Source organism: Pseudomonas sp. RAC1 (genome assembly GCF_030658255.1).
Lineage (GTDB): Bacteria > Pseudomonadota > Gammaproteobacteria > Pseudomonadales > Pseudomonadaceae > Aquipseudomonas > Aquipseudomonas boreofloridensis.
The window spans coordinates 456136-569995 of record NZ_JAUTXS020000038.1; the positions used below are offsets into that span (position 1 = coordinate 456136).

A 113860-nucleotide genomic window follows, 5' to 3' on the forward strand; every position below is an offset into this window, starting at 1 on the left:
TCCCGAGTAAAGGCGTGTTGTTTGGTCATGCGAGCTCCTCAATAACCCCCTGTGGCAGGGGATGAATCTTCCTGGCCAGCCTGAAATCCTACAGATACCAGGGCGGCAGCCTACAGGTAGACTATTGCGTTGGGGTGAAAGTCACAGCGCACCTGGCAAAAGAAGTACAGGTGTGCACTGAAAGTTTATTTTCCGGGCCCTTGCAGGCTCTGTCCAGTCTTTAAGACTGCCGCACTTTATCATTTATCGCCAGTCGCCGCTGTGCGGTCCGGCCGCCAGCGTTGCAGCGTGCGCAGCAAGTCGGCGCGTTTGAACGGTTTGCTCAGGTAATCGTTCATTCCAGCCTCCAGGCAATGCTCGCGATCACTCGGCAGCGCGTTGGCGGTCAAGGCGATGATCGGCACGTCAGCCTGATGCAGACGAATGCAGCGGGTGGCTTGGTAGCCGTCCATATGCGGCAAGCGACAATCCATCAAGATGGCGGCGTAGCTTTTTTCGGTTGCCAGCGTCACGGCCTGCTCGCCGTCCGTCGCCAGGTCCACCTCGAAGCCCAGGCTGCGCAGCATGGCTTCGATGACGCTCTGGTTGACCGGGTTGTCCTCTACCAACAGGATCGGTTGGCCATCACTGAGCGCAGTGGCCCTGTGTTCGCTTTCCAGTAGCTGCGCAGCACGCTGTTTAGAGCGTACCAGCGGAATCTCCAAGGTGAAGGTCGAGCCGCTGCCTAGGCTGCTCTCACCCCGTAGCGTGCCGCCCATGCGTTCGGCCAGGGTGCGCGCAATCGACAGGCCCAGGCCAGTACCGCCGTAACGTCTTGAAATAGAACTATCGGCCTGCTGGAACGCCTCGAACATCGTCTCCAGCCGCTCGCTGTCGATGCCGATGCCGGTGTCACGGACCGTGCAGGTCAGCCTCAACAACTGATGATCGAGCATGCGCCAGCGGGCGTCGACCTGCACCTCGCCGTACTCGGTGAACTTCAGCGCGTTGCCCACCAGGTTCAGCAGAATCTGTCGGATGCGTGTCGGGTCACCTGTCACGTGCAGACGTTCCAAGCCAGTAGCCAGTTGCAGGCGTAACTGCAGGTTGCGCTGCTGGGCGCTGTGCTGGAACGACTGCACGCTACTTGAGATCAGCTCGCCGAGATTGAAATCGATGTGTTCCAGTTCCAGGCTGGCGCGTTCGATGCGCGAGAAGTCGAGGATGTCGTTGATCACCTTCAGCAGGTGGCCGGTGGACTCGCTGGCCACGGCCGTGTATTCGGCCTGCTCGCGAGTCAACCGAGTGGTCTCCAGCAGTTGCAACATGCCCAGCACCCCGTTCATCGGCGTGCGCAGTTCATGGCTCATCATCGCCAGGAACTCGGATTTGGCGCGGTTGGCCCGCTCGGCTTCCTCGCGCGCCTGGATCAGCTCGGTGATGGTTTGCTGTTGTTCGCGGCTGGCCTGATCCAGGGCGTTGGCCAGGTTGTTGATGTGCCGCGCCAGATGACCGAGCTCGCTGTCATCGACCACCGGCAACGGCGCGTTGAACTGGCCCTGCTGGATAGCCTTCACGGCATGGCCCATGTCGCTGATCGGCATCGACAGGCTCCTGGCCAGGCGCCGCGCCAGGAGGAAGGTGAACGCCAGCGCGAACAGGGCAAGAATGCCGGCCTTGATCACGATTTCCTGCTGGCGCTCGCTGAACGCGTCGTCGGACATGCCGACGATCACTCGACCGAGATAGTCGTCGCCGATGCTCGGCGGAGTCTTGCCCTGCTGCAGGAAGTCGTTGTCCAGGCGGATCTGTTGGAGGCGGATCGGGGCCTGGAAGACTTCCACTCGCTGGGCGCGATTGGCACTTTCCCCGGACTGCTCGACGTACACCAGGATGTGGTTGCGGCTGTCCTGCACCTCCAGAAAACGCACGTGCGGGATGCTCAACGTTGCGCGCATCAGGCTTTCCAGCACTTCATTGTTGCCCGAGATCACCCCGTATTCGCAGGCGGGTGCCAGTTGGTTGGCAATCAGTTGGCCCGTGTGGTCCAGCTCCTGGCGCAGGTCCTGCAAACGTACGAAGGTGAAGAAACCGATCAGCAACAAGGTGAGCAGCAGCGCCGGCCCCAGGCTGATGATCTGGGTGCGGGCATGAATGTCCCAGCTCAGGCGCTTGCTCATGGTGTCGACTCTCCTTCGGCCAGGACCAGCTCGGCTGCGTTCGGCTCTATGCGCTCCAGTCCAAGGGCGCGGGCCACCTGCTGATTGCCGCTGACCCGGAAGTGATCGGGATAGAGGCTGCGCGGCCAGCGCGTGGGCGGCTGGTCGAGCAAGCGGTCGAGCACCGCCAGCCAGTCATCCTGGTCGCTGTAGGTGCTGGCCAGGGCGCCGGCGCGGACGAAGCCAGCGTTGGGACCGATCAACGCCATCTGCCGCCCATAACTGCTGAGCAAGAGGTTCTTGACGGTCTTGGCATTGAACAACTGCGGATCGTCGATGCCCAGCAGCACGTCGCTGTTGCCCAGCACGTGCTGCAGGGGACGGCTGTCGCGCAGATCGGCCCAGTCCTGGGCGACGATCTCCAGGCCCATGTGACTGGCTGCCTGATGCAACTCGTCGATGAGAAAGCGGCTGTCAGGTCCATACAGCACGCCGATACGTCGTGCCTGCGGCAGCAGATAGCGCGTCAGGCGCAGTTGCCGTGCCAGCGGCGGATCGCTCCACAGCAGGCTGAGGTACTCGGGGCGCGACTTTCCCAGGCGCAGTTGCGCCTGAACCCGGCTGATCCGCAGCGCCAGCGAGAGGGGGCCGGATGGCTCGCGCAGGCGCCAGTCGAGTGCGGCCTCATCCAGCAGGATCAGGCGCGTCTGGACATCGAGTCGGCCGGGCGAGGGCAACTGCGTGACAGTCTGGAAGCGCACCTGGTCGAGGGGGCGTCTGGCTTGCAGCGCGCTGACGAAGCTGCTCACCCCGGCGGTGTCATCGCCACCGACCAGCAGGATTTCATGGGCGCACAGCGTGCCCATGGGCCACAGACACAGCGCCAGCATCCGTAGCAGGCGCAGCATCAGAACTCCAACTCCGCACTGACGCTCAGGCGATGGCGGCTGTCATAGCGGTTCTGCTCCACGGTCGTGGGCTGGTCGTCCAAGCGTTGCTGCCACAGTGCAGCCAACTCGACCGAACTGCCATGAATCCGCATGCGCTTGGCCACCCGCAGATCGACACGCTCGTAGCGGTATTGATTGAGGGCATCGTCCCCGTAGTAGAACAGCGCGCTCGACCAACCCGACCCCCAGTCGCGCAACCAGCCCACAGAACCGCTGTTGTGTGCGCTGAGGCGGCGGTCGTCGGGGTTGCTCGCCCAGGCATCGACGTAGGCATAGCTCATGCGCAGGCGGTCACGTGGGCTCAGGCGCCAGTCCAGCTGAGTTTCGCTGCCACTGAAGCGTGCCCTGTTGGCATTGCTGGCAATGTACTGATTGTTCTTCAACGGCTCGCTGATCATCCCGGTGATCTCGTCGTAGAACAGCTTCACGTCCAGGTTCAGGTCAAGGTCGGAAAAGGAACCGTTGTAGCCCAGTTCGCGCGAGCGCATGCGCTCCTGGTCGAGGTTGCCGGGACCGCGGGTCTTGACGAAGTACTCACCGTCGCGCAGGCCGAGCACGTTGGGCGTGAGGTTTCGGACCGTGTAGCTCCAGTTGACGTTGTTCTCGAACATGTCCGGCGAGCGCACGGCCTCGGAGTACACCGCGCGCAGCCCCTGACGCGGAGTGATCAGGTAGTTCACCGCCACGCGCGGGGTCAGGGACGTGCCGGAGAGCTGGCTGTTTTCGAACATCGCGCCGCCTTGCAGGATCCAGTGCTCGTCAGCGCGCCATTCGAGCTGGCCAAACAGGCGCCAGGTGCGGTCGTCGAGCCGGCCGTTGAAGTAGGTCTGCGAGTCGGCGCGATCATAACGGTAGTTGAGGCCGCTGAGCAGGCGCAGGCTGTCGGTCAGGCTCAGGGTGTCCTGAATTTCCAGGTCATAACGGGTTTCGCGGGTGCTCTGGTCGACGTCGCCGCACACTTCCCGGCTGCCCCCGTTGTCCCATTGGCTCTTGATCTGGTTGCGCAGGCCCTGCAGAACCGGATCGCGGCTGTTCGGCGGGTTGTTGGCGTTGCGTGCCACGCGTTCGGCGTAATTCGGGTCGAGCTGCCACAGGCGGGTCAGTTCGGGGCTGAAGGCCAATGTCGCGTCGCAGGCACGCCAGACCTGCTGACGGTCGAACTGCTGCGCCGAGCCCTGCGCATAAAGGCTGTGCTCGGGGTTGAAGTCGATGCTCCAGCGCAGCGAGCCGGCGTAGTCCTTGGCGTCCAGGTCGGCGTTGTCGCCGCGCCCGGTGACGAAGGGGAACACCGGTTTGTAGGTATACGGCCGTTGGTTGCTGCCTTCCTTGGCCGCCAGTTGCCAGTCCAGCGTCTGATCCGGGGCCAGGCTGTGACTGACGCTGAGGTTGAAGCGGGTCAGGCGCCGGCTGTCGCGGTAATCCTGACCGTACTGGTTCTTGTCGAAGCCATCGTCCTGCAGGCCGGACATCGACAGGCGCAGGTCGCCGCCGTCCCAGCCCAGGCCTTGGCTGGCATAGAAGTCATCGATGCCGTCCTGGCCGCGGGTGATCTTCAGGCGCGTGCCATGGCTGTCGGCAGGGCGTCGGGTGAGGATGTTGACCACCGCCATCAGCGCGTTGGCGCCGTAGCTGACGGTATTGGGGCCACGAAACACTTCGATGCGCTCGATGTCTTCGATGGCCAGGGGAATGTCGCTCCAGTCCACCGTGGCCAGGCCCGCCCGGTATACCGAACGGCCATCGATCAGCACTTGCATGCGCCGGGCATCGTTGACGTTGCTGCCGTGATAGTTGACGGTCGGCTGGTTGCCGGCGCCGTAGCCGATCATCATCCCCGGTACCAGGCGCAGCAGTTCGGGCACGTCACGCGCGCCGCTGGCGTGGATCAGCGCGCTGTCGAGCACGGTCATGCTGCCGGGCACCGCCGCCGGGGATTGTTTGAGCCGCGTGGCGGTCAGAACCTGCGGCAGGTCGGTGTCGATGAACAGATCGTCGGCCATGGCCGGGCCGCCCAGCAGGGCAGTGAGCAACAGCAAGCGGCGGGCAGGGGGCGTGCCAGGGAACACGTGACGGCCTTGTGTCAGACATGAGCCGCGCATGGTAACCGAGCCGTCGAGAGGCAAGCTATAAGCGCCGAGCGGCGTGTGAGAAGGGCACGGCCTTTTCTTGCGGTGTGTCGCTTGAAGCGTGCAGCTTGCCCTTATAATGCGCCGTCGCCCTCAACTTATTGGCTTTGACGGATTGAATATGACTGAACAGCGACCTGTTGCAGTGCTGGGAGGTGGAAGCTTCGGCACCGCCGTGGCGAATCTGCTGGCGGAGAATGGCAACCCGGTGCGTCAATGGATGCGCGATCCGGAACAGGCCGAGGCCATGCGCGTCAACCGCGAGAATCCACGGTACCTCAAAGGTGTCCGCCTGCATGAGCGGGTCGAGCCGGTCAACGACCTGCTGGCCACGCTGCAGGGTAGCGAACTGATTTTCGTCGCGCTGCCGTCCAGTGCCTTGCGCAGCGTGCTGGCGCCGCATGCCGAGACGGTTAGCGGCAAGGGCCTGATCAGCCTGACCAAGGGCATCGAGCCGCAGACGTTCAAGCTGATGAGCCAGATCATCGAAGAGATCGCGCCCCAGGCGCGAATCGGTGTGCTGTCCGGTCCGAACCTGGCGCGTGAAATCGCCGAACATGCGCTGACCGCCACCGTGGTCGCCAGCGAGGACGAAGCGCTCTGCGAGCAGGTCCAGGCCGTGCTGCACGGGCGCACCTTCCGCGTCTACGCCAGCGCCGACCGCTTCGGCGTCGAGCTCGGCGGCGCGCTGAAGAACGTCTACGCGATCATCGCTGGCATGGCGGTGGCCCTGGACATGGGCGAGAACACCAAGAGCATGCTCATCACCCGCGCACTGGCCGAGATGACGCGCTTTGCCGTCAGTCAGGGCGCCAATCCCATGACCTTCCTCGGTCTGGCGGGGGTTGGCGACCTTATCGTCACCTGCTCGTCACCCAAGAGCCGCAATTATCAGGTCGGCTATGCCCTGGGGCAGGGGCTGAGCCTGGAGGAAGCGGTCAGCCGCCTGGGCGAAGTGGCCGAGGGGGTCAACACGCTCAAGGTGCTCAAGGCCAAGGCCCAGCAGGTGCAGGTGTACATGCCGCTGGTTGCCGGGCTGCACGCGATCCTGTTCGAGGGACGCACCCTGGCCCAGGTGATCGAGCACCTGATGCGCGCCGAACCCAAGACCGACGTCGATTTCATTTCCACCAGCGGTTTCAACTGAGCCGCACGAGCAAGGAGCGAGACATGAACGATACCCCCGAACACGCCCAGCGCGAGTCGATCATCCTGCGGATTGTGTGGATGCTGGTTTTTCTGGTGGTCTGGCAACTGGCCGAACTGCTGCTCGGCGGCCTGGTGTTGGTGCAACTGATCTATCGCCTGGTCTACGGCGCACCCAGCGCCAGCCTGATGAACTTCGGCGACAGTCTCAGCCAGTTCCTGGCGCAAATCGGTCGCTTCGGCAGCTTCCACACCGAACAGAAACCTTGGCCTTTCGCCGACTGGCCGGCACCGCGCGCGCCTGAGGGCGAAGCCCCGCATGCGGTGCCCCCGGCGCCGCATCCGGTGCGTGACGAAGAGCCGAAGCTGTGAAGCTGTGGATCCTGCGCCACGGCGAGGCCGAGCCGCGGGCCAACACCGATGCCGAACGCAGGCTCACCGCCCATGGTCGCGAGCAGGTGTTGCGCAGTGCTGCGCGCCTGTTGGGACAGCCCCTGCAAGCGATCATTGCCAGCCCCTACGTACGGGCCCAGCAGACCGCCGCGCTGGTGCACGACACCCTCGGTTTCACCGAGCCAGTGCGCACCGTGCCTTGGCTGACACCTGAAAGCGATGCGGCGCAGGTCATCGGCGAAATCGAGCGGTTGGGGTTGGAACAGGTGTTGCTGGTCAGTCACCAACCCTTGGTGGGTAGCTTGGTGAGCCTGCTGGAACAGGGTCATGCGCAGTCCCCTGCGCCGATGAGTACGGCTTCCCTGGCGCAGTTGGAGGGTGACTGGCCGCTCGCGGGTCTGATGACCTTGCAGGCACTCGACCACCCGGATTGACCCGCTTGTGGCAACTGGCATTTCTGTCAGTTGTGAGCCGCGAGGTTCGCTTGCTAGCGTCTGTGACAGTCATGGCTGATATCAGGGAGTTTCGTCTATGAGTGGTCTGCAACGGGAGTTGATGCGGTCTCTGGATCTACAGCCGACGATTGGCAAGCTCGATGCCGGGGTGGCATTGGATTTTGCCGAGCACAGCCTGCTGCGCGAAGCCGCCGAGGCGCGTCTTTACCATGTGCTGGGCAAGCTCGAAAGCGGCCAAGTCTCGGCGGCTTCCAGGCACGCCGCACAGGAGCTGCAAAGACTTCAGGCGTCGTGCATGCAAGTATCAAGTGGGGTGCAGACCAGTTGCCTGGCGCTGGCGCGGGCCGAGTTGAGTCCAGCCGACCTGCAGCGGGCCTGCGAAGCGCTCGACAGCCAACTGACCTACATCAAGGCCTGTCTGCAGCGCGCCCTGGGCCGTCTGCACGGCGGCACCTGACCTGATCGCCCTTGGCGATGACCTATCCGAATGTTGTGATGCGTTGGCAGCTTGTCGACAATGGCCGAAATCTGCTTTGGATCCGGCGTCCATGTCCCAGTTCCTGTTCTTCGCTCGCACCCACGCTGTTTCTTCACGCGCCAGTGGCAAACCACTCGCCGCTTTAATGGTAGGCGGCCCAGCAGTGCAGCGGCTGCTCGATATCCCCGGCCAGGTTGAACACGGGAGCTGGGCATGAGCGCACGTGTCGAGGAAATCCGCCTCAACCTGGGCCATATCGAGTTGGCCGCGCATGTTTTCGGTCCTGTCGATGGCCTGCCAGTCATCGCCCTGCACGGCTGGCTCGACAACGCCAACAGCTTCGCCCGTCTCGCACCACGCCTGCTGGGGCTGCGCATCGTCGCGCTCGACCTGGCCGGGCATGGCTATTCCCAGCACCGGCCAGTGGGCGCGAGTTATCACCTGGCCGACTATGTACACGATGTCCTGCGCGTCGCCGAGCAGATGGGCTGGGTGCGGTTTGGCTTGCTTGGCCATTCGCTGGGGGCGGTCATCAGCGTCCAGCTCGCGGGTGCACTGCCGGAGCGCGTCAGTCATCTGGCACTGATCGACGGCGTGATCCCGCCGACCGCTGGCGAGCAGGAGGCCGCCGAGCGCTTAGGGTTGGCGTTGCAGGCGCAACTGCGTTCGGATGGCAAGCGCAAGTCTGTGTATCCGACCCTGGAGCAGGGCGTTCAGGCGCGCATGAAAGGCATGGTGGCGGTCAGTTGCGAAGCGGCCGAGCTGCTGGCCGAGCGGGGGCTGATGCCGGTGCCTGGCGGCTACAGCTGGCGCAGCGACAGCCGTCTGACGCTGCCCTCGCCGGTGCGCCTGAGCGAGGCCCAGGCCATGGCGTTCGCCAAGCGAATCCAGTGTCCGAGTTGCCTGGTGGTCGCCGAGCAAGGCTTGCTGGCTCGGCACACGACGCTGCTGGAGCAGCTACCCTTCGAGCAGGTGGTGTTGCCCGGCGGACACCATCTGCACCTGAACGATGAACACGGCGCAAGCCTTGTTGCAGACTGTTTCAATCGCTTCTTTGGCTTTGCTTGACTTGCATCGGACAAGTGCCGAGGCTTGGCGGGTTGAACAGGGAGACAACCATGCACATGCCAGACATCCAGGCACTTCACAGCGGCCTTCGCCGCAAGGACGGCCGATGAGCGCGCCGTCGATTCTGCGCGGCGCCATCGCCGTCTGCCTCACCCTCGCCAGCCCCATGCTCTGGGCTGGCAGCCTGCCAGTGCCGACCGACGCCAGGGTGGTCGACCAGCGGCCTGCCGTGGAACAGGAACGGGTCTACCCCATGGGACCGGTGCGCAAGATCAGCGGCCGGTTGCGCGTGGAGGGCAAGGTGGAAAGTCGCGGTCAGGTCAGTTCGGTCACCTATGAACTGCCTGTGGAGCGCACTGCACGGGAGGCCTTCACCAGCGCTCGCGAAGCCCTGCAGCGCGAGGGTGGTTATCCGCTGTTCTGGTGCCAGGGCCGCGACTGCGGTGAGGCCAGCATCTGGGCCAACGACGTATTTGGCAGTGCCCGTCTCAACGGTGGCGACGAGCAGCAGGCGTTCATCCTGCTGCGCCGCTCGGCCGAGCAGGCCGATACCCTGGTCGCCCTGTACAGCGTGACCCGTGGCAACCGCCGTGCCTATCTGCATGTCGAGGAATTCGTCGCCGACAGCCCGTTGGGCGAGGTGCTGCCGACCCCGGCCACCGTACTGCGCGAAATGCGCGACACCGGCAAGCTCGACTACCCCGATCTGGCCGCGCCGCGCCCGGCCTGGGTGTCATTGCTGGCTCGAAGCCTCAATCTGGACAGTACCCTGCGCGCCAGCCTCAGCGGCGAACAGGCCGAGGCCTGGCGCGAGCAACTGGTCAAGGCCGGCGTGCGCAACGCGCGTCTGGAGGTGGGCAGCGCCCCCACCGAGGGTGTGCATCTGGAACTGATTCGTTGAACGAGAACCCCCATGGCCAACACTGACCGTCTGTTGGTACAGATCCTCCTGCTGGCGCTCCTGGGCGCCGCATTGTGGGTAATGGCGCCGTTCATCTCGGCGCTGCTGTGGGGCGCGATCCTGGCCTTCGCCAGTTGGCCGCTGATGCGCCTGCTCACCCGCTGGCTGGGTGGCCGTGAAACCCTGGCGGCGAGCATCCTCACGAGCATATGGATTCTGCTGGTGGCCTTGCCGCTGGTGTGGCTGGGTTTCAACCTGGCCGATCATGTGCGCGATGCCACCTTGTTCGTCCGTGACATCCAGGTCGACGGCCTGCCGGATGCGCCCGACTGGGTGGCTGGCATTCCCTTCGTCGGTGAGCGCCTGGTCGCCTGGTGGCAGTCCCTGGACCAGCAGGGCGCGGCGTTGCTGGCGTCGGCCAAGCCGTACTTCGGTCAGGTCGGCAACTGGTTGCTGGCGCGCAGTGCGCAGATCGGCGGCGGCGTGCTGGAGCTCACCCTGAGCCTGGTGTTCGTGTTCTTCTTCTACCGCGACGGCCCGCGCCTGGCGGCATTCGTGCTGCGTCTGCTGCAGCGGTTGGTGGGCGAACGCGCCGACTACTACATCCTGCTGGTGGCCGGCACCGTGCAGCGGGTGGTCAACGGCGTGATCGGCACTGCGGCCGCGCAGGCACTTCTGGCGCTCATCGGCTTCCTCATTGCCGGAATACCCGGGGCGATCGTGCTGGGCCTGGTGACGTTCATGCTCAGCCTGATCCCCATGGGGCCGCCGCTGGCCTGGATTCCCGCCACCGCCTGGCTGGTGTGGAAGGGCGAGTACGGGATGGCGGTGTTCCTTGGTATCTGGGGCACCTTCGTCATCAGTGGCGTGGACAACGTGCTCAAGCCCTACCTCATCAGCCGTGGCGGCGACTTGCCGCTGGTGATCGTGCTGCTCGGCGTGTTCGGCGGGCTGATCGCCTTCGGCTTCATCGGCTTGTTCATCGGCCCCACGTTGCTGGCGGTGGGCTACAGCCTGTTGCTGGACTGGAGCCGCAACGCCGTGCCGCCCACCCCGCAGCCGTAACCGGCCACACAGGCCCTGCCCATGCAGGGCCTGATCTTTACGCATTCTTTATGCCCTGAGCCAAGGCTCGATCTCGTCCCTTTACGCCGATGCCTTCGACAATTTCCCCATAGCGGTCAACGCCGCATCATGGGGAGATTCATCGATGAACATGCTCGACGGCCTGTCACTGCTGCTGGCAATGGCGTTATCCGTGTACCTGCTGGTTGCGCTGTTGCGCGCCGATCGCAGTTGAGGAGCGGCCATGCACAGTTACGACTTCGCATTGCTGCTGGCGTTTTTCGCCCTGGTGCTGTTGCCAGCACCCTGGCTCGGGCGCTTCTACTACAAGGTGATGGAGGGACAGCGCACCTGGTTGTCGCCGGTGCTCGGGCCACTGGAGCGCGGCGGCTACCGGCTTGCCGGCGTACGCGCCGACCAGGAGCACAACTGGAAGCAGTACAGCCTGGCCTTGTTGACGTTCAACCTGATCGGTTTCCTGTTGTTGTTCGCCGTCCTGCTGCTGCAGGGTTCGCTGCCGCTCAACCCGCAGCACCTGCCTGGCCAGGAATGGTCGCTGGCGTTCAATACCGCCGTCAGCTTCATGACCAACACCAATTGGCAGGCCTACAGCGGCGAGGCCTCGGTCAGCTACCTGAGCCAGATGATCGGCCTGACCGTGCAGAACTTCGTCAGCGCTGCCACGGGGCTGGCAGTGTTGGTCGCCCTGTGCCGTGGCATCGCGCGCCGTAGCACTCACCAACTGGGCAACTTCTGGGTCGACATGACCCGCGCTACCCTCTACGGCCTGCTGCCGCTGTGCGTGCTCCTGGCGCTGCTGCTGGTGTGGCAGGGCGTGCCGCAGACCTTTGCCGACTATGCCCACGCCGTGACCCTGCAAGGTGCCGACCAGACGATCCCGTTGGGCCCGGCGGCCAGCCAGATCGCGATCAAGCAACTGGGTACCAACGGCGGCGGCTTCTTCGGCGTCAACTCCGCGCACCCGTTCGAGAACCCCACGGCCTGGAGCAACCTGTTCGAGGTGGCGGCGATCATCCTGATCCCGGTGGCGCTGGTGTTCACCTTTGGCCATTACGTGAAGGACCTGCGCCAGAGCCGGGCGATCCTGGCGTGCATGCTCACCCTGTTCCTCGTCGGTGGCGCCGTGGGGCTATGGGCCGAGCATCAGCCCAACCCGACCCTGGACAGCGCGCAGGTGCAACAGAGTGCGCCGCTGGAAGGCAAGGAAAGCCGCTTCGGCACCACCGGCACGGTGCTGTGGACGGTGACCACCACCGCCGCCTCCAACGGCTCGGTCAACGCCATGCACGACAGCCTCAACCCGCTGACCGGCATGGTCGCGATGGTCAACATGATGGTCGGCGAGGTGATCTTCGGCGGCGTCGGCGCGGGTCTCTACGGCATGCTGCTGTTCGTACTGATCGCCGTGTTCCTGGCCGGCCTGATGATTGGCCGCACCCCTGAGTACCTGGGCAAGAAGCTACAGGCCCGCGAAGTGCAACTGCTGGTGGCGACCCTGCTGGTGATGCCGCTCGGGGTATTGGTGCTCGGCGCCATCGCCGCCAGCCTGCCGGGGCCTGCCGCGGCGGTCAGTAACCCGGGGCCGCACGGCTTCAGCCAACTGCTGTACGCCTACACCTCGGCCACTGCCAACAATGGCTCGGCCTTTGGCGGCTTCGGCGCCAACACCGTGTTCCACAACCTGATGATCGGCCTGGCCATGCTCATCGGCCGCTTCGGCTACATCCTGCCGATCCTGGCCCTGGCCGGCAGCCTGGCGGCCAAGACGCCCGCACCGCAGGGCCAGAACAGCTTCCCCACCCACGGACCGCTGTTCGCCGGCCTGCTGCTGATGACCATCGTCCTGGTCGGTGGCCTGACCTTCCTGCCGACCCTGGCCCTGGGGCCGATCGCCGAACAGTTGAGCCTGGGCTTCTGAGGACCCACACATGAATATGCCGTTACCTGAAATGAACGCTGCCCGCGCTGCCGACCAGACCCGTTTCGCCGCGCTCTGGCGACCGGCCCTGGTGCAGGCGTTCGTCAAGCTCGACCCACGCCAACTGCGGCGCTCGCCGGTCATGCTGGTGGTGGCCCTGACCGCGCTGCTCACCACCGTGCTGTGCCTGTTGCCGAACAATGGCGTGAGCACCGGCGTTGCAGTGCAGATCACCGTCTGGCTGTGGTTCACCGTGCTGTTCGCCAATTTCGCCGAGGCCCTCGCCGAGGGCCGTGGCAAGGCGCGTGCCGACAGCCTCAAGGCGGGCAGTCAGGGCTTGTCCGCCCAGCGCCGGCTGGCCGATGGCCGCTTCGAAATCGTCGCGGCTGGCGATCTGCGTAAGGACGATGTGGTGCGCGTGGTCGCCGGCGAGCTGATTCCCGGCGACGGCGAGGTGCTCGAAGGCATCGCAGCGGTGAACGAGGCGGCCATCACTGGCGAATCGGCGCCCGTGATCCGTGAGTCGGGTGGCGACCGCTCGGCGGTGACCGGCAACACCCGTGTGGTCTCCGACTGGCTGCTGATCCGCATCAGCAGCAACCCCGGAGAATCCACCCTGGACCGGATGATCGCGCTGGTCGAAGGCGCCAAGCGGCAGAAGACACCCAACGAGATTGCCTTGGACATCCTGCTGATCGGCCTGACCCTGATCTTCCTGATCGTGGTGGTCACCCTGCAGCCGTTCGCCCGCTTCAGCGGCGGCAGCCTGCCGTTGATCTTCCTCGCGGCCTTGCTGGTCACCCTGATTCCCACCACCATCGGCGGTTTGTTGTCGGCCATCGGCATCGCCGGCATGGACCGTCTGGTACGCCTGAACGTCATCGCCCGCTCCGGGCGCGCGGTGGAGGCCGCCGGTGACGTTCACACGCTGATGCTCGACAAGACCGGCACCATCACCTTCGGCAACCGTCGCTGCAGCGCCCTGCACGCCGCGCCGGGCGTCACCGCGAAGGAGCTGGGGCAGGGCGCCTTGCTGGCGTCGCTGGCCGACGACACGGCCGAGGGCAAATCGATCGTCGAGTACCTGCGCCAGTTGCACGACTTCGTCGAGCCGCCAGCAGCGCAGTACGACGCCATTGCCTTCAGCGCCGAAACGCGGCTGTCAGGCATCGATTTCGAGCAGCGCCATTACCGCAAGGGTGCGGTGGATGCAGTGCTGGCCTTCGTCGGCTTGCAGCGCCTGGAAATGCCGGCACCGCTGGCCCGCGAGGTGGAGCGCATCGCCCAGAGCGGAGGCACGCCGCTGCTGGTGTGCCTGGACAAACGCCTGCTCGGCGTGATCCACCTCAAGGACGTGGTCAAGCCCGGTATCCGCGAGCGTTTCGCCGAGCTGCGCAAGCTGGGTATCCGCACCGTCATGGTGACCGGCGACAACCCACTCACTGCGGCGGCCATCGCTGCCGAGGCCGGCGTCGACGACGTGCTCGCCGAAGCCACCCCGGAAAAGAAACTGGCGCGTATTCGCCAGGAGCAGCATGACGGTCGTCTGGTGGCCATGTGCGGTGACGGCGCCAACGACGCCCCCGCCCTGGCCCAGGCAGACGTCGGCATGGCCATGAACGACGGCACCCAGGCGGCGCGCGAAGCGGCCAACATGGTCGACCTGGACAGTGACCCGACAAAACTGCTGGATGTGGTCCAGGTTGGCAAGGAACTGTTGGTCACCCGTGGCGCCTTGACCACGTTCTCAATCGCCAACGACGTGGCCAAGTATTTCGCCATCCTGCCGGCACTGTTCGCCTCGATCTACCCGCAGCTCGGGGCGCTCAACCTCATGGGCCTGACCAGCCCGCAGAGCGCGATCCTTTCGGCCATCGTGTTCAACGCGCTGATCATCGTCGTGCTCATCCCCCTGGCCCTGCGCGGGGTGCGTGTCCAGGCCGCCAGTGCGGCGCAACTGCTGAGGCGCAACCTGCTGATCTACGGCGTGGGCGGCATCCTGGTGCCGTTCGCCGGGATCAAGCTCATCGACATGCTGCTGACTGCCCTGCATCTGGTTTGAAGGAGAAACCCCATGAATACCTATCTGCGTCCAGCCCTGAGCCTGGTCCTGCTGATGACCTTGGTCACCGGCGTGCTGTATCCGCTGGCGGTGACCGGCATCGCCCAGGTGGCCTTCCCCGAACAGGCCAACGGTAGCCTGGTGCGCGACGCCCACGGCCAGGTCCGGGGCTCGGCGCTGATCGCCCAGGCCTTCGAGGGCGATGGCTGGTTCCATTCGCGGCCCTCGGCGGGCGCCTTCGCCACCGTGTCGAGCAGCGCCAGCAACCTGGCGCCGAGCAACCCGGCGTTGGCCGAGCGGGTCACAACCGAGGCCGATGCCCTGTACCAACCGGCACTGGGACCGGTGCCCCAGGCCTTGCTGACCACCTCTGGCAGCGGCCTGGATCCGCAACTGCCGCCCGAGGCGATCGCGTATCAAGTGCCGCGGGTGGCGGCGGCGCGCAACATGCCCGTCGAGCGCTTGCAAGCCTTGGTGGATGAGGCCACTCTGCGGCCATTGGTCGGTCCACCCGTGGTCAATGTGCTGGCCTTGAACCAGGCGCTGGAAGGCTCGGTGCCCGCCAAGTAAAGACCGCGATGACCTGCGCAGCAGGCCCGTTCGAATCGACCGCTTCGTATAAGGATCCCTGATGAGCAATTCCACCCGCGCCGATGCCCTGCTGGCAGGCCTGCCCCGGGCAGGTCGCGGCCGCCTCAAGGTGTTCCTCGGCGCAGCGCCCGGTGTCGGCAAGACCTACGCCATGCTCCAGGCCGCTCACGCCCAGCAGCGCCAGGGCGTCAGGGTACTGGCGGCGGTGGTCGAAACCCATGGCCGCAGCGAGACCGAGGCGCTGCTCGGTGGCCTGCCTCAGCAGCCCTTGCTGCGCAGCGAGTACCGTGGCGTCACCCTCGAAAAAATGGACCTCGACGCCCTGTTGCAGGCTGCACCGTCCTTGGCGCTGGTCGACGAACTGGCGCACAGCAATGCCCCCGGCAGCCGGCACGCCAAGCGCTGGCAGGACGTGCAGGAACTGCTCGCCGCCGGCATCGACGTCTACACCACGGTCAATGTCCAGCATCTGGAAAGTCTCAACGACAAGGTGCGCGACATCACCGGCGTGCAGGTGCGTGAAACCGTGCCGGACTGGGTGCTGCAGGAAGCCTTCGAACTGGTGCTCATCGACCTGCCGCCGCGGGAACTGCTCGAGCGTCTGCGCGAGGGCAAGGTCTATGTGCCCGAGCAGGCGCGCGCCGCCATCGATGCCTTCTTTTCCCAGACCAACCTCACCGCCTTGCGCGAGTTGGCCATGCAGACCGCTGCCGCCCAGGTCGATGCCGACCTCGCCCACGGCTACCGACAACGGGGCGAGCAGGCGCCGGCGTTGCGCGGGCGCCTGCTGGTGGGGATCGATGGCGACGCTCAGGCCGAACGCCTGGTGCGTCACGCCAGCCGCGTGGCGCAGCGGCGTCACCTGCCGTGGAGCGCGGTGCACGTGGACAATGGCCGGCTGCCGGACGAGGGCGCGCGCCAGCGCCTGCAAGCGGCGCAGCAACTGGCCGAACGCCTGGGCGGCGAAGTGGTGGTGCTGCGTGCCGGCGAGGTGGCGCGCACTTTGGTCCAGCATGCGCTGGAGCGCCGGGCCAGCCTGGTGCTGGTCGGTCAGTCCCAGGATCGCTTGCGCCGCCGTGTGTTCGGTGCCGGCGTGGCGGCGCGGCTATTGCGTGACAGCCGGGGCCTGGAGATCAACGTGCTTGACCGCGACGATCTGCCGCCGCCGACGCGCGCCGCGGTCAAACGGATCTGGCACTGGCGGCATTACTTGCTGGCGCTGCTGGCCACCGGTCTGGCGTCGGCGCTGGCCTGGGGTGTGTCGAGCGTGCTGGCGCTGCCGAACATCTCGCTGGTGTTTCTCGCCGCCGTGCTGCTGGTGGCGGTGCGCAGCAGCCTGGGCCCGGCGCTGGCCTGCGCGGCGCTGTCGTTCCTGAGCTATGACTTCCTGTTCATCCCGCCGAGCTTTTCCCTGAGCATCCAGCGCGAAGAAGACGTGCTGACCTTGGTGTTCTTCCTGCTCATGGCCGCCCTGACCGGCAACCTGGCGGCCCGCCAGCGCCGTCAGTTGCAAGCGCTGCGCGATACTCAAGCCGAGACCCGGCAACTGCTCGACCTGTCGCGCCGGCTGACCGTGGCCACCGATCGCCAGGCGGTGTTCAACGCGGCGGGCCAGCACCTGGGCGGCTCCCAGGGAATCGACGTGTGTGTGCTCGAGCGCGATGCTGACGGCCTTCTGCAGGTGGCCAGCGGCGCTCCCCAGACCTTCAGCGACAACGAGCGCGCGGCCGCCGACTGGGCCTGGCAACACGGCCAGGCAGCCGGGCAGGGCAGCGATACCCTGCCCAATGGCCGCTGGTGGTGGTGGCCACTGGCGGTGGACGAGGCGCCGCTGGCCTTGCTCGGGGTGCGCGCCAGCGGCGGCGAGACCCTGAGTGCCCAGCGCCGGCGTGTACTCACGGCCCTTGCCGAGCCCCTGGCCCAGGCCTTGGCCCGTGCACGGCTGGGCGAGCAACTGGAGGCGGCGCGTCTGCAAGGCGAGACCGAGCAATTGCGCAGCGCCTTGCTCGCCTCGGTGTCCCACGATTTGCGCACCCCGCTGACCGCCATGCGCGGCAGTATCGACAGCCTGCTGGCGCTGGGCGAGGCGATCCCGCTCGACGACCGCCGCGAGCTGCTCGAAGGGACGCGTAACGAGGCTGAACGCCTGGACCGCTATATTCAGAACCTGCTCGACATGACCCGCCTGGGCCACGGCAGCCTCAAGCTCGCCCGCGATTGGGTGGCGCCCGGCGATATCGTCGGCAGCGCGCTGGCACGCTTGCACGCGGTGCTGGCGCCTTTGCAGGTGCACACCGACGTGCCCGCCGAACTGCCGCTGCTGTTCGTGCACGCCGCGCTGATCGAGCAGGCGTTGGTCAACGTGCTGGAGAATGCCGCGCGCTTCTCGCCGGTCGGCGGGCGCCTGGAACTGCGACTCAGGGTCGAGGACGCGCAGTTGTGCCTGGCTGTCGCCGACCAGGGGCCGGGCATCCCGCCAGCCGAACGCAGCAAGGTCTTCGACATGTTCTACACCGCCGCGCGCGGCGACCGGGGCGGGCAGGGCACGGGGCTGGGGCTTGCCATCTGCCAGGGCATGATCGGCGCCCATGGCGGCAGCATCCGGGTGGGCGAGGGCATCGATGGCCAGGGCACCTGCATCACACTATGCTTGCCGCTGCCCCCTCAACCCGACAGCGACAGTGACGCCCCATGAGCCAGCCCGCCACCCTTCTGGTCATCGACGACGAGCCGCAGATCCGCAAGTTCCTGCGCATCAGCCTGGCCTCCCAGGGCTACACAGTGCTGGAAGCGGCCAGCGGCAGCGAGGGGTTGGCCCAGGCGGCACTGAACAAGCCTGACCTGGTGGTGCTCGACCTCGGCCTGCCGGACATGGACGGCCAACAGGTGCTGCGCGAACTGCGCGAATGGAGCACGGTGCCGGTAATGGTGCTGTCGGTGCGCGCCAGCGAGGTACAGAAGGTCGATGCCCTCGATGGCGGCGCCAACGACTACGTGACCAAGCCGTTCGGCATCCAGGAGTTTCTTGCTCGCGTGCGGGCACTGCTGCGGCACAGCCCCCAGGCCGAGGTGGCGCAAAGCAGCAGCGCGCAGTTCGGTGCGCTGCTGGTCGATTTCGCCTACCGCAAGGTCAGCCTGGACGGCGTCGAGGTCGCGCTGACGCGCAAGGAGTACGCGCTGCTGGCCCAGTTGGCGGCGCACCCGGGGCGGGTCATCACCCAGCAGCAACTGCTCAAGGACATCTGGGGCCCGACCCATGTGCAGGACACCCATTACCTGCGCATCGTGGTCGGTCATCTGCGCCAGAAGCTCGGCGACGACCCCACCGCCCCCCGCTTCCTGATCACCGAGGCCGGCGTCGGCTATCGGCTGGTGGCCCCGGAGGGGCTGTAGAGAATAAAAAGCTGACGGAATGTTTGAATCGCTTCTGGTGTATTACTGGGTGAGTCGTCGGCGGCCTGAGCCTGGGGTCAGGAAGGCTCCAGCAGGCGCCTGAGGTTGGACAGGATCGACGCGGGGTCGTAGGGCTTGCGCACGACGGTCACCTCACGCAGATGCGCCGGGATGCTCAGCGTGTCGCCATAGCCGGTGGCGAACAGAAACGGAATGGCGCGCCGGGTCAGCTCATCGGCGATGGCCATGGAGTTGCCGCTGCCCAGATTCACGTCCAGCACCGCGATGTCGGGCGCGCGCGCCTCGATCAGGCGCAAGGCCTCCTGTTCAGAGCCGGCAGTGCGCACGTCGTCGAGCTGCGCATCGGCAAAGATCTGCTCCAGGCCGACGGCGATCACCAGTTGGTCCTCGACGATCAGCACGCTCAGCGGCCCCAGGTGCTCCAGGCCGGTTTCCGGCAGCAGGCCCTCGGTCTGCGCGGGGGCGCTGTCAGTCGCATCGACGACGTTGATGTGACGGGCCGGGATGCGAAACACGCCACGCAGCCCCTCGGGCAGATACTCGACCTGACTGGTCCCGCCCAGGTCGAACGGAATGCTGCGGTCGATCAGTACCGAGCCAAAGCCGCCACGGGTGGGGGCGCGCACGGTCGGGCCATCGCTCTCGCGCCAGACGATCTCGCAGGCGTTGCCGGCATCGATCGTCCACTCCACGTGCAGCCTGCCGCCGGACCGTGACAGCGCACCGTACTTCGCGGCATTGGTCGCCAACTCGTGCAACACCAGCGCCATGACCGAATAGGCCCGCGCGTCGAGTACCACGGAAGGCCCGCTCAAGACGATGGCCTCGGCACCGGAACAGTACGGCGACAGCTCAGCCTCCAGCAGCGTCGACAGCCGTCCGCCGCCGTCGCCGCGCACCACCTGGTCGTGGGCCAGCGACAGTGCCTGGATGCGTCCCTTGAGCTTGCCAACGTAGTCGCGCAGCGTCTGGCTCTCCGAGCTGGGGTGCGCCACCAGTGCGCCGATCAGCGAGAGAATGTTCTTCACCCGATGATTGAGCTCTTCATTGAGCATGCGCTGACGCACTTCGGCTTTGGAGCGCTCGTTGGCCAGCAGTTCACTGTTGTGCAGTGCCACCTCGACGATGGCAGCACGAATCGCTTCGCCGAACTGGCGATCCTGCTCGGTCCAGGGCATGGACTGCTGGTGCACGGTTTCCTTCCACAGGGCGAAGCTCTTGCGCGGTGTCAGGCGCTCGCCGTAGGCACCGGTGAGGTAGGTCTTGTGCGGATCGCCCGCCCAGTCCAGGGTCGCCAGCACTTCCTGACGGAACAGCAACAGGTAGTCTCGCGGATGCTGAGACATGGGGATGGCCAGCACGCCCGAGACCCGCGCGGCGTAGTCCTGGGCGGCCGGATGAACCAAAGACAGTTGATGGGTGGCCCAGGTCCGCCCTTCGGCCAGACTTTGCACCAGGGGCAGCAGGTCGGCGATGGCGGCAGGCGGCGGTGTCTGGCCCAGTGCCGACCAGCGGCCTTGCACGGCCATGCCGATGCCGTCGCAGGCGATCAGCGACTTGAATTCGCCCAGCCGGGCCTGGAAGAAACTGGCCAGGTCCGGGCTCTGGTTGGCGTCGCGCAGCAGTGCGTCCAGCGAACTGTGCACCTGTTCGGCGGCCTCGAGTTGCTGGCGAGTGCGCAGGCGCTCGATGTGCAGGGAGAAGAATTCGCCGAACATTTCCGCCGCCGCGCGCTGGCCCAAGGTGAGCGTGCGCGGAGCATAGTGATGGCAGGCGATCAGCCCCCAGAGCGCGCCGTCGACGATCACCGAGATCGACATCGAGGCGCCCACCCCCATGTTGCTCAGGTACTCGCAGTGGATCGGCGAGACGCTGCGCAAGTGTGCATGGGACAGGTCCAGTGGCTCGCCAGAGGGATCGAGCACCGGTTCGAGGGGCACGGCCTGAAACCGCACGTCGCCGATCAGCCGGATGGGATTGAGCAAATACAGGGCGCGGGCCTGCTGCGGGATGTCCGAACCTGGGAAGTACTGACCCATGAAGCTTTCCAGATCGCCGCGCTTGGCCTCGGCCACCACCTGACCGGCGCCGTCGGCACCCAGCTTGTAGATCATCACCCGGTCATAGCCGAGCATGGCCCGCACATAGCGCGCTGCGTCGCTGAGCAGCTTGGGCGAATGGTCGATCTCGCGCAGTTGGGCGATCAGGCTGCGCGCCAGATCGATAGGCTCTGCCGCGCCCGTGCTGGCCGGTTCGAACTCGATGATCGCGGTGCCTTTGAACAGGTGGGCGGTGATGTCGAAGGTTCCACCTGCCGGCAGGCGCACGGCGAACAACAGGGCAGGGCGCGAGGCATCGCGGGTGCGGGCCAGGGCATTGCGGATGTCATGGGCCACTTCCTGGCCGAGCAGGGCGTGCAGCGTCTGGCCATTGATCGGCTCCGCACAGCCGAGCAATTGCGGCGTGTTGACCGAGTGGCGCAGGACAAGGTTGGCCGAGGCGTCGCAGGCGATCAGGCAGCCGTGGGGCTGGATGCTGCCGGGGATCTGGATCGGCTCACGATCGCAATTGCTGAGGTTCACACGGGAATCGAGCGTCATCGGCCCTGCCTGTCGATGGGGAGGTGAGCAGACAGGCAAGGGCACGCCGACTGCATGTGAAAAGGCCATCATTCTAGCAGGGCTGTGCGTAGGGTTCAGCCTGCCAGCGATGAGCGTTCGACAGTCAGCTTCAAGCAGATGTTTCAACCCATTCAAAGGCCTCATGGGTCGATGCCGGTGCGGTTGTGTCCAGGTCTGGACGCAACGGGCAGGCGAGTGTCAGGCGCTGGCGCAGGGCACCGCGCAGTTGATCGAGTTCGGCGATACGCTGCTCGACCAACAGCAGTTTGTCGTGCAGCAGGCTGCGCACCGCCTGGTCGGGATCGGCGGCGCCCCATAGCTGCGCGACGTTGCTGCCAATCTCGCCAAGGCTGAAGCCCAGGCGCTGGGCGGTACGGATGAACAGCACCAGTTCGACCGTGTCCTGCGGGTAGTCGCGGTAGCCATTGGCGCGGCGCTGGGATTGGATCAGCCCGCGTGCTTCGTAGAACCGCAGCGTGTCGCGGCTCACAGCGCAGACCTGGGCGAGTTCACCGATGCGCATGGAATTTTCCTCTAGGGGCACTTGACCTTGGAGCATACTCCAGGGTTTAGCCTGGCGCCTTCATTGATGCTCAGGAGCAGCTCGCATGTGGACCCCTTCCCAATACCGTCGTCTGGTGCGCGCCAGTGGCGTGTATGACTTCGCCATCACCGTCGCGTTCGCCACGCCCTGGACCTTCGTGCTGCTGCACGGCTGGCTGACGGCACTCCACGCGACATTGGGCCTGAGCGGCAACCTGCCGGCATTCGAACCGGTGCAGATGATGATGGCCAACTTGATGGGCTCGATCGTGTGTGTCTGGGCCTGGCTGCGCATTCGTCATCCCGAGCGGCGCCTGGGCCGCTATGACGCGGTAGGCCGACTGCTGTTCGCCTCCTGGCAAGTCTATGCACTGCTGCACGGCGCCACTGCGCTGATCGGGGCCATCCTGGCGCTGGAGTTGCTGTGGGCCGGCGCGCAGTTGCTGCCGATCAGGGCCATCGAGCGGCCAGCCGTGGTTGAAGAAAGGCCGCAATTGGCCTAGGACGGCACCCTCAGGCGAAGGCCTCGGCTCCCGGCAGCCTCCGCCAGTGCTGTGGGCCCTCGAGGATTTCCTGCTCGCTGAGCAGGCACGCGTCCAGTTCCTCGCGCAGGAGCTGCCAGTCCAGCCCCTGACCGATGAACACCATCTCCTGTCGGCAGTCGCCCACCTGTTCGTCCCACTTGTCGAGAATGGCTTGGCGCCGATAAGCATCGACCGGCCATTGTGTCTGGTCGATGAACCGCCACCAGCGCCCGTCGTGCTGCCACTGGAAGTGCCCGGCGGTCTGCGCCAGCAGACCGATTTCAAAGAAGCGGCTGGCCACCCAGAAATAGCCTTTGCAGCGCAGCAGTCGACCATTGCGCCAGGGCCGCTGCAACAGTGCCTGCAGACGCTGCGGATGAAACGGCGCACGCTCGCGGTATATCCACGAGACGATGCCATAGGTGGCCGATTCCGGCTCAGGCGTGCCCAGCTTATCCATCTGCTGCATCCAGCCCGGCGAGCGCGCCAGGCTCGGCAGGTCGAACAAGCGCGTGCCCAGCACGCGGTCCAAGGCAATCTCCCCGCGCACCATGGGCACGATCCGCGCCTGCGGGTTGAGCTGCTTCAGCATCGCCTCCAGCGCTGGATAAGCCGCCTCCGGCAACAGGTCGAGCTTGTTCACCAGGATCACGTTGGCGTATTCCACCTGCTCGATCAGCAATTCGCCCAGTGGCCGTTGCCCTGGCTCGCCGCCGGCTGGCATCGATGAGCCGAGCAACTGTTCGAAGCTGCTGGCATCGACCACTGTCACCAGCGTGTCCAAGCGCGCCAGCTCGCTCAGGCTAAAGCCATCGCGGTCGAGAAAAGCGAAGGTCTCGGCCACCGGCATCGGTTCGGAGATGCCGGTGGATTCGATCAGCAGGTAATCGAAGCGTCCGGCCCGCGCCAGATGGCTGACCTGCTCCAGCAGGTCAGCGCGCAATGTGCAGCAAATGCAGCCGTTGCTCATCTCCACCAGTTGGTCGCTGCCGCGGTTGAGGCTGACCTGGCGTTCGACGTCCTCGGCGTCGATGTTCACCTCGCTCATGTCGTTGACGATCACCGCCACGCGCAGGCCGGCGCGGTTGCGCAGGATGTGGTTGAGCAGGGTGGTCTTGCCGGCGCCGAGAAACCCCGACAGCACCGTCACCGGCAGACGCGTGGGCAGGTTCGCCGCCGCGTTCACGACTGCGGCACCCGGTCCAGGTAGCTCTCGAACAGGTCGACCACCACCTGCCCGTCGTCGGCGGCGTCGCCCCACAGGTCGCGCACCTCGAACTGCACATGGTAGGTCGGCTGCAGCAGCGCCGAACGGTCGCCATGGCCGATGCTGTCCGGGAACGGCCAGCGCTCGCGGGTCCGGTGCAGCACCACGCCTTCCTTGCCGCGCACGTAGCCGGGGAAGCGCACGTGACCGGCGACGTGCTCGTCGCGCACCCGCACCCGCTCGCCGACTTCGAACGGCACACGGTCGGCAATGGCTGCACGGCCTTTGCTGTGCGGCGGGTTGGCCAGCTTGAATGGCGCCCCGAGCGCTTGGTTCAGCGCCTCGCGGCTGATCGCGCCGGCCTCCACCAGCAGCGAGGCGGTGGCGATGACATACCGCTCGTAGTAGGTGGTCCCGACGTGTTGGCGCACGTCCAGGCGTTCGACGGCGTGTCGTACTTCGTCGATGCTGAACAGCCCCAGGTGGTCGCAGGCGACGAACATCAGGCTGTAGGCCAGGTGCTCCCAATCGTCCTTGAACACCGGTTTGTAGCTGAGGCTGTCGATGCGGTGGGGCACCTGGCCGAAGCCCTGGAAGCCGCCGAGGTCGTGAAATCCGTTCATGCAGATGTACCTGTCTGGAAGAGGGAGAAAGCGCTGGGCTCAGCGCACCACGGGCAGGGCGACGCCGATCAGCACGTCCTTGGTGACCAGGCTGCGCAGGGCCTGTTCGTCCAGGTGTTCGCTGCCAGCCGGGCGTAGCGGTAGCACCAGGTAGCGGGTTTCGGCAGTGGTGTCCCACACGCGTACCTGGGTCTGGGCCGGCAGTTCGGTGCCCAGCTCCTTGAGCACCGTGCGGCCTTCGCGCACCAGCCGGGCACGGAATTCGAAGCCCTTGTACCACTCCGGCGGCAGCCCCAGCACCGGCCAGGCGGTGCACGAACACAGGCTGCAGACGATGACATTCTTCAATTGTGGGGTGTCTTCCAATGCCACGATGTATTCGCCCTGTGGCCCGGTGTAGCCGAACTGGGCACAGGCCGCGGTGCCATCTTCGAGCAGCAGGCGGCGGAAGTCCTCGTCGACCCAGGCGCGCGCCACCACGCGTGCGCCGTTGGCCGGATCCCACTGGTTCTCCATCAGGTCGGTGAGGTGCTCGATGTAGCCGTCGGGAATCATGTCCTGGTCGCGCATGACCTTGAGCAGGGCGCGCGCGCGCTGGCCGGGGGTGGTGGTTTCGGGTGTCGGCACTGATGTGCTCATGGTGATCTCCTCAGGGGCGGGCACGGTCGGTTACAAGGTGCGCCAGTCGGCGCTGGCTTCGAAGGCGGCGGCGGCCTGGTACAGCAGCCCCTCGGCATGGTGGCGGGCGACCAGCATCAAGCCCACCGGCAGGCCATCGACCAGACCGCAGGGGATCGACATCGCCGGGTGGCCGGTGATGTCCTGGGCGCTGGTGTTGCCGATCATCTCCAGGGCGCGGGCCACGTACTCGCTGATCGAGCAGTCCTTGGGTGGGTGTGGCTGGGCGAGGATCGGTACGGTCGGCATCACCAGCAGGTCGCAGTGCTGCAGCGCCTGGTCGTAGGCGGCGCGGGCCAGGCGCGCGATGTTCTGCGCCTTGGCGTAGTAGCGCCCGTGGTAGCGCTCCAGACCATACTGGCCGACGAACATGCACAGCTTCAGCGAAGGCGACAGCCGGTCGGCCTGGGTGCGCCAGCCGGCCTGCTTGTCCAGCAGGGCCACGTCGTACAGGCCTTTCCAGTTGAAGCCGGCGCCGTTGCCGTGCATCAGTTGGCTGGTCAGGCCTTCGCAGCCGATGGGATGCCACAAGGCACCGGCCAGCCGATGTTCGGCCACCGACACCGGCGCTACCTGAGCCCCCAGTGAGGCGAGGCGTTCGATGGCCGCGTTGACCTTGTCGGCCACGCGTGGATCGAGGTTGGCCAACTCGAAGCCCTCGCGCAGCACACCGATTCGCAGACCCTTGGCGCCGCGGTCCAGGTACTGGGTGTAGTGATCGACCTGCGGCGCGGCCTGGCGCGGGTCGAGGCCGTCGGCCCCGGCCAGCACTTCGAGCATCAGCGCGTTGTCGCGCACGTTGGCGGTGATGGGGCCAGCGTGGTCGAGGGTCGCTTCGATGGCCATGATCCCGGTGTAGGGCACCAAGCCATGGGTCGGCTTCATGCCGTAGGTGCCACAGAAGGCCGAGGGAATACGGATCGAGCCACCTTGGTCGCCGCCCACGGCCATGTCCACCTGGCCGGCGGCGACCAGCGCGGCGCTGCCCGACGACGAGCCGCCGGCGGCATAGCCGTGGCGGTGCGGGTTGTGCACCGGTGCCGGGTCGGAGGTATGGCTGCCGCCGGAGAGGCAGTAGTGCTCGCAGGTGGCCTTGCCCAGTACGGTCGCGCCGGCCTCCAGCAGGCGCGTCACCACCGTGGCGTCGAAGCCGGGCACGAAGCCTTCCAAGGGCGTGGCGCCATTCATCATCGGCACGCCAGCCAGGGCGATGTTGTCTTTGAGGGCGACGCTGCGCCCGGCCAGCTTGCCGTCCACCGCGCCGCTCACTTCGCAGCGGTAGTACCAGGCGTTGAGCGGGTTGTCGCTCGAGGCTGGGCGATGGCTGGGGCGCGGTGAGGCGGGTGCTACCGGGGTGTAGTCGGGCAGTTCGTCGATCAGGTCGTAGGCCTCGAAACTGCCCTGCATCAAGGCCAGGTATTCGCTGGCCTGTTCGGGTGTCAAGTGCATGTGCAGGCGCTGGGCGAGCGCCTGCAATTGTTCGGCGGTGGGGCGGTCGATGGCCATGGTGCGGTCCTTGGGGTCAGGTCGGTGAGGGCGGGCGTGGCGGCCGCCGATCAGAAAATATGCGCATAGCGCAGATTCACGCGCAGGTCTTCCTTGGGTCCGTTTTCCACCGCCAGGTCGCGACCCAGTTGCACCTGCACTTGGTCCTTGGGGGTGACGAAACGGGTGGCGGTCAGGCGCAGGTTGGTGGTGCCGAGCCGGTTGTCCTGGTTCAACTGCTCGATTTCGGTCTCGCCGCCCCAGGTGTGGCCCACGCCGATGGCGAAGGTGGTGGCGGTATCCGGCATGTAGCGGGCCATGATCTGCGCTGCGTAGGACACGTCCTGCTCCAGACGCTGGCTGGCTGGGCCGTAGTCGTCGTTGTCGCCGTACCAGGTGGCGCCACCGACCAGGTCCAAGGCCCAGTGCTCGTCGAAATGCTTGACGTAGGCGCCTTGCAGTTCGAACTTCCAGCGGTTCTCGCCGATGTTCAGCGGATCGTCGCGGTCGTAATTGCCCGTCGGCACGAACAGGTAGGGGGTCAGGCTCAAGGTGTCGCGGGCGTCGTTCAGGCGCAGCTTGACCGGTGCCGCCAGGATCAGGTCGCCGATGCCGTCGGCGCTGCCCAGGGGGGAGGCGTCGTCATGCCCGGAAACGTGACCGAAGGGCAGCAGGAACTGCGGGTCGAGGGTCACCGTGTCGCTCAGGGCGATTACGTGCAGCAGACGCAGGATGCCGATGTCCGAGCGCAGCTTGAAATCGGAACTGACCTTGTGGTCCTGGGCATATAGCGCGTTGGTGCTCGAATGCTGGTAGTAGATCGCGCCGATGGTGGCGCCGACCGGGTACTGTTCATAGTCGCCGGGCGCCACTTCCACGGCATTCGCTGCAACCCCTGGCAGCAGCAGGCCCAGGCCGAGCAGGCGCAGGGTGGAGTTGGCCGCGTTCATGAGGCGTTCGCCTGTGCCGGGCACGCCTGGGGCGCGGGCTTGGCATCGCGCAGCATGCCGGTCTGGGCATGGCAGTTGATGTACTCGAACAGTTGCTGACGACCATCGCTGACCGACACTTCGTGGTACAGGCGCAGCTTCTGCAGGCCGGCGGCCACGCGGAAGAAGGTGACGAAGATGCGCAGGTGGGTGGGGTGCGATTCGGCCCAGCGTTCGAGCTTTTCCACCGAGCGCCAGTGGCCGATGTTGTAGCTGGTGTCGAGCAGGTTGCCCTGCAGGTCGATGTTGCGCACGAAGCGGTTGCTGTAGCAGCCCAGCGGCGCGCCGTTGTCGCGCAGGAAGTCCATGCCGGCCTCCAGGGTGGGGAGGATTTCGTCCAGGTACAGCGAGCGCTCCTCGGGGCCGGCCTCGGCCCAGTCTTGCCCGGAGCGGATCAGCGCGATGTTGTCGTGGCCGCCCACGATCACCCGGCCGCCCTTGGCCGGGTCGCCGCTGAGGATGCGCAGCTCGTCATCGGGCTCCATCCAGTCGGTCTGCGAGGCCGGGAAGCGGTCGCGCATCGAGCCCCAGTAGCCATGCTCCTCGATCTCGCCGCTGGTGCTGTCCATCACCGCGCCGACACCGGGCAGGTCTTCGCGGAAGGCGTACAGGGTTTCGAACTGCTCGGCGCGCGGCGCCACCACCTCGCGGAAGTAGCCCAGGCCCTCGTGCAGGCGTGCCTCGGCCGACCACCAGCCATCCACCTCGCTGCTGCGCAGCCAGCGGCAGTACGCGGCGGGGTCCTTCCAGTAGCCGACCACGATCAGGTTGCCGTAGCCGCTGTTGTCGGTGTGGTGGGTCAGGTCGTGGTTGAGCGGGCCATCGGTCAGGGCGAAGCTGGCGACGATGTGCTGCAGGGCAGCCAGCGCCGCGGCTTTTTGTGCTTCGCCCTGGTACTGCACACCCAGGTAAGCCATCACCACCTGGCGCAGCTCTTCGCCGGCGCGCGCCACCCACATCGGGAAGGGCGGCTGGTAGTGGTCGGGGACCCGACGCGAAAGCGTCCTGGGACATTTCAGATGCTTGTCGATTGCGGATTCCATGGGGCGGCTCCTTATTCTTCTTGGTTGTCATCAGGCGCTGTGCACGCGGTGCCGGGGTGCGCCCGGCGTCGGCTAAACGTTAGGCAGCGTCTGGGCGCGCCGCTTGGTCGGTCGGGACAACCTGTTGGTTGGGAAGGACAGGGTGCGCGCGCTGTATCGGCATGGGGCTGGACATGGCAGCAAGCACCAGAAGGGTGCGCTTTTCAGCGCTGGGCGATGGGCTGTGCGGCCTTGCGGCGCTGGCGTGAAACTTGCTGCCCCTGTACTCGCGTCACCTCACTCCACACGCTGCACCGCGCCGTTCGAGGTCCAAGCCATGCCTGATTCGAATCGCTACTCGACCCTTGCCGTGGAGGCGCCGCGCCGTTTCGACTACTGGCGCGACGTGGTCTGCCAGCACTGCCTGAAGGCGGACAGCGAACCGGCGTCGCAGAGCGATTTCCAGGGCACGCTGGGGGTCAAGGGCATCGGTCCGCTGGAGCTGTATACCTTGTCGGCGCCGCTGCATCATTGGGCCCGCGAGCAGGACCACGTCCGCAGCGATCCAAACGACGATCTATGGCTGGGGTTCACCCGCCAAGGCTATGGACAGTTCGAGCAAGGCGGGCGTCAGGCTCGGCTGGCGGCGGACGATTTGTTTCTTTACGACGCAGACCAGCGTTTCCGTTTCAGTCTGGGTGGTACCGAAAATCACCTGCTGCGCATTCCCCGGCACTGGCTGGCGTCGCGGGTGCCCGGCATCGAGCAACGCACCGCCACGGTGCTGGACGCGCACCGGCCGGGCGTGGTGCCGCTGCGCGCCATGCTTCAGCAAGCCGCCAGCCACGGCACCTTGGGCGAGGGCGCGCTGAGCGCGCGCTATGCTGAAACGCTGCTGGACCTGCTGGCGCTGAGCCTGGAATGGCAGGACCTGACCATCACCCATGCCGAGCTGGATCTGCACGGGCGGGTAATGCACTACATCCGTCAACACCTGGCCGACCCCGAACTGAGCCTGGTGCGCATCGCCCAGGCGCACCACGTCTCCACACGCACGGTGACCCGCGCCTTTGCCCGCCACCAGAAGACCCCAGCCGCGGCCATCTGGAAGGAGCGCCTGGAAGGCAGCCGTCGAGCGCTCGAGCGGGGCGAGGCCAAGAGCATCTCGCAAGCGGCGCTGGACTATGGCTTCAGCGATTTCTCACATTACAGCCATGCGTTTCGCAAAGCCTTCGGTGTCGCACCCTGCACGCTGCTCAAGCGTGAGTGACGCGTGCGCGCTCAGGACGAGGCCGTGTAGCTCAAGGCGTGCACCTGCTGCACCAGGGCTTCCAGGGAAAACGGTTTGCTCAGTACCGGGCAGTGGCTGCGCAGCGGGGAACTCTCGAGCAACTCGGGGTGGGCATAGCCGGTCATGAACAGGATCGGCAATCCCGGCCGGTACTTGCGGCTTTCCAGCGCCATGCAATGACCGTCCATGCCGCCGGGCAGACCGATGTCGGTTACCAGCAGGTCGATGGGGATGTTCGATTGCAGCAACTGCAGACCCGCCTTGCTGTCGGCCGCTTCGATGACCACGTGGCCCAGGGCCGATAAGGTTTCGGTCACGAAGGCACGCACCGAGGCCTCGTCGTCGACCACCAGGATGTTCTTGCTGGCTTCACCGTCGGGCAGCGCCAGCGACGGCAAGGGTTCGCCTGCGGCCAGCGGCTGGGTGTCGTGTACCGGCAGCAGCAGGCAGGCGCGGGTGCCCTGGCCGGGTTCGGATTCCAGGCTGATCTGTCCGCCGGACTGCTTGGCGAAGCCATAGATCATCGACAATCCCAACCCCGAACCCTGGCCGACCGGCTTGGTGGTGAAGAAGGGGTCGAAGGCTTTGGCCAGGGTCGCAGCGTCCATGCCGATGCCGTCGTCTTCCACCACGATGGACAGATAATTGCCGGCAGGCAGACTGTCGCCGCCGTCCTGCGCGCCGAGCAGGGTGCGTGCGGCGGTGCGGATGCTGAGGTTGCCGCTGCCCGGCAGGGCGTCGCGGGCGTTGATGCACAGGTTGAGCAGGGCGTTTTCGAACTGCACCGGGTCGACCAGGCAGGTCTTCAGGGTGGGGCTGAGGTCGACGGTGACGTTGACCGTGGGGCCGACGGTACGCTGGATCAGTTCTTCGATACCGCCGATCAGCGCGTTCATGTCGGTGGGCACCGGCAGCAGCGTCTGTTTGCGGGAAAACGCCAGCAAGCGGTGGGTGAGGGCCGCCGCGCGCTGGGCAGCGGTGTGGGCCACCGATACGTAGCGCTCCAAGTCTGCGGTACGGCCCTGGTTCAGGCGCAGGCGGATCAGGTCGAGGCTGCCGGTGATGCCGGCCAGCAGGTTGTTGAAGTCGTGGGCGATGCCCACGGTGAGTTGGCCGACGGCCTCCATTTTCTGCGCCTGACTCAGCGCCGCCTGAACCGCTTCGCTCTGCGCCACCGCTTCGCTGATACGTGCCTCGAGGGTGCGGTTGAGCTCACGTAGCGCCTGCTCGGCGGCCTGTTTGGCGGTGACGTCGATGGACGAGCCGATCAGCCCGATCACCTTGCCGTGGTCGTCGAACAGCGGCGCCTTGTGCGACAGCCAGATGGTCGCAGTGCCGTCGGCCAGGTCGACCCGTTCTTCCACTTGCTGCGCCTTGCCTTCGCGCATGATGCGCTGGTCGGTGGCCATCACCTGGCGTGCCTGCTCTTTGTCTTCGAGGAACTCCAGGTCGGTCTTGCCCAGGTAGAACTCCGGCGGCTTGCCAATCAGGTCGGTGGTGCCTTGGTTGGCCACCAGCATGCGACCTTGCAGGTCCTTGGCGTACACCACACCAGGCACGGCAGCGGCGAAGGTGCGCAGCAGCGCGGACATGCGGTCGCGCTCGGCCTCGGCGGCGCGGCGGCTCTCAATGTCGATCAGTACGCCGGGAAAGCGTATCGGCGCGCCGTCGGCGTCCAGTTCGACATGGCCGCTGGCTTCGATCCAGCGGTACTGGCCGTCGTCGCGGCGGGCACGGTACTCGCTGCGAAAGGCGCCGCCACGCTGCAAGGTGCGCTGGATTTCCTCGGCCACCTGGTCGAGGTCGTCGGGGTGGATGGAGCCAAAGGCCTCTTCGATGGGAATCCCAGCCTTGCAGCGCTCGGCGGGCAGGCCGAAGGAGCGGGAGAACTCCAGGTCGGCAGTGATGCTGTTGTTGGGAATGTCCCAGACCCAGGTTCCTGAGATCGCACCGGAATCCAAGGCCAATTGCAGGCGTTCGAGCACGCTGGCAGGTTCGTCGCCGGTACTGGGCGACGGAGGGACGTTGGAATCCATGTGGAGCCTCGAGAGTGCTGCGGGTGGGACGGTGGTGCCGTGGGCACTACGGATACTGACACAGACCGCAGCGGGGCGTATTCGATCCGTGGGGGTGTGGCTTTAAGCCATCTTTTTCAGGGTGTAGATTGCCGTTATGGAACCGAATCAATCAAACGGCGACCGCTTTGCGGCAGCTAGTGGGATGATCGTCGCGGCGGGCATCGTTTGCTCCTGTAGGGGCGTACTTGCCCAGCGATCACAGGTATCGCTAGGCAAAGTCCCTACAGCAGCAAAGCCTCATCGCACGGGCGCCTGCAAAAACGCGGCCTCCAGCAGTTGTCGGGTATACGGATGCTGCGGTGCGTTGAAGATCCCTTGCGCATCGCCCTGTTCCACCACTTGCCCTTGCTTGATCACCATCAACTGGTGGCTCAGGGCTTTGACTACCGCCAAGTCATGGCTGATGAACAGGTAGGTGAGGTTGTACTTCACCTGGAGGGTGCGCAGCAGCTCCACGACCTGACGCTGCACGGTGCGGTCCAGCGCCGAGGTGGGTTCGTCCAGCAGGATCAGCGCCGGCTTGAGCACCAGCGCCCGGGCGATGGCGATGCGTTGGCGCTGGCCGCCGGAGAACTCATGGGGGTAGCGATGCCGGGTCTGCGGGTCCAGGCCCACCTCCTGCAAGGCGGCGATGATCGCCGCCTCCTGCTCGGCCGGCGTGCCGATCTTGTGGATGCGCAGGCCTTCGCCGACGATGTCGGCCACGCACATCCGCGGGCTGAGGCTGCCGAAGGGGTCCTGGAACACCACCTGCATTTCCCGGCGCAGCGGTCGTACCTGCTGCTGGTTCATGCTGTCCAGCGACTGACCGTGAAAGCGGATACCGCCCTGGCTGGCGATCAGGCGCAGAATCGCCAGGCCCAGGGTGGACTTGCCCGAGCCGCTCTCGCCGACGATGCCCAGCGTCTGCCCCTGCGGCAGGCTGAAGTTCACGCCGTTGACGGCCTTCACATGGTCGACGGTGCGGCGCAACAGCCCCTTCTTGATCGGGAACCAGACCTTCAGATCATCCACCTGCAGCAGCGGCGTGCCCACCGGCGTGATGGCCGGAGCGCCGCTGGGTTCGGCATTGATCAGCATCTGCGTGTAGGGGTGCTGGGGCTGCTCGAACAACGTGGCGCAGTCGGTCTGTTCGACGATCTTGCCGCTTTGCATCACGCACACGCGATGGGCGATGCGGCGCACCAGGTTGAGGTCGTGACTGATCAGCAGCAACGCCATGCCCAGGCGTTCCTGCAGTTCCTTGAGCAGGTCGAGGATCTTCAACTGCACGGTCACGTCGAGCGCCGTGGTCGGCTCGTCGGCGATCAGCAGTTCCGGTTCGTTGGCCAGGGCCATGGCGATCATCACCCGCTGGCGCTGGCCGCCAGAGAGCTCGTGGGGCAGGGCTTTCAGGCGCTTGCGTGGCTCGGGAATGCCGACCAGCTCCAGCAGCTCGAGCGTGCGAGCGGTGGCCTGCTTGCCGGTCAGGCCCTTGTGCAGCAGGAGGATCTCGTTGATCTGCTTTTCGATACAGTGCAGCGGGTTCAGCGAGGTCATCGGCTCTTGGAAGATCATCGCGATGCGATTGCCGCGAATGCGCTGCATGGGCTTTTCGCCCAGGTGCAGCAGGTCTTTGCCAGCGTACTGAATGGTGCCGCTGGGATGGCGCGCCAGTGGGTAGGGCAGCAGGCGCAGGATCGAGTGGGCGGTGACCGACTTGCCCGAGCCGCTCTCGCCGACCAGGGCCAGGGTTTCGCCTTTGCGGATGTCGAAGCTGATGCCATCGACCACACGGTTGACCTGTTCGCCGTTGACGAACTCCACCGCCAGGTCGCGGACTTCGATCAGGGTGTCTTGGCTCATGTCATTTCCTCGGGTCGAAGGCGTCGCGGGCGGATTCGCCGATGAACACCAGCAGGCTCAACATCACGGCCAGCACGGCGAAGGCGCTGATGCCCAGCCAGGGCGCCTGCAGGTTGGACTTGCCCTGAGCCACCAGTTCGCCCAGCGATGGCGAGCCGGCGGGCAGGCCGAAGCCGAGGAAGTCCAGCGCAGTGAGCGTGCCGATGGCGCCGGTGAGGATGAACGGCATGAAGGTCATGGTCGAGATCATGGCGTTGGGCAGGATGTGGCGGAACATGATCGGGCCGTTGCGCATGCCCAGGGCTCGGGCGGCGCGCACGTACTCCAGGTTGCGGCCGCGCAGGAACTCGGCACGCACCACGTCCACCAGGCTCATCCAGGAAAACAGCAGCATGATGCCTAGCAGCCACCAGAAGTTCGGTTGCACGAAGCTGGCGAGGATGATCAGCAGGTACAGCACCGGCAAGCCCGACCAGATTTCCAGGAAGCGTTGGCCCGCCAGGTCCACCCAGCCGCCGTAGAAGCCTTGCAGCGCGCCGGCGATCACGCCGACGATGGAACTGGCCAGGGTCAGGGTCAGGGCGAACAGCACCGACACGCGGAAGCCGTAGATGACCCGTGCCAGCACGTCGCGACCCTGGTCGTCGGTACCCAGCAGGTTATCGGCCGACGGTGGCGCCGGTGCCGGTACTTTCAGGTCGTAGTTGATGCTCTGGTAGCTGAACGGGATGGGTGCCCAGAGCACGAAGCTGTCCTTCTTGCTCAACAGTTCGCGCACGTACGGGCTCTTGTAGTTGGCTTCGAGCGGGAACTCGCCGCCGAAGGTGGTTTCCGGGTAGCGCTTGAAGGCCGGGAAGTACCACTGGCCGTCATAGTGCACGGCGATCGGTTTGTCGTTGGCGATCAGCTCGGCACCCAGGCTCAGGCCGAACAGGATCAGAAACAGCCACAGCGACCACCAGCCGCGACGGTTGGCCTTGAAGCGCTCGAAGCGCCGGCGATTGAGGGGAGAGAGGGCCATGTCAGTGCTCCCGGCTGGCGAAGTCGATGCGCGGATCGACCAAGGTGTAGGTGAGGTCGCCGATCAGTTTCACCACCAGCCCCAGCAGGGTGAAGATGAACAGGGTGCCGAACACCACCGGATAGTCGCGATTGATCGCGGCCTCGAAGCTCATCAGGCCCAGACCGTCGAGGGAGAAGATCACCTCGATCAGCAGGGAACCTGTGAAGAAGATGCCGATGAACGCCGAGGGGAAACCGGCGATCACCAGCAACATGGCATTGCGGAACACGTGACCGTAGAGCACGCGGGTACGGCTCAGGCCCTTGGCCTTGGCGGTGACCACATACTGCTTGTTGATCTCGTCGAGGAAGCTGTTCTTGGTCAGCAGGGTCATGGTGGCGAAGTTGCCGATCACCAGCGCGGTGATCGGCAGCACCAGGTGCCAGAAGTAATCCAGCACCTTGCCGGTGGTAGACAACTGCTCGAAGTTGTTCGAGGTCAGGCCCCTGAGCGGGAACCAGTCGAAGTAGCTGCCGCCGGCGAACAGTACGATCAGCAGGATGGCGAACAGAAACGCGGGGATGGCATAGCCGACAATGATCGCCGAGCTGGTCCAGACGTCGAAGTGGCTGCCGTGGCGCACCGCCTTGGCGATGCCCAGCGGGATCGACACCAGGTACATGATCAGCGTGCTCCACAGCCCCAGCGAAATCGACACCGGCATCTTCTCGGCGATCAGATCGATGACCCGGGCATCGCGAAAGAAGCTGTCGCCGAAGTCGAGTTGGGCGTAGTTCTTGACCATGATCCACAGCCGTTCGGGCGCGGACTTGTCGAAGCCGTACATGCGCTCGATCTCGGCGACCAGCGCCGGGTCCAGGCCTTGCGCGCCGCGGTAATTGGAACCGGCCACCGACACTTCGGCGCCGCCACCGGCGATGCGGCTGGTGGCGCCGTCGAAGCCTTCGAGCTTGGCGATCATCTGTTCGACCGGACCGCCGGGGGCCGCCTGGACGATGATGAAGTTGATGATGAGGATGCCGAACAGCGTCGGGACGATCAGCAGCAGGCGCCGCAGGATGTAGGCGAGCATGTCAGTTCGCCCCTGCGGCAGGGCTGGCGGGTGCTTCGCTCACCGCTGGCGTGACGTCGGGCTTGATCCACCAGGTGTCCAGGCCGATGTCGTACTTGGGCGATACCTTCGGATGGCCGAGGTGGTTCCAGTACGCCACGCGCCAGGTCTTGATGTGCCAGTTGGGGATCACGTAGTAGCCCCACAGCAGCACGCGGTCCAGCGCCCGGGTGTGGGCGATCAGGCTCTGGCGCGATTCGGCGTTGATCAGTTCCTCGACCAGTTGGTCGATGGCCGGGTCGCGCAGGCCGATGAAGTTGCGGCTGCCTGGGTTGTCGGCGGCGGCGCTGGTCCAGAATTCGCGCTGCTCATTGCCCGGCGAGTTGGACTGGGGGAAGCCGCCGACGATCATGTCGAAGTCGCGCGAGCGCAGGCGGGTGACGTATTGCGAGACGTCTACTCGGCGGATGCTCAGATCGATGCCCAGATCTGCCAGGTTGCGTTTGAATGGCAGTAGAACACGCTCGAATTCGGTCTGAGCCAGGAGAAACTCGATGGACACCGGCTTGCCCTGGGCATCGACCATCTTGTCGTTCTCGATCTTCCAGCCGGCTTCAGTCAGCAGTTGGTACGCCTTGCGCTGTTGTTCGCGAATCATGCCGCTGGCGTCGCTGACCGGGTTGTGGAAAGCCTGATCGAAGACCTGCTCGGGCACCTTGCCGCGCAGCGGTTCGAGAACCTTCAACTCATCGGCCGAAGGCAGGCCTTTGGCGGCCATTTCCGAGTTCTCGAAATAGCTGCCGGTGCGGGTGTAGGCACCATTGAACAACTGTTTGTTGGTCCATTCGAAGTCCAGCAGCAGGCTCAGTGCCTGGCGCACGCGGATGTCCTGGAACACCGGCTTGCGCAGGTTGAAGATGAAGCCCTGCATGCCCACGGGGTTGCCGTTGGGCAGCTCTTCCTTGATCAGTCGACCGTCGCGCACGGCTGGGACGTTGTAGGCGGTGGCCCAGTTCTTGGCGCTGACTTCCAGGCCGTAGTCGAACTGGCCGGCCTTGAGTGCTTGCAGGGCCACGGCGGTGTCGCGGTAGGCATCGAAGGTCATGGCGTCGAAGTTGAACTGTCCGCGGTTGATCGGCAGGTCCTTGGCCCAGTAGTCCTTGACCCGCTCGTAACGGATCGAGCGTCCGGCCTTGACCTCGGCCACCTTGTACGGCCCGCTGCCCAGTGGAATTTCCAGGTTGCCGCGGGTGAAGTCGCGCTCGGCGTACCAGTGCTTGGGCAGCACCGGCAATTGCCCGAGGATCAGCGGCAACTCGCGGTTGTTGGTGTGCTTGAACCTGAACAGCACGCGCAGCGGGTCTTCGGCGATCACCTCGGCCACGTCGCTGTAGTACTGGCGGTACAGTGGCGCGCCTTGCCTGGTCAGCGCCTCGAAGCTGAACACCACGTCGTCGGCGCGCATGGGGTGGCCGTCGTGGAAGCGCGCCTGGGGCCGCAGGTAGAAACGCACCCAACTGTTGTCCGGCGCTTTCTCGATGCGTTCGGCGACCAGACCATACTCGGTGAAGGGCTCATCGAGGCTGGCGCGCATCAGGGTGTCGTAGATGCTGCTGATGTTGTCTGCCGCCACGCCTTTGTTGATGAAGGGGTTGAGGCTGTCGAAGCTGCCGAAGCTGGACTGGCGGAAGGTGCCGCCCTTGGGCGCATCGGGATTGACGTAGTCGAAGTGCTTGAAGTCGGCGGGATACTTGGGCGGTTCGTCGTACAGGGTGAGGGCATGCTGCGGTGCGGCGGCTGCCGCGAGGCTCAGGCAGGCGAGCAGCAAGCCGCTGGCCAGGCGCAGGCGAGGCATTGGCATCATTTGGCTTTCTCCGAAGTCTTGAGCCACCAGCTGTTCAGCCCGAGGGTGTAGGGCGGCGTGGTGACGAAGGCGAACCGGTTGCGGTAGGCCAGGCGATGGTTGTCCAGGTACCAGTTCGGGATCATGTAGTAGTGCCAGGACAGCACCCGGTCCAGAGCGCGGGCAGCGGCGACCTGGTCGTCGCGGGTGCGCGCGGCCATCAGCGTATCGAGCAGCAGGTCGACCACGGGATCGTCGATGCCGGCGTAGTTCTTGCTGCCCTTGACCGAGGCCTGGCTGGAGTGGAAGTACTGCCACTGTTCCAGGCCTGGACTGAGCGTCTGGTTCAAGGTCATCAGAATCATGTCGAAGTCGAACTGGTCCAGCCGTTGTTTGTACTGGGCACGGTCCACGGTGCGCAGGCGCGCATCGATGCCGATGCTCGAGAGGTTTTCGACATAGGGCTGCAGGATGCGTTCCAGGTTGGGGTTCACCAGCAGCAGCTCCAGGCGCATCTGACGGCCCTTGGCATCCACCAGGCGCTGGCCGTCGAGCTTCCAGCCCGCCTCAGCGAGCAGGCTTAGCGCCTTGCGCAAGGTCTGGCGGTCGATACCGCGGCCGTCGGTCTGGCTGACCTGGTAGGGCTCGGTGAACAGCTTGGCCGGTAGCTGATCGCGCAGGGGCGAAAGCAGCAGCCACTCTTTGCCGGTGGGCAGGCCTGTGGCCGCGAATTCGCTGTTGGGGTAGTAGCTGGTGGCACGTCGGTAGGCACTGCTGAACAGGGCACGGTTGGTCCATTCGAAATCGAGCATCAGCCCCAGGGCCTGGCGCACCTTGGGCTCGGCGAAGGCTTCGCGGCGGGTGTTCATGAACAGGCCTTGGGTCTGGGTCGGGATCCGGTGTGGAATTTGCGCCTGGATCACTTCGCCGCGACGGATGGCCGGGAAGTTGTAGCCGTTGGCCCAATTCTTGGCCTGGTGTTCGATGTAAATGTCGAATTCGCCGGCCTTGAACGCCTCGAAGGCGACGGTGGCGTCGCGGTAGAACTCGAACTCGACGCGGTCGAAATTGTACTTGCCACGGTTGACCGCCAAGTCCTTGCCCCAGTAGTCCTTGACCCGAGTGAACACCAGGCGCCTGCCTGGCTGCACCTCGCTGATCCGATACGGCCCGCTGCCCAGCGGCGGCTCGAACGTGGTGGCCTCGAAGTCGCGGCCTTGCCAGTAGTGCTTGGGCAGCACCGGCATTTCACCCAGGCGCAGGATCAGCAACGGATTGCCGGCACGCTTGAAGACGAAGCGGATCCGCAGCGGGCCGAGGATATCGACGCGCTGCACCTCCTGCAGATTGGTGCGGTACAGCGGATGGCCCTGCTTGAGCAAGGTGCGGTACGAGAAGGCGACGTCGGCCGAAGTGATCGGGTGGCCGTCGTGGAAGCGTGCTTCAGGTCGCAGGTTGAACACCACCCAGCTGCGATCCTCGCTGTATTCGACCGAGCGGGCGATCAGTCCGTAGCTGGAGGTGGGCTCGTCGCCGGAAGGGTCGTACTGGCCAGTGCCGATCATCAGCGTCTCGTTGAGCTCGCTGACTCCGTACTGCTGGAAATTGGGCGTCGAGACCGGGCTGGTGCCCTTGAAGGTGTAGGGGTTGAGGGTATCGAAGGTGCCGAATGCCATGGCTCGCAAGGTGCCGCCCTTGGGCGCCTGCGGGTTGACCCAGTCGAAATGGGTGAAGCTGGCCGGATACTTGAGCGTGCCGAACTGCGCATAACCGTGGCTTTCGCTCACTGTCGCGACTGCGGGAAAGCTCAAGGCCAGGCTCAATGACAGGAGGAAAGTTCTTATCAAGTCTGGGATCCGGTCGAGGCGGCGTTGGGCTTGGTCCGGCGTACAGTAACAGCTTGTCTGCAATGGAAAAAGGGTAGGGCCCGGGGCGGCTGCGGCGGCTCATCGCCGCGCACTCGCCCTGGGCTGGCGCGGTTCAGCGTCCGAGGTAGACGGTGAGGGTCTGGCCGGGCTTGAGCGCCTGGCCGGTACGCGGATTCCAGCGCTTGAGGTGCTTCATCTCGACGTTGAAACGCTTGGCTACAAGGTAGTAGGAGTCGCCCTTGCGCACCTTGTACTGGGTCGAGCGCTGCTGGGCTGCGGCTACGCGGCTGGCGGCAGCGCTGGGGGCGCTGGCGCCACGCAGGGCGAGCACCTGCCCAGCCTTGAGGCGGGTGCCGGACAGGCGGTTCCAGCGCTGGATGTCCTTGACCGACACGCGGTTGGCCTTGGCGATGGCGCCCAGGTTGTCGCCCCGCTTGACCCGGTAGCTGCTGGTGGCGGCGGGGGCCTTGGCCTCGGCCAGAGCGGCCTGGAACACCGCCTTGTTCGGTTGCAGGCTCAGGAGTTGTTCAGGCTTGAGGTTGGACAGGCTGCTGGTCAGCAACCGAGCCTTGGCGGTGGGCACCAGCAATTGCTGCGGACCATCGACGGTCATGCGTTTCTTGAAGGCGGGGTTGAGCTGGATCAACTCGTCTTCGTCGATGTTGGCGAAGGCGGCGACGCGGGTCAGGTCGAGGCGGTCGTTGATGACCACCGCTTCGAAGTAGGGCTCGTTGGCGATGGGGCTGAGGTTCACGCCATAGGCCTGCGGGGTCAGCACCACCTGCGACAGTGCCAGCAGCTTGGGCACGTAGTCACGGGTTTCCTGGGGCAGCGGCAGGTTCCAGTAATCGGTGGGCAGACCCAGCCGTTCGTTGCGTTCGATCGCCCGGCTGACCGTGCCTTCGCCGGCATTGTAGGCGGCCAGGGCGAGCAGCCAGTCGCCGTTGAACATGTCGTGCAGGCGCGTCAGGTAATCCAGCGCCGCGTTGGTCGAGGCGGTGATGTCGCGACGGCCATCGTAGAAGTTGGTCTGGCGCAGGTTGAAGTGACGGCCGGTGGAGGGGATGAACTGCCACAGGCCCACGGCATGGGCGCGCGAGTAGGCCATCGGGTTGTAGGCGCTCTCGATGGCCGGCAGCAGTGCCAGCTCCAGCGGCATGCCACGCTCTTCCAGACGCTCGACGATGTAATGCAGGTACAGGCTGCCGCGTTCGCCGGCCGTCTCCAGGAAGCTCGGGTTGCTGGCGAACCACAACCGCTGCTGTTCGATACGCGGGTTGACGTCGATACTGTCCTGCAGCACGAAGCCCTGGCGCATACGCTCCCAGACGTCGTCGGGGGCCTTCTGCTCGACCGGTTTGATCACCAGCGGGGCTGGCCTGTGCTTGATCCGCGCCTGGTAGTTATGCGCGCGAACGCTGTCGGTCTCCTCCACCTGACGGGTGCTCTGACAGCCCACCAGGGTGGCGGCCAGGGCCAGGGCGCTGACTTGTGCCAGACGCGTCAGGGCGGCGGAATGAGCGGTGCGGCGGCTACGTGAAGACATCGGCGTACACATTTTTCCGGGCAAAAAATTTCGGCGATTCTAGAAACCGCACCCGGATGGGTCAACCTTGGATGTCTTTCTGCGACCTTAGGACGGGCGATCAGAAGCTGTCTTTCCAGGCCCTGAGCGCAGCGAAGACCGCTATCTGGCTATTGTTGGGGCTGCCTTTCCATTCGTCCGCTTTTTGTTTAACGGATGTTACAGCGGTGCGAAGAAAAGGATTGGTCAGGCGCTCCAGCGCAATGGACGAGGGCAGGGTGATGCGCTGCTGCGCACGCAACTGCGTGACCTCTTCGAAGCGCCGTTGGATATCGGCGTTGCTCGGCTCCACGGCCCTGGCGAAACGCAGGTTGCTCAGGGTGTATTCGTGGGCGCAGTACACCTCGGTGCTCTCTGGCAGGCTGGCCAGGCGTTGCAAGGCGGGCTGCATCTGCTCGGGCGTGCCCTCGAACATCCGTCCGCAGCCGGCGGCGAACAGCGTGTCGCCGCTGAACAGCAGCGGCGTTGGCGTGCGGTCACTGTAGAAGGCGATGTGGCCGAGGGTATGCCCCGGCACGGCGAGCACCTCGAACGTGATGCCGAGCACCGTCGCCGTGTCGCCGTCGTCCAGCGCCACATCGCGCCCGGGAATGGTTTCGTGGGCCGGGCCATGGACGCTGGCGCCGGTGACCTGCTTGAGTTGTTGCACGCCACCGACGTGGTCGTTGTGGTGGTGGGTAATGAGGATGTCGGTGAGCGTCCAATCGCCATGCGCCTGCAGCCACGCCAACACCGGTGCGGCGTCGCCGGGATCGACCACCGCGCAGTGGCGTTTGGCAGTATCCTGTAACAACCAGATGTAGTTGTCGGAGAAAGCGCGAAGGGCTTCGATCTGTATCATTGTGCGGTTCCGAATCATCTGGCGTGGGAGATTAGGGCATCTTAGCCGCGATGGCGCGGCCGACGAAACCTTCGAGGGAGAATGCGATGACCGATCAAGCCTTTGCCCAGGCCGACCCCGAGTGGGTCGAACTGATCAGCCTGGCCCGCGACTGGTTCGCCGGGCCATTGGGTCAGCTGATGCTCAAGGAGGAGGAGAAACTGCTCGAGGACGAATTGGAGCGCTTCTTCGGCGGCTTTCTGGTGCACTACGGCCCCTGTGCCGATGCGCCCCCCCAGGCGCTGAAAGTGCAGCGCAATGTTCGCTTGGGCGCGCCACTGCCCGGTGTCGAGATCGTCTGCGAGGAGCAGGCCTGGCCGCTGTCCGAGCATGCCGCCGACGTGGTGGTGCTGCAGCATGGTCTGGATTTCAGCCTTTCGCCCCACGGTCTGCTGCGCCAGGCCGCCAGCGCGGTGCGTCCGGGCGGACATCTGCTGATCGTCGGCATCAATCCCTGGAGTGCCTGGGGCGCCCGCCATCTGCTCGGTCGCGGGGTACTGCGCAAGGCGCGCTGCATCTCGCCTTCGCGCCTGGGCGACTGGCTGAACCTGCTGGGCTTCGCGCTGGAGAAACGCCGCTTTGGGTGTTATCGTCCGCCGCTTTCCTCACCGGCCTGGCAGCAGCGCCTGGCGGGTTGGGAGCGGACGGCCGGGCGCTGGCAGGTGGCCGGCGGCGGCGTTTATCTGCTGGTGGCGCGCAAGGTGGTGGTGGGGTTGCGACCCTTGCCGCTGGAGCGTCGCGAACCGATGGGCAAGCTGTTGCCGCTGCCGCTGGCCAAGGTCAATCGCCGTCACAGCGAGCCCTGAGCGGATTGTCCGCGCTATTTAACCTGCAAGCGAACGAAGGCGGTACATGAGCGATAGCGTCGAGATCTACACCGATGGTGCCTGCAAGGGCAATCCCGGCCTGGGCGGCTGGGGCGCCCTGATCGTCTACAAGGGTGTCGAGAAGGAGCTGTGGGGCGGCGAGCGCGACACCACCAACAACCGCATGGAACTGATGGCCGCGATCTGCGCGCTGATGGCGCTCAAACGCGAGTGCGAGGTGGTCCTGACCACCGATTCGCAGTACGTGATGAAAGGCATCACCGAGTGGATGCCCAATTGGAAGAAGCGCGGCTGGAAGACCGCCACCAAGGAACCGGTGAAGAATGCCGACCTGTGGAAGTTGCTCGACGAACAGGTCAATCGGCATAAGGTGACCTGGAAATGGGTCCGCGGCCATATCGGCCATCCGGGCAACGAACGCGCTGACCAGTTGGCCAACCGTGGCGTCGATGAGGTCCGTGCACAGCGCTGAACCACCCCACGGGCGGGCGTGCCCGCCCTTGACTGTCAAAGAAATGAACTCTCCAAGCCGCCTCGCTCTCCACTGAGAAATCCCATGAGGCGGCGTTCGATGCTCCCCTACAGCCAACAGGGCTCAGGCCCGATCACTTTGGTGTTGATGCATTTTCTGGGCGGCTCCCATCGCACCTGGGGTCCCACGCTGCCGTTCCTCGACCGTGAGCACGCCTGTGTGGCTCTCAACACGCCAGGCTTTGGCGATGCTCATGGAGTCAGCGGCTATTCGGTGGCCGAGATGGCTGATCAGGTCGATGCCAGCGTGCGTGCGCTGGGCATCGAGCGCTGCGTCCTGGTCGGTCATTCGATGACCGGCAAGGTCGCGGTGGCCCTGGCCTCCCGGCGTCCCGACTATCTGCAAGGCTTGGTGCTGGTGGCGCCGTCGCCGCCTGGTCCGCAGCCGATGAGCGAGGGCGATCGCGATCGACAGCGACGCTATCAAGCCTCGCGTGTCGAAGCCGAACAGTTCGTCGATGAGTCCAGCTTTCACCGCTTGCCCGATGCGCTGCGTGAGGTAGCCATCGCCGACGCCCAATCGGTGAACCTCGACGCCTGGCGTGCCTGGGTCGACCACGGCAGTCGCGAGGACTGGAGCGATCGGATCGGCGAACTGCCGTATCCGACGTTGCTGGTCTGCGGCGCCGACGATGCGCAGGTGCCGGATGCCCCAGCGCAACAGCGCACCACGCTGGCCCATTTCCCAGACAGCACGCTGCTGACCTTGCCTGGCGCAGGTCATCTGATGCCGCTGCAGACACCCCGTGAATTGGCCGAACGCATGCTCGAATTCGTTCGCCGTATCGCTGTTGCCCGAGGAGAGATGTGATGGATCTAGGTTTGACTAAGCGTGTAGCCCTGATCAGCGGCGCGGCAGGAGGCATCGGTCTGGCGACCGCGCGCTTGCTGGCCGAGGAGGGTGTGCGATTGGTGTTGACGGACAAGGACCAGGATCACCTGGAGAAGGAAACCGCAGGCATCGGTGGTGAGCCGCTGCTCATTGCTGCGGACATGACCGACCAAGCCGAGGTCGACGGCCTGATTCGTCAGGCCGAAGCGCACTTTGGGCAGGTGGACATCGTGGTGCACACCGCCGGTGTCACCGGTGCCAAGGGCGATCCGCTGGCGTTGTCCGACGAGGACTACGAAGAGGCCTGGTCCACTGATTTCTTCAGCGCCGTGCGCATCGCCCGTGCCGCCATCCCACCGATGCGTCAGCGCGGCTGGGGACGTCTGGTGTGCATCACGTCGGAAAACGCGGTGCAGCCTTACTGGGAGGAGGCGGTGTACAACGTCGCCAAAGCGGCCCTGGCCGCGTTCATCAAGAACCTTTCCTACAAGGAAGCGGCCCACGGGGTGCTGTGCAATACGGTCTCACCGGCGTTCATCGAAACTGGCATGACCGATGGCATGATGGAGCAGCGTGCGCAGGAGCGCGGCGAAAGCTTCGAGGAGGCGATCAAGAGCTTCCTCGACGAAGAGCGCCCCGGCATCGTCCAGAAGCGCCGTGGCAAACCCGAAGAGGTGGCAGCGGCCATCGCCCTGCTGGTGTCCGATCGCGCATCGTTCATCAACGGCAGCAACCTGCGCGTCGATGGCGGCTCCGTGCAGAGCGTGCAGAACTGACGCCAGGGTGGTTGGAACAGGCGACCACGGGTGCCGAGCCCGTGGTCGCTTTGTTGTATACTCGCCGCCTTTCCCAGATGTCGCTTGGAGCCCCGCGTGGATCAGCAGAACACCCGCCTGATCGTCCTCGATACCGAAACCACCGGTATGCCAGTCAGCGAAGGCCATCGGATCATCGAGATCGGTTGCGTCGAGGTCATCGGCCGGCGTCTGACCGGCCGCAACTTCCACGTCTACCTGCAGCCTGACCGCGAAAGCGACGAGGGCGCCATTGGCGTGCACGGCATCACCGATACCTTCCTGCTCGACAAACCGCGTTTTGCCGATGTGGCCGAAGAATTCTTCGACTACATCAAGGGCGCGCAGTTGGTCATCCATAACGCAGCGTTCGACGTTGGTTTCATCAACAACGAATTCGCCCTGCTGGGCCAGGAAGACCGTGCCGACATCGCTCAGCACTGCTCCATTCTCGACACTCTGATGATGGCGCGGGCCCGTCATCCGGGCCAGCGCAACAGCCTCGATGCCCTGTGCAAGCGCTATGGCATCGACAACTCCGGCCGCGACCTGCACGGCGCGCTGCTCGACTCGGAATTGCTGGCGGACGTCTATCTGGCGATGACCGGTGGCCAGACCAGCCTGTCGCTGGCTGGGCAGGGCGGTGAGGAGGACGATGGTCAAGGTCGCTCGGGGAGCGAGATCCGACGTATCGTCGGGCGCCAGCCGGGTAGGGTGGTCATGGCCAGCGATGGGGAGTTAAAGGCCCACGCCGAGCGCTTGGCGGCCATTGCCAAGTCGGCCGGTGGACCGGCCCTGTGGGAAACACTGAGCGAAGCCTGAACGTCACTTTGTCCAGGCTTGGGCACCGCTGTTCACGGAATGCGCACGATCTCCACGCCGCTCTGAGCGAGCTCGAAGCGATCCTCGCCCAAGTAGTTGACGCGATCGCCGATGGCCAGGCGGTAGGTGGTGATCGGCGAGCCCAACGTGCTGCCGTCCGGCTGCAAGGTCGATTCCTGGAACTCGTGCACCGGGTAGATGCGGCCTTCGGCGTCGCGGGCATGGAATTGGCCGACCATTACTGCTGCCATGTGGATTGAAACCTCTGAAATATGGAGAAATATCTGTAGCCATAGACAAACGAGGAGGGTGGGAAGTTTTCCTGCGGCGGAAAAAAACCTTGGCCGGGAAACACTGTCATCTATAACTACACAGTCCCCCTTACCCCGCAGAGGATGCATTGCCATGAGTCAGGTCTATTCGGTCGCGGTCATTGTCGGCAGCCTGCGCAAGGACTCCTACAACCGCAAGGTTGCACGTGCTCTATCTGAGCTGGCACCGTCCAGCCTTTCCTTGAAAATCGTCGAAATCGGCGATCTGGCGCTGTACAACGAGGACGTCGAGGCAGCGGGTGCGCCACAACCCTGGCAGCGCTTTCGCGATGAGATCCGCCGCTGTGATGCGGTCTTGTTCGTGACCCCGGAATACAACCGCTCCGTGCCGGGTGCGCTCAAGAATGCCATCGACGTGGGCTCACGGCCCTATGGTCAGAGTGCCTGGAGTGGCAAGCCTGCGGCGGTGGTGAGTGTGTCGCCGGGTGCGATCGGTGGCTTTGGCGCCAACCACGCTGTGCGTCAGGCGTTGGTGTTCCTCGACATGCCTTGCATGCAGATGCCCGAGGCCTACATTGGTGGGGCGGCGACCCTGTTCGACGAGGCCGGCAAGCTCAATGACAAGACCCGGCCGTTCCTGCAGGGCTTCATCGACAAATTTGCCTCGTGGGTGAAGCTCAACCGCGCAGCCTGAGGGTTCGGGTTGCGGTAGGTGAAGCGGCAGCGGTTCGATCCGCCTGCCGCTGTACCTTCGGTCGACCTCAACACGCCTGTGGCATCTCCCCTTCGGCCAGGCGCCGGTTGATATCGGCCACCACCTCTGGCAGCTGGTTGAGGGTATCGATCAAATAGTGCGGGCGTGCGCTTTCGAATTGGGCGTGAATGCGCTGTCGCGCCTCATCCAGTTGTTGCGGCTCAAGGGCCTGGTACTGCTCCCAGGTCAGCCCCAGCGCGTTGCCGGAGCAGACCAGCGCCACGGTCCACATACCGGCGCGCCGTCCCTCGAGAATGCCCGGCAGCGTGTCATCGACTTTCACGCAGGCCGCCACATCCTCGATCCCCAAGGCGATCACATTGGCCAGGGCTTGGGCTGGCCACGGGCGACCCTGGGGCGTTTCGTCGGTGGCCACGACGTGGTCGGCGATGTAGCCGTTGCGCGCCGCCAGCTCGACCACTTTGTCCATCACCACCTTCGGGTAACCGGAGCAGGAGCCGATCTTCAGCCCGGCGCGCCGCAGTGCGCCAATGGTATCCAGTGCACCCGGTATCAACGCCGAATGCTCGGCGATCTTCTCGATCTGCAAAGGCATGAAGCGCTCGTAGAGGGCTGTGACGTCATCGTCCGTCGGCGTGCGGCCGAAGGCTCGGCGGTAGCGCTCGGCGATCTGTGGAAGATCGCACAGGGCGCGGATATGGTCCCATTTGCCCATGCCCATGGGGCCGCGGGCCTCTTCGATGGACAGGTGAACACCGAATTCGGCGAACGCCTCCACGAAGATCTGGGTGGGGGCGAATGAGCCGAAGTCGACGACGGTGCCGGCCCAGTCGAGGATCGCCGCTTGCAGGTGTGTCGGGTTGCGGTAGTTCATTGAGGGGGTGTCCTGGAGTTCGGGGGCAGGGTTCACAGATCTACGACATGCATGTCGCGCAACGCCTGGGCGACAGCATCGACCGCGGCGTGCATCTGGGTGGGGCCGACTGCGCCGATGCAGCCAACGCGGAACGTCTCGACCTCGGTCAGCTTGCCGGGGTAGAGGATGAAACCTTTGGCCTTGACCCGCTCGTAGAAATCCTTGAACTGAAAGCGGGCATCTCGGGGAGCGTGGAAGGTGACGATGATCGGCGCCTGGCAGGCGCTTGGGAGGAAGCTGCGCAGGCCCAGCGTGGCCATGCCCTCGAGCAGGATCCTGCAGTTCTCCTGATAGCGAGCATGGCGCGCAGCCAATCCTCCTTCTTGCTGGTACTGCTCAAGCGCCGCATGCAATGCGGCCACCACGTGAGTCGGTGGTGTGAAGCGCCATTGGCCCGTGCGCGCGAGGTACTGGTACTGGTCGTGCAGGTCCAGAACCAGGGATTGGGCGTTGCCCGCCGCAGCACTCAGTGCGTGTTTCTCGGCGAGGACGAAGCCCATGCCCGGCACCCCCTCCAGGCATTTGCCCGAGGCGGCGATCAGCGCCTCGAAGCGGACCTGACGGGCGTCGATGGGTAGGGCGCCGAACGAGCTCATGGCGTCGATGATCAGGCCTCTGCCCTGTGCGGCGACCACCTCGGCGATGTCTACCAGCGGGTTGAGGATGCCGGTGCTGGTTTCACAGTGAATCAGCGCCACATGGGTCAGCGTGGGATCGTCGGTTAGTAGACGATCAACCTCGGCAGCGCAGGTCGGTCGAGCCTCGTCGCTGCGCACTGGCGTGAATCGACGACCCAGCACCTGGCAGATCTTCGCCAAGCGCTCACCATAGGCCCCGTTGATCAGTACCAGCACCTTGCCCTCGCGGGGCACCAAGGTGGCGATGGCCGCTTCGACGGCGAAGGTGCCGCTGCCTTGCAGGGGAACGCAGCAGTGACTGGCGCTAGCTTGAACAATGCCCAGCAACTGTTCGCACACGCTGGCTGTCATGGTGTTGAAGTCTGCGTCCCAAGAGCCCCAGTCCATCAACATGGCCTGGCGCGTGCGCGCAGCGGTGGTCAACGGGCCTGGGGTGAGAAGAATCGGGGCATCGCGCATTGTGCAACCTCGGGAGACAGGGGCCAAAAATCGACGTGGTCAGGTTGCAATGGCGAAGTCCATCAATCAAATTGTTTGTAGGTATCCCAGCTATAAGTAAGGCCGATAGTTATGAATCTGTTTCAGCTTCGTGCGTTTGATGCCGTTGCGCGTGAAGGCAGCTTCACCCGCGCAGCAGAGCGTCTGTTCATCAGCCAGCCCGCGGTGACCGGGCACGTCAAGGCGCTCGAAGAGCATTACCAGATCACGTTGTTACGACGCACTGCCCGGCGTGTGGAACTGACCGAGGAGGGCACGCGGCTGGCAGCTATCACGCGAGCGATGTTCGGCTTGGCCGAGGAAGCCCAGGTCATGCTCGAGGCCAATCGCCAGTTGTTGAGTGGGCGCCTGGAGGTGGCCGCCGATGGGCCGCATCGGGTGATGCCCATATTGGCCAAATTGCGTGAGCGCTATCCGGGTATCAGCGTCAACCTGCGCCTGGGCAATGCCCAGGACACCCTCGCGGCGCTGCTGGGCGAGCATGTCGATGTCGCTGTACTGACTGAAACCGAGCCGCGCAAGGGGCTGTACCTGCAGCCGCTGTGTCAGTCGCGACTCTGCGTGCTGCTGCCGGTCGGCCACCGCTGGGCTGTTTCGCAGCAGGCGCTGCCGCTGTCCGCGCTGGAGCAACAGGTCATGGTGCTGCGCGAGCCGAGTTCGGTCACTCGCCGCACCTTCGACAAGGCCTGCGCCGTGGCCGGAATCCAACCCCAGGTGTTGCTGGAGCTGGGCAGTCGCGAGGCGGTCAACGAAGCCGTGGCCGCTGAATTGGGGATCGGCGTGGTGTCGTCCACCGAGTTGTCCCATGACCCCAGGTTGGTAGCGTTGTGTCTGACGGGCGAGGGGCTGGTCAATCAGCACTGGGTGGGCTGCCTGGAGCGCCGACGCGAGCTGCGCCTGATCCAGGCGTTCATGGCATTGGCCGGTACGTGAAGGCGGTGGCGGGGCAGAGTTCCTGCTGAGCGCCCTGGCCGCGATCGGACAAGGTGGTGAGCGATCCCTCACCAGGAGCCTCACATGGCTAGCGCCGTCGCCTCACCCGATCACATCGACCGCTTCATTTCCGAACACATGCCCGACTGGCTGCATGCCGCGTCTGTCGAGCAGATTACCGCGTTGCGCACCCGCTTCGACGACCACCGTGTGATCGAGCATCGATTGCAGGCCCTGTTCAAGAGTCTGGCAGCCCCCGAACCCTTCGCGCGAGAACGGCTGAGCGCGGTTCTGGAGCACACGTTCAAGGTAAAGGTCGACCTGCGTCATGCGATCTGGCGGGAGCGCTGGGACAGCTACAGCATGATGGGCGCTGAAGCGCTACGCGACCACTACACCTACGACACGGCCATGAGCCACCTGATGCAGAACTTCCCTTCAGGGTCGAGCTTCGATGCCAAGAGCGGGCTGATTGAACTGCGCCGCGGCGCTTCGGCCGCCGCCGCGGCCGTGGTGGTGGACAGTGCTCAACTGGCGCAGGCGTGCCGTACCGCCGATGTCGGCGCGCAGTACCAAACGTACCTGCAGACCTTTTTCAATGCATCGGTTAGCCAGTTGCTGGCGCAGGATCAGCGCAAGCGTCTGGCCCTGGCGGTCGAGCTCGCAGGCCTGCAGCAGGGCATCACCGAAGCCGATGTCGTCAACCTCGAGCACACCTTGGGCGAGCAGGCAGCGCCGAACCCCAGGCAGCCGGCGGTGGCCATCAAGCACTTGTCCGTGCTGGGGCACGCGCTCTTGGGCGCGCTGATCCTCGAACTGTCCGATGCCGGATCGCAGCACATGGCCCGCCCCAGCGCCGGTCTGCTGCTCTACCTGCCCCACCATCCCCTGCAGCGCTTCGCCAATCTGGAAGACCTCAACGCCCATCTGGTGACCCTGTTCAGGGATCCTCGGCAGGCTCAGGCTCTGTTTGCCTTGATTGCGCTTGAGGCCAAAAGCCAGTGGCAATTGCTCCTGCGCAAACGCCTGAGCGATCCGGTCCCAGACTTGGAGGTGACCGGGCAGGTGGCCGGTGCTGAGCTGTTCGATGAACTCGCCAGGCTGCAGGTCACGCGGATCAAGGAGGACGCCCGCTATTTGCTGGTGCCCGTGGCCGACGTTGACAGCCACGTCAGATTGCACCGTCTGCAGACCTTGCAAGAGGTCGGGTTGAACCTGTTGCAACTGGCTGCCGTGTTCGTGCCCCAGTTGGGACAGCTCACGCTGGCTGCGACCGTGGTTCAGGTGTTGGAGGAACTCTACGAGTCCGTGCACGACTGGACGCGGGGGCACCAGCATGAAGCCCTCGAGCATATGCTCGGGGTGGCAGAGGTGGTCGCCGTGAACGCCCTGGGGGCCGCGGGTGGTGTGGCGGTGGCGCGTGGCTTCAAGCGCAGTGCGTTCGTCGACGAATTAGTTCCGGTGGAGCCGGCCTCGGAGACGGCCAGCTTGTGGTCGCAGGATCTTGCACCGTTTCGCGTGGCACGCAAGCCGCCGCACGCATCACGTGGTGCAGACGGGTTGTATCATGACGGCGATAAGCGCTGGTGGCTGTACGAGGGGCATTTTCATCCCGTGCGTCGTGATCCGCTGACCCGTCAATGGCGCCTCGAGCGCACGGATGGCCAGCCAGGGTTCGCGCCGGCGCTGCAATGGAACGGTGAGTACGGTTGGCGTCTGGCCTGGCAGCGCCCGCAGGAGTGGCACGGCGGCTTTGGCCTGTTGGAGCGCCTGTGGCCAGTGTCCTCGGAGCTGGACGCCGCGCGCATCGACTTGATCTTGAAGGTCGCCGATATCGAGCATGCCGAGCTGCGTCGGTTGGTGAGCGAGCAGCGGGCGTTGCCGGTACCGTTGCGCGATACGCTACAGCGTTTTGCGGCCGATACACGCATCGACAAGTTCTTCCTGGCCACTGGGCAAAAGCCGCAATTGCATGACAGTCAGTTGTTCGAGTATTGCCTGGAGCAATTGCCCGTCGAGCAGCGCGCTGCACCACTGTGCACGCAAGCCATTCTGGACCAGGCGCCTGCGCTTCGACAGAAACTCATGACGCACTTGAGCGAAAGCGCCTCGAAAGACGGCGCGGTGGCGATCATCCAACGGGACTTCCCCGGATTGCCCGATGCCTATGCCGCGGCCCTGCTCGAGCAGGCCAGCACCCAGCAGCAGCAGCGGCTGAGGGTCAAGGGTAGCCTGGACCTGGCCCTGGCCGAACGGGCCAGGCTGGCCTTGCAGCAGGCAAGGGTATGCCGCACCTTGCAGGGCCTCTACCTCAACAATGCCTATCATCCGGACCTGCCAGCGTTGGTGTTCGCGCTGTTGCGCCAAGCGCCTGCCTGGCCGCCGGAGATCAACTTCCAGGTGCGCGAGGGTTCGGCACAAGGCAGGCTCGTCGCCGAGCTTTACCCCCAACAGGAGGGCGTCATGCCCAAGGTGCTGGTCTGGCGTGACGGGCAGATGTGGGTTCATGAAAACGGCGTACCGGTGTACCCCATGCCCCCGCGGCCCAGGGGGCTCGTCGAAACGCTGTGGCATTTCCTGCCGGAAGGCGATCGCACGCGCCTGGCGTGCTCTGGCGAGCAAGGAGTCGCAGCCCTTCGCGCAGGACTGCAGCAGCGTCTACCCAGCGACCGCGCCACGCTCCACGAAATGATGGGCATCATGGTTTCAAAGCCCACCTTCCGTGCGCCGAAACGGTTGCCGGATCGGCGCTTCGGCTACTTGCTAAGCGGGCGGGGAGTCGGCAACCACTTGGCCGAGCGCACGTTGCAGGATCGCGTACGCAGCCTCTATCCAGGTTTCAGCGAGCGACAATTGGAGCTGTTCCTGCGAGTGCTGGACGAACAGCCTGGCTCGCCGTTCACGATTTTGCTGGATCTGGAGCGGGAGTTCTCCCGCTTGGAGCAGACATTGGATCGCTGGGTAGAACGCACCGAAAGCGTGGTCCGCCGCCCGCAGCGGCGCAGGGTGGCAGACGAGCTCAGGCGCTGCTGGCGCTTCCAGGGTCAGGCGGGTCGGCAGCAGGCCAATGGCGATCCTGGCATGGTCCTGGACCTCTCCGGCATCGCTGCGGGTGCGCTGCCAGACTTGAGCGGGCAGGACGGTTTCAGTCATGTCAGCGAAGTCAGTTTGGCGAACATGCAGTTGCGTGACATTCCCAGCGGCTTCCTGCAGGCGTTTCGCAGCCTGTTGACGCTTAATCTGGACAACAACTCGCTCGCTGCGCTCCCGCAAGCGCTCAGCTACACCCGCCATTTGCGGGAACTGACCTTGTCACGCAATGAGTTGCAGATGAACGATGCCAGCTTTGCACTGCTGACCGGCCTGCCGCGACTGCAAGTGCTGGACATGAGCGACAACCACTTTGGCAATTTCACCCTTGCGCTCGACCGTTTGCCGCGCCTGCGCCAATTGGGCTTGCGCGACGTCGGTCTGACCGAGGTGCCACGTTCGCTGGAGCGTGCCGTGTCGCTGGAGTCCGTGGATTTGCGCGACAACCAGATCAGCGACTTACCGCTCGCTCTGCGAACCCAGCGTCTGGATTGGCGGCGCAGGCTGTTCCTGGCGGGCAATCCGCTGCCGGAGGTCTACCGGGAGTTGTGGTTCGAGCCCAGCAGAACCTCCGACAGCGAGCTGAGCAGCGAAGGCGATGCCTTCCAGATCAGCCGCTGGATGGACCGTCTGGATACGACCCAGCGCGCCCTGCGCACCGCGCAATGGAATCGCCTGCTGGCCGAGGCGGGCAGTGGCGATTTCTTCACGCTCGTCTCGGAGCTGACCGAAACCAGCGACTTCAGCCTGGCTCGGGCTGATCTGGAGGCGCGGTTGTGGTCGATGTTCGACAGGCTCGAGCAAAATACCACCTTGCGCGAGCGCACCTTCGCCTTGGCCAGTGAGCCGCGCACCTGTGTCGACAGCGTCATCTCCAATTTCGGTTTGCTCGAGGTGAACATGCTCAGTGCCTCGGTGGAGGATGCCGCAGGCGCCGATACCGAAGCGCAGTTGTTGAGCCTGGCGCGTCGGTTCTTCCGCCTGGATCAAGTGGAAGCCTATGCGCTGCAGGACATGCACCAACGCGAGGCCCGAGGGACCGATGTCGATCAGGTCGAGGTCAGCCTGGCCTACCGCGTGGGGCTGGCGCGCGAACTGGACCTCCCTGGCCAAGCGCGTACGTTGCAGTTCGAGACCATCGCCGATGTCAGCCAGCAGGACCTGAGCGCTGCCCAAGCCGCAGTCCGTGAGGCCGAAGCCAGCGACCGCCTGGCGCTGGACATCAGTCAACGGAGCTTCTGGTTCGATCATCTGCAACGGCGCCACAGGAGTGCATTCGACCTGATCCGCGAACCTTTCGCCGAGCAGATGGAGACGCTCTACGCTGATCGCCAGAGCATGACCGACGCGCAGTACGATGCCCAGGCCAAAGCCATTGCCAAGGCCTGTGACAGCGCGGTCCAGGCCAAGGCCTTGGCCTTGACGCAGCAGGCACTGGCCAAGGAGGCGGGCGAGGGGGTCGATTGAGCGCAGGGAGGCTGGTGTTTTTCTTCGTTGCCTCTAAGATGGCTCGCACAGGGCGATCTGGGCAGGCGATGAGCGAGAAAGACAGCATTTCCATGCAACTGGTGCGCGAGGCGCTGGTCCAGTCCTGCCCACAGGACGCTCCCGTGGCCGCGTTGCTGACCCGGGCCGGAATCGATCCGCAACTGCTGCAAGTGGCCAGCGCGCGGGTACCTGCCCGGGCCTATGCGCGGCTCTGGCGTCTGCTGGCGCGCCGCTGCAATGACGAGTTCTTCGCCATGGACCGAAGGGGTCTACGCAGCGGCAGTCTGGCCTTCATGTGCCGGGCGAGCAGGGTGCAGCCGAGTGTCGGTGAAGGGCTGGAGACATTGCTCGAATTTCTGACGTTGATGCTCGACGACCTGCAGCCCACCCTGGTGCGCCAGCACAGTCTGGCTGAAATTGTCTTGGGCGAGCCACACGAGGAGCCGCGCCGGGCGTTCACCTATTTCACCTTCTGGATGATCGTCCACGGGGTGGCGTGCTGGCTGGCCGGGCGGCGCATCCCTATTCTGGCCATTGAGCTGCGCTGCGCTGAGCCGCCTTTCTGCGACGACTATCGCGTGATGTTCTCGGAGAACCTGCAGTTCGACCGGCCCTGTACGCGCATGATCATCGCCGCGGACTGTCTGGCCCTGCCGATCCGCCGCACTCCCCAGGAGTTGCAGCGTTTCCTGGCCCAGGCGCCGGCCAACATCCTGGTCAAGTACCGCGATCCCGACAGCCTGGCGCGGCGTATACGCAGCGACCTGCTGCGCCTGCCCCCCGACGCCTGGCCAGACGCCGACGGTCTGGCGTCCCAACTGTGCCTGTCGGTATCGACGTTACGCCGCCGTCTCGCCGAAGAGGGGCAGACGTACCAGGGGCTCAAGGACAGCGCACGACGAGAGTTGGCGATTGCCTGGCTGAGCGAGTCGCAGGTGGCGATGGCCGAGATCGCCGAGCGTCTCGGGTTTGCCGATGCCAGTTCTTTTTACAAAGCCTTTCGCAAATGGTTCGGTTGCAACCCCGGGCACTACCGCACGCTGGTGCAGACCCGCCAGGCAAGCGATTCCGACTGATTTGCGCGAGAGACGGGGGCGAAGGTGGCGAGACTCCCACACCTGGATTGCCCGCCATGCAGCACGATTCGGTCCACGACAACATTTCCCACGCCACTGACCCATTCATCCAGCAGATCTTGCCTGAGTGGCTGGCCAAGGCCAGCGCGCAGCAAGTGATGGATCTGCGCGATGCCTTCGCCGAGCATGGCAAGCATCGGCGTGCAGTGACCCATCAGCTCTCTGCACTCGAACCGCTGGATCGCTTCGCCAGGCAGCGATTGACTGATGCGCTGCATTATCGATTGCAGTTGACCGTCGACCTGGACAAGGTGTGGTGGCGCGAACAACGCCGGCGATTCACCGTCAAGCCGGACCAGCTCCCGTCGGATGAGCCCTATTTTGTCTCGGAGCCGGCCTTGCCCAGGCTCATGCAGAATTTTTCCAGTGGCGAGTCTTTCTATGAGGGAACAGCGCTGATCTACCCGGCCAGCGCCCAGGCCGCATTAGCCGAAGTCGTGCTGACCCAGGACAGCGCTGGCGTGGTGAGTGTGTGCCGCGACACCGATGTGGGGGCCGCTTACCAGGATCATCTGTCGACGGTATTCAACGCGCAGTTCATGCAAGACCTGGCGAACGACCTGCGCGCTTCTTTCGTGTTGGCCACACGGATTGCCGATGCTCGGCGGCAATTGCCGCAGGATGAGAAGCAACTGTTGCTCGACCTTGCGGCGGGCAGGCGCCCCCGGCATCGCGACGCCCGGTTCGTTCAATGCGCCGAGGTGCAAGTGCTCGGCGCCGCGCTGACGGGTGTGCTGGCGGTGGAGATGCGTGGGCGCATGGGGGGGGTGTACGCACTACCCATGTTGCCTCCGATCATTGGGGTTCTGCTGCTGATGCCCGAGGATGCCTTGCAACCGGTGCGGCATTTCATCGGTTGGCATGCAGTCAACGACTTTCTGCTCAGCCTGGCCAGGCAGCCTGAGACCTTGCAGGCGCTGTGCATGCATGTTTCTGTGTCGGCGCGGGCCGACTGGCTGGCCAGGTTGGAAAAGCGCCTGCTCGATCCGGAGCCCGACCTGGAACCGACCGTGGCTGCCCGCCAAGGTGCCTTGTTCGACGCCTTGGCGCGGGTGCGAGTATCGCGCATCCGCGACGATGCGCGAGCGCTGGCGGTCCCGACTGCTCAGGCGGATAGCGCCCACCGCGCTCGGCTGCAGCAGGCCCTGATTTCGGCAGGCTGGAGCGTGATGGGGCTGGCCGGACTATTCGTGCCGGCCATAGGCACCTTGCTATTGGCCGATCTGCTTCGCCAGACCTTGAGCCAGTTGTGCGAGGGCGTCGTGCACTGGACCCTTGGTCATCGCTACGAGGCGGTGGAGCACCTACTGGGCGTTGCCGAGACCGTGGCGGTCAACGCCGCGCTGGCGGCAGGTGCGACGCTGGTGGCGCGACAGTTTGTGCGCAGCGACTTTGTCGAGAGCTTGGAGCCTGTCACCAACTCGCGCGGTGAGCGTCGCCTGTGGCGTAATGACTTGACGCCCTATCAGGCGCCGCCAGCGCCGGCGGTATCGATCGCACTGGAAAACGGTTTGCACGGGGACGGCACACACCTGTGGTGGCGCACACGGGATGTGAGCTACAGGGTCTGGGCTGCGGGCAACAATGGGCCTTGGCGCCTGCTCGATGGCTCCGATGCGCAAGGCTTCGGCCCGGCGCTGGAGTCTAACGGCGAGCGTGCCTGGCGCTCGCAGTTCGAGCGTGCGCAGCAATGGTCGCAGACGACCTTGCTGGAGCGTCTGTGGCCAGCGGCAGAAGGCTTGAACGACGAGCAACAGCGCCAAGTGCTAGGCGTGGCAGGGATCGACGAGGTGCACTTGCGCGGCTTGATGGTCGAGGCTCGCCCAGTGCCAGTGCAACTGCGAGACACTCTTGAGCGGTTCGCTGTGCAGAACCGGATCGATGCCTTCTTTGCGCAGTTGGCCGAAGGAGATGCCGATCCAGCGCTGTGGCAGTTCTGCGTGGATCAGTTGGGCATTCAGGATGTATCCCAGAAGGCGCAGGCCGAAAGCCTGGCAGAGTCGGCGTACACCTTGCGTCCTCGCCTGCTTGAGCATTTCTCGCGGCGCTACCTGCGCACCGATTCCGTTCTGCACATACTGCAGCGTGATTTTCCAGGTCTGCCGGATGCCTATGCCCTGGCAGCACTCGAACGCGTGTCGATGAAAGACCGGGTCACCCTGCGCAGCAAGCAACGTGTCCCCCTGGGCGTGGCACAGCACGCCCGCCAGATGCTCCAACTGGCAAGGCTGACGCGCATGCGTGAGGGGCTGTTCCTGCCCGACAGTCATGGACTGGGCGCGGTGGAGTTGATCTTCGCATTGTTGAACCGCTACGCGGACTGGCCCGCTTCGGTCACCTTGGAGCTGCGCCAGGGCACCTTCGCCGGGCGCTTGCTCGGACGTCTGGCGGCCTTCGAATCGAGTACCACGACCCAGGTCATGGTCGCCGACCAGGGGATGATGCGCCTGTACGACAGTCAGGGGGCTGCATCGAGCCTGGTTGTCGCACAGCCGCTTGGACTGTTCGAAGCGCTGTATGCCTGTCTGCCGCAGGCTGATCGCACGCGTCTGGCATTGCCTGTCACGGACGGTGCTCAAGCCTTGCGTCAGCGGCTGCGCAGTTGGCTGCCCAGCTCGCGCGTCGCGCTTCTGGCGTTGATGAACATCCGTGATGTCGGTGAACCGGTCAGCCCTCTGCGGCGCCTGCCTGATGGTCGCGTAGGGTATCTGCTCAGCGGTCGCCAAGCTGGCACCGGAACCTCTCGCGACCTGCTGCGCCGGCGTATCGGCGCTTTGTATAGCGAGTTCGACGACCATCAGGTCGAGTCCCACTTGAATGCGATGATGGCGAATCCGGAAACTGCCTACGGCGCCATGCTGGCCCTGGAAGAGCAGTACAGCCAGCTAGAGCAGCGACTGGCGCTGTGGGTGGACCGTGCCAGAACTGTACTCAACGCCCAAGCGCGCCGACAGGTTGCCAGCCAGTTGCGCAGGGCCTGGCGATTGAACGGTGAGGTCATTCTCGATGTGCACGGCAGGTCCTATGGCGTGCGCCTGAATCTGAGTGGTCTGCCGCTGCGCAGCCTGCCGGATCTGGGTGCAGATATCGATTTCAGCCATGTGGGAGAGTTGGTCCTGACGAACCTGGGGCTGGAGAGCCTACCGCCCGACTTCTTGAACTGCTTCAGCGAACTGCGTTGGTTGAATGTCAGCAACAATGCCCTGCGCCAGATTCCCGAAGCCTTGGCGCGCCTGCCCAAGCTGCGAAATCTGCGCATGGGGGCCAATCAGATCATCCTCAACAATGTCGGCGTGAGCACCCTGCGTACGCTGACCAACCTGCGTGCGCTGGATCTGAGTTTCAATCCCTTGGGTGCTGTAAGCCTGCAGTTGCGACCGTTGGTGCGTTTGCGTCAACTCAACCTGCGCAGTGCCAATCTACCCGCCGTGCCGGTCGATCTGGACTGGTGCGGGCTGTTGGAAAACGTCGACCTGCGCGATAACCACATTCATTCGTTGCCCCAGTCAATTCTCGCGTCCTCCCAATCCTTCATCCAGGCCTTGCGTTTGGAGGGCAACCCTCTGCCTGCTGCGATCAGGCGCCGTGTCGGTATCGTAGAACCGCTACCCGCGCAGGCTGGGGAGCAAGCGCTGCTGGTGGACGGTGCCCGCGACCTGTGGCTGGAGTCGATCGAGGAGCCGCAACGCACCGTCCGCTGGGAACAGTGGCAAGCCCTACGGCAAGAGCCGCAGAGCGACGAGTTCTTCAAGCTGCTTGCCGACATGACTGTGACCAGTGATTTTCGCAAGATCCCAGCGGACCTGAGGCAACGGGTATGGACGCTGGTCGAAGCGGCTAGCGAGAACACCACCTTGCGCAACGAGGTGTTTTCCCTGGTGGCCGATGAGCGTACGTGCGTGGACAGTGTCGCGTCCTGTTTCAGTGCTCTGGAAGTGCGCTTGTTCATCGCTCAGGAGGTGGGCAGCGTACGTGACCCGGTCATGGCGCGCGTGGCGTTGCTGCGTCTGGCGCGTCGGCTGTTTCGTCTGGAGCAGGTACAGAAAGCAGCGCTGGCCGACATCACTCAACGCCGGACACGTGGCCAGATGGTCGACGAGGTGGAGGTGATGCTGGCGTATCGCGTGGGGCTCGCGGCGCAACTCGAGTTGCCGGGACAACCACGCACCATGCAGTTCTCGGCTTTGGCCGAAGTGAGCGAAGACCAGTTGCGTCAAGTGGCCGCCGCAGTGCGCGCGGCCGAGGCTGGCGAGGAGCTGGCTCAGTCCATCAGTAAGCAGGACTTCTGGATCGACAATCTGGAATCCGAGCATGCCGCTGCGTTCAACGCGGTGCGAGCGCCATTCTGGGAGCGCTTGGAGAAGCTGCACGTCACGCATTCGACGCGTGATGCGGTCTATCTGAGTCAAGTCGAGACCGTGGCGCACGAGCAGCGCGAAGCGATCGCCGCGTTGCGCTTGCGTCTGACCCGCGAAGCGTTGGGCGAGGTGAATGCAGGAGGAGGGCAAGCCTCATTGAGCACCGATGTGTGACAGGTCTTCCCACTGCGGATGACGCTCGCCTCCCGGCACACTGAGTGTTTACCGCTCGAGGAACGTGCCATGTCACAATCACACGCTGCAAGTCCAGACGACGCTGCCCGCCTGCAGGCGGCCACCGATGCGTTCATCGGTGACGCCCTGCCTGCTTGGTTGCGCCAGGCATCTGCGGCCCAGATCAACCGGCTGCGGGATCGTTTCGCGCAGCATCAGGCCAGCCAACGGCGCGTGCGCGCCGCCACGCTGGACCTGATTCCCCTGCAAGCCTTCGCGCAGCAGCGGCTGAGTACGCTGCTGCGCGATGGCGCGTCGTCGCAGGTGAAGCTCGAAGACCTGCAATGGCTGGAGGTCCGTCGCGAGTTTGGTCGACTGCCCGGCGTGCACTGGCCGTTCTACCGGCCTGTGACTGTTCGTGAGCCGGGGTTGCTGCGCCTGATGCAGAATTTCAGTGAGAGCGATGAGCTCTTGGCCGGTAGCGGGCTGGTGACGGCCGGCAGCGACACGCTGTTGTCCGATACACCCAGTGCGCTGGCCAAGGCCTGTCGAGCGCTGGACGTCGGTTCACAGTATCAGCGTCAATTGCAGCAGGTTTTCGATGCTGCTACCTGTGCCAGCCTGGCTGACGACAAGCGTGCCGGATTGAGCTTGGCGGCAGAGATCGCAGCGCTCAAAGGTCAATTGAGCGCTTACGAGCAGATCGCGCTGGACGAGGTCGCGCGTGGGCACCGCGACGCTAACGAGCAGGGCTTGCGCGGTTATCCCGGACTGTTGAACCTCCTTGGTTGCACCACCAGCGGCGCCATGGTCATCCTGCTGCGCGACAGCGAGGGTCAAGCCCAAGCGCTGGTTCTGTATCTGCCCAGTGATCCGGATCGGGCCATCGAGCGCTTCGCCGATTGGCACACACTGGCCTCGACCTTGGTGGAACGCCTGCGCGATCCGGCCTACCGCGAACGTTTCAGCCGCCTGATCGCCTTGCGCGAACGGCCAGCATTTCTCCGGTTGTTGGCGACCCGATTGAGTGATCCGCGTCCGGACCTGGCGCTGGAAGGCGTCACTCCTGAGGGGGATGTGTTCGTGCAGTGGGTGCAACGACAAGTGCAGTGCATCCACGATGATGCACGCCTGCTGCTGGTGCCGACCGCCGATGCAGACCGTGCTGGCCGAATCCAGCGCTTGCAAGCCTGGGCGTCGGCCGGGCTGGGGTTGGTCAATCTGGCCGGTCTGTTCATTCCCGGTGTCGGCGAGTTGCTGCTGGGACTGCTCGCGGTGCAGACCCTGTCGCAGGTTTACGAGGGGGCCCGGGATTGGCTGCAGGATCACCAGCATGAAGCCTTGGAACATATGTTGGGTGTTGCCGAAACACTGGCGGTCGCGGCCGTGGTCACCACTGGGGCGACCGTGGTCGCACGCGGCTTTCAGCGTAGCGCCTTCGTCGACAGTCTGGAGCCGGTGAGCTTGGACAGCGACCGGCATCGTCTATGGTGTACCGACCTGTCACCTTATCGATCCCGCGCCGATGGCGCCGAATTGCTCGCTGACGGCTCCTATGGACGAGAGGGGCGGCGCTGGATCTACGACGCCACCGACTGCTTCGAGATCCACCGTCCCGACCCGCAGGGTCCATGGCGTCTGCTTCATCCGCAGCGGCCTGACGCGTTCGGGCCGGTGGTCGATTTCAATGGCGAGCGCTGCTGGCGACTGCGTCGAGCACGCCCGTTGGAGTGGGGCGACGAAGCGCGCATGCTTGCGACGCTGTGGCCATCGACCACGGCCCGCAGTGCCGAGGACGCCAGAGCGATCATCCAGGCCGCCAGGGTTGATGCCGACGAACTGCGTGGCCTGTTGGTCGGCAATCGCAGGCTGCCGGTCAATCTGCACGATACCCTGCGCCGCTTCGACGCCGATGCGCGTACCCAGCGATTTTTCGCCAGCCTGCAGGAAGGCAGCGACGCTGTGGAAGGTGATGAGGTGATTCAGCGCTGGTGTCTGGCCCAGCCGTCACTGGCAGGTCTGGACGCCGACGGATTGCGCCAGGCGCTTGTGCAACAGCAGACTGCACTGCGCAAGGCGCTGTTCGATCACCTCAGTGAGGTTGTGCTGCCCGCTGACGACGCGCTGCTGGGACAGGTGCGCCGTGATTTTCCGGGCTTGCCGCCAGCCTATGCTGCGCAGGCAGTGGCGCAGGCCAGCGCCACCCAACGGCTGCTGGCAAGCAGCGAGCAGCGGGTGCCGTTGGCTATTGCAGAGGGTGCCCGCTCCTTGTTGCGCCTGGCCAGGCTCAGTCGTGCTGTACAAGGTTTACTCCTGGTCAACGCCACGTGCGCGGAGACGGGCGAGTTGGTCATTGCGCTGTTGCGTCGAGTGCCTAACTGGCCTTCCTCGATCAATCTGCTGCTGCGCGATGGCAATGGCCGGCAATTGGCGATTTTGAATCCGGCGGGCAGTGTCCAGGCGTGTACGGAGCTCATGATACGGGAGGGACGCGTGTCGCTGCACGATGCCCAGGGACGTGCGCTCGAGAGGGAGGTGGAGGAGCCCGCAGGCTTCTGCGAGGCGATCAGCGCGCTGTTGTCGCCTGCGCAACTGCAATCGCTGACCACTGTCCCTGGTACAGCGACCGAACGCCTGCGTCAGGTGTTGATCGGTCAACTGCCAGCTTCCGATACGCAACTGATCCGCCTGTTGGGCTGGCCGACCCAGGCGCGTTGGATCAATCCAGGACAGCGGTTACCCGACGGTCGAGTGGGCTACCTGCTCAGCGGCCGCCATCCGGGCGGTTCGCGCGGCGCTGCACCGGCGCTCAGCAACTCGATCCGCGCGCTCTATCCGAGTTTCGATGACGCCCAGGTGGCCCGCCATTTGCGCCGCTTGCTGTTGTCGTCGTCCTCGCCGATGAGTGCGTTGCTGCAGGCGCAGGAGGCCTATCAGGATCTCGATACGGCCCTCAATCGCTGGCAGGGCGCTGAGCTCAACGAATCGAGAAGCGTGCTGCGGGGCAGGTTGGCCGATCGGCTGCGCCGGGTCTGGCGCATGGAGGATAATGCCATCTCCCTGACCTCCGAGATGCCGGCCAGCGTGCGTCTGGATTTCAGTGGCCTGGCGCTGCGAACCCTGCCCGCGTTTCCCAGTACCGTGTCGTTCGAGCCGGTGACCGAACTGGTCTTGACGGACATGCAGATCAACGCTGTTGTACCCCAGTTCCTGCAAGCCTTCCCGCGTCTGCGGCGACTGACCCTCAATCGCAACCAACTGCTGGCGATACCTTCTGGGATAGGCTATCTCGTGGAGCTGCAGACATTGCGCCTGGCGCACAACCAGGTGCGCATGAATGCCCAGGGTCTGGCGGTGCTCAGCGGTCTGCCGAACCTTGAGGTGCTGGACTTGAGTGACAACCCCGTGGGATTCGTCCAGTTGCGCTTCAATCAGCTTTCCCACCTGCGCGAGCTTTCCCTGCGCCATTGCAATATGACCACTTGGCCTTTCGGCTTGCAGTTGTGCGGGGCGCTGCAGCGGGTCGATCTACGCGACAACCAACTGATGTCGCTGCCCGACGACATCATGATGATGCCGTTGTCCTATCGCAGAGCGTTTCTGCTCGAGCGTAACCCCATGCCTAGCCGCGAGCTCGTCAGGCTATATAGTGTGCAGGACTACGACCGCCTGCACGACATCGGTGAGGGTGATTCAGTACCTGAACCCCAGGAGGGTGCAGGTCACTGGCTGGTGCATCTTGAGCCCGAGCAGCGCCTGACGCTGCAGGCGCAATGGGATACGCTGCGAGCGCTGCCGGGCAGTGAGAGTTTCTTCGCGCTGCTGGACGAGTTGCACTCCACGGCCGATTTCGTCGCGCATCACGCCTACCTCGCCGGCAGGGTGACGTGGATGGTCGGCGTGCTGGCGGAGGATGCGCCGTTACGTGAGACGGTCTTCGAGCGAGTCTCGGACAGTCCGACCTGCGCGGATGGTCTGGCCGAACGGTTCAGTGAGCTGATGCTACAGGTGGAAGTGGCCAGGGCTAACCGTTACGGTGCGGCGCAGGAACGAGGTGCTCGGCTGATCCACCTGGGGCGGCAGTTGTACCGCTTGGGGCAAGTGGACCGTATCGCCCGCCAGGTGATCGCCGGCCGGCGCCAGACGGGCCGCGATGTCGATGACCTCGAAGTGATCCTGTTCTATCGGATACAGCTTGCCGAGTCCCTGGATTTGCCATTGCAGCCGCGTTCGATGCGTTACGAGAGCGTGGCTGACGTCAGCCCGTCGCAACTGGATGAGGCGTTGAAGACCGTGCTCGCTGCCGAGACTGAGCAAGCGCTCGTCGAGTATCTGGTGCAGCAGGAGTTCTGGCGAACGTACCTGCAGGAGCGACATGACCGGGTATTCGCTTCGGTCACCCAGGACTTCGCTGCCCGGGGCGAGGCCATCGATGAAGCGAGCGAGCAACTGTCCAGCCAGGAATACACCGCGCGTTGGGATGCGCTGAAGAGCGAGCGGGAGGCCACCCTCGATGCGCTGGTCATGGAGTTGACCCTTGAAGCACTGGTCGGTGTTGCGCCCAGGCACAGCGTGAGCTGAACGCGAGCACGGCCATAACGTTCAACCACATTGACAGCTTTGGCCATTGTCGGCCCTGGCTGGCAGCGCCAACATCGTCGGACCCCATGTCTCTTGCTCCCATAACAACAACAGGAGTCCGACGATGCGTGACCATGCCGAAGCCGTGCGCGCCTTCGACTATGCCCAAACGGCCGAGGAGGCCTTGCACGGCACCCTCCAGCGTCTCAATGCCTGTCTCGAATGCTGTGATCGACACGTCGGTGCCGACCGGATCGCGCTGATTTGCGAGGACCGCGACGGCACTACCCGTCGCTACAGTTTCGAACAGTTGCAGGTGCAGTCGCAGCGTTTTGCCACGGTGCTCAAGGATCGCGGGGTCGGCGCCGGCGACCGTGTCGCCGGGCTGATGCCGCGCACGGTCGAGTTGCTGGTGACCATCCTGGCCACCTGGCGCCTGGGGGCGGTCTATCAACCGCTGTTCACGGCCTTCGGGCCCAAGGCCATCGAGCACCGCCTGGAGCAGTCTCATGCCCGTGTGGTGGTGACCGATCGGCACAACCGCCCCAAGCTCGACGGACTGTCGTGCGAGCCGGCAATCATCACCGTGGGCGCTGCGGCGGGCGAGCCCGACTTCGCCCAATTGCGCGACGCCGCCGAGCCCCTGCGCGAGGCGGTGATGCGCAGCGGCGATGATCCCTTCCTGCTGATGTTCACCTCCGGTACTACCGGCCCTGCCAAGCCGCTGGAGGTGCCGCTGCGCGCCATCGTGGCGTTCCAGGGCTACATGCGCGAGGCCATCGACCTGCGCCCGGAGGACAACTTCTGGAACCTGGCCGATCCTGGCTGGGCCTATGGACTCTACTACGCGGTTACCGGCCCGCTGGCCCTGGGGCATGCCACCACGTTCTACGATGGTCCATTCAGCGTCGAGAGCTGCGCGCGGGTAATCGACAAGCTGGGCATCAGCAACCTGGCCGGGTCGCCCACGGCTTATCGCCTGCTGATCGCGGCTGGCAGCGCCTTTTCGGCGCCGATCAAAGGGCGTTTGCGCGTGGTCAGCAGTGCTGGCGAACCGCTCAATCCCGAGGTGATCCGCTGGTTCGCCGACGAACTGGGCGTGACCATCCATGACCACTACGGGCAGACCGAGCTGGGCATGGTGTTGTGCAACCACCACGGTCTGGCCCACCCGGTCCACATGGGATCGGCCGGCTACGCCGTGCCGGGGCATCGCATCGTGGTGCTGGACGAGGCCTGCAACGAGTTGGCGGCGGGCCAACCCGGCGTGCTGGCGGTGGACCGCGAGCAATCGCCGCTGTGCTGGTTCGACGGCTATCACGGGGTGCCGACCAAAGCCTTCGTCGGCAAGTACTACTTGTCCGGCGACACCGTCGAGCTCAACCCCGACGGCAGCATCAGCTTCGTCGGGCGCAACGACGATGTGATCACCACCTCCGGCTATCGCGTCGGCCCGTTCGATGTGGAAAGCGCGCTGATCGAGCACCCGGCGGTGGTCGAGGCCGCCGTGATCGGTAAGCCCGATCCTGAGCGCACCGAGCTGATCAAGGCATTCGTGGTGTTGAGCGCGGGCCATGGCCCGAGCCCGGAACTCGAGGAAACCCTGCGTCAGCATGTGCGTCAGCGGCTTTACGCCCACGCCTACCCACGCGAAATCGAATTCGTCGCAGAGCTGCCCAAGACCCCCAGCGGCAAGCTGCAACGCTTCATCCTGCGCAACCAGGAAATCGCCAAGCAACAGGCTGCGCAGACCCCCGCTGCCAGCGCCTGAAGGAAGCTATCCATGAACCTCAAGAACTCCCATTTCATCGTCACCGGCGCCGCTTCGGGCCTGGGTGCGGCCACCGCGCAATCGCTGGTGGAGGCAGGCGCCCGCGTGATGCTGGTCGATCTCAATGCCCAGGCGGTCGAGGCCAAGGCGCGCGAACTGGGTGACAATGCCCGTTTCGCGGTGGCCGACATCAGTGACGAGCAGGCGGCGCAGGCCGCCGTAGCGGCAGCAGTGAACGCGTTCGGTAGCCTGCAAGGGCTGGTCAACTGCGCCGGTATCGTCGGCGCCGAGAAGGTCTTGGGCAAGGAGGGGCCGCATGCCCTGGCCAGCTTCGCCAAGGTGGTCAGCGTCAACCTCATCGGCAGCTTCAACATGCTGCGCCTGGCCGCTGCGGCCATCAGTGAAAGCCCTGCCGATGACGGCGGCGAGCGTGGCGTCATCATCAACACGGCGTCCGTGGCCGCCTATGATGGCCAGATCGGCCAGGCAGCCTATGCCGCCTCGAAGGGGGCGGTGGCCAGCCTGACCTTGCCCGCAGCGCGCGAGCTGGCGCGCTTCGGCATCCGCGTGATGACCATTGCCCCGGGCATCTTCGAAACACCGATGATGGCCGGCATGACCCAGCCGGTCCGCGACTCGCTGGCCGCTGGCGTGCCATTCCCGCCACGCCTGGGGCGGCCAGATGAGTACGCTGCGCTGGTCCGACACATCATTGAGAACAGCATGCTCAACGGCGAGGTGATTCGCCTCGACGGCGCGCTGCGCATGGCTGCCAGATAAGGAGAACGCTACATGGCCCTCGCCAACGATCCCATCGTCATCGTCAGTGCCGTGCGTACGCCCATGGGCGGGCTGCAGGGCGATCTGAAGAGCCTCACGGCGCCGCAATTGGGCAGTGCCGCGATCCGCGCCGCCGTGGAGCGCGCCGGCCTGCAACCCGACAGTGTCGAGCAGGTGCTGTTCGGCTGCGTGCTGCCCGCCGGGCTCGGCCAGGCACCGGCGCGACAGGCTGCCCTGGGCGCCGGTCTGGACAAGCACACCACCTGCACCACCTTGAACAAGATGTGTGGCTCTGGCATGCAGGCGGCCATTTTGGCCCATGACCTGTTGTCGGCCGGCAGTGCCGAGGTGGTGGTGGCCGGTGGCATGGAAAGCATGAGCAATGCGCCGTATCTGCTGGACAAGGCGCGGGCCGGTTACCGCATGGGGCATGGCCGGATCCTCGACCACATGTTTCTCGATGGTCTGGAGGACGCCTACGACAAGGGCCGTTTGATGGGCACCTTCGCCGAGGACTGCGCCCAGGCCAACGGCTTCGATCGCCAGGCGCAGGATGCCTTCGCCATCGACTCGCTGACCCGTGCACAAGCGGCGATCGACCACGGCCGTTTCGCTGATGAGATCGTTGCGGTGGAGGTGACCGACGGCAAACAGAAACGTCTGGTGGAGCACGACGAGCAGCCGCCCAAGGCACGTCTGGACAAGATCGCTCAGCTCAAGCCAGCCTTTCGCGACGGCGGTACGGTCACGGCGGCGAACTCCAGTTCCATTTCCGACGGCGCAGCGGCGCTGGTGATGATGCGTCGCAGCGAGGCCGAGAAACGGGGCCTGCAACCGCTGGCAGTGGTCCACGGGCATGCGGCGTTTGCCGACAGTCCGGCGCTGTTTCCCACCGCGCCGATCGGGGCCATCGAGCGGCTGGTCGAACGCACCGGCTGGCGCCTGGCCGAAGTGGACCTGTTCGAGATCAACGAAGCCTTTGCCGTGGTGACGCTCGCGGCCATGAAGCATCTGGACCTGCCCCGCGACAAGGTCAATATCCATGGCGGCGCCTGTGCCCTGGGTCACCCCATCGGCGCGTCGGGCGCGCGCATTCTGGTGACCTTGCTCTGGGCGTTGCGCCAGAACAACCTGCGCCGCGGCATCGCGGCCATCTGCATCGGCGGCGGCGAAGCCACGGCGATGGCGGTCGAATGCCTGTACTGAGGTGAACCATGCTGGTAACTGACGAGCAACAACAGATCGCCGACGCGGTGAAGGACTTCGCTCAGGAGCGGCTCAAGCCGTTCGCTGAACAATGGGACAAGGCGCATCGCTTCCCGCGCGAGGCCATCGAGGAAATGGCCGGGCTGGGCCTGTTCGGCATGCTGGTGCCGGAGCAGTGGGGGGGAAGCGACACCGGTTATGTCGCTTATGCCCTGGCGCTGGAGGAGATCGCCGCCGGCGACGGCGCCTGTTCGACCATCATGAGCGTGCACAACTCGGTGGGATGCGTACCAATCCTGCGCTTCGGCACCGATGAGCAGAGAGCGCAATTCCTTGTCCCGCTGGCCAGCGGCAGCATGCTTGGGGCTTTCGCCCTGACCGAGCCGCAGGCGGGCTCCGACGCCAGCAGCCTGAAAACCCGTGCCCGCCGCGACGGCGATCATTATGTATTGAGCGGCAGCAAGCAGTTCATCACCTCGGGCCAGAACGCCGGGGTGGTGATCGTGTTCGCCGTCACCGACCCCGAGGCCGGCAAGCGCGGTATCAGCGCCTTCATCGTGCCCACTGACGCGCCGGGTTATCAGGTGGCGCGGGTCGAGGACAAGCTCGGCCAGCACGCCTCGGACACCTGTCAGATCGTTTTCGATAATGTGAAGGTGCCAGTGGCCAATCGCCTGGGCGAGGAGGGTGAGGGCTATCGCATCGCGTTGGCCAACCTGGAGGGCGGACGCATCGGCATCGCCGCACAGGCCGTAGGCATGGCCCGCGCCGCGTTCGAGGTGGCCCGTGACTATGCACGCGAACGGCACAGTTTCGGTAAGCCGCTGCTCGAACACCAGGCCGTGGCTTTCCGCCTGGCCGACATGGCCACGCGCATCGCCGTGGCCCGGCAGATGGTGCTGCATGCCGCCGCCATGCGCGATGCCGGGCGCCCCGCATTGGTCGAGGCGTCGATGGCCAAGCTGTTCGCTTCGGAAATGGCTGAGAAGGTCTGCTCCGACGCCTTGCAGACGCTCGGTGGATATGGCTATCTGAAAGACTTCCCGCTGGAGCGTATCTACCGCGACGTGCGGGTGTGCCAGATCTACGAAGGCACCAGTGACATTCAGCGCATGGTCATTGCGCGCAACCTTTGAAGGAGCAGCTTGCATGGCATTCGAAACAATCCTGCTGGACATCCACGGCAAAGTCGGGCTGATCACGCTCAATCGTCCCCAGGCGCTCAATGCCCTGAACGCGCAGATCGTCGCCGAGGTCAACCAGGCCTTGGACCAGCTCGAGCACGATCCGAACATCGGCTGTGTGGTGATTACCGGCTCGGCCAAGGCGTTCGCTGCCGGCGCCGACATCAAGGAGATGGCCGAGCTGAGCTACCCGCAGATCTACGTCGACGACCTGTTCAGCGATGCCGACCGCATTGCCAACCGACGCAAGCCGATCATCGCGGCAGTCTCTGGCTTCGCCCTGGGCGGCGGTTGCGAGTTGGCCATGATGTGCGACTTCATCCTGGCAGCGGACACTGCCAAGTTCGGTCAGCCGGAAGTCAACCTGGGTGTGCTGCCCGGCATGGGCGGTACCCAGCGTCTGACCCGCGCGGTGGGCAAGGCCAAGGCCATGGAGCTGTGCCTGACCGGTCGCCTGATGGGCGCCGAGGAGGCCGAACGGGCAGGGCTGGTGGCACGTGTGGTGCCCCAGGCCGAGCTGTTGGAAGAAGCGCTCAAGGTCGCGGCAAGCATCGCCAGCAAGTCGATTCCGATGAGCATGATGGTCAAGGAAAGCGTCAACCGCGCCTTCGAGGTCACCTTGAGCGAGGGCGTGCGCTTCGAGCGTCGGGTGTTCCACGCGGCCTTTGCCACCGAAGACCAGAAGGAGGGCATGGCCGCGTTCATTGCCAAGCGCGAGGCGCAGTTCAAGGACCGCTGAACACATTGGGCGCGTGGCGGGCGACGGCGGTGCGCCCGCCCGCGTCGCATGGCCGACTGGTCGGGGCTGTCGAGTTGCTGCATAGTACGCCCGTGGCCAGCGCGCCTTGCCCTGTCCGGCAGTGGCCGATCGACAGCCCGGCCGGCGGATTCCTTGCCGTTTCAGGCAAATTCCCCACGCTGGCTGTTGCCCCCCGGGGCTTGGCACCTTAGACTGCCGCCCCCTGCAAAAGAGTGCCGGTTGGCGCTTGAAGAATTCCGTCATCGGCGTGCCATCGCCGGTGGTACCCGAATCGCCCAAATGCACATTTTTTCATAGAGAATTCGATGACCAAGGAACAGTTGCTGGCCATGTCGGCCGATGACTACATGAATGCCGATCAGCTCGCGTACTTCACCGCGATGTTGCAAGCGATGAAAGTCGAGACCCACGAGCGTATCGAGCTGAGCCGCGCGACCATCGAAAGCCTGGATACGCCATCCGATCCCGCCGACGTCGCCTCGGTCGAGGAAGAGCGTCACTGGTTGGTCAATGCCATCGAGCGCGATCAGCGCCTGCTGCCGCAGTTGGAGATGGCCCTGGGTCGCATCGCCGACGAAAGCTTCGGTTGGTGCGATGACAGTGGCGAGCCGATTGGTCTGCAGCGCCTGTTGATCAGTCCAACCACCAAGTACTGCATCGAAGCCCAGGAACGCCACGAGCAGTTGGATCGCCACCAGCGGCAGATCTGATCGAGGCGTTCAGCAACAAGGCCCTGCAGCTTACGCGCAGGGCCTTTTGCATTTTCAGCCGTTTGCCGCCGCGCGCAGTGCAGGCTTCACGCTGCACAGCCGTCCAACAGACGGGCCAGTGCACAGGCTTCCAGGTGGCTGCGGCGGAAACCTTTGACCCTGCCGGTAGTACGGTCTGTGACGTGAAAGAACTGTATTCCGGCCGGGACAACGACGAACCGCAGGGTATTCGTCAGTTGCTGCATGTAAGAAATACTCGAGACCTCTCGACGGATTTCGGTGTTTTCGTGCATATTCCTTCCCCTGTAAATGCGCGGATACGTTGCAGGGCCCGATCTGCCGAGGGCCTGACGCTATCTATTGCATCTTTTCCAGCGGCGTTGTTGTCAGACGGTGCTGGTTCCCCTGTGGGACCGGCATGAAGCGTTTTCTGGGGAGTCTGCTGGCGATTCAGGGTAAAGAATCCTGCTCTTCGTATCGCCTAGCTTCACAGACGTCGGGCACATCATGTCACTAACCTTTCAGACTTCACGTTGAAATGGCCGCCGCGTCATGCCTGCACGGCCGTGCATGGCGGCGGGTAACATTAGGTTCGAGGATCACTTCATTGGCAGTCAGTACACTGGATACCCACGCCCTGTTCGCCTTGGGCGACTTGCGCGGCAAGCTGGTCAAACTCTTTCAGAACCGCTTCGTCTATGTCACCGAGCAGAATCCCGACGGTCTGTACATGGCTGAGATCGATACCGACAGCGCATTGGTGGTGGACGACAAGCAACACTTGGAACTCAAGGTGGGCGACCACTTCAGGGCTGCGGTATTGCCCAGTCGCGAAGGCGGTAAGCTCGAACTGCGCTTTCGCGAAATCAAGTTCAACGTCTATGGCGTAGGCGACTATGCCTTCGTCTCGGTTGCCGAAGGCGAAGGGATCGTCTTTCGCGACGGCCACAGCGTGATGCTGGTCTTCGCCGCGCATCAGCCAATCACCGAGGGCCTGGGCAAGTTGCTCAAGGCCGTGACCGGCAAGGTCGCCAAGTGGCGCAAGGGTGAGCTGACCACGTTCAAGGCCAGCGAATGAGCGAAGCGCGATCTCGCCCCTTGGATCGTGCTGCGTTTCATCAGCGGCATCAGGCCGAAGCCGTGCGACAGGCGCAGCGGCTACTGGACTGTCGTTCGGCGATGCAGGGTGCGTGGTTCGACTGGGTGGCGGCTCAGCTCTATCAGATGGACTCGCCGCCTTTCGTGGCCATGGTTCGGCGTGAGTTGCAGCGTCTGGTCCAGTCTGCACACGATCAGACGGTTACCACAGTGCGCTCGCTCCAGCCATGATGACGCGGCGGAACACCTCGATCGCTTTGTCCACGTCCGTCTCGCTGCTGTAACGCCCGAGGCTGATGCGTACGCTGCTGCGCGCCTGCTGCTCGCCCATGCCCAGCGCCAGCAGCACATGCGAAGCTGCATTGCTGGCCGAGTTGCAGGCCGAAGTCGATGAGATCGCCAGTTCCGAGGCCAGTGCCTCGACGTTGAAACCCTTGGCCTGAATACACAGGTTCAGCGTGTGTGCAATGCGCTGCTCGGCGCAGCCGTTGAGACCCACGCCCGGCAGGCCCAGCAGCCCATTGCGCAAGCGCTGTGACAATGCCTGGATGCGACGTTGTTCGTCCTCGGCCAGCAGCCCCGCCAGGGCGAATGCGCTGCCCATGCCAACGATCTGGTGGGTGGCCAGGGTGCCAGAGCGCATTCCACCTTCGTGACCGCCGCCGTGCATCTGCGCGTGCAGCAGCGGGCGCGCACGCTCGCCGACGTAGAGAGCGCCAATGCCTTTGGGGCCGTAGACCTTGTGCGCAGACACCGACATCAGATCAACGGCCTGGCGCTCGACGTCGAGCACGACCTTGCCCACCGCCTGCGCGGCGTCGACATGCAGCAGCGCCCCGTGCGCTCTTACGTAGTGGCCGATGCGGGCGAAATCGGTGACAGTGCCCAGTTCGTTGTTCACCGCCATCAGTGACACGAGCCGAGTGTCGGGGCGCAGCGCCGCGCGTACGGCCTCAGGTTGAATCAGCCCACGGTCATCCGGTGCCAGGCGTGTGACGGTCCAACCTTGGCGCTCAAGGTAGGCGGCCGTGTCGAGTACCGCCTTGTGCTCCAACTGACTGGTGACGAGGTGTCCTGGCTTATCCACACCATGACAGATGCCTTTGAGTGCAAGGTTGTTGGACTCGGTTGCCCCGGAGGTCCATACGATCGACTCGGGTGCCGCGCCGAGTTGCCTGGCGACTTGTCCTCGCGCCTGCTCGACCAGTTCGCGGGCGGCTTGTCCATAGGCGTGGCCGCGTGAAGCAGGGTTGCCGAAGTGCGTATGGCGGCTCATGCAGGCCAGCATACTTTCCAGGACCTGATCATCGATCGGGGTAGTGGCGGCATAGTCGAAATAGAGTGGGCTGACAGGCATAGTGAATCCGACACGGTTACTGGGATACCCGTCATATTAGGCCCTGACCTAGAAACGATCTTTCATGTTTTCTATGTTTTCCGCCTTACAATAGAAATATTTCCTAAATATATAGATGTACATAGAATAAATTTAATCGTTATCTCCGGGCTGGCCTGCTGAAAGCGCTCGTTCATCCTGCGCCACCACGTGCTGACACAACTCGATGATTTGTTCGCGCATCCAGCGGTTGGCGGGATCCTGATCTGTGCTCTCGTGCCAGTACAGGTGCGTTTCCAGCGGCGGAATCTCGACGGGCAAAGACAGGTAGCGTAATTGGTGCCGTCGGGCGAAACGTTCCGGTACGGTCATGACCATATCGGTTTGCTGCAGTACTTGGGACGCCATCAGGTAGTGCTGCGAGCGCAGGGCCACCTTGCGTTGCACCCCCATCTTGCCCAATGCCAGGTCGACGTAACCCAAGCCATTGCGGCGGCTGGAAATGTGGATGTGGGTCATGCCTAGATAGTGCTCAAGGATCAACGTGCTACCCGACTGGGGATGGCCCTGGCGCATGGCGCAGACGTAGCGGTCCTCCATCAACTTGACGTGACGCACCTGTGGGTCGGTATTCAGCGGTGCATCCACGGCGAAATCCAGACGTCCTGCTGCCAGTTCCTTGGTGGTTTCTCGGCGTTTACCCAGGAAGCTTTCGATCACCACGGCGGGGGCCAGGCGGCGCAAGCGCTGAAAGAGCAGAGGCAGGATCACGGCCTCGGTCAGGTCGGTCATGCTGATGCGAAAGGTCTTGTTCGCTTGCTGCGGGTTGAAGATCCGGCTCTCCTGCACCGACGTGCGCAGCAGCGCCAGGGCATTGCGCACCGGGCCGATGATGTTCTGCGCCATGGGGGTGGGCACCATGCCTTGGGCGGTGCGCACGAACAATGGGTCGTTGAAGGTTTCACGCAAGCGTGACAGGGCGTTGGACACGGCTGGCTGGGTAATGCCGACGATCTGCCCGGCGCGCGTCAGGTTGGCCTCGGTGTAGATGGCGTCGAAGACGATGAACAGGTTGAGATCGACCTTGCTGAGGTTCATGGTGCGCCGCTCTTGATTGATGTTATGGCGGGATCATATATCGGTTATGAATGTTAATACACAGTGAAAATAGACTGGATGGATTGGATCTCGCTGCTCTAGTCTGCAACCCAGTCATTCCATTGCGTACAGGAACCTCTCTATGGATTTCGCCTACACGCCCAAGGTCCAGGCGCTGCGCGAGCGCGTTATCGCGTTCATGGACACCCACGTGTACCCCGCCGAGGCGGAGTTCGAGCGTCAGGTGGCCGAGGGCGACCGCTGGCAACCCACTGCGATTATGGAGACGCTGAAGGCCGAGGCCAAAGCGCAAGGGTTGTGGAACCTGTTCCTGCCGGAATCGCATTACGGCGCAGGCCTGACCAATCTGGAATACGCCCCCCTGGCCGAGATCATGGGGCGCTCGCTGTTGGGGCCGGAGCCGTTCAACTGTTCGGCGCCCGATACCGGCAACATGGAAGTCCTGGTGCGCTATGGCACTGCGGCCCAGCAGCAGCGCTGGCTGGAGCCGTTGCTGCGTGGCGAGATCCGTTCGGCTTTCGCCATGACCGAGCCTGACGTGGCCTCCTCGGACGCCACCAACATGGCGGCCACCGCTGTGCGCGAGGGTGATCAGTGGTTGATCAATGGGCGCAAGTGGTGGACGTCCGGCGCGTGTGATCCGCGCTGCAAGGTGATGATCTTCATGGGGCTGTCCAACCCGGACGGCCCGCGGCATCAGCAACACTCTATGGTTCTGGTGCCTACCGATGCGCCAGGCGTGAAGATCGTCAGGCCGCTGCCGGTGTTCGGCTATGACGATGCACCGCACGGCCACGCCGAGGTGTTGTTCGACAACGTGCGCGTGCCTTATGAAAACGTCATCCTCGGTGAGGGCCGAGGCTTCGAGATTGCTCAGGGGCGTCTGGGGCCGGGGCGCATACACCACTGCATGCGCTCGCTGGGCATGGCCGAGCGAGCGTTGGAGCTGATGTGCAAACGTGCGGTGGCGCGTACGGCGTTCGGTAAGCCGCTGGCACGCCTGGGCGGCAATATCGACAAGATCGCCGATTCGCGCATGGAGATCGACATGGCGCGGCTGCTGACCCTCAAGGCCGCCTACATGATGGACACAGTGGGTAACAAGGTCGCGCGCAGCGAGATCGCCCAGATCAAGGTGGTGGCGCCGAATGTGGCGTTGCGCGTGATCGATCGCGCCATACAGATCCATGGCGGCGCTGGGGTCAGTGGTGACTTCCCGCTGGCCTACATGTACGCCATGCAGCGTACCCTGCGCCTGGCCGATGGGCCGGATGAAGTGCATCGGGCTGCCATCGGCAAGTACGAGGTTGGCAAATACGTGCCCAGAGAGATGCTGCGCAGCAGCCAGTGAACAGGTCTCCAGTGCGCATCGAGGCCCATCCGGATTCACGAGGGCTTGCCGTTGTCGGCGGCTCCGTCGCCTCGATCATGCCGGGTCTTGAACAGTGACAGGAGTACCCCGCCCAGCAGCAGCCCGAGCGTGACCCCCAGCGAGAGCAGCGCGGGCACTTCACCGATCAGGCCATGGTAGAAAATCTTGCAGCCGATGAAGATCAGCACCAATGCCAAGGCATATTTGAGGTAGATGAAGCGGTGCATTAGCGCTGACAGGGCGAAATACAACGAGCGCAGGCCGAGGATGGCGAAGATGTTCGAGGTGTAGACGATGAATGGGTCCTGGGTGATGGCGAAAATCGCCGGTACGCTGTCTACCGCGAACACCAGGTCGGCCAGTTCGATCAGGACCAAGGCCAGGAACAGCGGTGTCGCATAGCGCAGCGCTTTGCTCTGGCCCGGGGGCGTCAGGCGGACGAAGAAACGCTTGCCGTGTAACTGGTCGGTCACCCGCAGATGCTTGCGTACGAAGCGCAGGATGGGATTGTTAGCCAGGTCAGGCTCGCTGTCTTCCTTGGACAAGGCCATCTTGATCCCTGTGAACAGCAGAAATGCGCCGAACAGATAGAGCACCCAGGCAAAGTTCTGCACCAGCGCTGCGCCCACCCCGATCATGATCGCCCTGAGCACGACCACGCCGATGATGCCCCAGAACAGCACTCGGTGCTGGTAGCGCCGGGGAATGGCGAAAAAGCTGAAGATCATCGCCATGACGAACACATTGTCCATCGACAGCGATTGCTCGACGAGAAAGCCGGTATAGAACTCCAGCGCCGACTGTGCGCCCAACTGGAACCAGACCCACACACCGAACAGCACGCCCACGCTGAAGTAGCCTGAGTACAGCAGCAGGCTTTCGCGCATCTCGATTTCACGTTCCTGCCGATGCAGTACGCCCAGGTCCAGCACCAGCAAGGCAATGACGATGGTGACGAACACCAGCCACAACCAGGTGCTGGTGCCGAGCAGGGGAGAAGTGAGGAATGTCTGCAGAGCTGTCATGAGCCCCTCCTTGATTGTCGACGTTGCATGGCAACAGTGATTCCGACATGGCGGTTTGCACCGTCAGAGGGGCCCGGCATCACATGGGCTCAAGCGTAGCTCAGGCGCTGCCGGCTCCAAGGAGGAGGGTGTTACATTTCTTTGCCTGCCTACACGGCGCTACAGGGCTGCCGCGACCTTGTCCGCGACTGGCGATGGCATCCAGGCGCGCCATATTGCGGGGTGCTGGCTCAAAAACGCTTCAGCCGCCTTGCGCGGGTCCTGGCGCTTCTCGCTCATTTTGGCCAACGCCTGGTTGAGGATGTCGATGGGCAAGTCTACCTGCTCGAACAGCGCGACCAAATCCGGGTACTGGTTCTTGAAGGCTTTCGATACGCCTATCGACAGTTTGGTGGGGAGCGAAGCACTGCCTTGAGGATTAGGGTTGCTCGGATCGGTCAATGTGGCCCACGCCTTGGGATCAAAGGGAGGCTCTTCGAGGCGCACCAGATCGTAGCGGCCCATCAGCGGGGTGGGGCTCCAGTAGTAGAACAGCACGGGGCGCCCGCGACGAATGGCCGAGTTGATTTCTGCGTCCAGCGCCGCGCCCGAGCCTGTGCGGAAGTTGACGTAGAGGTCGTCGAGCTTGTACGCCTTGAGTTTTTGACTGTTGACGATTTCCGAAGTCCAGCCGCTGGGGCTGTTGAGAAAGCGGCCTTGCTTGGGCGCTTCCGGGTCCTTGAACACCTGTGCGTAGCGCTGTAGGTCGGCTACGGTTTTCAAATCCGGCGCCGCCGCTTCGATGGAACGGGCCGGATCGCCCTTGATCACGTAAGCCGGGACATACCAGCCTTCGACGGCATTCTTGACCGTATCACCCAGCGCGAACACTTCGCCTTTTTTCTCGGCCTCGACCCAGGCCGGACTGCGCCCAGCCCACTCTTCGGCAATCACCTGAAGGTCGTTGCGCGCCAGCGCCACTTCCATGCTCACGGTGCTGCCGGGCAGCGTGTCGGTTGGGTAGCCGTAGCCCTTCTCGACGATCAGGCGCAGGATCTCGGTAGTCAATGCGCCACTTTCCCAGCCAATGGCGCCAAACTGGATGGGTGCGTTTGGCTCGCCAGCGGCCACGGCATCGGTGCTGACCAGGCCCAACGCGAGCAGCAGCCCGGTGAGCAGGGCGTGGAGTCGTTTCATGAGCGTCTCTTGGGTTGCGGTGGATGACAGGGCTGAGTGTAGACGAGCCTCCAGGCAGCCCGGCGACGTGCGCTTGCTCAGTGATGGCAGGTAGGGCTCAACCCTTGAACAGTGCGCTCAAGACCATCCATTCGATAACGGCGACCATCAGGCAGGTGGCGACGAATCCGCGGGTGAAGACGCGGCGGGGACGTTCCAGTGTCGGCCAATCCGTCTGCACGAGTAGCACCTGGATCAGCACGGCAAGCAGTTTCATGGTCATCGACTCAGTATCATGGGCGGGCGAGGGTCGATCGTAGCGAACGTGCTGAGTAAATGCACCGCAACTGATGGCTGAGGGCTATGAATGGAGACGGGGCGTGAGGGCTGTCGAGCCCCAAAAGAAAACCCGCCATGTGGGCGGGTCAGAAGAACGTATCGAAGCCAGGTGACTATGCCTCTGGGAATGTCGGCATTTTGTGAAAGCCGCGTCCACAGACTGTTTCAGCACGTGTTTGAATTAACGAACGCAGACAGCAAAAAAGCCCGCCGTGGCGGCGGGCAAGACGTTCTGAAGGGAGCCGCACCACCATAAGCCCGTGGCGGTTAAGGCAACGTTAACCCTGGCTACGGTTGACCTGCGGGGTCAACACGCCTATACAAGCGTCCTCGAACCTGGAGCCAGCGATGCACGACGAAGACGATCTCCCCGAGCCCGAGCACGATCACTTGCTCGATCACGAATTCCTCTACGAGGCTCAGCCATTGGAGGCCGACGCCCAAGGGATGGAAGACGATATTGAGGACGACGACTCGGACGACGACCTGGACGACGAAGAGAACCATCCTGCCTGGCACGATGACCCGGATGACTGAGCGCAAGCGCTGACACGAAAAAGGCGCCTGATCAGGCGCCTTGGACGAGGGAGATGGTGCGAGTGGTGGGACTCGAACCCACAAGGCTTGCGCCGACAGATTTTAAGTCTGCTGTGTATACCAATTCCACCACACTCGCACAGGTGATCGGGTCATTCGACCGGCACGCTTCAATGCTGAAGGGCCAAGCAATCAGGCGCGCTTTATAACCCATCGTTATAGGTCAGTCAACCGCAGGCCGTTTCACGGATGGATGGTGTGAGCGATGCCGCGCATGTCTTGCGCGCTGTCGCGCAGTTCCTGAACCTGTTCACCCATGGTATTGGCGTCTTCGGGATGCACCGAGTGACGCAGAAAGCGCGCATGGCCTTCCAAGCCTCGACACAGCTGGTCGATCTGCTGTGCGGTGTTCATCAGATCGCGCTGAAGACTCAGTAGCCGATAATTGGTGGTCATTCAGGCTCCACAAGCGCATGAGGGCATGGGCACTATAGGGTAAATCCCGACTTGCTGTCATTGCTGTATGTATTGGACACTGGATCAATCAACCAGGCTCAATTCCACTGCTGCTGGTCGTGCTCATGGAGCTCGCATGGTTTTCAATGACAGGGTTTCGAATGATCGTCCCACTTCGCCAACCATGCCCGCCGAGCACTACGAGCGTCTGGTTCATGCAGTGGTCGATTACGCCATCTACATGCTCGATCCCGAAGGCTACGTGGTGTCCTGGAATCCGGGGGCGCAGCGCATAAAGGGCTACCGCGCCGATGAGGTGATCGGGCAGCATTTCTCGCTGTTCTTCACAGCCCAGGACTGCGCCGAAGGTCGGCCGGCCATGCTGCTGAACCAGGCTCTTGAGCATGGGGTGGCCCAAGACGAGGGCTGGCGGCTGCGCAAGGACGGCACGCCGTTCTGGGCGCTGACGGCGCTGGACGTTGTGCGCGACGATCAGGGTCAGGTCATCGGCCTGGCAAAGGTCACGCGTGACATTTCCGACCGGCGCGAATCCTCACTGCAACTCGACGCCATGCGCGCCCAGCTGTTCCATGCGCAGAAACTCGAAGCGCTGGGCCAGCTCACTGGAGGCCTGGCCCACGACTTCAATAACCTGCTGACCATCATCCTGGGCTCGGCCCGGTTGGCACGCGCCAGCGCAGATCCCGCGCGCGTGGACAGCTTGCTGGGGCATATCGTCGAGGCAGGCCAGCGCGGCGCGCAGTTGACCCAGGTGCTGCTTGGTTTCGCCCGCCATCGCCAGTTGAACACTACCTTGATCGCACCTGCCGAGCTGATCGCCTCCACCTGCAACCTGATCGAGCACGCGTTGCCCGAGAGCATCGCGCTGCGTGCGTGCGTGGCCGAGGCCCTGCCGCAGATGGACGTGGATGTTGGGCAGTTGCAAATGGTATTGCTCAATCTGGTGTTCAACGCCCGCGATGCGATTGCCGAGCGGGGGTGCGTCCGGCTCGGCGTGTCGCAGGTCGTGCTGGGCGGGGAGGTGGAAGGTCTGCATGGCTCGTTTCTGCGCTTCGACGTAGAAGACGACGGGCAGGGCATCGATCCTGAGGTGTTGCCGCGAATCTTCGAACCTTTTTTCACCACCAAGGCCTTCGGCAAGGGCACCGGACTTGGCTTGAGTCAGGTCTATGGCTTCGCCAAGCAGAGCGGTGGTGCAGTGAGCGTGACCAGCACGGTCGGTCAGGGTACGTGCATGAGTCTGTACCTGCCGATTTCATCGAGCCCGATCCCCTCCTCAGAGCAGAGGTGCTAGCGAGTCATGGTAGAAACACTCAAACGGCTGGCCACAGGTATCGACGGGTTGGATGCCTTGCTCATGGGCGGCCTGGTAGCCGGTGCCTCCTACATCGTTCAGGGCCCGCCGGGCGCGGGCAAGACCATCCTCGCCAACCAGGTCGCCACCGGTCATGTGGCGCAGGGCGGCCGCGTCCTGGTGGCAACGTTGCTGAGCGAATCCCACGAGCGCCTGTTCCAGTACCTGTCGACGCTGGAGTTCTTCGACGCGTCGTTGGTGGGCGATCAGATCCTGTTCCTCAGCGCTTTCGACACGCTGCAGGAAGAGGGGCTGGAGGCCGTGGTGCGACTGCTGCGTCAGGAGATCGTACGTCAACGCGCCAGCCTGCTGATCGTCGACGGCCTGCTCAATGCGCGCTCGCGCGCCGAGACCAGCCTGGATACCAAGAAATTCGTCGCGCAGTTGCAGGGGCATGCAGCGTTCGCCGGCTGCACGGTGCTGCTGCTGACCAGTGCTCGATTGGAGGAAGGCAGCCCAGAACACACCATGGTCGATGGCGTCATCGAACTGGGCGAACAACTCGACGGCAGCCGTGCGGTGCGCCATGTGCAACTGCGCAAGACCCGCGGCAGCGGCGCATTGTCCGGCCGCCATGAATGCCGCATCAGCCAGGCCGGCCTGCAGGTCTATCCGCGACTGGAGGCGCTGTACAGCCATCCGAGCGACTTGGGCTCGGCCACGCTCAAGCGGGTGACCACGGGCGTGAGCACGCTGGACGAGATGCTCGGCGGCGGCTTGGCCGAAGGGTCGGTGAGCCTGGTCATGGGCCCGTCCGGGGTGGGCAAGTCGTCCTTGGGGCTAGCGTTTCTCGCCGCCGCCACGCCAGAGGCGCCTGCGTTGCACTTTGGCTTCTATGAAACGCCTGCTCGCTTGCGCTTGAAAGCGGGCTCGCTGGGCTACGACTTCGTCGAGATGGAGCGTCGTGGGGCCCTGCTATTGAGCTGGCAGCCGACTACCGAAGGCTTGCTGGACGAGGTCGGCGCACGCCTGCTGACTCAGGTGCGCGCATGCGGCGCCCGGCGCGTGGTGATCGACAGCCTCGGCGCCTTCGGTCGTTTGGCCTCGGACCCCAATCGTCTCAATGGTTTTTTCCGCGCATTGACCGCAGAGCTGCGTGCGCAGGGCGTCAGTGTGCTGCTGACCTGGGAAATGCGCGACCTGTTCGGTTCGGAAATCACCGCGCCGGCACCGGATCTGTCGAGTATCGTCGACAATTTGCTGCTCATGCGCTTCGTCGAACTGGATTCGCAACTGCGCCGCGTGCTTTCGATTCTCAAGGTGCGTGACAGTCACTATGACCCGTCACTGCACGAGCTGACCATCGGGCCCACAGGTATAACCTTGCGCAATGCCTTCGTTGGCACTCAGGGCGTGCTGTCGGGTACCGCAACAGCCTCGGGGGACCGCTGAGGCGGGCGATGAACACCATCCTGATCGTCGATGACGAATACCTGATCGCTGAAATCCTGGGCTTTGCCCTGGAGGAGGAAGGGTTCGTGGTGGAAAAGGCCAGCAACGGACGCAAGGCACTCGATGCGCTGAGAGCCTGTCCCGTGGACTTGGTGATTACCGACTACATGATGCCGGTACTCAATGGCGAGGAGCTGGCCCAAGCGATTCGCGACGAGCTGCACCTCACCGGGCTACCGGTGATTCTGATGAGTGGTGCTCAGGCCAGCCAGGGACGCGTACGGCCAGAGCTGTTCGAGGCTGTGTTCGACAAACCCTTCGACATGGACAAGATGATCGCCAAGGTTCGCGCGCTGTTGCAGGCTTGATCCCTCTGCCTGAGCCGCAGGTCGAGTCCTGCGGTCATGGGCAGCGGCAAGCGCGTCCGTGCGACTTGGGTGAGCGATCAGTGTGAGTCGTCGTTTTTTTCTGGCGCAGGGCTGCCGGCTTGAATGCGTTTGAAGATCTCTTCACGGTGCACCTGGACATCTTTCGGTGCATCGATGCCGATTCTCACTTGCATGCCCTTGACGCCCAAAATCGTGACCTTGATGTCATCGTTGATGACGATGCTCTCGCCAACCTTGCGGGTGAGTATCAGCATGTACTTCTCCTTGGTGATGTAGAAATCCGCCAGGCATTTGCCAGGGCGGTGGGAGCGAGTCCCTCTTCCTTCTCAGTAAAGACGCTTTGGTACGCTATAAATTCCTGCTCAGGCGAAATCTCCAGGCGTTCTTCGGTGCAGGTGCCGTTTTGACCTGATGGGATCAGTCCGGCGAAGGTGCTCGATGGCAAGAATAGGGTGCCAGCGCGTCTATGGGAAATTTCTCTGATTTATGTTGGATATAGTCGCAATCAATGGCACTTCATAGTGCCTCCAGTGCCCGAAGAAAACCGAGCAAGGCGACCTCCTCGCGCTCCATGTCCTTGCGTGCCCGCACGCGCGGCAGGTCGGCCAGGCGACCCAAATGAAAATGCTCCAGCACCGCAGGATGGATATAGCAGCGGCGGCAGACCGCTGGCGTATTGCCCAATCGGCTGGCGACTTCCCGCACGATCGTCGTCACCTGGCGCTTGGCCTCGGTCTCCGGCTGCCACGCCAGAGGCTGCAACAAGTTCAGCGCCAGGGTGCTGCCGCCCCAGGTGCGATAGTCCTTGGCCGTGAAGTCGGCGCCGGTCAGTTGCTGGAGGAACAGGTTGATATCGGCTGAGCCGATGCGGTGGCGTTCGCCGCTGTCGTCCACGTACTGGAACAGCTCCTGGCCCGGCAGCTCCATGCAGCGCTTGACCAGTTGTGCCAAGCGACGGTCGCGCAACGTGATGCTGTGTTCGACCCCGCGTTTGCCGCGGAACTGGAAGCGAATGGTGCTGCCCTTGACCTCGACATGGCGGTTGCGCAGGGTAGTCAGTCCGTAGGATTTGTTGTCACGCAGATACTGGCGATTGCCGATACGGATCAGTGTGTTGTCGAGCAGACTGACCACCAGCGCCATGACTTTTTCCCGATCCATGCCAGGGCGTGACAGATGCACGTCCAGTTGCCTGCGCAATTTCGGCAAGGCCTGGGCGAAAGCCAGCATGCGTGAGTACTTGTGTTCGTCGCGCAAGGTTCGCCATTGCACGTGGTAGCGGTACTGCTTGCGTCCACGGGCATCGCGGCCGGTGGCCTGTAGGTGGCCCTGTGGGTCCAGGCAGATCCACACATCAGTGTAAGCCGGGGGAATCACCAGGGCTGCGATGCGCGCCAGCACCTCCTTGTCGCGGACTCGGTTACCGTTCGGGTCCAGGTAGATGAAGCGATCGCGCCAACGCTTGCGGCTCAAGCCGGGCTGGGTGTCGTCGACGTAGTGCAGGGTGCGGGGCAGGGTGATCTCGGGCATGGCGTCGTCCATCGACCAATCGTCTGATCGGTGGACAACGGGCGTGACCTAGTTGCTCAGGTCAATAGCGCCACCGACTTGATCTGCGCCCACAGCCTCTGTCCGGGCTGCACGTGAAGTTGGTCGGCGGAGTACCGGGTGATGCGCGCCAGCAGCGGATTGCCGGCGGCATCGAGGCTGACCAGGACATGCGCAGGGTTGTCAGCGGCGCGGCACTCACCTACGGTCACCGACAAGCGGTTGAGAATGCTAGAGGTCGTGTCCTGGGCAAGGGTGAGGCTCACATCGCGCGCCTGGACTTTCAGTCGCAACGTGCTGCCGACTTGCAGGTGCTGGTGGGCAATGCGCAAGGTAGGGCCCACCGCGCCGGGCAAGCGCAGGTCGAACAGGCCGTAATCCGGTTGATGACCGACCACGACCCCCTCGAGCACGACGCCGGCGTCTTCACTCTGAGCCAGCGACAGATCCAAGCGCGCCAGCGTCGGCCCAATCGGGCCGCTGGCCATGACCTTGCCCTGCTCCAGCAACACCAAGTGGTCGGCCAGGCGCGCCACTTCGTCCTGGGCATGGCTGACATACACCACAGGGATGTCCAGCTCGTCGTGCAGGCGCTCCAGATAGGGCAGAATTTCCCGCTTGCGTGGCCCGTCGAGTGCGGCCAGTGGTTCATCCATCAATAGCAGGCGTGGGCTGCTGAGCAGTGCGCGGGCGATACCGACCCGCTGCGCCTCGCCGCCTGACAGCGTGCTCGGTTTTCGCTCCAGCAGGTGACCGATACCCAGTAATTGGCAGGCCTGGTCCAACTCCACCTTGCGTTCACTCGCCGCCACTCGGCGCCAGCCGAAGGCCAGGTTGCCGCGCACCGACAGGTGCGGGAACAGGCTGGGCTCCTGGAACACATAGCCCAGCGGGCGGCGGTGGGGTGGGACGAACAGGTTACGCTCGGTGTCGTGCCAGACCTCGCCATTGACTTGGATGAAAGCCTCATCGGCTTGCTCCAGACCGGCCAGGCAGCGAAGGCAGGACGTTTTCCCCGATCCGGAGTGGCCGAACAAGGCGCTGATGCCGCGGCTGGGCAGATCGAGGTCGACGTCCAACGTGAATGTGTCGCGCGCGAGCTTCAGGCGCGCCTTCAAGCGTGAGCTCATCTCAACTCCAAGTCGCTTTGCCACGGCGGCCGGCGTAGAGCATCAGCAACACCAGGAAGGAAAACACCAGCATGGCGCCGGCCAGCCAGTGCGCTTGCGAATAAGCCATGGCCTCGACGTGGTCGAAGATCTGCACCGAGACCACGCGGGTTTTGTCGGGAATGTTGCCGCCAATCATCAGCACCACGCCGAACTCGCCCACAGTGTGGGCAAAGCCCAGGATGCTGGCGGTCACGAACCCTGGTCTCGCCAGCGGCAGCACCACATGCACGAAGCTGTCCCAGGGGCCCGCGCGCAGGGTTGCCGCCGCTTCCAGTGGGCGCTGGCCGATGGCGCTGAACGCGTTCTGCAAGGGCTGCACGACGAAGGGCATGGAGTACACCACCGAGCCGATCACCAGCCCGGTAAAGCTGAACACCACGGTGCCCAGCCCCAGCGCCTGGGTAGCCTGGCCCAGCCAGCCATGTGGGCCGAGAGCGATCAGCAGGTAGAAGCCGATCACCGTCGGCGGCAGCACCAGTGGCAGAGCCACCACCGCGCCAATCGGCCCGCGTAACCAGGATCGAGTCCGCGCCAGCCACCAGGCGATGGGCGTACCCAGCAGCAGCAGGATCAGCGTGGTGAGGCTGGCCAGCTTGAGCGTCAACCAGATCGCGCCGAGGTCGCTGGCGTCCAGTGGCATCAGATTTCGTAACCGTAAGACGTGATCACCGCAGCGGCCTTAGGTCCTTTCAGGTACTCGACCAGCGCTTTGGCTGCCGGATTGTCTTTGCCTTTTTCCAGAATGACGGCGTCCTGGCGAATCGGGTCGTGCAGAGTGGCCGGCACGATCCAGGCCGAGCCGCTGTCGACCTTGCCATCCTTGTAGATCTGCGACAACGCGACGAAGCCCAGTTCGGCGTTGCCGGTGGAGACGAACTGGAAGGCCTGGGTGATGTTCTGCCCCTCGACCAGCTTGTCTTTGGTGGCCGCGGTGAGACCGAGCTTATCCAGCACCTGAGTCGCCGCCAGACCGTAGGGAGCGGTTTTCGGGTTGGCGATGGACAGATGCTTGAACGCATTCTGCTTCAGCACTTCGCCCTTGCCGTCCACATAGCCGGGCTTGGCAGACCACAGCGCCAGTGTGCCGATGGCATAGGTGAAGCGCGAGCCTTCGACGATCGCTTTTTCCTGCTCGAGCTTGGCTGGAGTGCTGTCATCGGCGGCCAGGAACACCTCGAACGGTGCGCCGTTCTTGATCTGCGCGTAGAACTGTCCGGTGGCGCCAAAGGCTGCAACGAGCGTGTGCCCGGTATCCTTCTCGAAGTCCTTGGCGATCGCCTGGATCGGCGCGGTGAAGTTGGCGGCCACCGCGACCTGGACCTCGTCGGCCCAGGCACTGTTGACGCACAACAGGCTGGCCAGTGCGCTGGCAGTCAGAGGGAAAAAAGGTCTACGCATGGGTGAAGCTCCTTGGGTTATCGTTATATAGCGGAATATATAGCGAACTGGCCTCGGGCGGATAGAGGGCCCCGTTGGGCCCTTTACGCAGTGTCGATGGGAAGCGGCGATGCGCTCAGCGCAAGCGAGCGAGTGCGCCTTGGGCAATCGTACGGGTGAGGTCGCCTGCATCCATGGGGTTACCCAGACGCAACGCCTGGCCAGCCCACAAGTTGCTGAAGTCGCTGCGGCCTTGGGCCTCGGTGATGGCGCGCAGCGGCATCAAGGCACCGCCGGCAAGGGGGAAGCGCGGCGCCAGATCGCTCATCGGCCCCAGTTCGCGCATCAGGCGCGTGCCGATACCACGGGCTGGGCGTCCGGTGAACAGGTTGGTCAGCGCGGTTTCACTGGCCTGGGCACTGCTCAACGCCTGGCGGTGGGCGGGCGAGACCTTGGCTTGTGGCGTGAAGAGATAGGCCGTGCCGATCTGCACGGCCGAAGCCCCCAAGGCCAGTGCGGCGACCAGACCCCGCGCATCGGCGATGCCGCCGGCTGCGATCACCGGCACCTGCACCGCGTCGGCCACCTGCGGTACCAGGGCGAGTGTGCCAATCTGACTGCTGATGTCCTCGCTCAGGAACATCGCGCGATGACCGCCGGCTTCATAGCCCATTGCAATGATCGCATCGCAGCCGCGCTGCTCTAGCCAGATCGCTTCCTCGACCGTGGTCGCGCTGGACAGCACGCGCGCGCCGCTGGCCTTTATCCGCTGCAGCAAGGCAGGCTCGGGCAGACCGAAATGAAAGCTCACCACCTGCGGACGCAATTGCTCGATGAGTTGGCATCCCTGCTCGTCGAAGGGCGCGCGGCTGGACACCGGCGTGGGTGCCTCGAAGTCGGCGCCGACTTCATCGTAGTAGGGCCTGAGGGCTTGCTTCCAGCGCGCTTGGCGAGCGGCATCCGGCTCAGGCGGCCGATGGCAGAAGAAGTTGAGGTTCAGCGGTCCATGGCAGGACGCTCGAAAAGCCGCCACCTCGTCACGGATCTGTTCGACGCCGAGCATGGCGCAGGGCAGGGCGCCCAGGCCGCCGGCATTCCCCACTGCAATGGCCAGCGCCGATCCGCCTGCCCCCGCCATGGGTGCCTGAAGGATGGGCTGCTCGATGTTCAGCAGGTCGAGGATGCGGCGGTCTGACCAAGTGCTCATGCGGCGGCGCTCCTTGCGAGGGTTCTACAGGGCTTTGCTGACCTGGATATCGCTGATTTTCTGCGTATCGTCGCCGTGAATCTTGCGCAGCGCTTGCAACGCCTGTTCTTCGGAGGCATCGGGCATCACCGCGAAGTCCCAGCGCCGCTCACCGTCGAGCTTGTATTTGATGACGTACTTGATGTTCTGGGTCATGAGGGCTTATCCAAGTTTCGACGAGGAACGACGGATGATCTTGATCTTGTGGGTAAAGGCCGGCTTGCGCGTCACCGAGATCGGCCGGGTAGTCACCGCATCGAGCGTGATGTTCCAGAATCCGGTGCTGGGCACCGAGATCTTCGCCGGGAAACGATCGAACAGCCCGCCATGATAGGTGTGACGACCGCCGTTCTTGAAGCTGCGGAAGTTGGCGTCGTTCATCAGGCGAATGTTGCAACGCTGGGAGCATTCGATGACGACGATATCGTCTTCATTCAGGTGCTCGCGCTGGTGTATGAATTTCATGGAGGGCCCCGCAAGGTCGTTTCTGCAAAACCGCCAAGATACCACGATGTCCCACCCGGCTGCCGGGCTCGACATGCGCCTGCAGGATAAAAGTGACAGGTCGGGGAGCAAAACCGCCGCAATACGGTCGAAGCTGTTCTTTGAATGGCACAGAGGTGGTCGATGAAGTGGACGATGCTGGCTGCGGCACTGGTGCTGGGCGGTTGCGTGAGCGTGTCGGAACTGGAGGAGTCGCGCGAGACGATGGACGTGATCTCTGGGAAGACACCGCGCGAGTACGCTGACTGCATCAAGGACAAGTTGAGCGAGACGCGTGATCCACTGGTCGAGGAAGTGCGCGGCGATGGCTTGCGTCTGATCGTGCCGCAGAAACTCACGGCCGGTGTCGGTCCGGCGGCACTGTTCGATATCGACAAACGAGGCAGTGGCAGCTCGATCAAGGTGCATGAACGGTTGAACAATTTCCCGCTGCGCCTGGGCGATGTGCGCACTGCAGCGACGGCTTGCATCTCGGGTTCTTGATCCAGCTCAACAATTTCGCGCATAACCTGCAGCGAAAAGCCGCAGATTGAGTAAGGACATTGTTCGGTTTGGCGGGAGCTGACTACTATCCATTTCCTTATGTCTTTTAAGACTAAGCTTATAACAAGGAAATGGAGTGTCCCTGATGAACCCGATGAGTCGTCTCATGATCGGCAGTGTGCTGGTCTTGACCTGGCCCGCGGCTTACGCCGCCGATGGCCAGAAAATCTTCTCCCAAGGCGGGCAGAACCCCGCCGCCATGGCCTGTCTCGGTTGCCATGGCGCCGATGCCAAGGGCATCGCTGCCGCCGGTTTTCCGCGCCTGGCAGGATTGCCAGCCGCCTATCTGCGCAAGCAGCTTGACGACTTCGCAAGCGGTAGCCGCCAACAGCCTGTGATGACGCCGCTGGCCAGCGCATTGAGCGCTGAAGAGCGCACGGCAGTCAGCACGTGGTTGGCCGCACAGCCCGATGACGTCGCGCCTGGCAAACGCCGTCAGCAGATCGCGGCCGATGCCACCGAACGTCTGGCGCTGTACGGCGATTGGAGTCGCCAGATCCCTGGCTGCGTGCAATGCCACGGCCCCGGTGGTGTGGGGGTGGGCGAGCATTTTCCGCCGCTGGCAGGTCAGCCGGCGATTTACTTGATTGCCCAGCTCAACGCTTGGCGTGACGGCGCGCGCCGCAATGATCCCAATGAGTTGATGGTCGGTGTTGCGAAGGCTATGACCGACGCCGAGGTCACGGCAGTGGCCGATTACTTCGCCCAGGCGCCACGCCAGGAGGTCACGCCATGAGAACGCTGATGACCGCCTTGCTGCTCAGTGCTGGCAGCCTTCAGGCCGCGCCCATTGCCATGGAAGATCAAAGCCAGCTCACGGTGCCCGACGGCCAGGCCGCTGCGCACTTTGCGCCACCTGCAGAAAGCGACCTCCCGGATAACGCTTTCGGGAAAATGGTTCGGCAGGGTCATGCCTTGTTCGTCGATACCCGTCGGCTGATGCCCGAGGCGGTCGGCAATGGCATGAACTGCAGTAGCTGTCACCTCGATCAGGGGCGCATGGCTCACTCTGCGCCGCTGTGGGGGGCGTACCCGATGTATCCGGCCTATCGCAAGAAAAATGACAAGGTCAATACGTATGCCGAGCGCATCCAGGGATGCTTCCAGTTCAGCATGAATGGTCGCCCGCCGGCGGCGGACAGCCCGCAGATGACCGCCCTCAGCGTGTACTCCTATTGGTTGGCGACCGGCACCCGCACCGCCATCGAAACCCCAGGGCGCGGCTACCCCGAGGTGCCGCAACCGGCCGGCGGCTATGACTTCGCTCGTGGCCAGCAGGTCTACCGCGAGCAATGTGCGATCTGCCACGGCGACCAGGGCGAAGGGCAGAAGGTGGCCGACGATTATGTGATGCCGCCGTTGTGGGGAGCCGACTCATACAACTGGGGCGCGGGCATGCACCGGATCAACACCGCCGCCTCGTTCATCAAGTACAACATGCCGTTGGGTAAGCCCGGTAGCCTCAGCGATCAGCAGGCCTGGGACGTGGCTGCGTGGATCAACCGTCATGAGCGTCCGCAGGATCCGCGTCTGGTGGAAGGCTCCATTGAAAAGACGCGTCTGAAGTTTCACGCCAACGACGGCGTCAACCTCTATGGCCAAAAGGTGGAGGGTGTCGTGCTCGGGCAGGGAATCGGGCGCTGACGTTGTCGTTTGAGCGCTGTCACTGGTCTGTCGCGCTGGTGTCACCGCCCTGCAACGGTTCACAGGTTGCAATGACCGCCTCTGCTATGAAGGGGCGCGGCCATGGAACTGTGTGTGATCGGGGCGGGATATGTCGGATTGGTCACCGCTGCGTGCTTTGCCCAGATGGGCAATCGCGTGGTTTGCCTGGAGCGCGACCTTGCACGCCTGGCGCGGCTGCGCCAGGGTCAGTGCCCGATCTACGAGCCAGGCTTGGCCGCGCTGCTGCAGGAGGGCCGACACAGTGGGCTGCTGAGTTTCACTGAAGATTGGGAGCAGGCGCTGGCGCGCGCCGAGGTGGTGTTCATCGCCGTCGGTACGCCGAGTCAGGAGGACGGCTCGGCCGATCTGCAGCATGTGCTGGCCGTGGCTGAAAGCCTGGGTCGGCAATTGCCGCGCCCGTGTCTGGTGGTGAACAAGTCGACATCGCCAGTGGGTACGGTAGAGCGCATCGCCGCGCAGATCGGCAGCGGTTTGCGCGAGCGCGCAGTGGCGTTTGCAGTGGAGGTGGCCAGCAATCCTGAATTTCTCAAGGAGGGCAGCGCCGTCGAGGACTTCATGCGCCCTGATCGGATCATCCTGGGCAGCGACAGCCCGGTGGCTCGCGAACGGCTGCAACGTCTCTACGCGCCTTTTGTGCGTAACCGCGAGCGCGTGCTGTGCATGAGCCCGCGTGCGGCAGAGTTCAGCAAATACGCGGCCAATGCCTTTCTCGCCAGCAAGATTTCCTTCATCAACGAATTGGCTGGATTGTGCGCGCAGTTGGAGGTGGATATCGAGCAGGTGCGTCGCGGTATAGGCAGTGATCCGCGCATCGGCAGCGATTTCATTTATGCCGGCTGCGGTTATGGCGGCTCGTGCTTTCCCAAGGATGTGCGCGCGCTGATTCACACAGCCGAGCAGCAGGGTTATCAGCCGACCATCCTGCGTGCCGTGCAGGCGCGCAACGCCCAGCAGAAGACCTTGTTGTTCAAGGCGCTGGAACAGCACTTCGGCGGCTTCTTGCGCGGGCGCCGTGTCGCTGTCTGGGGATTGGCCTTCAAGCCGGGAACAGATGATGTGCGCGAGGCACCGAGTCTTGTGCTGCTGGAGGCTTTGCTGGACGCCGGTGTGCGGGTCCAGGCATGCGATCCTGCGGCGTTGGCCAGTGTGGCAGCGCTCTACGCGCAGGCTGTTTCCAGCGGACAACTGACGCTGGTCGAAGACCCTTATACGTGCGCCGAGGGGGCCGACGCGTTGGTCTTGGTCACCGAGTGGAAGCAGTTCCGCCAGCCGGACTTTCGCCGTATCCGTGGCCTGATGCGCATGCCGGTGCTGTTCGATGGGCGCAATATTTATGATCCATCGGAACTATCCTCCCTGGGTTATCTCTATCATGGCATCGGTCGGCCAGTGGTCGGGCATTGTAAGGTGACTGCCGCCTGATTAGACTGCGCCGAATACCACAGGCCTAGCCTTCATCTAAGGATGTTTATGATCAAAAAATGCTTGTTCCCGGCAGCCGGTTACGGCACTCGCTTCCTGCCTGCTACCAAAGCCATGCCCAAGGAAATGCTGCCGGTGGTCAACAAGCCACTGATCCAGTACGGCGTGGAGGAGGCGCTGGACGCCGGCCTGAACGAGATTTCGATCGTCACCGGCCGCGGCAAGCGTGCCTTGGAAGACCACTTCGACATCAGCTATGAGCTGGAAAACCAGATCAAGGGTACCGACAAGGAGAAGTACCTGGTCGGCATCCGTCGTCTGCTGGACGAGTGCTCGTTCTCCTACACCCGCCAGACCGAAATGAAAGGCCTGGGCCATGCCATTCTCACCGGTCGCCCGCTGATCGGCGACGAACCTTTCGCCGTTGTGCTGGCCGATGACCTGTGCGTCAACCCCACAGGCGATGGCGTGCTGACCCAGATGGTCAAGTTGTACAACCAGTTCCGCTGCTCGATCGTGGCCATCCAGGAAGTCGATCCGCAGGAAACCAACAAGTATGGCGTGATCGCGGGTGACATGATCCGCGACGACATCTTCCGCGTGACCAACATGGTCGAGAAGCCCAAGCCCGAAGACGCGCCATCCAACCTGGCGATTATCGGTCGATACATTCTCACGCCGGACATCTTCGACATCATCGCCAACACTGAGCCTGGCAAAGGCGGTGAGATCCAGATCACCGACGCGCTGATGGAGCAGGCACGCTCCGGTTGCGTCATCGCCTACAAGTTCAAGGGTCAGCGCTTCGACTGCGGCGGCGCCGAAGGCTACATCGACGCCACCAATTACTGCTTCGAGCACTACTACAAGACCGGCAAGGCTTACTGAGCAATAAGCTATAAGCTGTAAGTCACGAGCTGCAAGTTGCAAGCCGAGCTGCCTTTTCTTGCAGCTTGCCGCTTGAAACTTGCAGCTTTTTTCATGGAGTACGGAAAGTGGCCTACGATTTTGATCTGTTCGTGATTGGTGCCGGTTCCGGTGGCGTGCGCGCTGCGCGTTTCGCCGCAGGCTTCGGCGCCAAGGTGGCGGTGGCCGAGAGCCGATACCTGGGCGGCACCTGCGTCAACGTCGGTTGTGTGCCGAAGAAACTACTGGTGTACGGTGCCCATGTCGCCGATGAAATGGAGCAGGCGTCCGGCTATGGCTGGACCCTCGAAGAAGGGCATTTCGACTGGGGCACGTTGATCGCCAACAAGAACCGTGAAATCGAGCGGCTCAACGGCATCTACCGCAATCTGCTGGTCAATAGCGGCGTCACGTTGCTGCAGGGGCATGCGCGCATTACCGGTGCCCATGAGGTGGAGGTCGATGGCCAACGCTACAGTGCCGCGAACATCCTCATCGCCACCGGTGGTTGGCCGCACGTGCCGGATATTCCTGGCAAGGAACTGGCGATTACCTCCAACGAGGCGTTTTACCTCAAGGAGCTGCCGCGTCGGGTGCTGGTGGTCGGTGGGGGCTATATCGCGGTGGAGTTCGCCGGCATCTTCCAGGGTCTGGGCGCCGACACTTCCTTGTTGTATCGGGGCGACCTGTTCCTGCGCGGCTTCGATGGGTCGGTTCGCACCCATCTGAAGGAGGAACTGGAGAAGCGCGGCATGGACCTGCAATTCAATACGGACATCCAACGCATCGACCAGCAGGCCGACGGCAGCCTCAAGGCGACGCTCAAGGATGGCAGTGAACGGATCGCCGACTGCATCTTCTACGCCACCGGGAGGCGTCCGATGCTCGATGACCTCGGACTGGAAACGACCGGCGTGGAGCTGGACGAGCGCGGTTACATACGCGTCGACGATCACTACCGTACCACCGAGGCTTCGATTTTCGCGCTGGGCGATGTGATCGGTCGCGTGCAGCTCACGCCGGTCGCCCTGGCAGAAGGCATGGCCGTGGCGCGTCATCTGTTCAAGCCTGAGCAATACCGTGCGGTGGATTACCAGAACATTCCAACGGCCGTGTTCAGCCAACCACCGATCGGTACCGTGGGGCTGACCGAAGAACAAGCGCTGCAAGCGGGGCACAAGGTGCAGATATTCGAAAGCCGCTTCCGCGCCATGAAGCTGACGCTCACCGATGTGCAGGAAAAGACCCTGATGAAGTTGGTGGTGGATGCCGATACCGACAAGGTCCTGGGTTGCCACATGGTCGGTCCTGATGCGGGCGAGATCATCCAGGGGCTGGGTGTCGCGCTCAAGGCAGGGGCCACCAAGCAGCAGTTCGACGAAACCATTGGTGTGCACCCCACGGCCGCCGAAGAGTTCGTGACCATGCGCACTGCAATTCGGTAAGCACATCTGTCAGCCGGAGGCATTGAATCCTACGGCTGGCATGGTGGTCTCCAGAGGATTTCCTTCCTATCACTGACAGAGCCTCTATCTGTTCTTGCCGATACTGTGGCGGCGTCGCATCAGGCGCCGGCTCGGCATAAGCCTCGCCGTTCTTTTCAGGAAGAACACATGAATAGGTTGACTCAAAGTGTGATGGGGCTCTGCGGTTCGCTGCTGGTAATGGGGAGCGCCCACGCCGACCATGGCGAAATCAGCTTTCAGGGACGGGTGTTGGCGCCAACCTGCACCGTCAACGGCGGCAATGGCAACCTGCCGGTTACCCTGCCAGACGTCAACGCTGCCAAGCTGGTCCGCCCAGGGGATGTCGAGGGGCAGACGGCGTTCGCACTGCAACTGAGCGGCTGCAGCCACCTGGGCAGGGTGTCGACCTATTTCGAGCCTGGTCCAAGCATCAGTGATCAAGGGCGGTTGATCGTTGATGCTGGCGGTAGCAGCAACGTCGAACTGCAGTTGCTCAACAGCAGCAAGGGTGTGATGGACCTGGCGGCGGTCAAGGGCAATCAGAATTCCCAGGTCGTCGACATCGTGGACGGAAACGCGACCTTGAGCTACTTCGTCCAGTATTACTCGACTGGCAATACGACGCCGGGGGCTGTCAGCTCCCGCGTTCGCTACTCGCTGGACTACCTCTAAGACCCTCCTGCGGGACCGTCCACTTGTGGGGCGTCCCGTTTTCCGACATCGAGTTTTAAGTCATGACGTTTTCACGCAGCGTTCTCGTGCGGGTGGCGCTTCTGGTTGCGTGTCTCGCCAGTGTGCAGGCTAGCGCCAGCGTAGTGATCGCTACCACCCGCGTCATCTTTACGGCCGGGGCGCCTGAGGTCACCGTCAGGGTGAGTAATGAAGGGCGCCAGCCGTCACTGGTACAAGCGTGGGTCGACGAAGGTGGGTCGGAGGATGCGCAGGGTGAGTTGCAGGGCCCGTTCAGCCTGGCGCCGGCGCTGTTTCGTCTGGATCCGGCCAAGCAGCAGAGTCTCAGGATTTTCCACGATGGCCGAGAGATGCCGCACGACCGCGAGAGCCTGTACTGGCTCAATGTGCTCGACGTCCCGCCCAAAGGCGGCGGCACCAATAGCCTGCAGATCTCCCTGCGCAGCCGTATCAAGTTGTTTTATCGGCCGCAGGGCTTGTCTGGCAAGCCTGCAGAGGCCCATGAACAGGTGACCTGGAACGTGGTCCGCAGCACTGAGGGTTGGGCGCTGCAGGCGAACAATCCTACGCCCTACCATGTCAATCTCGGCAAACTGGAAGCTGCCGACGCGAACGCTGTTCAGGCGGCTCTAGCAGGGCACGTCCCGCCCTATGGCAAGGCGCGCTTCGTTCTGTCTCAACAAACGCAGCGTCCGGCCTCGATCACTGAGGTCCGCTACGAATACCTGGACGACTTCGGTGCTGCGCGACCTGCCTCTGCAGCGCTGCAGCGCGGCCATGAAGGTTAGACGCGCCTGGACAGCAGGCAGATGGCGCTGGCTTCTGAGTGTCACAGGCATGGTGGCCGAACTCGGTGCTGCGGTGGAATTCGACGCGGGGCTTCTGCGCGGTGGCAGCACCCTGGATGTGAGCCGCTATCAGATCAGCGCTGGGGTGCCCGAAGGCGACTACACCCTGGACGTCTTGCTCAATCAACAATGGGTCGGGCGTCGCGCCATTTCCCTGAGGGTCTTCGATCCGTCAGGCCAGGCCGTGCCGTGTTACGACCAGGCGCTACTCGACAGCCTGGGGCTGGACATGACCCAGCTGGCGCCTCGCCCGCTCGAGGCGTTGGCGCAGGCGGGCAGTTGCGTGGCGCTGTCTTCGCTCATGCTGCTCGCCAGTGAAGACCTGGATTTTGGCGCCCTGCGGTTGAGCCTGGATATCGCTCAGTCGGCTTTGCGACGCCAGCCCCAGGATCACCTGCCGGTGGAAACCTGGGACCCGGGTGTGACCGCGGGCTTTGTCGACTATCGATTCAATGTCCACGAACAGCACGACCTTCGCCATGGCCAGCGCAGCCGACAAGGCTACCTTGGCCTGCACCTCGGTTTGAATACGGGATCCTGGTACTGGCGTCACGAGGGCAGTGCCCGTGCGAGCGCGGGTGGCGCGGCGCACTACCGCGCGGGGGCGACGTCGGTGCGGCACGACATACCGATGTGGCGGGCTCAGGTTACGCTGGGCGACAGTTATGCGGCAGGGGAGGTCTTCGACAGTAGCCCCCTGCGTGGCGTGAGTCTTTCCAGCGATGAGCGCATGCTGCCCAGGTCGAAGCGCGGCTTCGCTCCGGTGGTGCGAGGTGCGGCCAACGGTACGGCGCTGCTGAGCATCCGTCAGCGGGGCGCACTGCTGCACGAAACGACGGTCCCCCCAGGGCCGTTCGAGGTGGACGACCTACCTGCCAGTGGCCTGAACGACGACCTCGAGGTAACCCTGCGCGAATCTGACGGCAGCGTGCGACGATTCACCGTGCCCTATCAAGCCGCGCCACTGGCGTTGCGTGAAGGCGCCAGCCGTCTGGATTTCAGTGCAGGTGTATGGCGCGACGATGTGGGGCGTACTGGCCCGGGTCATGTTCAAGGCAGTTGGCAGCAGGGCCTGAACAACGTTTTCAGCGTGCATGGCGGTGCCTGGATAGCTGAAGGCTATCAGGCCGGCGCGTTGGGTGCCGCGATCAACAGCCCTGTCGGTGCCTTTGGTTTGACCGGCTATCATGCGCGCAGTGCTGCAGCGCGTCGCCGCCCAGTCCAGGGGCAAGCGCTACGCCTGAACTGGCGCCAGCGCATCGCGCCGACTGCCACGGACCTGAGTGCCAGCCTTACCCAGCGCCATAACGCGCATTACTCCACTTTCAACGAATTCGCGCGGGCTGCTGGCTCCGGCCGTCCAGGCATGAGCCAGCGATGGCGTGCAGCGCTGGGCATTCATCAGCGCCTGCCCGGTGTGGGGCGTCTGAGCCTGAGCGCCAGCGGCGGTGAGCGCTGGGCGGATACTGCGAGCAACAGCGAGTACAGCGTGGGTTATCACCATCATCTGGGATCGCTCTCCTACGGTCTGACGCTCGCGCGCGAGTACCGGGGTATCGGCGGCCAATCGAATGCGCTGAGGCTGACGATGAGCCTGCCGCTTGGCGAGCAGCGGCGAGGTTCGCTGAGCAGCAGCTTGAATCGGGACTCCGAGGGTCGAGGAACCAGCAACCTGCGCTGGAGTGCCACTGCCGGGGAGGCGGGGCAGTGGGGCTATGGACTGTCCGCTACGCAACAGGCAGGTGCTGGAGGTGGGGCGGGCCTGGATGCCAACCTGCTGCACCGCAGTTCGGCTGGAGAGTGGACGGCGGCATTGGCGCAACACCCGGGGTCGCGGCAGCTAGCGCTCGGTGCACGTGGCGCCGTGGTGGGCCATGCGGGTGGTGTGATGCTGTCGCAGTCGTTGGGTGAAAGCTTCGCGATCGTTCATGCCCCCCATGCCCATGCTGCGGCTATTCAGCAGCATCCCAGTGTACGGCTCGACGCCCGAGGCTTTGCGGTGGTGCCGTCATTGAGTCCCTATAGCGTCAACACCGTCGAGCTCGACCCCCAAGGCATGTCTCGGGACGTCGAGTTGCAGGTCAGCGGCCAGTCGGTCATTCCCCGCTCGGGCGCCGCGACCTTGCTGAGCTACCCGACGCGCAGTGGCCGTTTGCGTGTGCTGGAGGCTCGCGACGGGCATGGCAACGTGTTGCCATTCGGGGCTCAGGTATTCGATGCAGAGGGTGTGGAAGTGGGCCTGGTTGGGCAGGGCAGCCGACTGCATATTCGCTTGCCGGACGAGCAGGGGCGGGTCCGGGTTTCTTGGGGCACTGGCGCCGAAGCCTCTTGCTGGCTGGAAGTGAGCGATGGAAGTGATGCCCGCTGTGTCGCCGCTCATGCCGATTCATAGTCAGGATCACGCTATCGAATCGACAGCTTATAGCCAAAACCAATCATCAATATGAGCTTTGCCAATGAGCTATCGCTCAGACCATTGGATAGGATTAACCCCATCGAACGTTACACACCCCAGTTAATCAACCCTCGAAGGAGCGTTTCCATGCCAATCATCAACAGCCAGGTCAAGCCGTTCAACGCCACTGCCTACCACAAGGGCGAGTTTGTGCAGGTCAGCGAAGCCGACCTCAAGGGCAAATGGTCCGTTGTATTCTTCTACCCAGCCGACTTCACCTTTGTCTGCCCGACCGAGCTGGGTGACCTCGCCGACAACTACGCCGAGTTCCAGAAGCTGGGCGTGGAAATCTACGGCGTATCGACTGACACCCACTTCACCCACAAGGCCTGGCACGACACTTCGGACACCATCGGCAAGATCCAGTATCCGCTGATCGGTGACCCGACCCACCTTATCTCGCGCAACTTCGATGTGCTGATCGAAGAAGCCGGTCTGGCCGATCGCGGTACTTTCGTCATCAACCCGGAAGGCCAGATCAAAATCGTCGAGCTGAACGATGGCGGTGTTGGCCGCGATGCGACCGAGCTGCTGCGCAAGGTCAAGGCTGCCCAGTACGTAGCCGCTCACCCAGGCGAAGTCTGCCCGGCCAAGTGGAAAGAAGGCGAGGCCACCCTGGCACCTTCGCTGGACCTGGTCGGCAAGATCTAAGGTCATGCGCCGACTGCGGGCGGTGAGCAGCCGCCAACGCTGAACGCTTCACTGCCCCGTCAAACGCCCGGGCGAGTTCGCCTGGGCGTTTTTGTATCCGAGTTTTGAAAAAAGGAATCGCCCGTATGTTGGACGCCACGCTTAAATCGCAACTGAAAACCTACCTGGAGCGGGTCACCCAGCCGATCGAGATCGTTGCCTCCCTCGACGACGGGGCGAAATCCCGAGAAATGCACGACCTGCTGGTTGAAATCGCCAGCCTGTCGAACCTCATCACTCTGCGCGAGGACGGCAGCGATGCTCGTCGCCCTTCGTTCTCGCTCAACCGCCCAGGGGGCGATATCAGCCTGCGCTTCGCCGGCATCCCGATGGGTCACGAATTCACCTCCCTGGTGCTGGCGCTGCTGCAAGTTGGCGGCCACCCCTCCAAGGCCAGTGCCGAAGTCATCGAACAGATCAAGGCGCTGGAGGGGGATTTCACCTTTGAAACCTACTTCTCGTTGTCGTGCCAGAACTGCCCGGATGTGGTCCAGGCGCTGAACTTGCTGGCGGTGCTCAATCCCAACATCCGCCACGTCGCCATCGACGGTGCGCTGTTCCAGGGCGAAGTCGAGTCGCGCAAGATCATGGCAGTGCCCAGCGTCTACCTCAACGGTGAGGTGTTCGGCCAGGGTCGTATGGGCCTGGAGGAAATCCTTGGCAAGATCGACACCAATGCCGGGAGTCGTCAGGCCGAGAAAATCAACGCCAAAGATGCTTTCGATGTATTGGTGGTCGGTGGTGGACCTGCCGGCGCGAGCGCAGCCATCTACGCCGCGCGTAAAGGTATTCGCACCGGCGTAGCTGCAGAGCGCTTCGGCGGTCAGGTGCTCGACACCTTGGCGATCGAGAACTTCATTTCCGTTCAGGAAACCGAAGGGCCAAAACTGGCCACTGCACTGGAAGAACACGTCAAGCAATACGACGTCGACATCATGAACCTGCAGCGTGGCGACGCGCTGATTCCTGCCAGTGAGGGTGGGCTGCACGAGGTGCGTCTGGCCAGCGGTGCCTCGCTCAAGGCCAAGACGGTGATTCTGGCTACTGGCGCGCGCTGGCGTGAGATGAATGTGCCGGGCGAGCAGGAGTACCGAGCCCGTGGTGTGGCTTACTGCCCGCACTGCGACGGCCCGTTGTTCAAGGGCAAGCGCGTGGCGGTCATTGGTGGTGGCAACTCGGGTGTGGAGGCGGCCATCGACCTGGCCGGTATCGTCGCCCAGGTGACGCTGATCGAATTCGACAGCCAATTGCGCGCCGACGCTGTGTTGCAGCGCAAGTTGCACAGTCTGCCAAACGTCAAGGTCATCACCAGCGCGCTGACCACCGAGGTGCTGGGCAACGGTGAGAAAGTCACGGGGTTGCGCTACAAGGACCGCACCACCGAGCTGGTCCACGAGCTGGCGCTGGAAGGCATCTTTGTACAGATCGGTCTGCTGCCGAACACCGATTGGCTCAGAGGGACCGTCGAGCTGTCGCCGCGTGGCGAGATCATTGTCGATGCGAAAGGGCAGACCAGCATCCCTGGCGTATTTGCAGCCGGTGATGTGACCACCGTGCCGTACAAGCAGATCGTCATTGCCGTAGGCGAGGGCGCCAAGGCTTCGCTGGCCGCTTTCGATCACCTGATTCGCACGTCCGCACCGGCGTAAGGCCGCCGCCGCCTCCTGCCGGACCGACCCGCCCTCGCGACCGCTGAGGGCGGGTCAGTCGTTTCAGCCCTCAAGCAGCGCCAGGCGCGCTTCCAGTTCGGCGATTCGGGCTTCCAGTGCGTCTATACGTTCTTCGGTTGCGGTCGCAGGAGTGCCGCGCACTCCACTGTCCTGCTGGCGTGCTGCGAGAATCGCGTCCACTTCCGCAGGATCGCCCAAGGCATGGGTGTAACGGTCCTCGCGTTGTCCTGCCTGGCGTGGTAGGTGCAATGCCAGACCGCGTGACACCAAGCGCTCCAGTTGATGCTGAACCTGTTCAAGCTCTTCGAAGTCATGAAGCCGACTGCTGCGGGTCAGCAGCTCGTTGACGGTTTGCGGTCCGCGCAGAAACATCAGCCCCATCAGCACCTGCTGGGCCGGAACCAGTTCCAGCGCCTTGTCCACCCGGTGCTCCCAGCGGTCTGCCCGACTGCCCATCTGCAGGCGAGTCATGCCTTGCCCTTCGAGTGCCCGCAGGGCCTGGCCCACTTGGCCGGTAGACAGGCTCATCACCGGCTCGCGGCTGGTCTTCTGGTTGCAGGCCAGGACCAACGCGTTGAGCGTCAGCGGGTAGCTCTCAGGGCTGGTGGCCTGCTTCTCGATCAACGAGCCGAGGATACGGATCTCGATGCCGTTGAAGCGGCCTTCGCCTGTGCTTTCATGTTCTGACATGGCTCTGCCTCGTCGCTAGGAAAGGCCACTAGCCTAGGGCCTGTCCCTCACGCAGGCAATTGCTGGATACGCTCAGGCTGCCCGTCGCTCCATGGCTTCGCAGGCGGCGGCGGTGAAGAGTACGTCAGTGGACGAGTTGAGCGCGGTCTCCGCCGAGTCCTGCAGGACGCCAATGATGAAACCGACGGCTACAACCTGCATGGCAATTTCGCTGGGGATGCCGAACAAGCTGCAGGCCAGCGGAATCAATAGCAGCGAACCGCCAGCCACCCCCGATGCCCCACAAGCGCAGATGGCGGCCACTACGCTGAGTAGCACGGCGGTGGGCAGATCCACGCCGATACCAAGCGTATGGACTGCCGCAAGCGTCAATACGGTGATAGTGATGGCTGCGCCCGCCATGTTGATGGTTGCGCCCAGGGGAATCGACACGGAGTAGGTGTCTTCATGCAGGCCCAGGCGCTGCGACAATGCCAGGTTGACCGGAATGTTCGCCGCCGAACTGCGGGTGAAGAACGCCGTGATACCGCTTTCGCGCAGGCACAGCAGGGTCAGTGGGTAAGGGTTGCGGCGGATCTGCCACCAGACGATCAACGGGTTCATCACCAGCGCCACGAACAGCATGCAACCGATGAGCACGCCCAGCAGGTGCAGGTAACCGAGCAGCGCACCCAGCCCAGCCTCGGCCAAGGTCGCGGTGACCAAACCGAAAATACCCAGCGGCGCGAAGCGGATCACCAGGCGCACCAACTCGGTAACGCCGTTGGACACATCGTCGATCACGCCCCGTGTGGCCTTGCCCGCTTTGCGCAACACCACGCCCAAGCCGATGGCCCAGGTCAGGATGCCGATGAAGTTGGCATTCATCAAGGCGTTCACCGGATTGTCGACAGCGCTCAACAGCAGTCCTTGTAGCACTTCTGTTATGCCCCCGGGCGCCGCCAGTGTGGCCTCGTGGGTGCTCAGCAGTAACGACGAGGGAAATGCCATGCTCGCCACCACGGCAACGACTGCAGCCCCGAAAGTGCTGAGCAGGTACAGCCAGAGGATGGGTCGGATATGGGTCTGTTGTCCTTGCTGATGATTGGCGATGGAGGCAATGACCAGGACAAACACGAGAATCGGCGCAACCGCCTTGAGCGCCGTCACGAACACCTTGCCCAGGAACGCCAGATCGCGAGCCAGACTGGGCGCTATCAAGGCCAGGGCGATACCGGCTACCAAGCCGACAAGGATCTGCATCACCAGGCTGGTGCGGTTCAGGAGACGAAAAATGGGGATCATGTGCCGCGCGGTTCCAGATTCGGACAAACCGTGGACTGTAGCACAGCCGCAGTAGGGCGAGACTGACGGAACGCGTTGCTTGATCCGCTCAGCCGTTGAACAGGTCTCGCCGCGCGCCCTCGGTAATGGCGACGATGCCTGGATGCTTGACCTTGCGCTCTACCGAGATCGCATAGAACGATTCCTGCACGGCGTCAGTCTGGCCGATCAGTTGCACGGCGTACTGACGACAGACCTCGTCGGCAATCACGCTGGGCGCCACGAAGATGCCGCTGCCAGACTGACCGAAGGCTTGCATCAAGGCGCTGTCGTCGAACTCTCCGACGATACGCGGTTGTACCTGCTGTTCGGCGAGCCAGCGCAACAAGCGGCTGCGTACGACTGTCTCCTGGCCCGGAATGAGCAACGGGGAATCGTGAAGGCAGTCTGGAAACGATGGTGTCAGGCGTGCGGCGAGCGCGTGCGTGGCAAAGAAGCTCAGGCCGCACTCTCCGAGTTTCTGGCTGTAGCCCTTGATATCCAGGTGACCCGGCATGGGGCTGTCGGAGATCACCAGGTCCAGGCGCTGGATGGCAAGGTCGGCCAGCAGCCGCTCGAGTTTGTCTTCGCGACAATTGATGCGCAGTGTTTCATCTGCCGCCATGGTCGGTGCCAAGAGCCGATAGACGATCGACTTGGGTACCACGTCCGCCACGCCGACACGAAACAGGATCTGCTCCTCGGGGCCGGCGCGCAGTAAGGTTTCCAGTTCGCTGCCAATCTGGAACATCTGCTCGGCGTAGGCCAGTGTCTGGCGGCCGGTTTCAGTCAGTTCCAATTGACGACCGACACGCTGGAACAACTGCAGATCATAGGTTTGCTCAAACAGACTGATCTGACCGCTGATGGTTTGCGGGGTCAGATTCAATTGCTCGCTGGCACGGGTAATGCTGCCAGTCCTGGCCACGACCCAGAAGTAGTGGAGCTGTCGATAATTAAGCATGGGATGTCTGAGCTTTCGTAAAAACCGAAGTATACCCGGTAAAAATACGAATTTTCCTGAAGTGTTGCCCTGCATAGAATGCCTGCCTATAGGCGCGGCTGCGTCGCGGGACATCGACAAGTGAGGACACCATGCTACAACTGAAATCCATTGGTACGCCTTTGGTACTGGCCTTGGTGCTGCTGACTACGGCAGGCTGCGATCAGGCCGAACAGTCTGCGCAACGCGTGCTCGATCAGGCCGCAGAGTCGGCCAGACAGGCGATCGACAAAACGCACGAAACGGCTCAGCAAGCGCTGAACGACACCTTGGGTGGAAAACCGCCCAAGCCGGAAAACCATCAAGACAAGCACGATACCCAAGACATCTGAGCGAAGAGGCACTAAATGGAATACTTGTTGGAACTTGCCGCGAGCCCGACGGCTTGGGTGGCCTTGGCTACGCTGGTGGCAATGGAAATCGTGCTCGGCATCGATAACCTGATTTTCATTTCCATCCTCACCAATAAGCTGCCTGAGGCCTATCGCTCAAAAGCGCGGCGCATCGGTATCAGCATGGCGTTGATCATGCGCTTGGCGCTGTTGTCGACGGTGGCCTGGATCGTCCAGCTTACCGAGCCGGTTATCGAAGTGTTGGGTCACGCATTCTCCTGGAAAGACATGATCCTGATCGCAGGTGGCTTGTTCCTGCTATGGAAGGCGACTAAAGAGATTCATGAAAGCGTAGATCCACGCGGTGCGAAAGAAACCTCGAAGGGTGGCAATACCGTGACACTGGGCTTCGCTGCCGCAATCGGTCAGATCCTGTTGCTCGACATCGTTTTCTCGGTCGATAGCATCATTACAGCCGTCGGCATGACCGAGCACCTGCCGATTATGATCATCGCCGTAATCAGCGCGGTGATCGTGATGTTGGTCGCTGCCGATCCTCTGGCCAAGTTCATCAACGACAACCCCACGGTCGTGATGCTGGCCCTGGGTTTCCTGATCATGATCGGTATGACCCTGATTGCCGAAGGTTTCGGTGCCCACGTACCCAAGGGCTACGTGTACGCGGCGATGGCGTTCTCGACCGCCATCGAGGTGCTCAATATCATGGTGAGACGCGCGCGCATTCGGCGTGAGCAGATGGACGCCTGAGTAGGAAACAGGGGGCTGGCGACAGCCCCTTTTGCTGTCAGGTCAATGTGCCCCCGCATGCCGTCGTGCGCGGCCAGGCGATTGTGGCTTGGGCGAATTGGCGGTTGGGTTGTGGTATGGACGGGCATGGCGACGTGCGATGCGCAGTACCCCCCATAGCATGGCCGCTGCCACGCTTAGCCACATTGCGATCAACGTGATAATTGCCATTGTCAGGCTCATGGACGTGCCTCCTTCTCTCGGGCGAGCTTTCGGCTCGACCCTCCAGACACTTCTTTAGTGTAGCGCTGCGCCCATGACGTTCCATTGACCTTAGGTCTAGCCGTCAGGAGGATCTGGCTTCACGCCCGCCGCGGGCTGTACCCGAACCCCCCAGGCGCCTATGATCAGCCCCCAGTGCCTGGCACTGTCAGCCAGGCGTCGATACAAGCGAGTGTTCATGTCGCACGATTTTCTCAAGTCCTTGAGCGGTGGTCGGTATAGGTGGCTGGTGGCCTTGCTGTTGACCGCGAATCTCACCGGTTGTGCTTCGACTGCGCCGGCCGCGCTCGATCGACTGCCCCAGCGCGTAGAGATCAGCAGCGTGCCGTTCTATCGCGGTAACGCCAATTACAGCAGCGCCATGGCCTTGGCCGCCTTGCTGTCACAACAAGGCGCGCCCATCACCCCGGGTCTGCTGGACAATGCGCTGGGCATGCCAGAGCGTGCGGCGTCATTGGAAGCCGCGATTGCGCGAGTAGCGCGCGAATATGGAAGGGTGGTGTATCCGCTGGACAAGCGTCTGGATGCCTTGTTGACTCAGGTGGCTGCGGGCAATCCCGTGCTGCTGCGCTACCACGATGGATCCGCGCTGTTTGGGGAGCCGCGCTATGCCGTGCTGATCGGCTACGACCGTTACAAGCAACGTGTGCTGTTGCGTTCAGGCATGAGCCGGCGCCATCTGCTGGATTTCGATACTTTCGAGAGTGCCTGGGTCAAGGAGGGCGCTTGGGCAGTGTTGGTTCAGTCACCCAGCCGCTTGCCCGCTGGAGTTGACCGCCAGCGTTGGGTGAAGGCTGCCGATGAGCTGGCCCGAGAAGGCCAGGAGATTGCCGCTAAACAGGCGCTGCGTAGTATGGGACAGTAGCGCTGGGTGATGTTCAAGCCTGGAGGAAGGGCCGAGCTCCGGCCCTTACTTTCTAGAATCGCGCCGCTCAGAACCCCAGGCGGTCGCGCAGGCTGTAATACCAGGCACCCAGGGCACTGAACGGGACGCGCAGTAGTTGGCCGCCAGGGAACGGATAGTGCGGCAGATCGGCAAAGGCGTCGAAGCGTTCTGCCTGGCCGCGAAGCGCCTCGGCCAGCACCTTGCCGGCCAGATGGGTGTAGGTTACGCCGTGACCTGAACAACCTTGGGAGTAGTAGATGTTGTCGCCAATACGGCCCACCTGCGGCAGGCGCGACAGCGTCAGCAGGAAGTTGCCGGTCCAGGCGTAATCGATTTTTACGTCCTTGAGTTGTGGGAACGCCTTGAGCATCTTTGGACGGATAATCGCTTCGATGTTTGCAGGATCCCGCGCGCCATACACCACGCCACCGCCGAAGATCAGCCGCTTGTCGCCGGTCAGGCGGTAGTAGTCGAGCAGGTAGTTGCAGTCTTCGACGCAGTAATCCTGCGGCAGCAAGGTGCGGGCCAGTTCTTCGCTCAAAGGCTCGGTGGTGATTACCTGGGTGCCGCAGGGCATGGACTTGGCTGCCAGCTCCGGTACCAAGTTACCCAGGTACGCATTGCCTGCGACGATAATGAACTTGGCGCGTACCTTGCCTTGTGGCGTGTGTACCTGGGGATTGCTGCCGCGCTCGATGCGTACTGCCGGGCTCTGTTCATAGATGACGCCGCCCAGTGATTCGACTGCAGCCGCCTCGCCCAAGGCCAAGTTCAGCGGATGGATGTGGCCGCCGCTCATGTCCAGCATGCCGCCGACATAGTTGTCGCAGGCCACCACTTCGCGGATGCGTCGTTGATCCATCAACTCCAGTTGATTGTGACCGAAGCGCTCCCACAAGCGTTTCTGCGATTCGAGATGGCCCATCTGTTTGCTGGTCAGCGCGGCAAATACACCGCCATCTTTCAGGTCGCACTGGATGTTGTACTTGGCGACTCGCTCACGGATGATGCGACCCCCCTCGAAAGCCATCTGGCCAAGCAACTGCGCCTGCTGTGGGCCAACGGTGCGCTCAATGACATCGATGTCGCGGCTGTAGCTGTTGACGATCTGGCCACCGTTGCGACCCGACGCGCCGAAACCGACTTTAGCGGCTTCGAGCACCGTGACCTTGAAGCCGCTTTCCAGCAGGAACAGGGCGCTGGAGAGACCGGTGTAGCCGGCGCCGATGATGCACACATCGGTTTCCACCTCACCCTGCAGCGCCGGACGTGGCGGCACCGGGTTGGCCGAGGCGGCGTAGTAAGACTGTGGGTAGGGGGTGTGAGCCATGATGGAAACCTCGTGTTTTATATTTTTAACGCATGGAGCGATACTATCAATAATAATAAACACCCGCTAGTCACCTGTTGAAAATCCTTCACACCCTGGAATGCCGTCTACGTGGGGCAAATATTTTAATAATCAGTAGGTTAGCGCGAAAAAAACAGTTGACAGCAATTTTGTGATGCGTAGAATGCGCCCTCATCGACAGGCACATAGCTCAGTTGGTTAGAGCACCACCTTGACATGGTGGGGGTCGTTGGTTCGAGTCCAATTGTGCCTACCAAATCGACGAAAGGGGCGATCCGCAAGGGTCGCCCCTTTTGCATGTTGCTGATTCTCGAAGTCGCAAAGTTTTTGATTTTTTTGAAGAAAACGCTTTACAGGTGCGTAGGCGAGCTCTAATATGCGCACCACACGACAGGCACATAGCTCAGTTGGTTAGAGCACCACCTTGACATGGTGGGGGTCGTTGGTTCGAGTCCAATTGTGCCTACCAAATCGACGAAAAGGGCGATCCGAAGGGATCGCCCTTTTCGTTTTCCGTGTTTTCCCGCGTCTCCCTCCCAAGATCAAGGTTGTGGGGTGCGACAGCGCGAGCGTCGGTCTCTCACTGCCAGCATGATAGAATCCTGCCCCTTCGACTCAGGAGATAGATGCGTGCGCAAGCTGACGGTGGTGATGGCGATAATAGCCCTGGCGGGCTGCGAGAACGAGGTCGAAGGTGTGCACAAGCAGGTCGCAGAGCATCTGCACAACCCCAAGAGCGCCAAGTTCGCCAACGTGCGGATCGACACTCAAGGCTCGATCTGTGGTCAGGTGCGCGGCAAGGACGACGCGGGTCAGTATGAGCCCTATCGCAGTTACGTCGCGATCAAGCATGACGGTCAATACGAGATACTGGTGGATGATAGCGGCAACAACCTGCGCATTCGCGAGGTCTGCGGCGGTGCCGACTTGCAGCGCCGCGCGGATGCATTAGCGGGTGAGCCGGCGCCGGAAGGCTGGGACGTTGAGGTTGTGCAAGGACCTAACATGGGAGCGCTCACCGACATGACCGCACGACTTTTGGAAAAGGGTATTCCCTCGCGCGTCGACTATCGAGAGGGCAAGCCGGTGGTGTTGATGGGGCCGTTCCCCTCCAGGGATGAGGCCGATGCGCGCAAGGCCGATGTCATGGCTCGGCTTGGTACGGACTCGATCGTAATTCAGCATGGTGCTCAACGCTGATTCGTCCGCCGGCCTGTGGTTGCTGGCTGGCGGGTAATCTGGGTTGGGCAATCTTTCCTTTGTGCAAAACTAATCGAGCCCGTTGCCGGTCCAACGTGACAATGAACCGGCACCGCAGCGCTGGCGCGGCCAGGGTGTTGATGTCCAAGGACATTTGCCGGGCTATGCTGAGCAGACACGGCGCCAGACGAAGCGTTGGCGTCATGCGGTTCGGCTATGTGAGCGTTGAAGGAGGGGGCATGTCTAGCCTGGAGCGAGCAATTTTACTGGCGACCCGAGCTCATGCTGGGCAGTTGGACAAGGGTGGTGCGGACTATATCCTGCATCCGCTCAGGGTCATGGCGCGGGTGTCGACCCCTGAGCAGCGAATTGTCGCCGTGCTTCACGATGTGCTCGAAGATACCTCGGTGACTTTGTCCGATTTGGCGCGTGAAGGCTTTTCTCTCAAGATACTTGCCGCGCTTCTCGCGCTGAGCCGGCGCGAGAATGAGCGCTATGAGGACTTCGTGGTGCGGCTGGGAAGCGACCCATTGGCCCGTGAAGTCAAGCTGGCAGACCTTGCAGACAACAGTGACCTTTCTCGCCTGGTTTGTCCGGGGCCGGTCGATATGGCGCGTCTTAGTCGCTACCGCGAGGCCAGTGCCTATTTGCAGGCGCTGGCCTGATTGAGCGCCAGCCTGGCCAGTATCGGCCAGGCTGGCGCTCAAGCGATTTCGCTTGAGTCGCGCACCATATCCACATGCGGAATGCCCGCCTCCAGAAACTCCTCGCTGATCACTTTGAAGCCCAGGCGCTCATAGAACGCGGTCGCATGAACTTGCGCACTGAGCATCTGTTGCTTCAGGTTGCGTTTTTGCGCTTCATTGATCACCGCCTTCATGAGGGCGTCGCCGACCTTCAGTCCTCGCCAATCCTTGAGTACCGATACCCTGCCGATGGTGCCGTCTGGCAGCAGGCGCGCAGTGCCTATCGAGTAGTCGCCCTCCATGGCCAGAAAATGCACGGCACCTGGGTCTTCGGCGTCAAACTCCAACTCAGGCGGCACGTGCTGTTCGGCCACGAACACCGCGTTGCGGATGCGTTGGATGTCGGCATTGTCCTTATGCCAGTCGGCGAGACGAACGCGGATTTTATTCATCGGCAAATCCCAGGCTTCCTTGTTGAATCAGCTGGCATACCAGCGTGATGCCTTCTTCCTCTTCCAGCCACTCTGCAAGGTTTTCACTGTGCAGGGCGTCGGCGGAGCAGATCAGTTGCAAGAGTGCGCGCAGGTGGCCTGAGAGCAGGCGGCTCTGGCCGCTGGCAAACAGCAGCAGATTGTCATCGACTTCCGACCACGCCAGGCGAGCGCTAGGGTTGCGAATCAGTATGGCGCCACGTTCAAGACTGTCGAGCAGATCCTGTTCGGTGAGCGTTTCGCCTGCGACTTGCTCGGGATAGCGGGGTTCAGTCATGAACTGGCCGAACCACGTCAGCAGCAGGCGCTCGTCGCCCATGTGCTCGGCCAGCAGGGCTTTCAGGCGATCCAGCGCGTCGTGCTGAATCTGATGGGGATCGCTGACAGGCTGAGCGTCGGCGTCGCTGTAGCGTTCCTCGTCAGGCAGGAACTGGCTGAGGAAGTCGGTGAAGTGGGTGAGCACCTCGGCGGCACTGGGCGCACGGAAGCCGACCGAGTAGGTCAGGCAGTCGTCGACAGCTACACCGTAGTGGGCCAGGCGTGGCGGCAGATAGAGCATGTCGCCCGGCGCTAGCGTCCACTCGTCGCTCTGCTCGAAGTCGGCCAGGATGCGCAGGTCGGCGTGTTCGATCAGTGCGCTGTCGCTGTCGCACATCTGGCCGATCTTCCAGTTGCGTTTGCCGTGACCTTGCAGCAGGAACACGTCGTAGTTGTCAAAGTGTGGGCCGACGCTGCCGCCGGGAGCGGCAAAGCTGATCATCACGTCGTCGATGCGCCAGCTTGGCAGGAAGCGGAAATGCTCCAGCAACTCGGCGACTTCTGGGACGAACTGGTCCACTGCCTGGACCAGCAGCGTCCAGTCACGCTCGGGCAGGGTAGCGAAGGTATCTTCCTCGAACGGGCCGCGACGCATTTCCCAGGGGCGCTCGCCGTGCTCCAACACCAGGCGCGATTCCACCTCCTCTTCCAGTGCCAGGCCGGCCAATTCGTCGGGATCGATAGGGCTTTCGAAGTCGGTGAATGCCTGGCGTACCAGCAGGGGCTTTTTCTGCCAGTAATCGCGCAGGAATTCACGGGCTGTGAGGCCGCCAAGCAGCTGCAGTGGAGTATCAGGATTCATGCTCAACCTATTGAAAATAAGAAATTTTAATCCGGGAATAAAAACGCCCGGCTAGGCCGGGCGTGGTCCGCAGGGCGCCGTTCAGATGCGTTTGGCCTGCGCAGCTGCGTTGCCGATGTAGCTGGCTGGCGTCAGCAGTTTGAGCTCGGCCTTGGCCTCGGCAGGCATATCCAGACCTTCGATGAAAGTCTGCAGCGCTTCTGGCGTGATGCCTTTGCCGCGGGTCAGTTCCTTGAGCTTCTCGTACGGGTTTTCGATGTTGAAGCGGCGCATCACGGTCTGGATCGGCTCGGCCAGCACTTCCCAGCAGGCGTCGAGGTCTGCGGCGATGCGGGCGGTGTTGATTTCCAGCTTGCCGATGCCCTTGAGGCTGGCTTCATAGGCGATGACGCTGTGGGCGAAGCCGACGCCCAGATTGCGCAGCACGGTGGAATCGGTCAGGTCACGCTGCCAGCGGGAGATTGGCAGCTTGCTGGCCAGGTGCTGGAACAGCGCGTTGGCGATGCCCAGGTTGCCTTCGGAGTTTTCGAAGTCGATCGGGTTGACCTTGTGCGGCATGGTCGAGGAGCCGATCTCGCCGGCGACGGTCTTCTGCTTGAAGTAGCCCAGCGAGATGTAACCCCAGACGTCGCGGTCGAAGTCGATGAGGATGGTGTTGAAGCGGGCGATGGCGTCGAACAGTTCGGCAATGTAGTCGTGCGGTTCGATTTGCGTCGTGTAGGGATTGAACTGCAGGCCCAACTCGTCTTCGATGAAGGCGCGAGCGTTCTGCTCCCAGTCGATCTGTGGGTAGGCCGACAGGTGAGCGTTATAGTTGCCCACGGCGCCGTTGATCTTGCCCAGCAGCGGAACGGCGGCTACCTGGGCAATCTGGCGCTCCAGGCGATAGACCACGTTGGCCAGTTCCTTGCCCAGCGTGGTTGGCGAGGCGGGTTGGCCGTGGGTGCGCGAGAGCATGGGCACGTCGGCATGCTGATGGGCGAGGGCGCGGATGGCCTCGGCGATCTGGCGCATCAGCGGCAGCAGCACGTCGTCGCGACCGGCACGCAGCATCAGCGCGTGAGACAGGTTGTTGATGTCTTCACTGGTGCAGGCGAAGTGGATGAACTCGCTGACCTTTGCCAGTTCCGGCAATTGGGCTGCCTGCTCCTTGAGCAAGTACTCGATGGCCTTGACGTCGTGATTGGTGGTGCGCTCGATTTCCTTGACGCGCTCGGCATGCTCGAGCTTGAAATCGCTGGCCAGGCTGTCCAGGACGGCGTTGGCTTCAGCGGAAAACGCTGGCACTTCGCCAATTTGCGGGTGGGCGGCCAGACGCTGCAGCCAGCGCACTTCGACCAGGGCGCGGAAACGGATCAGGCCGAATTCGCTGAAGATAGGGCGCAGGGCCTGGGTTTTGCCGGCATAACGGCCGTCTACAGGGGAAACCGCAGTGAGCGAAGAAAGCTGCATGGGGTGCTCTCGGACAGTCGGGCTTTTGGAGGGCGCATATCATACATGAAAATCGCGCCGGGGTCGGGTGGCTGACCAAAGGTGTGGTCATGAAAAGCGTGTCTCGGTCCAACGCAGACAGCTCTAGTCGAAGATGCAGCGGCAGATGCTGCGTTGCCTACGAGACCAGACCTGTGTGCACAGCGGGTGTAAGCCTCAAGAAGGCGACCGCATCATGTCGTACAGCTCGTTGAGTAGCTTGCGGCGGCTAAAGACCAGTTGCCATCGGTGTCCACCCAGCTGCCGCCATAGGCGTGCGGCGCGGATGCCGGCCAACAGCAACGCACGAATTTTCGAGGCGTTGCTGGGCTGTTGCAGGAAACGCATGTCGCCGTGCACTTGGATGCGCTGACGCAGGGTGCTCAGCGTGTCTTGGTACAGCGCGCCGCTAGAGGCGATGACGTTCTCGTGGACGAGTCCGAAGTGGTCTGCTTGCACCTGGATCTGCGGTAGTCGATTGCCGATGGTCTCCAGCAAGTCATCACGCTTACCCAGCTGACGTTCCAGGCCCAGCATCGATAGCGCATAGCGCAGTGGTTCGCGTTGCAGGCTGCTGGGGTCGCGTTCGAGGGCGCCGACCAGAGCACGATAGCCCTCACGTAAGTTGAGGTCGTCGCCGCCGAACACCTCCAGGGTGTTTTGGGGGTCGCGCACCAGCAGGCTGCCCAGCAGACAGCCGATATCCGCTTCACTGGACTGCCCGGTTCGGGCGATTCGGTCGACCATGACGGCTGCCTGGAACACACCACCAAGGGCGATCAACTGCTCCTGCAGGTTGCTCATTCCCGCGGGCTCCAAGGCTCGGCAGTTTCGATCACGCCGCCGCCCAGGCAGATCTCGCCGTCGTAGAACACCACCGACTGTCCAGGCGTCACAGCGCGTTGCGGCTCATCGAATACGGCGCGGTAGCCCTCGGCGGTGCGCTCCAGGGTGCAGGCCTGGTCGCCCTGGCGATAACGGACCTTGGCGCCGAGGCGCCGCGGGCGGGTCAAATCCACCGGGTTGACCCAGTAGATTTCCGAAGCCAGCAGGGCTCGGGAGAACAGCCAGGGGTGCTCGTTGCCCTGGCCAACCGTCAGTACGTTGCGCGAGAGGTCTTTGTCGAGCACATACCACGGCTCGTCGCCTGCGTCTTTCAGGCCACCGATACCCAGCCCCTGACGCTGACCGATGGTGTGGTACATCAAGCCGTGGTGCTGGCCGATGACTTCACCGTCGGTGGTTTGAATCTCACCAGGCTGTGCCGGCAAGTACTGCTTGAGGAAGTCGCTGAAGCGGCGCTCGCCGATGAAGCAGATGCCCGTAGAGTCCTTCTTCTTCGCGGTGGCCAGGCCGTGTTTCTCGGCAATGGCACGTACCTCGGGCTTCTCCAGTTCGCCGACGGGAAACAGCGTGCGGGCAATCTCCTTGCCGCCGACGGCGTGCAGGAAATAGCTCTGGTCCTTGTTCGGATCCAGTCCCTTGAGCAGTTCGGTAAGGGCGCCGGTGTCACGCCGACGCACGTAATGGCCCGTAGCAATCAAGTCAGCGCCCAGGGACAGTGCATAGTCGAGGAACGCCTTGA

102 protein-coding genes and 3 tRNA genes (2 of these 105 running past the window's edge) are annotated in these 113860 nt (G+C 63.6%); 57 read left to right on the forward strand and 48 right to left on the reverse strand.

Annotated features, from left to right (window positions below):
• The 4 genes from fabA to Q7C30_RS19415 form a co-directional block, all read right to left on the reverse strand.
• Positions 1–29, reverse strand: the start of a protein-coding gene (gene fabA, locus Q7C30_RS19400) for a 3-hydroxyacyl-[acyl-carrier-protein] dehydratase FabA (protein ID WP_029612079.1). The gene continues 487 nt to the left of window position 1, outside the view; only the first 29 of its 516 coding nucleotides appear in the window; it begins with the start codon at positions 27–29; its stop codon lies off the left edge, out of view.
• Between the two features lie 210 nt (positions 30–239).
• On the reverse strand, positions 240–2159 hold the full coding sequence (locus Q7C30_RS19405; RefSeq protein WP_317872436.1) for a response regulator: 1920 nt from the start codon (positions 2157–2159) through the stop codon (positions 240–242).
• Entirely contained in the window at positions 2156–3046 is an 891-nt protein-coding gene (locus Q7C30_RS19410; protein WP_295483081.1) for an ABC transporter substrate-binding protein, read from the reverse strand. Before Q7C30_RS19410 ends, Q7C30_RS19405 begins: the two co-directional genes overlap by 4 nt.
• Entirely contained in the window at positions 3046–5187 is a 2142-nt protein-coding gene (locus tag Q7C30_RS19415; RefSeq protein ID WP_317872437.1) for a TonB-dependent receptor, read from the reverse strand. Before Q7C30_RS19415 ends, Q7C30_RS19410 begins: the two co-directional genes overlap by 1 nt.
• A 148-nt stretch (positions 5188–5335) precedes the next feature.
• Here Q7C30_RS19415 and Q7C30_RS19420 point away from each other — a divergent pair, with 148 nt between their 5' ends.
• From Q7C30_RS19420 to Q7C30_RS19480, 13 genes are all read left to right on the forward strand, one after another.
• Positions 5336–6361 carry an NAD(P)H-dependent glycerol-3-phosphate dehydrogenase gene (locus Q7C30_RS19420; RefSeq protein WP_317872438.1) on the forward strand — a complete coding sequence of 342 codons (1026 nt, stop codon included), beginning with the start codon at positions 5336–5338 and terminating at the stop codon, positions 6359–6361.
• A gap of 23 nt (positions 6362–6384) precedes the next feature.
• Positions 6385–6732, forward strand: a complete 348-nt coding sequence (locus Q7C30_RS19425; RefSeq protein ID WP_029612081.1) for a DUF4389 domain-containing protein — start codon at positions 6385–6387, stop codon at positions 6730–6732.
• A complete protein-coding gene (sixA, locus tag Q7C30_RS19430) occupies positions 6729–7187 on the forward strand; it encodes a phosphohistidine phosphatase SixA (RefSeq protein WP_295483064.1) in 459 nt (152 codons plus the stop codon). Before Q7C30_RS19425 ends, sixA begins: the two co-directional genes overlap by 4 nt.
• 97 nt (positions 7188–7284) lie before the next feature.
• Entirely contained in the window at positions 7285–7665 is a 381-nt protein-coding gene (locus Q7C30_RS19435; protein WP_029612082.1) for a hypothetical protein, read from the forward strand.
• Positions 7666–7899: 234 nt separating this feature from the next.
• On the forward strand, positions 7900–8754 hold the full coding sequence (locus tag Q7C30_RS19440) for an alpha/beta fold hydrolase (RefSeq protein WP_317872439.1): 855 nt from the start codon (positions 7900–7902) through the stop codon (positions 8752–8754).
• Positions 8755–8860: 106 nt separating this feature from the next.
• On the forward strand, positions 8861–9655 hold the full coding sequence (locus Q7C30_RS19445; protein ID WP_317872440.1) for a DUF4892 domain-containing protein: 795 nt from the start codon (positions 8861–8863) through the stop codon (positions 9653–9655).
• Between the two features lie 12 nt (positions 9656–9667).
• Positions 9668–10720, forward strand: a complete 1053-nt coding sequence (locus tag Q7C30_RS19450; RefSeq protein ID WP_039578605.1) for an AI-2E family transporter — start codon at positions 9668–9670, stop codon at positions 10718–10720.
• 145 nt (positions 10721–10865) lie between these two features.
• Positions 10866–10955, forward strand: coding sequence for a K(+)-transporting ATPase subunit F (gene kdpF / locus Q7C30_RS19455; RefSeq protein WP_037027358.1), 90 nt, complete (start codon positions 10866–10868; stop codon positions 10953–10955).
• Between the two features lie 9 nt (positions 10956–10964).
• A complete protein-coding gene (kdpA, locus tag Q7C30_RS19460; RefSeq protein ID WP_116888536.1) occupies positions 10965–12659 on the forward strand; it encodes a potassium-transporting ATPase subunit KdpA in 1695 nt (564 codons plus the stop codon).
• Between the two features lie 10 nt (positions 12660–12669).
• Positions 12670–14721 carry a potassium-transporting ATPase subunit KdpB gene (kdpB, locus tag Q7C30_RS19465; protein WP_317872441.1) on the forward strand — a complete coding sequence of 684 codons (2052 nt, stop codon included), beginning with the start codon at positions 12670–12672 and terminating at the stop codon, positions 14719–14721.
• 12 nt (positions 14722–14733) lie between these two features.
• Positions 14734–15291: a potassium-transporting ATPase subunit KdpC gene (kdpC, locus tag Q7C30_RS19470; RefSeq protein WP_039578595.1), complete on the forward strand. Its 558-nt coding sequence runs from the start codon at positions 14734–14736 to the stop codon at positions 15289–15291.
• Positions 15292–15352: 61 nt separating this feature from the next.
• Entirely contained in the window at positions 15353–18007 is a 2655-nt protein-coding gene (locus Q7C30_RS19475) for a sensor histidine kinase KdpD (protein ID WP_317872442.1), read from the forward strand.
• Positions 18004–18705 carry a response regulator gene (locus Q7C30_RS19480; RefSeq protein WP_029612092.1) on the forward strand — a complete coding sequence of 234 codons (702 nt, stop codon included), beginning with the start codon at positions 18004–18006 and terminating at the stop codon, positions 18703–18705. The genes Q7C30_RS19475 and Q7C30_RS19480 overlap by 4 nt, the downstream gene beginning before the upstream one ends.
• 77 nt (positions 18706–18782) lie before the next feature.
• Here the strand turns inward: Q7C30_RS19480 and Q7C30_RS19485 are convergent, their stop codons facing one another.
• Both Q7C30_RS19485 and Q7C30_RS19490 read right to left on the reverse strand, forming a co-directional pair.
• On the reverse strand, positions 18783–21326 hold the full coding sequence (locus Q7C30_RS19485) for an HWE histidine kinase domain-containing protein (RefSeq protein WP_317872443.1): 2544 nt from the start codon (positions 21324–21326) through the stop codon (positions 18783–18785).
• Positions 21327–21456: 130 nt separating this feature from the next.
• On the reverse strand, positions 21457–21870 hold the full coding sequence (locus Q7C30_RS19490; RefSeq protein WP_029612093.1) for a MerR family transcriptional regulator: 414 nt from the start codon (positions 21868–21870) through the stop codon (positions 21457–21459).
• 85 nt (positions 21871–21955) lie between these two features.
• Here Q7C30_RS19490 and Q7C30_RS19495 point away from each other — a divergent pair, with 85 nt between their 5' ends.
• Entirely contained in the window at positions 21956–22393 is a 438-nt protein-coding gene (locus Q7C30_RS19495) for a hypothetical protein (protein ID WP_029612094.1), read from the forward strand.
• Positions 22394–22403: 10 nt separating this feature from the next.
• Here Q7C30_RS19495 and Q7C30_RS19500 read toward each other — a convergent pair whose 3' ends face one another.
• Genes Q7C30_RS19500 through Q7C30_RS19525 form a run of 6 tightly spaced genes read right to left on the reverse strand, consistent with a single transcriptional unit; the run spans position 22404 to position 28439 of the window.
• Positions 22404–23600 carry a GTP-binding protein gene (locus tag Q7C30_RS19500; protein WP_317872444.1) on the reverse strand — a complete coding sequence of 399 codons (1197 nt, stop codon included), beginning with the start codon at positions 23598–23600 and terminating at the stop codon, positions 22404–22406.
• Positions 23597–24244, reverse strand: a complete 648-nt coding sequence (nthB, locus tag Q7C30_RS19505; RefSeq protein ID WP_039578585.1) for a nitrile hydratase subunit beta — start codon at positions 24242–24244, stop codon at positions 23597–23599. The genes Q7C30_RS19500 and nthB overlap by 4 nt, the downstream gene beginning before the upstream one ends.
• 39 nt (positions 24245–24283) lie before the next feature.
• Positions 24284–24883: a nitrile hydratase subunit alpha gene (gene nthA / locus Q7C30_RS19510; protein ID WP_116888528.1), complete on the reverse strand. Its 600-nt coding sequence runs from the start codon at positions 24881–24883 to the stop codon at positions 24284–24286.
• Positions 24884–24913: 30 nt separating this feature from the next.
• The gene (locus tag Q7C30_RS19515) at positions 24914–26428 is read right to left on the reverse strand and encodes an amidase (protein ID WP_317872445.1); all 1515 of its coding nucleotides are present in this window, start codon (positions 26426–26428) and stop codon (positions 24914–24916) included.
• Positions 26429–26478: 50 nt separating this feature from the next.
• Positions 26479–27357, reverse strand: a complete 879-nt coding sequence (locus tag Q7C30_RS19520) for a transporter (RefSeq protein ID WP_317872446.1) — start codon at positions 27355–27357, stop codon at positions 26479–26481.
• Positions 27354–28439: a phenylacetaldoxime dehydratase family protein gene (locus Q7C30_RS19525; RefSeq protein WP_317872447.1), complete on the reverse strand. Its 1086-nt coding sequence runs from the start codon at positions 28437–28439 to the stop codon at positions 27354–27356. Before Q7C30_RS19525 ends, Q7C30_RS19520 begins: the two co-directional genes overlap by 4 nt.
• Before the next feature lie 316 nt (positions 28440–28755).
• Between Q7C30_RS19525 and Q7C30_RS19530 the strand changes: the two genes are divergently transcribed.
• On the forward strand, positions 28756–29688 hold the full coding sequence (locus Q7C30_RS19530) for a helix-turn-helix domain-containing protein (RefSeq protein ID WP_317872448.1): 933 nt from the start codon (positions 28756–28758) through the stop codon (positions 29686–29688).
• A gap of 11 nt (positions 29689–29699) precedes the next feature.
• On the opposite strand, the gene Q7C30_RS19535 is transcribed toward Q7C30_RS19530, so the two are convergent.
• The 8 genes from Q7C30_RS19535 to gloB all read right to left on the reverse strand — a co-directional run bounded on the left by Q7C30_RS19535 (position 29700) and on the right by gloB (position 41844).
• Positions 29700–31745: a PAS domain-containing protein gene (locus Q7C30_RS19535; RefSeq protein ID WP_317872449.1), complete on the reverse strand. Its 2046-nt coding sequence runs from the start codon at positions 31743–31745 to the stop codon at positions 29700–29702.
• A 279-nt stretch (positions 31746–32024) separates the two neighbouring features.
• Positions 32025–33632 carry an ABC transporter ATP-binding protein gene (locus tag Q7C30_RS19540; protein WP_317872450.1) on the reverse strand — a complete coding sequence of 536 codons (1608 nt, stop codon included), beginning with the start codon at positions 33630–33632 and terminating at the stop codon, positions 32025–32027.
• A gap of 1 nt (position 33633) precedes the next feature.
• Positions 33634–34653, reverse strand: coding sequence for an ABC transporter permease (locus Q7C30_RS19545; RefSeq protein WP_039578570.1), 1020 nt, complete (start codon positions 34651–34653; stop codon positions 33634–33636).
• A gap of 1 nt (position 34654) precedes the next feature.
• Complete coding sequence (locus Q7C30_RS19550; RefSeq protein ID WP_317872451.1) at positions 34655–35728, reverse strand: microcin C ABC transporter permease YejB; 1074 nt, start codon at positions 35726–35728, stop codon at positions 34655–34657.
• A gap of 1 nt (position 35729) precedes the next feature.
• The gene (locus Q7C30_RS19555) at positions 35730–37571 is read right to left on the reverse strand and encodes an extracellular solute-binding protein (RefSeq protein ID WP_317872452.1); all 1842 of its coding nucleotides are present in this window, start codon (positions 37569–37571) and stop codon (positions 35730–35732) included.
• On the reverse strand, positions 37568–39397 hold the full coding sequence (locus Q7C30_RS19560; protein WP_052192088.1) for an extracellular solute-binding protein: 1830 nt from the start codon (positions 39395–39397) through the stop codon (positions 37568–37570). Before Q7C30_RS19560 ends, Q7C30_RS19555 begins: the two co-directional genes overlap by 4 nt.
• 133 nt (positions 39398–39530) lie before the next feature.
• The gene (locus tag Q7C30_RS19565; protein ID WP_295483002.1) at positions 39531–40964 is read right to left on the reverse strand and encodes a lytic transglycosylase domain-containing protein; all 1434 of its coding nucleotides are present in this window, start codon (positions 40962–40964) and stop codon (positions 39531–39533) included.
• Between the two features lie 100 nt (positions 40965–41064).
• Complete coding sequence (gloB, locus tag Q7C30_RS19570; RefSeq protein ID WP_116888522.1) at positions 41065–41844, reverse strand: hydroxyacylglutathione hydrolase; 780 nt, start codon at positions 41842–41844, stop codon at positions 41065–41067.
• An 86-nt stretch (positions 41845–41930) separates the two neighbouring features.
• Between gloB and Q7C30_RS19575 the strand changes: the two genes are divergently transcribed.
• The 5 genes from Q7C30_RS19575 to dnaQ all read left to right on the forward strand — a co-directional run bounded on the left by Q7C30_RS19575 (position 41931) and on the right by dnaQ (position 45689).
• Complete coding sequence (locus Q7C30_RS19575; RefSeq protein WP_317872453.1) at positions 41931–42689, forward strand: methyltransferase domain-containing protein; 759 nt, start codon at positions 41931–41933, stop codon at positions 42687–42689.
• 46 nt (positions 42690–42735) lie between these two features.
• Entirely contained in the window at positions 42736–43182 is a 447-nt protein-coding gene (gene rnhA / locus Q7C30_RS19580; RefSeq protein WP_295482993.1) for a ribonuclease HI, read from the forward strand.
• A 99-nt stretch (positions 43183–43281) separates the two neighbouring features.
• Positions 43282–44052, forward strand: a complete 771-nt coding sequence (locus tag Q7C30_RS19585; protein WP_317872454.1) for an alpha/beta hydrolase — start codon at positions 43282–43284, stop codon at positions 44050–44052.
• 11 nt (positions 44053–44063) lie between these two features.
• Positions 44064–44849, forward strand: coding sequence for an SDR family oxidoreductase (locus Q7C30_RS19590; protein WP_240326850.1), 786 nt, complete (start codon positions 44064–44066; stop codon positions 44847–44849).
• A 96-nt stretch (positions 44850–44945) separates the two neighbouring features.
• Complete coding sequence (gene dnaQ / locus Q7C30_RS19595; protein WP_317872455.1) at positions 44946–45689, forward strand: DNA polymerase III subunit epsilon; 744 nt, start codon at positions 44946–44948, stop codon at positions 45687–45689.
• A 32-nt stretch (positions 45690–45721) separates the two neighbouring features.
• Here the strand turns inward: dnaQ and Q7C30_RS19600 are convergent, their stop codons facing one another.
• Positions 45722–45940: a hypothetical protein gene (locus Q7C30_RS19600; RefSeq protein ID WP_029614166.1), complete on the reverse strand. Its 219-nt coding sequence runs from the start codon at positions 45938–45940 to the stop codon at positions 45722–45724.
• A 154-nt stretch (positions 45941–46094) separates the two neighbouring features.
• On the opposite strand from Q7C30_RS19600, the gene Q7C30_RS19605 reads away from it, so the two are divergent.
• A complete protein-coding gene (locus Q7C30_RS19605; protein WP_317872456.1) occupies positions 46095–46655 on the forward strand; it encodes an NAD(P)H-dependent oxidoreductase in 561 nt (186 codons plus the stop codon).
• 67 nt (positions 46656–46722) lie between these two features.
• Here Q7C30_RS19605 and phnX read toward each other — a convergent pair whose 3' ends face one another.
• Complete coding sequence (phnX, locus tag Q7C30_RS19610) at positions 46723–47550, reverse strand: phosphonoacetaldehyde hydrolase (RefSeq protein ID WP_317872457.1); 828 nt, start codon at positions 47548–47550, stop codon at positions 46723–46725.
• Between the two features lie 32 nt (positions 47551–47582).
• Entirely contained in the window at positions 47583–48689 is a 1107-nt protein-coding gene (locus Q7C30_RS19615; protein WP_317872458.1) for a 2-aminoethylphosphonate--pyruvate transaminase, read from the reverse strand.
• Between the two features lie 111 nt (positions 48690–48800).
• Between Q7C30_RS19615 and Q7C30_RS19620 the strand changes: the two genes are divergently transcribed.
• The 13 genes from Q7C30_RS19620 (at position 48801) to Q7C30_RS19680 (ending at position 72228) form a co-directional block, all read left to right on the forward strand.
• Positions 48801–49661 (forward strand): LysR substrate-binding domain-containing protein, encoded by an 861-nt coding sequence (locus tag Q7C30_RS19620; protein WP_039578540.1) that lies wholly within the window; start codon positions 48801–48803, stop codon positions 49659–49661.
• An 84-nt stretch (positions 49662–49745) separates the two neighbouring features.
• Entirely contained in the window at positions 49746–54218 is a 4473-nt protein-coding gene (locus Q7C30_RS19625) for an NEL-type E3 ubiquitin ligase domain-containing protein (protein ID WP_317872459.1), read from the forward strand.
• A gap of 68 nt (positions 54219–54286) precedes the next feature.
• Positions 54287–55315: an AraC family transcriptional regulator gene (locus Q7C30_RS19630; protein ID WP_317872460.1), complete on the forward strand. Its 1029-nt coding sequence runs from the start codon at positions 54287–54289 to the stop codon at positions 55313–55315.
• Positions 55316–55371: 56 nt separating this feature from the next.
• The gene (locus Q7C30_RS19635; protein ID WP_317872461.1) at positions 55372–59907 is read left to right on the forward strand and encodes an NEL-type E3 ubiquitin ligase domain-containing protein; all 4536 of its coding nucleotides are present in this window, start codon (positions 55372–55374) and stop codon (positions 59905–59907) included.
• Between the two features lie 69 nt (positions 59908–59976).
• Positions 59977–64488: an NEL-type E3 ubiquitin ligase domain-containing protein gene (locus tag Q7C30_RS19640; RefSeq protein WP_317872462.1), complete on the forward strand. Its 4512-nt coding sequence runs from the start codon at positions 59977–59979 to the stop codon at positions 64486–64488.
• Between the two features lie 124 nt (positions 64489–64612).
• Complete coding sequence (locus Q7C30_RS19645; protein WP_317872463.1) at positions 64613–66259, forward strand: AMP-binding protein; 1647 nt, start codon at positions 64613–64615, stop codon at positions 66257–66259.
• Between the two features lie 12 nt (positions 66260–66271).
• Positions 66272–67039, forward strand: coding sequence for an SDR family NAD(P)-dependent oxidoreductase (locus tag Q7C30_RS19650; RefSeq protein WP_317872464.1), 768 nt, complete (start codon positions 66272–66274; stop codon positions 67037–67039).
• Positions 67040–67051: 12 nt separating this feature from the next.
• The gene (locus tag Q7C30_RS19655; RefSeq protein ID WP_317872465.1) at positions 67052–68245 is read left to right on the forward strand and encodes an acetyl-CoA C-acyltransferase; all 1194 of its coding nucleotides are present in this window, start codon (positions 67052–67054) and stop codon (positions 68243–68245) included.
• An 8-nt stretch (positions 68246–68253) separates the two neighbouring features.
• Complete coding sequence (locus Q7C30_RS19660; protein ID WP_295482924.1) at positions 68254–69381, forward strand: acyl-CoA dehydrogenase; 1128 nt, start codon at positions 68254–68256, stop codon at positions 69379–69381.
• Positions 69382–69394: 13 nt separating this feature from the next.
• Positions 69395–70168 (forward strand): enoyl-CoA hydratase, encoded by a 774-nt coding sequence (locus Q7C30_RS19665; protein ID WP_317872466.1) that lies wholly within the window; start codon positions 69395–69397, stop codon positions 70166–70168.
• Between the two features lie 326 nt (positions 70169–70494).
• Entirely contained in the window at positions 70495–70899 is a 405-nt protein-coding gene (locus Q7C30_RS19670) for a TraR/DksA C4-type zinc finger protein (RefSeq protein ID WP_029612337.1), read from the forward strand.
• Between the two features lie 607 nt (positions 70900–71506).
• Positions 71507–71977, forward strand: coding sequence for a hypothetical protein (locus tag Q7C30_RS19675; protein WP_039578521.1), 471 nt, complete (start codon positions 71507–71509; stop codon positions 71975–71977).
• Positions 71974–72228, forward strand: coding sequence for a hypothetical protein (locus Q7C30_RS19680; RefSeq protein WP_317872467.1), 255 nt, complete (start codon positions 71974–71976; stop codon positions 72226–72228). Before Q7C30_RS19675 ends, Q7C30_RS19680 begins: the two co-directional genes overlap by 4 nt.
• Here Q7C30_RS19680 and Q7C30_RS19685 read toward each other — a convergent pair.
• Both Q7C30_RS19685 and Q7C30_RS19690 read right to left on the reverse strand, forming a co-directional pair.
• On the reverse strand, positions 72200–73354 hold the full coding sequence (locus tag Q7C30_RS19685) for an aminotransferase class V-fold PLP-dependent enzyme (protein ID WP_029612334.1): 1155 nt from the start codon (positions 73352–73354) through the stop codon (positions 72200–72202). The two genes, Q7C30_RS19680 and Q7C30_RS19685, sit on opposite strands and share 29 nt — an antisense overlap.
• A gap of 132 nt (positions 73355–73486) precedes the next feature.
• Positions 73487–74431: a LysR family transcriptional regulator gene (locus Q7C30_RS19690; protein WP_317872468.1), complete on the reverse strand. Its 945-nt coding sequence runs from the start codon at positions 74429–74431 to the stop codon at positions 73487–73489.
• A 142-nt stretch (positions 74432–74573) separates the two neighbouring features.
• Here Q7C30_RS19690 and Q7C30_RS19695 point away from each other — a divergent pair, with 142 nt between their 5' ends.
• Positions 74574–75803 (forward strand): acyl-CoA dehydrogenase, encoded by a 1230-nt coding sequence (locus Q7C30_RS19695; protein ID WP_295482854.1) that lies wholly within the window; start codon positions 74574–74576, stop codon positions 75801–75803.
• A 35-nt stretch (positions 75804–75838) separates the two neighbouring features.
• Here the strand turns inward: Q7C30_RS19695 and Q7C30_RS19700 are convergent, their stop codons facing one another.
• The 3 genes from Q7C30_RS19700 to Q7C30_RS19710 form a co-directional block, all read right to left on the reverse strand.
• Positions 75839–76849: a TerC family protein gene (locus Q7C30_RS19700; protein WP_317872469.1), complete on the reverse strand. Its 1011-nt coding sequence runs from the start codon at positions 76847–76849 to the stop codon at positions 75839–75841.
• A 159-nt stretch (positions 76850–77008) separates the two neighbouring features.
• The gene (locus Q7C30_RS19705) at positions 77009–78025 is read right to left on the reverse strand and encodes an ABC transporter substrate-binding protein (protein ID WP_317872470.1); all 1017 of its coding nucleotides are present in this window, start codon (positions 78023–78025) and stop codon (positions 77009–77011) included.
• Positions 78026–78122: 97 nt separating this feature from the next.
• Positions 78123–78287: a hypothetical protein gene (locus Q7C30_RS19710; RefSeq protein WP_155290531.1), complete on the reverse strand. Its 165-nt coding sequence runs from the start codon at positions 78285–78287 to the stop codon at positions 78123–78125.
• 404 nt (positions 78288–78691) lie between these two features.
• On the opposite strand from Q7C30_RS19710, the gene Q7C30_RS19715 reads away from it, so the two are divergent.
• Entirely contained in the window at positions 78692–78880 is a 189-nt protein-coding gene (locus Q7C30_RS19715; RefSeq protein WP_317872471.1) for a hypothetical protein, read from the forward strand.
• 54 nt (positions 78881–78934) lie between these two features.
• Here Q7C30_RS19715 and Q7C30_RS19720 read toward each other — a convergent pair.
• Both Q7C30_RS19720 and Q7C30_RS19725 read right to left on the reverse strand, forming a co-directional pair.
• Positions 78935–79019: transfer RNA gene (locus Q7C30_RS19720), tRNA-Leu, on the reverse strand.
• Positions 79020–79123: 104 nt separating this feature from the next.
• The gene (locus Q7C30_RS19725; RefSeq protein WP_029612330.1) at positions 79124–79336 is read right to left on the reverse strand and encodes a hypothetical protein; all 213 of its coding nucleotides are present in this window, start codon (positions 79334–79336) and stop codon (positions 79124–79126) included.
• Positions 79337–79520: 184 nt separating this feature from the next.
• Between Q7C30_RS19725 and Q7C30_RS19730 the strand changes: the two genes are divergently transcribed.
• The 3 genes from Q7C30_RS19730 to Q7C30_RS19740 are packed head-to-tail and all read left to right on the forward strand — an operon-like array spanning position 79521 to position 82471.
• On the forward strand, positions 79521–80651 hold the full coding sequence (locus Q7C30_RS19730) for an ATP-binding protein (RefSeq protein WP_317872570.1): 1131 nt from the start codon (positions 79521–79523) through the stop codon (positions 80649–80651).
• Between the two features lie 6 nt (positions 80652–80657).
• On the forward strand, positions 80658–82103 hold the full coding sequence (locus tag Q7C30_RS19735) for an ATPase domain-containing protein (RefSeq protein ID WP_317872472.1): 1446 nt from the start codon (positions 80658–80660) through the stop codon (positions 82101–82103).
• Positions 82104–82111: 8 nt separating this feature from the next.
• Complete coding sequence (locus Q7C30_RS19740; protein WP_317872473.1) at positions 82112–82471, forward strand: response regulator; 360 nt, start codon at positions 82112–82114, stop codon at positions 82469–82471.
• A gap of 77 nt (positions 82472–82548) precedes the next feature.
• On the opposite strand, the gene csrA is transcribed toward Q7C30_RS19740, so the two are convergent.
• The 8 genes from csrA to Q7C30_RS19780 form a co-directional block, all read right to left on the reverse strand.
• Positions 82549–82746, reverse strand: coding sequence for a carbon storage regulator CsrA (gene csrA, locus Q7C30_RS19745; RefSeq protein ID WP_029612328.1), 198 nt, complete (start codon positions 82744–82746; stop codon positions 82549–82551).
• Between the two features lie 262 nt (positions 82747–83008).
• Positions 83009–84022, reverse strand: a complete 1014-nt coding sequence (locus tag Q7C30_RS19750) for a DNA topoisomerase IB (RefSeq protein WP_317872474.1) — start codon at positions 84020–84022, stop codon at positions 83009–83011.
• A 56-nt stretch (positions 84023–84078) separates the two neighbouring features.
• Positions 84079–85170 (reverse strand): molybdenum ABC transporter ATP-binding protein, encoded by a 1092-nt coding sequence (gene modC, locus Q7C30_RS19755; RefSeq protein WP_317872475.1) that lies wholly within the window; start codon positions 85168–85170, stop codon positions 84079–84081.
• A gap of 1 nt (position 85171) precedes the next feature.
• A complete protein-coding gene (gene modB / locus Q7C30_RS19760; RefSeq protein ID WP_039578497.1) occupies positions 85172–85852 on the reverse strand; it encodes a molybdate ABC transporter permease subunit in 681 nt (226 codons plus the stop codon).
• Entirely contained in the window at positions 85852–86610 is a 759-nt protein-coding gene (modA, locus tag Q7C30_RS19765; RefSeq protein WP_317872476.1) for a molybdate ABC transporter substrate-binding protein, read from the reverse strand. The genes modB and modA overlap by 1 nt, the downstream gene beginning before the upstream one ends.
• A 115-nt stretch (positions 86611–86725) precedes the next feature.
• Positions 86726–87796 (reverse strand): nitronate monooxygenase, encoded by a 1071-nt coding sequence (locus tag Q7C30_RS19770; protein ID WP_295482735.1) that lies wholly within the window; start codon positions 87794–87796, stop codon positions 86726–86728.
• A gap of 24 nt (positions 87797–87820) precedes the next feature.
• Complete coding sequence (locus Q7C30_RS19775) at positions 87821–87991, reverse strand: hypothetical protein (protein WP_162889541.1); 171 nt, start codon at positions 87989–87991, stop codon at positions 87821–87823.
• Positions 87992–87997: 6 nt separating this feature from the next.
• The gene (locus Q7C30_RS19780) at positions 87998–88300 is read right to left on the reverse strand and encodes a DUF1883 domain-containing protein (protein ID WP_029612324.1); all 303 of its coding nucleotides are present in this window, start codon (positions 88298–88300) and stop codon (positions 87998–88000) included.
• A 162-nt stretch (positions 88301–88462) separates the two neighbouring features.
• On the opposite strand from Q7C30_RS19780, the gene Q7C30_RS19785 reads away from it, so the two are divergent.
• The 11 genes from Q7C30_RS19785 (at position 88463) to ahpF (ending at position 100694) form a co-directional block, all read left to right on the forward strand.
• Positions 88463–88822, forward strand: coding sequence for a hypothetical protein (locus Q7C30_RS19785; protein ID WP_029612323.1), 360 nt, complete (start codon positions 88463–88465; stop codon positions 88820–88822).
• Positions 88823–88967: 145 nt separating this feature from the next.
• Positions 88968–89618, forward strand: a complete 651-nt coding sequence (locus tag Q7C30_RS19790; RefSeq protein WP_317872477.1) for a c-type cytochrome — start codon at positions 88968–88970, stop codon at positions 89616–89618.
• Positions 89615–90526, forward strand: coding sequence for a c-type cytochrome (locus Q7C30_RS19795; RefSeq protein WP_317872478.1), 912 nt, complete (start codon positions 89615–89617; stop codon positions 90524–90526). The genes Q7C30_RS19790 and Q7C30_RS19795 overlap by 4 nt, the downstream gene beginning before the upstream one ends.
• Before the next feature lie 102 nt (positions 90527–90628).
• Complete coding sequence (locus Q7C30_RS19800) at positions 90629–91990, forward strand: UDP-glucose/GDP-mannose dehydrogenase family protein (protein WP_317872479.1); 1362 nt, start codon at positions 90629–90631, stop codon at positions 91988–91990.
• A 48-nt stretch (positions 91991–92038) separates the two neighbouring features.
• On the forward strand, positions 92039–92878 hold the full coding sequence (gene galU / locus Q7C30_RS19805) for a UTP--glucose-1-phosphate uridylyltransferase GalU (protein ID WP_039578479.1): 840 nt from the start codon (positions 92039–92041) through the stop codon (positions 92876–92878).
• 107 nt (positions 92879–92985) lie between these two features.
• Positions 92986–94341 (forward strand): glutathione-disulfide reductase, encoded by a 1356-nt coding sequence (gene gorA, locus Q7C30_RS19810; RefSeq protein WP_304482550.1) that lies wholly within the window; start codon positions 92986–92988, stop codon positions 94339–94341.
• A 168-nt stretch (positions 94342–94509) separates the two neighbouring features.
• Positions 94510–95034, forward strand: coding sequence for a fimbrial protein (locus Q7C30_RS19815; RefSeq protein ID WP_317872480.1), 525 nt, complete (start codon positions 94510–94512; stop codon positions 95032–95034).
• A gap of 62 nt (positions 95035–95096) precedes the next feature.
• Positions 95097–95840: a molecular chaperone gene (locus Q7C30_RS19820; protein WP_317872481.1), complete on the forward strand. Its 744-nt coding sequence runs from the start codon at positions 95097–95099 to the stop codon at positions 95838–95840.
• A 49-nt stretch (positions 95841–95889) separates the two neighbouring features.
• Positions 95890–98292 (forward strand): fimbria/pilus outer membrane usher protein, encoded by a 2403-nt coding sequence (locus Q7C30_RS19825; protein ID WP_317872482.1) that lies wholly within the window; start codon positions 95890–95892, stop codon positions 98290–98292.
• A 150-nt stretch (positions 98293–98442) separates the two neighbouring features.
• Complete coding sequence (gene ahpC, locus Q7C30_RS19830; RefSeq protein WP_029612316.1) at positions 98443–99006, forward strand: alkyl hydroperoxide reductase subunit C; 564 nt, start codon at positions 98443–98445, stop codon at positions 99004–99006.
• Positions 99007–99131: 125 nt separating this feature from the next.
• Positions 99132–100694: an alkyl hydroperoxide reductase subunit F gene (gene ahpF, locus Q7C30_RS19835; RefSeq protein ID WP_317872483.1), complete on the forward strand. Its 1563-nt coding sequence runs from the start codon at positions 99132–99134 to the stop codon at positions 100692–100694.
• A 63-nt stretch (positions 100695–100757) separates the two neighbouring features.
• Here ahpF and Q7C30_RS19840 read toward each other — a convergent pair whose 3' ends face one another.
• The 3 genes from Q7C30_RS19840 to nhaR all read right to left on the reverse strand — a co-directional run bounded on the left by Q7C30_RS19840 (position 100758) and on the right by nhaR (position 103671).
• Positions 100758–101405, reverse strand: a complete 648-nt coding sequence (locus Q7C30_RS19840) for a DUF480 domain-containing protein (RefSeq protein WP_317872484.1) — start codon at positions 101403–101405, stop codon at positions 100758–100760.
• A 72-nt stretch (positions 101406–101477) separates the two neighbouring features.
• The gene (gene sstT / locus Q7C30_RS19845) at positions 101478–102689 is read right to left on the reverse strand and encodes a serine/threonine transporter SstT (RefSeq protein WP_317872485.1); all 1212 of its coding nucleotides are present in this window, start codon (positions 102687–102689) and stop codon (positions 101478–101480) included.
• Between the two features lie 88 nt (positions 102690–102777).
• Positions 102778–103671 (reverse strand): transcriptional activator NhaR, encoded by an 894-nt coding sequence (nhaR, locus tag Q7C30_RS19850; protein ID WP_317872486.1) that lies wholly within the window; start codon positions 103669–103671, stop codon positions 102778–102780.
• A 131-nt stretch (positions 103672–103802) separates the two neighbouring features.
• On the opposite strand from nhaR, the gene Q7C30_RS19855 reads away from it, so the two are divergent.
• Together Q7C30_RS19855 and Q7C30_RS19860 are read left to right on the forward strand one after the other, a co-directional pair.
• On the forward strand, positions 103803–104042 hold the full coding sequence (locus Q7C30_RS19855; protein ID WP_317872487.1) for a hypothetical protein: 240 nt from the start codon (positions 103803–103805) through the stop codon (positions 104040–104042).
• Between the two features lie 15 nt (positions 104043–104057).
• Positions 104058–104810 carry a TerC family protein gene (locus Q7C30_RS19860; RefSeq protein WP_029612310.1) on the forward strand — a complete coding sequence of 251 codons (753 nt, stop codon included), beginning with the start codon at positions 104058–104060 and terminating at the stop codon, positions 104808–104810.
• A gap of 42 nt (positions 104811–104852) precedes the next feature.
• Here the strand turns inward: Q7C30_RS19860 and Q7C30_RS19865 are convergent, their stop codons facing one another.
• On the reverse strand, positions 104853–105032 hold the full coding sequence (locus Q7C30_RS19865; protein ID WP_116888500.1) for a hypothetical protein: 180 nt from the start codon (positions 105030–105032) through the stop codon (positions 104853–104855).
• 160 nt (positions 105033–105192) lie between these two features.
• Between Q7C30_RS19865 and Q7C30_RS19870 the strand changes: the two genes are divergently transcribed.
• Positions 105193–105936, forward strand: coding sequence for a peptidase C39 family protein (locus Q7C30_RS19870; protein WP_317872488.1), 744 nt, complete (start codon positions 105193–105195; stop codon positions 105934–105936).
• Between the two features lie 67 nt (positions 105937–106003).
• Here Q7C30_RS19870 and Q7C30_RS19875 read toward each other — a convergent pair whose 3' ends face one another.
• The gene (locus Q7C30_RS19875; RefSeq protein ID WP_029612308.1) at positions 106004–107287 is read right to left on the reverse strand and encodes an FAD-binding oxidoreductase; all 1284 of its coding nucleotides are present in this window, start codon (positions 107285–107287) and stop codon (positions 106004–106006) included.
• A 200-nt stretch (positions 107288–107487) separates the two neighbouring features.
• On the opposite strand from Q7C30_RS19875, the gene Q7C30_RS19880 reads away from it, so the two are divergent.
• The 4 genes from Q7C30_RS19880 (at position 107488) to Q7C30_RS19895 (ending at position 109173) form a co-directional block, all read left to right on the forward strand.
• Positions 107488–107564 (forward strand) — tRNA-Val (locus Q7C30_RS19880).
• A gap of 136 nt (positions 107565–107700) precedes the next feature.
• A tRNA-Val gene (locus Q7C30_RS19885) sits at positions 107701–107777 on the forward strand.
• 161 nt (positions 107778–107938) lie between these two features.
• A complete protein-coding gene (locus tag Q7C30_RS19890) occupies positions 107939–108508 on the forward strand; it encodes an SPOR domain-containing protein (RefSeq protein WP_039578458.1) in 570 nt (189 codons plus the stop codon).
• A gap of 239 nt (positions 108509–108747) precedes the next feature.
• Positions 108748–109173 (forward strand): GTP pyrophosphokinase, encoded by a 426-nt coding sequence (locus Q7C30_RS19895; protein WP_317872489.1) that lies wholly within the window; start codon positions 108748–108750, stop codon positions 109171–109173.
• Between the two features lie 38 nt (positions 109174–109211).
• Here Q7C30_RS19895 and Q7C30_RS19900 read toward each other — a convergent pair whose 3' ends face one another.
• The 5 genes from Q7C30_RS19900 to mnmA all read right to left on the reverse strand — a co-directional run.
• Positions 109212–109646: a GNAT family N-acetyltransferase gene (locus Q7C30_RS19900; RefSeq protein WP_039578453.1), complete on the reverse strand. Its 435-nt coding sequence runs from the start codon at positions 109644–109646 to the stop codon at positions 109212–109214.
• A complete protein-coding gene (locus Q7C30_RS19905; protein WP_317872490.1) occupies positions 109639–110805 on the reverse strand; it encodes a cupin domain-containing protein in 1167 nt (388 codons plus the stop codon). The genes Q7C30_RS19900 and Q7C30_RS19905 overlap by 8 nt, the downstream gene beginning before the upstream one ends.
• Positions 110806–110886: 81 nt before the next feature.
• Complete coding sequence (gene purB, locus Q7C30_RS19910) at positions 110887–112257, reverse strand: adenylosuccinate lyase (RefSeq protein WP_317872491.1); 1371 nt, start codon at positions 112255–112257, stop codon at positions 110887–110889.
• Positions 112258–112452: 195 nt separating this feature from the next.
• Entirely contained in the window at positions 112453–113079 is a 627-nt protein-coding gene (gene hflD, locus Q7C30_RS19915; protein WP_317872492.1) for a high frequency lysogenization protein HflD, read from the reverse strand.
• Positions 113076–113860: the 3' portion of a tRNA 2-thiouridine(34) synthase MnmA gene (mnmA, locus tag Q7C30_RS19920; protein WP_317872493.1), read on the reverse strand. Its footprint extends 340 nt past the window's final position; only the last 785 of its 1125 coding nucleotides appear in the window; the start codon falls outside the window, past its right edge — the gene reads right to left on this strand; its stop codon occupies positions 113076–113078. Before mnmA ends, hflD begins: the two co-directional genes overlap by 4 nt.

Coding starts and splice junctions, on each gene's coding strand:
- Q7C30_RS19555 (WP_317872452.1), bottom strand. CDS start 37,571: ATGATGCCAATGCCTCGCCTGCGCCTGGCCAGCGGCTTGCTGCTCGCC.
- Q7C30_RS19450 (WP_039578605.1), top strand. CDS start 9,668: ATGGCCAACACTGACCGTCTGTTGGTACAGATCCTCCTGCTGGCGCTC.
- csrA (WP_029612328.1), bottom strand. CDS start 82,746: ATGCTGATACTCACCCGCAAGGTTGGCGAGAGCATCGTCATCAACGAT.
- modC (WP_317872475.1), bottom strand. CDS start 85,170: ATGAGCTCACGCTTGAAGGCGCGCCTGAAGCTCGCGCGCGACACATTC.
- phnX (WP_317872457.1), bottom strand. CDS start 47,550: ATGAACTACCGCAACCCGACACACCTGCAAGCGGCGATCCTCGACTGG.
- Q7C30_RS19865 (WP_116888500.1), bottom strand. CDS start 105,032: ATGAGCCTGACAATGGCAATTATCACGTTGATCGCAATGTGGCTAAGC.
- rnhA (WP_295482993.1), top strand. CDS start 42,736: ATGAGCGATAGCGTCGAGATCTACACCGATGGTGCCTGCAAGGGCAAT.
- Q7C30_RS19840 (WP_317872484.1), bottom strand. CDS start 101,405: ATGTCAGAACATGAAAGCACAGGCGAAGGCCGCTTCAACGGCATCGAG.
- Q7C30_RS19740 (WP_317872473.1), top strand. CDS start 82,112: ATGAACACCATCCTGATCGTCGATGACGAATACCTGATCGCTGAAATC.
- Q7C30_RS19550 (WP_317872451.1), bottom strand. CDS start 35,728: ATGCTCGCCTACATCCTGCGGCGCCTGCTGCTGATCGTCCCGACGCTG.
- Q7C30_RS19495 (WP_029612094.1), top strand. CDS start 21,956: ATGTGGACCCCTTCCCAATACCGTCGTCTGGTGCGCGCCAGTGGCGTG.
- Q7C30_RS19685 (WP_029612334.1), bottom strand. CDS start 73,354: ATGCCTGTCAGCCCACTCTATTTCGACTATGCCGCCACTACCCCGATC.
- Q7C30_RS19585 (WP_317872454.1), top strand. CDS start 43,282: ATGCTCCCCTACAGCCAACAGGGCTCAGGCCCGATCACTTTGGTGTTG.
- Q7C30_RS19520 (WP_317872446.1), bottom strand. CDS start 27,357: ATGAACGCGGCCAACTCCACCCTGCGCCTGCTCGGCCTGGGCCTGCTG.
- Q7C30_RS19860 (WP_029612310.1), top strand. CDS start 104,058: ATGGAATACTTGTTGGAACTTGCCGCGAGCCCGACGGCTTGGGTGGCC.
- modB (WP_039578497.1), bottom strand. CDS start 85,852: ATGCCACTGGACGCCAGCGACCTCGGCGCGATCTGGTTGACGCTCAAG.
- kdpA (WP_116888536.1), top strand. CDS start 10,965: ATGCACAGTTACGACTTCGCATTGCTGCTGGCGTTTTTCGCCCTGGTG.
- Q7C30_RS19540 (WP_317872450.1), bottom strand. CDS start 33,632: ATGAGCCAAGACACCCTGATCGAAGTCCGCGACCTGGCGGTGGAGTTC.
- Q7C30_RS19790 (WP_317872477.1), top strand. CDS start 88,968: ATGAACCCGATGAGTCGTCTCATGATCGGCAGTGTGCTGGTCTTGACC.
- modA (WP_317872476.1), bottom strand. CDS start 86,610: ATGCGTAGACCTTTTTTCCCTCTGACTGCCAGCGCACTGGCCAGCCTG.
- Q7C30_RS19780 (WP_029612324.1), bottom strand. CDS start 88,300: ATGAAATTCATACACCAGCGCGAGCACCTGAATGAAGACGATATCGTC.
- Q7C30_RS19750 (WP_317872474.1), bottom strand. CDS start 84,022: ATGCCCGAGATCACCCTGCCCCGCACCCTGCACTACGTCGACGACACC.
- Q7C30_RS19715 (WP_317872471.1), top strand. CDS start 78,692: ATGCACGACGAAGACGATCTCCCCGAGCCCGAGCACGATCACTTGCTC.
- hflD (WP_317872492.1), bottom strand. CDS start 113,079: ATGAGCAACCTGCAGGAGCAGTTGATCGCCCTTGGTGGTGTGTTCCAG.
- Q7C30_RS19605 (WP_317872456.1), top strand. CDS start 46,095: ATGAGTCAGGTCTATTCGGTCGCGGTCATTGTCGGCAGCCTGCGCAAG.
- Q7C30_RS19645 (WP_317872463.1), top strand. CDS start 64,613: ATGCGTGACCATGCCGAAGCCGTGCGCGCCTTCGACTATGCCCAAACG.
- gloB (WP_116888522.1), bottom strand. CDS start 41,844: ATGATACAGATCGAAGCCCTTCGCGCTTTCTCCGACAACTACATCTGG.
- Q7C30_RS19825 (WP_317872482.1), top strand. CDS start 95,890: ATGGTGGCCGAACTCGGTGCTGCGGTGGAATTCGACGCGGGGCTTCTG.
- Q7C30_RS19785 (WP_029612323.1), top strand. CDS start 88,463: ATGAAGTGGACGATGCTGGCTGCGGCACTGGTGCTGGGCGGTTGCGTG.
- Q7C30_RS19625 (WP_317872459.1), top strand. CDS start 49,746: ATGGCTAGCGCCGTCGCCTCACCCGATCACATCGACCGCTTCATTTCC.
- Q7C30_RS19535 (WP_317872449.1), bottom strand. CDS start 31,745: ATGGATTCCAACGTCCCTCCGTCGCCCAGTACCGGCGACGAACCTGCC.
- Q7C30_RS19415 (WP_317872437.1), bottom strand. CDS start 5,187: ATGCGCGGCTCATGTCTGACACAAGGCCGTCACGTGTTCCCTGGCACG.
- Q7C30_RS19815 (WP_317872480.1), top strand. CDS start 94,510: ATGAATAGGTTGACTCAAAGTGTGATGGGGCTCTGCGGTTCGCTGCTG.
- Q7C30_RS19435 (WP_029612082.1), top strand. CDS start 7,285: ATGAGTGGTCTGCAACGGGAGTTGATGCGGTCTCTGGATCTACAGCCG.
- Q7C30_RS19405 (WP_317872436.1), bottom strand. CDS start 2,159: ATGAGCAAGCGCCTGAGCTGGGACATTCATGCCCGCACCCAGATCATC.
- nthB (WP_039578585.1), bottom strand. CDS start 24,244: ATGAACGGATTTCACGACCTCGGCGGCTTCCAGGGCTTCGGCCAGGTG.
- kdpB (WP_317872441.1), top strand. CDS start 12,670: ATGAATATGCCGTTACCTGAAATGAACGCTGCCCGCGCTGCCGACCAG.
- Q7C30_RS19420 (WP_317872438.1), top strand. CDS start 5,336: ATGACTGAACAGCGACCTGTTGCAGTGCTGGGAGGTGGAAGCTTCGGC.
- Q7C30_RS19530 (WP_317872448.1), top strand. CDS start 28,756: ATGCCTGATTCGAATCGCTACTCGACCCTTGCCGTGGAGGCGCCGCGC.
- nhaR (WP_317872486.1), bottom strand. CDS start 103,671: ATGCTTAATTATCGACAGCTCCACTACTTCTGGGTCGTGGCCAGGACT.
- Q7C30_RS19630 (WP_317872460.1), top strand. CDS start 54,287: ATGAGCGAGAAAGACAGCATTTCCATGCAACTGGTGCGCGAGGCGCTG.
- Q7C30_RS19660 (WP_295482924.1), top strand. CDS start 68,254: ATGCTGGTAACTGACGAGCAACAACAGATCGCCGACGCGGTGAAGGAC.
- Q7C30_RS19820 (WP_317872481.1), top strand. CDS start 95,097: ATGACGTTTTCACGCAGCGTTCTCGTGCGGGTGGCGCTTCTGGTTGCG.
- ahpF (WP_317872483.1), top strand. CDS start 99,132: ATGTTGGACGCCACGCTTAAATCGCAACTGAAAACCTACCTGGAGCGG.
- Q7C30_RS19770 (WP_295482735.1), bottom strand. CDS start 87,796: ATGAGCACTTGGTCAGACCGCCGCATCCTCGACCTGCTGAACATCGAG.
- Q7C30_RS19515 (WP_317872445.1), bottom strand. CDS start 26,428: ATGGCCATCGACCGCCCCACCGCCGAACAATTGCAGGCGCTCGCCCAG.
- purB (WP_317872491.1), bottom strand. CDS start 112,257: ATGCAGCTTTCTTCGCTCACTGCGGTTTCCCCTGTAGACGGCCGTTAT.
- Q7C30_RS19670 (WP_029612337.1), top strand. CDS start 70,495: ATGACCAAGGAACAGTTGCTGGCCATGTCGGCCGATGACTACATGAAT.
- Q7C30_RS19855 (WP_317872487.1), top strand. CDS start 103,803: ATGCTACAACTGAAATCCATTGGTACGCCTTTGGTACTGGCCTTGGTG.
- Q7C30_RS19800 (WP_317872479.1), top strand. CDS start 90,629: ATGGAACTGTGTGTGATCGGGGCGGGATATGTCGGATTGGTCACCGCT.
- Q7C30_RS19620 (WP_039578540.1), top strand. CDS start 48,801: ATGAATCTGTTTCAGCTTCGTGCGTTTGATGCCGTTGCGCGTGAAGGC.
- Q7C30_RS19795 (WP_317872478.1), top strand. CDS start 89,615: ATGAGAACGCTGATGACCGCCTTGCTGCTCAGTGCTGGCAGCCTTCAG.
- Q7C30_RS19900 (WP_039578453.1), bottom strand. CDS start 109,646: ATGAATAAAATCCGCGTTCGTCTCGCCGACTGGCATAAGGACAATGCC.
- Q7C30_RS19735 (WP_317872472.1), top strand. CDS start 80,658: ATGGTAGAAACACTCAAACGGCTGGCCACAGGTATCGACGGGTTGGAT.
- nthA (WP_116888528.1), bottom strand. CDS start 24,883: ATGAGCACATCAGTGCCGACACCCGAAACCACCACCCCCGGCCAGCGC.
- Q7C30_RS19425 (WP_029612081.1), top strand. CDS start 6,385: ATGAACGATACCCCCGAACACGCCCAGCGCGAGTCGATCATCCTGCGG.
- ahpC (WP_029612316.1), top strand. CDS start 98,443: ATGCCAATCATCAACAGCCAGGTCAAGCCGTTCAACGCCACTGCCTAC.
- Q7C30_RS19475 (WP_317872442.1), top strand. CDS start 15,353: ATGAGCAATTCCACCCGCGCCGATGCCCTGCTGGCAGGCCTGCCCCGG.
- Q7C30_RS19640 (WP_317872462.1), top strand. CDS start 59,977: ATGTCACAATCACACGCTGCAAGTCCAGACGACGCTGCCCGCCTGCAG.
- Q7C30_RS19480 (WP_029612092.1), top strand. CDS start 18,004: ATGAGCCAGCCCGCCACCCTTCTGGTCATCGACGACGAGCCGCAGATC.
- Q7C30_RS19710 (WP_155290531.1), bottom strand. CDS start 78,287: ATGACCATGAAACTGCTTGCCGTGCTGATCCAGGTGCTACTCGTGCAG.
- Q7C30_RS19665 (WP_317872466.1), top strand. CDS start 69,395: ATGGCATTCGAAACAATCCTGCTGGACATCCACGGCAAAGTCGGGCTG.
- kdpF (WP_037027358.1), top strand. CDS start 10,866: ATGAACATGCTCGACGGCCTGTCACTGCTGCTGGCAATGGCGTTATCC.
- Q7C30_RS19695 (WP_295482854.1), top strand. CDS start 74,574: ATGGATTTCGCCTACACGCCCAAGGTCCAGGCGCTGCGCGAGCGCGTT.
- Q7C30_RS19490 (WP_029612093.1), bottom strand. CDS start 21,870: ATGCGCATCGGTGAACTCGCCCAGGTCTGCGCTGTGAGCCGCGACACG.
- Q7C30_RS19730 (WP_317872570.1), top strand. CDS start 79,521: ATGCCCGCCGAGCACTACGAGCGTCTGGTTCATGCAGTGGTCGATTAC.
- Q7C30_RS19615 (WP_317872458.1), bottom strand. CDS start 48,689: ATGCGCGATGCCCCGATTCTTCTCACCCCAGGCCCGTTGACCACCGCT.
- Q7C30_RS19545 (WP_039578570.1), bottom strand. CDS start 34,653: ATGGCCCTCTCTCCCCTCAATCGCCGGCGCTTCGAGCGCTTCAAGGCC.
- Q7C30_RS19445 (WP_317872440.1), top strand. CDS start 8,861: ATGAGCGCGCCGTCGATTCTGCGCGGCGCCATCGCCGTCTGCCTCACC.
- Q7C30_RS19775 (WP_162889541.1), bottom strand. CDS start 87,991: ATGACCCAGAACATCAAGTACGTCATCAAATACAAGCTCGACGGTGAG.
- Q7C30_RS19635 (WP_317872461.1), top strand. CDS start 55,372: ATGCAGCACGATTCGGTCCACGACAACATTTCCCACGCCACTGACCCA.
- Q7C30_RS19725 (WP_029612330.1), bottom strand. CDS start 79,336: ATGACCACCAATTATCGGCTACTGAGTCTTCAGCGCGATCTGATGAAC.
- Q7C30_RS19565 (WP_295483002.1), bottom strand. CDS start 40,964: ATGTCTTCACGTAGCCGCCGCACCGCTCATTCCGCCGCCCTGACGCGT.
- Q7C30_RS19650 (WP_317872464.1), top strand. CDS start 66,272: ATGAACCTCAAGAACTCCCATTTCATCGTCACCGGCGCCGCTTCGGGC.
- Q7C30_RS19875 (WP_029612308.1), bottom strand. CDS start 107,287: ATGGCTCACACCCCCTACCCACAGTCTTACTACGCCGCCTCGGCCAAC.
- Q7C30_RS19600 (WP_029614166.1), bottom strand. CDS start 45,940: ATGGCAGCAGTAATGGTCGGCCAATTCCATGCCCGCGACGCCGAAGGC.
- Q7C30_RS19410 (WP_295483081.1), bottom strand. CDS start 3,046: ATGCTGCGCCTGCTACGGATGCTGGCGCTGTGTCTGTGGCCCATGGGC.
- Q7C30_RS19680 (WP_317872467.1), top strand. CDS start 71,974: ATGAGCGAAGCGCGATCTCGCCCCTTGGATCGTGCTGCGTTTCATCAG.
- Q7C30_RS19905 (WP_317872490.1), bottom strand. CDS start 110,805: ATGAATCCTGATACTCCACTGCAGCTGCTTGGCGGCCTCACAGCCCGT.
- Q7C30_RS19655 (WP_317872465.1), top strand. CDS start 67,052: ATGGCCCTCGCCAACGATCCCATCGTCATCGTCAGTGCCGTGCGTACG.
- Q7C30_RS19705 (WP_317872470.1), bottom strand. CDS start 78,025: ATGAAACGACTCCACGCCCTGCTCACCGGGCTGCTGCTCGCGTTGGGC.
- Q7C30_RS19690 (WP_317872468.1), bottom strand. CDS start 74,431: ATGAACCTCAGCAAGGTCGATCTCAACCTGTTCATCGTCTTCGACGCC.
- Q7C30_RS19870 (WP_317872488.1), top strand. CDS start 105,193: ATGATCAGCCCCCAGTGCCTGGCACTGTCAGCCAGGCGTCGATACAAG.
- Q7C30_RS19525 (WP_317872447.1), bottom strand. CDS start 28,439: ATGGAATCCGCAATCGACAAGCATCTGAAATGTCCCAGGACGCTTTCG.
- sstT (WP_317872485.1), bottom strand. CDS start 102,689: ATGATCCCCATTTTTCGTCTCCTGAACCGCACCAGCCTGGTGATGCAG.
- galU (WP_039578479.1), top strand. CDS start 92,039: ATGATCAAAAAATGCTTGTTCCCGGCAGCCGGTTACGGCACTCGCTTC.
- Q7C30_RS19440 (WP_317872439.1), top strand. CDS start 7,900: ATGAGCGCACGTGTCGAGGAAATCCGCCTCAACCTGGGCCATATCGAG.
- Q7C30_RS19575 (WP_317872453.1), top strand. CDS start 41,931: ATGACCGATCAAGCCTTTGCCCAGGCCGACCCCGAGTGGGTCGAACTG.
- Q7C30_RS19485 (WP_317872443.1), bottom strand. CDS start 21,326: ATGACGCTCGATTCCCGTGTGAACCTCAGCAATTGCGATCGTGAGCCG.
- Q7C30_RS19895 (WP_317872489.1), top strand. CDS start 108,748: ATGTCTAGCCTGGAGCGAGCAATTTTACTGGCGACCCGAGCTCATGCT.
- Q7C30_RS19700 (WP_317872469.1), bottom strand. CDS start 76,849: ATGACAGCTCTGCAGACATTCCTCACTTCTCCCCTGCTCGGCACCAGC.
- kdpC (WP_039578595.1), top strand. CDS start 14,734: ATGAATACCTATCTGCGTCCAGCCCTGAGCCTGGTCCTGCTGATGACC.